At 62.6% G+C, this 111,255-nt stretch carries 114 protein-coding genes (2 of these 114 cut by a window edge); 79 read left to right on the forward strand and 35 right to left on the reverse strand.

What is annotated here, in order from left to right; all coding sequences use genetic code 11:
• The 8 genes from ACSQ84_RS15170 to ACSQ84_RS15205 all read left to right on the forward strand — a co-directional run.
• Positions 1-430 carry the 3' portion of an NAD-dependent epimerase/dehydratase family protein gene (locus ACSQ84_RS15170; RefSeq protein ID WP_436212489.1) on the forward strand. The gene continues 548 nt to the left of window position 1, outside the view, so the window shows 430 of its 978 coding nt (coding positions 549-978); its start codon lies beyond the left edge, outside the window; its stop codon occupies positions 428-430.
• 1 nt (position 431) lies between these two features.
• Positions 432-1,193, forward strand: coding sequence for an SDR family oxidoreductase (locus tag ACSQ84_RS15175; protein WP_436212490.1), 762 nt, complete (start codon positions 432-434; stop codon positions 1,191-1,193).
• Positions 1,190-2,623, forward strand: coding sequence for an NAD(P)-binding domain-containing protein (locus ACSQ84_RS15180; protein ID WP_436212491.1), 1,434 nt, complete (start codon positions 1,190-1,192; stop codon positions 2,621-2,623). Before ACSQ84_RS15175 ends, ACSQ84_RS15180 begins: the two co-directional genes overlap by 4 nt.
• 151 nt (positions 2,624-2,774) lie before the next feature.
• Entirely contained in the window at positions 2,775-4,391 is a 1,617-nt protein-coding gene (locus ACSQ84_RS15185; protein WP_436212492.1) for an ABC transporter substrate-binding protein, read from the forward strand.
• Between the two features lie 12 nt (positions 4,392-4,403).
• Positions 4,404-5,435 (forward strand): ABC transporter permease, encoded by a 1,032-nt coding sequence (locus ACSQ84_RS15190; RefSeq protein ID WP_436212493.1) that lies wholly within the window; start codon positions 4,404-4,406, stop codon positions 5,433-5,435.
• A complete protein-coding gene (locus tag ACSQ84_RS15195; protein WP_436212494.1) occupies positions 5,432-6,280 on the forward strand; it encodes an ABC transporter permease in 849 nt (282 codons plus the stop codon). Before ACSQ84_RS15190 ends, ACSQ84_RS15195 begins: the two co-directional genes overlap by 4 nt.
• The gene (gene nikE, locus ACSQ84_RS15200; RefSeq protein ID WP_436212495.1) at positions 6,277-7,944 is read left to right on the forward strand and encodes a nickel ABC transporter ATP-binding protein NikE; all 1,668 of its coding nucleotides are present in this window, start codon (positions 6,277-6,279) and stop codon (positions 7,942-7,944) included. Before ACSQ84_RS15195 ends, nikE begins: the two co-directional genes overlap by 4 nt.
• A gap of 90 nt (positions 7,945-8,034) precedes the next feature.
• Positions 8,035-8,904, forward strand: a complete 870-nt coding sequence (locus ACSQ84_RS15205; RefSeq protein WP_436212496.1) for a DUF3800 domain-containing protein — start codon at positions 8,035-8,037, stop codon at positions 8,902-8,904.
• A 643-nt stretch (positions 8,905-9,547) separates the two neighbouring features.
• Here ACSQ84_RS15205 and ACSQ84_RS15210 read toward each other — a convergent pair.
• A complete protein-coding gene (locus ACSQ84_RS15210; RefSeq protein ID WP_436212497.1) occupies positions 9,548-10,618 on the reverse strand; it encodes a YeiH family protein in 1,071 nt (356 codons plus the stop codon).
• Between the two features lie 121 nt (positions 10,619-10,739).
• Entirely contained in the window at positions 10,740-10,961 is a 222-nt protein-coding gene (locus ACSQ84_RS15215) for a hypothetical protein (protein ID WP_436212498.1), read from the reverse strand.
• A gap of 205 nt (positions 10,962-11,166) precedes the next feature.
• Here ACSQ84_RS15215 and ACSQ84_RS15220 point away from each other — a divergent pair, with 205 nt between their 5' ends.
• Entirely contained in the window at positions 11,167-11,400 is a 234-nt protein-coding gene (locus tag ACSQ84_RS15220) for a hypothetical protein (RefSeq protein WP_436212499.1), read from the forward strand.
• Here ACSQ84_RS15220 and ACSQ84_RS15225 read toward each other — a convergent pair.
• From ACSQ84_RS15225 to ACSQ84_RS15235, 3 genes are all read right to left on the reverse strand, one after another.
• Positions 11,350-12,174: an SDR family NAD(P)-dependent oxidoreductase gene (locus ACSQ84_RS15225; protein WP_436212500.1), complete on the reverse strand. Its 825-nt coding sequence runs from the start codon at positions 12,172-12,174 to the stop codon at positions 11,350-11,352. The genes ACSQ84_RS15220 and ACSQ84_RS15225 overlap by 51 nt on opposite strands.
• 75 nt (positions 12,175-12,249) lie before the next feature.
• On the reverse strand, positions 12,250-13,104 hold the full coding sequence (locus tag ACSQ84_RS15230; RefSeq protein WP_436212501.1) for a hypothetical protein: 855 nt from the start codon (positions 13,102-13,104) through the stop codon (positions 12,250-12,252).
• A 163-nt stretch (positions 13,105-13,267) separates the two neighbouring features.
• The gene (locus ACSQ84_RS15235; RefSeq protein WP_436212502.1) at positions 13,268-13,906 is read right to left on the reverse strand and encodes a TetR/AcrR family transcriptional regulator; all 639 of its coding nucleotides are present in this window, start codon (positions 13,904-13,906) and stop codon (positions 13,268-13,270) included.
• A 165-nt stretch (positions 13,907-14,071) separates the two neighbouring features.
• Between ACSQ84_RS15235 and ACSQ84_RS15240 the strand changes: the two genes are divergently transcribed.
• Together ACSQ84_RS15240 and ACSQ84_RS15245 are read left to right on the forward strand one after the other, a co-directional pair.
• Positions 14,072-14,281, forward strand: a complete 210-nt coding sequence (locus ACSQ84_RS15240; RefSeq protein ID WP_436212503.1) for a ferredoxin — start codon at positions 14,072-14,074, stop codon at positions 14,279-14,281.
• A gap of 70 nt (positions 14,282-14,351) precedes the next feature.
• Complete coding sequence (locus ACSQ84_RS15245) at positions 14,352-15,575, forward strand: cytochrome P450 (RefSeq protein WP_436212504.1); 1,224 nt, start codon at positions 14,352-14,354, stop codon at positions 15,573-15,575.
• A gap of 51 nt (positions 15,576-15,626) precedes the next feature.
• On the opposite strand, the gene ACSQ84_RS15250 is transcribed toward ACSQ84_RS15245, so the two are convergent.
• Together ACSQ84_RS15250 and ACSQ84_RS15255 are read right to left on the reverse strand one after the other, a co-directional pair.
• Positions 15,627-16,595: a Bug family tripartite tricarboxylate transporter substrate binding protein gene (locus ACSQ84_RS15250; protein WP_436212505.1), complete on the reverse strand. Its 969-nt coding sequence runs from the start codon at positions 16,593-16,595 to the stop codon at positions 15,627-15,629.
• 84 nt (positions 16,596-16,679) lie between these two features.
• Positions 16,680-17,720, reverse strand: coding sequence for a LacI family DNA-binding transcriptional regulator (locus tag ACSQ84_RS15255; protein WP_436212506.1), 1,041 nt, complete (start codon positions 17,718-17,720; stop codon positions 16,680-16,682).
• A gap of 214 nt (positions 17,721-17,934) precedes the next feature.
• Between ACSQ84_RS15255 and ACSQ84_RS15260 the strand changes: the two genes are divergently transcribed.
• The 7 genes from ACSQ84_RS15260 to ACSQ84_RS15290 all read left to right on the forward strand — a co-directional run bounded on the left by ACSQ84_RS15260 (position 17,935) and on the right by ACSQ84_RS15290 (position 22,430).
• The gene (locus ACSQ84_RS15260; protein WP_436212507.1) at positions 17,935-18,732 is read left to right on the forward strand and encodes an SDR family NAD(P)-dependent oxidoreductase; all 798 of its coding nucleotides are present in this window, start codon (positions 17,935-17,937) and stop codon (positions 18,730-18,732) included.
• A gap of 68 nt (positions 18,733-18,800) precedes the next feature.
• A complete protein-coding gene (locus ACSQ84_RS15265; protein WP_436212508.1) occupies positions 18,801-19,334 on the forward strand; it encodes a VOC family protein in 534 nt (177 codons plus the stop codon).
• 38 nt (positions 19,335-19,372) lie between these two features.
• Entirely contained in the window at positions 19,373-19,945 is a 573-nt protein-coding gene (locus ACSQ84_RS15270) for a carboxymuconolactone decarboxylase family protein (protein ID WP_436212509.1), read from the forward strand.
• Positions 19,946-20,065: 120 nt separating this feature from the next.
• On the forward strand, positions 20,066-20,491 hold the full coding sequence (locus ACSQ84_RS15275) for a DOPA 4,5-dioxygenase family protein (RefSeq protein WP_436212510.1): 426 nt from the start codon (positions 20,066-20,068) through the stop codon (positions 20,489-20,491).
• Positions 20,492-20,690: 199 nt separating this feature from the next.
• Positions 20,691-21,686, forward strand: coding sequence for a DUF2778 domain-containing protein (locus tag ACSQ84_RS15280; RefSeq protein ID WP_436212511.1), 996 nt, complete (start codon positions 20,691-20,693; stop codon positions 21,684-21,686).
• Complete coding sequence (locus ACSQ84_RS15285) at positions 21,683-21,946, forward strand: hypothetical protein (RefSeq protein WP_436212512.1); 264 nt, start codon at positions 21,683-21,685, stop codon at positions 21,944-21,946. Before ACSQ84_RS15280 ends, ACSQ84_RS15285 begins: the two co-directional genes overlap by 4 nt.
• 91 nt (positions 21,947-22,037) lie before the next feature.
• The gene (locus tag ACSQ84_RS15290) at positions 22,038-22,430 is read left to right on the forward strand and encodes a VOC family protein (RefSeq protein WP_436212513.1); all 393 of its coding nucleotides are present in this window, start codon (positions 22,038-22,040) and stop codon (positions 22,428-22,430) included.
• 328 nt (positions 22,431-22,758) lie between these two features.
• On the opposite strand, the gene ACSQ84_RS15295 is transcribed toward ACSQ84_RS15290, so the two are convergent.
• A complete protein-coding gene (locus ACSQ84_RS15295) occupies positions 22,759-23,799 on the reverse strand; it encodes a 5-methyltetrahydropteroyltriglutamate--homocysteine methyltransferase (protein WP_436212514.1) in 1,041 nt (346 codons plus the stop codon).
• Positions 23,800-24,140: 341 nt separating this feature from the next.
• On the opposite strand from ACSQ84_RS15295, the gene ACSQ84_RS15300 reads away from it, so the two are divergent.
• Together ACSQ84_RS15300 and ACSQ84_RS15305 are read left to right on the forward strand one after the other, a co-directional pair.
• A complete protein-coding gene (locus ACSQ84_RS15300; RefSeq protein WP_436212515.1) occupies positions 24,141-25,742 on the forward strand; it encodes an alpha-amylase family glycosyl hydrolase in 1,602 nt (533 codons plus the stop codon).
• A gap of 27 nt (positions 25,743-25,769) precedes the next feature.
• Positions 25,770-26,777 (forward strand): glycosyltransferase family 4 protein, encoded by a 1,008-nt coding sequence (locus ACSQ84_RS15305; RefSeq protein ID WP_436212516.1) that lies wholly within the window; start codon positions 25,770-25,772, stop codon positions 26,775-26,777.
• 26 nt (positions 26,778-26,803) lie between these two features.
• Here ACSQ84_RS15305 and ACSQ84_RS15310 read toward each other — a convergent pair whose 3' ends face one another.
• Both ACSQ84_RS15310 and ACSQ84_RS15315 read right to left on the reverse strand, forming a co-directional pair.
• Positions 26,804-27,046 (reverse strand): hypothetical protein, encoded by a 243-nt coding sequence (locus tag ACSQ84_RS15310; protein WP_436212517.1) that lies wholly within the window; start codon positions 27,044-27,046, stop codon positions 26,804-26,806.
• Between the two features lie 24 nt (positions 27,047-27,070).
• A complete protein-coding gene (locus tag ACSQ84_RS15315; protein WP_436212518.1) occupies positions 27,071-27,313 on the reverse strand; it encodes a hypothetical protein in 243 nt (80 codons plus the stop codon).
• A gap of 365 nt (positions 27,314-27,678) precedes the next feature.
• On the opposite strand from ACSQ84_RS15315, the gene ACSQ84_RS15320 reads away from it, so the two are divergent.
• From ACSQ84_RS15320 to ACSQ84_RS15330, 3 genes are read left to right on the forward strand one after another with little or no spacing between them, the layout of a single operon-like run.
• Positions 27,679-28,119 carry a MarR family winged helix-turn-helix transcriptional regulator gene (locus tag ACSQ84_RS15320; protein ID WP_436212519.1) on the forward strand — a complete coding sequence of 147 codons (441 nt, stop codon included), beginning with the start codon at positions 27,679-27,681 and terminating at the stop codon, positions 28,117-28,119.
• A complete protein-coding gene (locus ACSQ84_RS15325; RefSeq protein ID WP_436212520.1) occupies positions 28,116-28,892 on the forward strand; it encodes an enoyl-CoA hydratase in 777 nt (258 codons plus the stop codon). Before ACSQ84_RS15320 ends, ACSQ84_RS15325 begins: the two co-directional genes overlap by 4 nt.
• A 54-nt stretch (positions 28,893-28,946) precedes the next feature.
• Complete coding sequence (locus tag ACSQ84_RS15330; protein WP_436212521.1) at positions 28,947-30,560, forward strand: GMC family oxidoreductase; 1,614 nt, start codon at positions 28,947-28,949, stop codon at positions 30,558-30,560.
• A gap of 144 nt (positions 30,561-30,704) precedes the next feature.
• Here ACSQ84_RS15330 and hemE read toward each other — a convergent pair whose 3' ends face one another.
• Entirely contained in the window at positions 30,705-31,748 is a 1,044-nt protein-coding gene (gene hemE, locus ACSQ84_RS15335) for a uroporphyrinogen decarboxylase (RefSeq protein WP_436212522.1), read from the reverse strand.
• Positions 31,749-31,873: 125 nt separating this feature from the next.
• Here hemE and ACSQ84_RS15340 point away from each other — a divergent pair, with 125 nt between their 5' ends.
• Positions 31,874-32,095, forward strand: coding sequence for a hypothetical protein (locus ACSQ84_RS15340; RefSeq protein WP_436212523.1), 222 nt, complete (start codon positions 31,874-31,876; stop codon positions 32,093-32,095).
• A 114-nt stretch (positions 32,096-32,209) separates the two neighbouring features.
• Positions 32,210-32,476 (forward strand): hypothetical protein, encoded by a 267-nt coding sequence (locus ACSQ84_RS15345; protein ID WP_436212524.1) that lies wholly within the window; start codon positions 32,210-32,212, stop codon positions 32,474-32,476.
• Positions 32,477-32,528: 52 nt separating this feature from the next.
• Here the strand turns inward: ACSQ84_RS15345 and ACSQ84_RS15350 are convergent, their stop codons facing one another.
• Both ACSQ84_RS15350 and trhO read right to left on the reverse strand, forming a co-directional pair.
• Positions 32,529-32,744, reverse strand: a complete 216-nt coding sequence (locus ACSQ84_RS15350; RefSeq protein ID WP_436212525.1) for a SlyX family protein — start codon at positions 32,742-32,744, stop codon at positions 32,529-32,531.
• Complete coding sequence (gene trhO, locus ACSQ84_RS15355) at positions 32,737-33,489, reverse strand: oxygen-dependent tRNA uridine(34) hydroxylase TrhO (protein WP_436212526.1); 753 nt, start codon at positions 33,487-33,489, stop codon at positions 32,737-32,739. Before trhO ends, ACSQ84_RS15350 begins: the two co-directional genes overlap by 8 nt.
• A 204-nt stretch (positions 33,490-33,693) precedes the next feature.
• Here trhO and ggt point away from each other — a divergent pair, with 204 nt between their 5' ends.
• The 4 genes from ggt to ACSQ84_RS15375 all read left to right on the forward strand — a co-directional run bounded on the left by ggt (position 33,694) and on the right by ACSQ84_RS15375 (position 37,153).
• Entirely contained in the window at positions 33,694-35,280 is a 1,587-nt protein-coding gene (gene ggt / locus ACSQ84_RS15360) for a gamma-glutamyltransferase (protein ID WP_436212527.1), read from the forward strand.
• A gap of 40 nt (positions 35,281-35,320) precedes the next feature.
• Entirely contained in the window at positions 35,321-35,779 is a 459-nt protein-coding gene (locus tag ACSQ84_RS15365) for an FKBP-type peptidyl-prolyl cis-trans isomerase (RefSeq protein WP_436212528.1), read from the forward strand.
• A 255-nt stretch (positions 35,780-36,034) separates the two neighbouring features.
• On the forward strand, positions 36,035-36,577 hold the full coding sequence (locus tag ACSQ84_RS15370) for a cupin domain-containing protein (RefSeq protein ID WP_436212529.1): 543 nt from the start codon (positions 36,035-36,037) through the stop codon (positions 36,575-36,577).
• 144 nt (positions 36,578-36,721) lie between these two features.
• Positions 36,722-37,153, forward strand: coding sequence for a VOC family protein (locus ACSQ84_RS15375; RefSeq protein WP_436212530.1), 432 nt, complete (start codon positions 36,722-36,724; stop codon positions 37,151-37,153).
• 209 nt (positions 37,154-37,362) lie between these two features.
• Here the strand turns inward: ACSQ84_RS15375 and ACSQ84_RS15380 are convergent, their stop codons facing one another.
• Both ACSQ84_RS15380 and ACSQ84_RS15385 read right to left on the reverse strand, forming a co-directional pair.
• On the reverse strand, positions 37,363-38,577 hold the full coding sequence (locus tag ACSQ84_RS15380) for a hypothetical protein (RefSeq protein WP_436212531.1): 1,215 nt from the start codon (positions 38,575-38,577) through the stop codon (positions 37,363-37,365).
• A complete protein-coding gene (locus tag ACSQ84_RS15385; protein ID WP_436212532.1) occupies positions 38,565-39,287 on the reverse strand; it encodes a FecR family protein in 723 nt (240 codons plus the stop codon). The genes ACSQ84_RS15380 and ACSQ84_RS15385 overlap by 13 nt, the downstream gene beginning before the upstream one ends.
• A 214-nt stretch (positions 39,288-39,501) precedes the next feature.
• On the opposite strand from ACSQ84_RS15385, the gene ACSQ84_RS15390 reads away from it, so the two are divergent.
• On the forward strand, positions 39,502-40,779 hold the full coding sequence (locus ACSQ84_RS15390; protein ID WP_436213085.1) for a phospholipid carrier-dependent glycosyltransferase: 1,278 nt from the start codon (positions 39,502-39,504) through the stop codon (positions 40,777-40,779).
• Between the two features lie 235 nt (positions 40,780-41,014).
• Here ACSQ84_RS15390 and ACSQ84_RS15395 read toward each other — a convergent pair whose 3' ends face one another.
• The gene (locus ACSQ84_RS15395) at positions 41,015-41,644 is read right to left on the reverse strand and encodes an OmpA family protein (protein ID WP_436212533.1); all 630 of its coding nucleotides are present in this window, start codon (positions 41,642-41,644) and stop codon (positions 41,015-41,017) included.
• A 480-nt stretch (positions 41,645-42,124) separates the two neighbouring features.
• Here ACSQ84_RS15395 and ACSQ84_RS15400 point away from each other — a divergent pair, with 480 nt between their 5' ends.
• The 13 genes from ACSQ84_RS15400 (at position 42,125) to ACSQ84_RS15460 (ending at position 58,834) form a co-directional block, all read left to right on the forward strand.
• Positions 42,125-42,355, forward strand: coding sequence for a hypothetical protein (locus ACSQ84_RS15400; protein ID WP_436212534.1), 231 nt, complete (start codon positions 42,125-42,127; stop codon positions 42,353-42,355).
• 44 nt (positions 42,356-42,399) lie between these two features.
• Entirely contained in the window at positions 42,400-43,569 is a 1,170-nt protein-coding gene (locus ACSQ84_RS15405) for a winged helix-turn-helix domain-containing protein (RefSeq protein ID WP_436212535.1), read from the forward strand.
• Between the two features lie 68 nt (positions 43,570-43,637).
• Complete coding sequence (locus ACSQ84_RS15410; protein ID WP_436212536.1) at positions 43,638-44,051, forward strand: hypothetical protein; 414 nt, start codon at positions 43,638-43,640, stop codon at positions 44,049-44,051.
• 306 nt (positions 44,052-44,357) lie between these two features.
• Positions 44,358-45,464 carry an efflux RND transporter periplasmic adaptor subunit gene (locus ACSQ84_RS15415; RefSeq protein WP_436212537.1) on the forward strand — a complete coding sequence of 369 codons (1,107 nt, stop codon included), beginning with the start codon at positions 44,358-44,360 and terminating at the stop codon, positions 45,462-45,464.
• Between the two features lie 38 nt (positions 45,465-45,502).
• Complete coding sequence (locus ACSQ84_RS15420; protein ID WP_436212538.1) at positions 45,503-48,652, forward strand: efflux RND transporter permease subunit; 3,150 nt, start codon at positions 45,503-45,505, stop codon at positions 48,650-48,652.
• A gap of 19 nt (positions 48,653-48,671) precedes the next feature.
• Positions 48,672-49,280 carry a TetR/AcrR family transcriptional regulator gene (locus ACSQ84_RS15425; RefSeq protein WP_436212539.1) on the forward strand — a complete coding sequence of 203 codons (609 nt, stop codon included), beginning with the start codon at positions 48,672-48,674 and terminating at the stop codon, positions 49,278-49,280.
• Between the two features lie 120 nt (positions 49,281-49,400).
• Entirely contained in the window at positions 49,401-50,033 is a 633-nt protein-coding gene (locus ACSQ84_RS15430) for a flavin reductase family protein (protein WP_436212540.1), read from the forward strand.
• A 257-nt stretch (positions 50,034-50,290) separates the two neighbouring features.
• On the forward strand, positions 50,291-50,551 hold the full coding sequence (locus ACSQ84_RS15435) for a hypothetical protein (RefSeq protein WP_436212541.1): 261 nt from the start codon (positions 50,291-50,293) through the stop codon (positions 50,549-50,551).
• A gap of 227 nt (positions 50,552-50,778) precedes the next feature.
• Positions 50,779-51,543 carry a tetratricopeptide repeat protein gene (locus ACSQ84_RS15440; protein WP_436212542.1) on the forward strand — a complete coding sequence of 255 codons (765 nt, stop codon included), beginning with the start codon at positions 50,779-50,781 and terminating at the stop codon, positions 51,541-51,543.
• A gap of 1,219 nt (positions 51,544-52,762) precedes the next feature.
• Positions 52,763-55,030, forward strand: coding sequence for an acyl-CoA dehydrogenase (locus ACSQ84_RS15445; RefSeq protein ID WP_436212543.1), 2,268 nt, complete (start codon positions 52,763-52,765; stop codon positions 55,028-55,030).
• Positions 55,030-56,313 carry an acetyl-CoA C-acetyltransferase gene (locus tag ACSQ84_RS15450; protein ID WP_436212544.1) on the forward strand — a complete coding sequence of 428 codons (1,284 nt, stop codon included), beginning with the start codon at positions 55,030-55,032 and terminating at the stop codon, positions 56,311-56,313. The genes ACSQ84_RS15445 and ACSQ84_RS15450 overlap by 1 nt, the downstream gene beginning before the upstream one ends.
• Before the next feature lie 2 nt (positions 56,314-56,315).
• Complete coding sequence (locus tag ACSQ84_RS15455) at positions 56,316-58,412, forward strand: 3-hydroxyacyl-CoA dehydrogenase NAD-binding domain-containing protein (protein WP_436212545.1); 2,097 nt, start codon at positions 56,316-56,318, stop codon at positions 58,410-58,412.
• Positions 58,409-58,834, forward strand: a complete 426-nt coding sequence (locus tag ACSQ84_RS15460) for an acyl-CoA thioesterase (RefSeq protein WP_436212546.1) — start codon at positions 58,409-58,411, stop codon at positions 58,832-58,834. Before ACSQ84_RS15455 ends, ACSQ84_RS15460 begins: the two co-directional genes overlap by 4 nt.
• 122 nt (positions 58,835-58,956) lie before the next feature.
• On the opposite strand, the gene ACSQ84_RS15465 is transcribed toward ACSQ84_RS15460, so the two are convergent.
• The 3 genes from ACSQ84_RS15465 to ACSQ84_RS15475 form a co-directional block, all read right to left on the reverse strand.
• Positions 58,957-60,306, reverse strand: a complete 1,350-nt coding sequence (locus ACSQ84_RS15465; protein WP_436212547.1) for an IS5 family transposase — start codon at positions 60,304-60,306, stop codon at positions 58,957-58,959.
• Between the two features lie 203 nt (positions 60,307-60,509).
• Positions 60,510-60,941, reverse strand: a complete 432-nt coding sequence (locus ACSQ84_RS15470; RefSeq protein WP_436212548.1) for a hypothetical protein — start codon at positions 60,939-60,941, stop codon at positions 60,510-60,512.
• Positions 60,942-61,067: 126 nt separating this feature from the next.
• Positions 61,068-62,210, reverse strand: coding sequence for a hypothetical protein (locus tag ACSQ84_RS15475; RefSeq protein ID WP_436212549.1), 1,143 nt, complete (start codon positions 62,208-62,210; stop codon positions 61,068-61,070).
• A gap of 791 nt (positions 62,211-63,001) precedes the next feature.
• Here ACSQ84_RS15475 and ACSQ84_RS15480 point away from each other — a divergent pair.
• From ACSQ84_RS15480 to ACSQ84_RS15490, 3 genes are all read left to right on the forward strand, one after another.
• Positions 63,002-63,832: a DeoR/GlpR family DNA-binding transcription regulator gene (locus ACSQ84_RS15480; RefSeq protein WP_436212550.1), complete on the forward strand. Its 831-nt coding sequence runs from the start codon at positions 63,002-63,004 to the stop codon at positions 63,830-63,832.
• A 40-nt stretch (positions 63,833-63,872) separates the two neighbouring features.
• On the forward strand, positions 63,873-64,124 hold the full coding sequence (locus ACSQ84_RS15485; protein WP_436212551.1) for a hypothetical protein: 252 nt from the start codon (positions 63,873-63,875) through the stop codon (positions 64,122-64,124).
• A gap of 144 nt (positions 64,125-64,268) precedes the next feature.
• A complete protein-coding gene (locus ACSQ84_RS15490) occupies positions 64,269-64,652 on the forward strand; it encodes a RidA family protein (RefSeq protein WP_436213086.1) in 384 nt (127 codons plus the stop codon).
• A 33-nt stretch (positions 64,653-64,685) separates the two neighbouring features.
• Here ACSQ84_RS15490 and ACSQ84_RS15495 read toward each other — a convergent pair whose 3' ends face one another.
• Positions 64,686-65,279: a CGNR zinc finger domain-containing protein gene (locus ACSQ84_RS15495; protein WP_436212552.1), complete on the reverse strand. Its 594-nt coding sequence runs from the start codon at positions 65,277-65,279 to the stop codon at positions 64,686-64,688.
• An 83-nt stretch (positions 65,280-65,362) separates the two neighbouring features.
• On the opposite strand from ACSQ84_RS15495, the gene ACSQ84_RS15500 reads away from it, so the two are divergent.
• A complete protein-coding gene (locus ACSQ84_RS15500) occupies positions 65,363-66,277 on the forward strand; it encodes a DMT family transporter (protein ID WP_436212553.1) in 915 nt (304 codons plus the stop codon).
• 95 nt (positions 66,278-66,372) lie between these two features.
• Here ACSQ84_RS15500 and ACSQ84_RS15505 read toward each other — a convergent pair whose 3' ends face one another.
• Positions 66,373-67,080, reverse strand: coding sequence for a glutathione S-transferase family protein (locus tag ACSQ84_RS15505; RefSeq protein ID WP_436212554.1), 708 nt, complete (start codon positions 67,078-67,080; stop codon positions 66,373-66,375).
• Positions 67,081-67,185: 105 nt separating this feature from the next.
• Here ACSQ84_RS15505 and ACSQ84_RS15510 point away from each other — a divergent pair, with 105 nt between their 5' ends.
• From ACSQ84_RS15510 to ACSQ84_RS15545, 8 genes are all read left to right on the forward strand, one after another.
• Entirely contained in the window at positions 67,186-67,560 is a 375-nt protein-coding gene (locus tag ACSQ84_RS15510) for a winged helix-turn-helix transcriptional regulator (RefSeq protein ID WP_436212555.1), read from the forward strand.
• A 146-nt stretch (positions 67,561-67,706) separates the two neighbouring features.
• Positions 67,707-69,251, forward strand: a complete 1,545-nt coding sequence (gene glpD / locus ACSQ84_RS15515) for a glycerol-3-phosphate dehydrogenase (protein ID WP_436212556.1) — start codon at positions 67,707-67,709, stop codon at positions 69,249-69,251.
• On the forward strand, positions 69,248-70,393 hold the full coding sequence (locus tag ACSQ84_RS15520) for an ABC transporter ATP-binding protein (protein WP_436212557.1): 1,146 nt from the start codon (positions 69,248-69,250) through the stop codon (positions 70,391-70,393). Before glpD ends, ACSQ84_RS15520 begins: the two co-directional genes overlap by 4 nt.
• A 12-nt stretch (positions 70,394-70,405) precedes the next feature.
• Complete coding sequence (locus ACSQ84_RS15525; RefSeq protein WP_436212558.1) at positions 70,406-71,491, forward strand: ABC transporter ATP-binding protein; 1,086 nt, start codon at positions 70,406-70,408, stop codon at positions 71,489-71,491.
• On the forward strand, positions 71,491-72,393 hold the full coding sequence (locus tag ACSQ84_RS15530; RefSeq protein WP_436212559.1) for a carbohydrate ABC transporter permease: 903 nt from the start codon (positions 71,491-71,493) through the stop codon (positions 72,391-72,393). The genes ACSQ84_RS15525 and ACSQ84_RS15530 overlap by 1 nt, the downstream gene beginning before the upstream one ends.
• Positions 72,393-73,199 carry a carbohydrate ABC transporter permease gene (locus ACSQ84_RS15535; protein WP_436212560.1) on the forward strand — a complete coding sequence of 269 codons (807 nt, stop codon included), beginning with the start codon at positions 72,393-72,395 and terminating at the stop codon, positions 73,197-73,199. Before ACSQ84_RS15530 ends, ACSQ84_RS15535 begins: the two co-directional genes overlap by 1 nt.
• 2 nt (positions 73,200-73,201) lie before the next feature.
• Positions 73,202-73,528 (forward strand): DUF2160 domain-containing protein, encoded by a 327-nt coding sequence (locus tag ACSQ84_RS15540; protein ID WP_436212561.1) that lies wholly within the window; start codon positions 73,202-73,204, stop codon positions 73,526-73,528.
• 128 nt (positions 73,529-73,656) lie between these two features.
• The gene (locus tag ACSQ84_RS15545; RefSeq protein ID WP_436212562.1) at positions 73,657-75,399 is read left to right on the forward strand and encodes an ABC transporter substrate-binding protein; all 1,743 of its coding nucleotides are present in this window, start codon (positions 73,657-73,659) and stop codon (positions 75,397-75,399) included.
• A gap of 342 nt (positions 75,400-75,741) precedes the next feature.
• Here ACSQ84_RS15545 and ACSQ84_RS15550 read toward each other — a convergent pair whose 3' ends face one another.
• From ACSQ84_RS15550 to ACSQ84_RS15565, 4 genes are all read right to left on the reverse strand, one after another.
• Complete coding sequence (locus tag ACSQ84_RS15550) at positions 75,742-76,842, reverse strand: alkene reductase (RefSeq protein ID WP_436212563.1); 1,101 nt, start codon at positions 76,840-76,842, stop codon at positions 75,742-75,744.
• An 87-nt stretch (positions 76,843-76,929) separates the two neighbouring features.
• A complete protein-coding gene (locus tag ACSQ84_RS15555; RefSeq protein ID WP_436212564.1) occupies positions 76,930-77,244 on the reverse strand; it encodes an SDR family oxidoreductase in 315 nt (104 codons plus the stop codon).
• Positions 77,213-77,716 carry a DUF1993 domain-containing protein gene (locus ACSQ84_RS15560; protein ID WP_436212565.1) on the reverse strand — a complete coding sequence of 168 codons (504 nt, stop codon included), beginning with the start codon at positions 77,714-77,716 and terminating at the stop codon, positions 77,213-77,215. The genes ACSQ84_RS15555 and ACSQ84_RS15560 overlap by 32 nt, the downstream gene beginning before the upstream one ends.
• Before the next feature lie 289 nt (positions 77,717-78,005).
• The gene (locus tag ACSQ84_RS15565; RefSeq protein WP_436213087.1) at positions 78,006-79,166 is read right to left on the reverse strand and encodes a lytic murein transglycosylase; all 1,161 of its coding nucleotides are present in this window, start codon (positions 79,164-79,166) and stop codon (positions 78,006-78,008) included.
• Between the two features lie 472 nt (positions 79,167-79,638).
• Here ACSQ84_RS15565 and ACSQ84_RS15570 point away from each other — a divergent pair, with 472 nt between their 5' ends.
• From ACSQ84_RS15570 to ACSQ84_RS15600, 7 genes are all read left to right on the forward strand, one after another.
• Positions 79,639-80,508, forward strand: a complete 870-nt coding sequence (locus ACSQ84_RS15570; RefSeq protein ID WP_436212566.1) for an FAD binding domain-containing protein — start codon at positions 79,639-79,641, stop codon at positions 80,506-80,508.
• Positions 80,509-80,513: 5 nt separating this feature from the next.
• A complete protein-coding gene (locus ACSQ84_RS15575; protein ID WP_436212567.1) occupies positions 80,514-80,990 on the forward strand; it encodes a (2Fe-2S)-binding protein in 477 nt (158 codons plus the stop codon).
• A 17-nt stretch (positions 80,991-81,007) separates the two neighbouring features.
• The gene (locus ACSQ84_RS15580; RefSeq protein ID WP_436212568.1) at positions 81,008-83,296 is read left to right on the forward strand and encodes a xanthine dehydrogenase family protein molybdopterin-binding subunit; all 2,289 of its coding nucleotides are present in this window, start codon (positions 81,008-81,010) and stop codon (positions 83,294-83,296) included.
• Between the two features lie 356 nt (positions 83,297-83,652).
• On the forward strand, positions 83,653-84,078 hold the full coding sequence (locus ACSQ84_RS15585) for a hypothetical protein (RefSeq protein ID WP_436212569.1): 426 nt from the start codon (positions 83,653-83,655) through the stop codon (positions 84,076-84,078).
• Positions 84,079-84,303: 225 nt separating this feature from the next.
• A complete protein-coding gene (locus ACSQ84_RS15590; RefSeq protein ID WP_436212570.1) occupies positions 84,304-85,089 on the forward strand; it encodes a 2-keto-4-pentenoate hydratase in 786 nt (261 codons plus the stop codon).
• A gap of 34 nt (positions 85,090-85,123) precedes the next feature.
• Positions 85,124-86,539: a UDP-N-acetylmuramate--L-alanine ligase gene (locus tag ACSQ84_RS15595; protein ID WP_436212571.1), complete on the forward strand. Its 1,416-nt coding sequence runs from the start codon at positions 85,124-85,126 to the stop codon at positions 86,537-86,539.
• Positions 86,540-86,571: 32 nt separating this feature from the next.
• A complete protein-coding gene (locus ACSQ84_RS15600) occupies positions 86,572-87,315 on the forward strand; it encodes an enoyl-CoA hydratase/isomerase family protein (RefSeq protein WP_436212572.1) in 744 nt (247 codons plus the stop codon).
• Positions 87,316-87,336: 21 nt separating this feature from the next.
• On the opposite strand, the gene ACSQ84_RS15605 is transcribed toward ACSQ84_RS15600, so the two are convergent.
• The 3 genes from ACSQ84_RS15605 to ACSQ84_RS15615 all read right to left on the reverse strand — a co-directional run bounded on the left by ACSQ84_RS15605 (position 87,337) and on the right by ACSQ84_RS15615 (position 88,753).
• Entirely contained in the window at positions 87,337-87,585 is a 249-nt protein-coding gene (locus ACSQ84_RS15605; RefSeq protein ID WP_436212573.1) for a hypothetical protein, read from the reverse strand.
• A gap of 251 nt (positions 87,586-87,836) precedes the next feature.
• Positions 87,837-88,214, reverse strand: a complete 378-nt coding sequence (locus tag ACSQ84_RS15610) for a VOC family protein (RefSeq protein WP_436212574.1) — start codon at positions 88,212-88,214, stop codon at positions 87,837-87,839.
• A 137-nt stretch (positions 88,215-88,351) separates the two neighbouring features.
• Positions 88,352-88,753: a response regulator gene (locus ACSQ84_RS15615; RefSeq protein WP_436212575.1), complete on the reverse strand. Its 402-nt coding sequence runs from the start codon at positions 88,751-88,753 to the stop codon at positions 88,352-88,354.
• 336 nt (positions 88,754-89,089) lie between these two features.
• Here ACSQ84_RS15615 and ACSQ84_RS15620 point away from each other — a divergent pair, with 336 nt between their 5' ends.
• Together ACSQ84_RS15620 and ACSQ84_RS15625 are read left to right on the forward strand one after the other, a co-directional pair.
• Complete coding sequence (locus ACSQ84_RS15620) at positions 89,090-90,265, forward strand: DJ-1/PfpI family protein (protein WP_436212576.1); 1,176 nt, start codon at positions 89,090-89,092, stop codon at positions 90,263-90,265.
• 116 nt (positions 90,266-90,381) lie between these two features.
• Entirely contained in the window at positions 90,382-90,807 is a 426-nt protein-coding gene (locus ACSQ84_RS15625) for a hypothetical protein (protein ID WP_436212577.1), read from the forward strand.
• A gap of 57 nt (positions 90,808-90,864) precedes the next feature.
• On the opposite strand, the gene ACSQ84_RS15630 is transcribed toward ACSQ84_RS15625, so the two are convergent.
• Positions 90,865-91,941, reverse strand: a complete 1,077-nt coding sequence (locus tag ACSQ84_RS15630) for a flavodoxin family protein (protein ID WP_436212578.1) — start codon at positions 91,939-91,941, stop codon at positions 90,865-90,867.
• Positions 91,942-92,081: 140 nt separating this feature from the next.
• Here ACSQ84_RS15630 and ACSQ84_RS15635 point away from each other — a divergent pair, with 140 nt between their 5' ends.
• The 5 genes from ACSQ84_RS15635 to ACSQ84_RS15655 all read left to right on the forward strand — a co-directional run bounded on the left by ACSQ84_RS15635 (position 92,082) and on the right by ACSQ84_RS15655 (position 95,345).
• Positions 92,082-92,540, forward strand: a complete 459-nt coding sequence (locus ACSQ84_RS15635; RefSeq protein ID WP_436212579.1) for a YidB family protein — start codon at positions 92,082-92,084, stop codon at positions 92,538-92,540.
• Between the two features lie 21 nt (positions 92,541-92,561).
• Positions 92,562-92,822: a GlsB/YeaQ/YmgE family stress response membrane protein gene (locus ACSQ84_RS15640; RefSeq protein WP_436212580.1), complete on the forward strand. Its 261-nt coding sequence runs from the start codon at positions 92,562-92,564 to the stop codon at positions 92,820-92,822.
• A gap of 1,670 nt (positions 92,823-94,492) precedes the next feature.
• Positions 94,493-94,696, forward strand: a complete 204-nt coding sequence (locus ACSQ84_RS15645) for a hypothetical protein (RefSeq protein ID WP_436212581.1) — start codon at positions 94,493-94,495, stop codon at positions 94,694-94,696.
• Positions 94,696-94,908: a hypothetical protein gene (locus ACSQ84_RS15650; RefSeq protein ID WP_436212582.1), complete on the forward strand. Its 213-nt coding sequence runs from the start codon at positions 94,696-94,698 to the stop codon at positions 94,906-94,908. Before ACSQ84_RS15645 ends, ACSQ84_RS15650 begins: the two co-directional genes overlap by 1 nt.
• An 8-nt stretch (positions 94,909-94,916) precedes the next feature.
• Positions 94,917-95,345, forward strand: a complete 429-nt coding sequence (locus tag ACSQ84_RS15655) for a group II intron maturase-specific domain-containing protein (protein WP_436212583.1) — start codon at positions 94,917-94,919, stop codon at positions 95,343-95,345.
• Between the two features lie 195 nt (positions 95,346-95,540).
• On the opposite strand, the gene sbmA is transcribed toward ACSQ84_RS15655, so the two are convergent.
• Both sbmA and ACSQ84_RS15665 read right to left on the reverse strand, forming a co-directional pair.
• Positions 95,541-96,758 (reverse strand): peptide antibiotic transporter SbmA, encoded by a 1,218-nt coding sequence (gene sbmA / locus ACSQ84_RS15660; protein ID WP_436212584.1) that lies wholly within the window; start codon positions 96,756-96,758, stop codon positions 95,541-95,543.
• Between the two features lie 201 nt (positions 96,759-96,959).
• The gene (locus ACSQ84_RS15665; RefSeq protein WP_436212585.1) at positions 96,960-98,405 is read right to left on the reverse strand and encodes a helix-turn-helix domain-containing protein; all 1,446 of its coding nucleotides are present in this window, start codon (positions 98,403-98,405) and stop codon (positions 96,960-96,962) included.
• A 207-nt stretch (positions 98,406-98,612) separates the two neighbouring features.
• On the opposite strand from ACSQ84_RS15665, the gene ACSQ84_RS15670 reads away from it, so the two are divergent.
• The 4 genes from ACSQ84_RS15670 (at position 98,613) to ACSQ84_RS15685 (ending at position 102,013) form a co-directional block, all read left to right on the forward strand.
• Positions 98,613-100,250, forward strand: coding sequence for an isocitrate lyase (locus tag ACSQ84_RS15670; RefSeq protein WP_436212586.1), 1,638 nt, complete (start codon positions 98,613-98,615; stop codon positions 100,248-100,250).
• A gap of 22 nt (positions 100,251-100,272) precedes the next feature.
• Positions 100,273-100,482 (forward strand): DUF4170 domain-containing protein, encoded by a 210-nt coding sequence (locus tag ACSQ84_RS15675; RefSeq protein WP_044540035.1) that lies wholly within the window; start codon positions 100,273-100,275, stop codon positions 100,480-100,482.
• 237 nt (positions 100,483-100,719) lie between these two features.
• Positions 100,720-101,271, forward strand: a complete 552-nt coding sequence (locus tag ACSQ84_RS15680; protein ID WP_436212587.1) for a hypothetical protein — start codon at positions 100,720-100,722, stop codon at positions 101,269-101,271.
• 19 nt (positions 101,272-101,290) lie between these two features.
• Entirely contained in the window at positions 101,291-102,013 is a 723-nt protein-coding gene (locus ACSQ84_RS15685; RefSeq protein ID WP_436212588.1) for a glycine-rich domain-containing protein, read from the forward strand.
• A gap of 15 nt (positions 102,014-102,028) precedes the next feature.
• On the opposite strand, the gene ACSQ84_RS15690 is transcribed toward ACSQ84_RS15685, so the two are convergent.
• Positions 102,029-102,916: a metallophosphoesterase family protein gene (locus ACSQ84_RS15690; RefSeq protein WP_436212589.1), complete on the reverse strand. Its 888-nt coding sequence runs from the start codon at positions 102,914-102,916 to the stop codon at positions 102,029-102,031.
• Positions 102,917-103,032: 116 nt separating this feature from the next.
• Between ACSQ84_RS15690 and ACSQ84_RS15695 the strand changes: the two genes are divergently transcribed.
• From ACSQ84_RS15695 to ACSQ84_RS15715, 5 genes are all read left to right on the forward strand, one after another.
• Positions 103,033-103,521, forward strand: a complete 489-nt coding sequence (locus ACSQ84_RS15695) for an NUDIX domain-containing protein (protein WP_436212590.1) — start codon at positions 103,033-103,035, stop codon at positions 103,519-103,521.
• Positions 103,522-103,726: 205 nt separating this feature from the next.
• The gene (locus ACSQ84_RS15700; protein ID WP_436212591.1) at positions 103,727-104,344 is read left to right on the forward strand and encodes a hypothetical protein; all 618 of its coding nucleotides are present in this window, start codon (positions 103,727-103,729) and stop codon (positions 104,342-104,344) included.
• Positions 104,341-104,922 carry a hypothetical protein gene (locus ACSQ84_RS15705; RefSeq protein ID WP_436212592.1) on the forward strand — a complete coding sequence of 194 codons (582 nt, stop codon included), beginning with the start codon at positions 104,341-104,343 and terminating at the stop codon, positions 104,920-104,922. Before ACSQ84_RS15700 ends, ACSQ84_RS15705 begins: the two co-directional genes overlap by 4 nt.
• Entirely contained in the window at positions 104,919-105,854 is a 936-nt protein-coding gene (locus ACSQ84_RS15710) for a glycosyltransferase family 2 protein (RefSeq protein ID WP_436212593.1), read from the forward strand. The genes ACSQ84_RS15705 and ACSQ84_RS15710 overlap by 4 nt, the downstream gene beginning before the upstream one ends.
• A 68-nt stretch (positions 105,855-105,922) precedes the next feature.
• On the forward strand, positions 105,923-106,435 hold the full coding sequence (locus tag ACSQ84_RS15715) for a GNAT family N-acetyltransferase (RefSeq protein ID WP_436212594.1): 513 nt from the start codon (positions 105,923-105,925) through the stop codon (positions 106,433-106,435).
• Positions 106,436-106,579: 144 nt separating this feature from the next.
• Here ACSQ84_RS15715 and ACSQ84_RS15720 read toward each other — a convergent pair whose 3' ends face one another.
• Entirely contained in the window at positions 106,580-108,970 is a 2,391-nt protein-coding gene (locus tag ACSQ84_RS15720) for a TonB-dependent receptor (protein ID WP_436212595.1), read from the reverse strand.
• Between the two features lie 107 nt (positions 108,971-109,077).
• Entirely contained in the window at positions 109,078-109,494 is a 417-nt protein-coding gene (locus tag ACSQ84_RS15725; RefSeq protein WP_436212596.1) for a DUF2946 family protein, read from the reverse strand.
• A gap of 325 nt (positions 109,495-109,819) precedes the next feature.
• Between ACSQ84_RS15725 and zigA the strand changes: the two genes are divergently transcribed.
• Positions 109,820-111,034, forward strand: a complete 1,215-nt coding sequence (gene zigA, locus ACSQ84_RS15730; protein WP_436212597.1) for a zinc metallochaperone GTPase ZigA — start codon at positions 109,820-109,822, stop codon at positions 111,032-111,034.
• 22 nt (positions 111,035-111,056) lie between these two features.
• Here zigA and ACSQ84_RS15735 read toward each other — a convergent pair whose 3' ends face one another.
• A protein-coding gene (locus tag ACSQ84_RS15735; protein ID WP_436212598.1) for a hypothetical protein crosses the window boundary here: on the reverse strand, positions 111,057-111,255 show its 3' portion. 1,865 nt of this gene lie beyond the right edge of the window; the window shows 199 of its 2,064 coding nt (coding positions 1,866-2,064); its start codon lies off the right edge, out of view — the gene reads right to left on this strand; it ends in the stop codon at positions 111,057-111,059.

Here is a 111,255-nt window from a genome sequence, read left to right on the forward strand (position 1 = left end):
GCGCAGCAACGACGTGCGCGACACGCCAAGCCCGCAGGCACAGATTCTGGCTGCCTTGCAAGCGGGACACCAGGCTGTTCTGGCGCGTCCGGGCGTCAGGGACTGGATCTATGCCGTCGATGTCGCGGAAGCCGTGACATTGCTGATCGAGGCGGAGCGGACGAAGCATCGGCTCTACAATATTTCAAGCGGCGTGGAATGGCCGGTGCTGCAATGGGGGCAGGAACTGGCCGCCCGGCATCCCGGCTTTGTTTGCCGGCTGGCAGAGGCGGGAGAAACGCCGTCGGTCGATCTGCATAGTACGGCAGACCGTGCGCCGCTTTCGGTCACGCGCATGGCGGAAGAGTTCGGCTGGCGCGCACGGTTTGGCTGCGCGGAGTCGGCTGCCGATCTGAGCGGTTGGTGGAGCGAACATCGAGGGGAAGCCTGACATGAGACTGACAGGGCGGACGGCGATCGTGACCGGCGCCGGCTCCGGCATCGGCCGCGCCAGCGCGATGCTGTTTGCGAAAGAGGGCGCCTTTATCGCGCTGGTCGATCGGGATGGCGCGGGTTTGCAGGAGGCGTTGGCGGCGATCGAGAGCGCGAACGGCGAAGCATCGCTCCATGTCGGCGATGTCGGCGAGGGCGATTTCGCGCAGGCGGTGGTTGGCGATGTCATGGCGCGCCGCGGCCGCCTCGATGTGCTGATGACCGCGGCCGGCTTTTCCTGCGGCGGCACGGTGCTGACCACTGATCCCACTGATTGGGATGAGGTGTTTCGCGCCAATGTCGGCGGCACCTGGCTTTGGGCGCGCGCGGCGGTGCCGCAGATGCAGCGGCAGGGCAGGGGCTCGATCATCACGCTGGCCTCGCAACTGGCGATCGCCGGCGGCCGGGGCAACAGCGCCTATATCGCCGCCAAGGGCGCCATCATCAGCCTGACCCGCACCATGGCGTTGGATTTCGCCACGGATGGAATCCGGGTCAATGCGATCGCGCCGGGCGCCATCGACACGCCGATGCTGCGGCGCAGTTTTGCCCGTCACGCCGATCCCGAACCGGTGCGTGAAGCGTCGCGCAACCGCCATGCCATGAAGCGATTTGGCAGGGCGGAGGAGGTGGCCGAGGCCGCGCTCCATCTGGCCAGCGATGCGTCTTCCTTTACGACCGGCACCGTGATGGTGGTCGATGGCGGCTGGCTCGCGGCATGAACACTTTGCTCGCCCTTGAAGCTCAGGTTCGTGCCGACCTTGCCAGGACCGCGCATCCCGATGCCCCGTGGCTTACGCCCAAGCCCGGGCCGGACGGCACGCCGGCATTGGACGTGCTGGTGGTCGGCGCCGGGCAATCAGGTCTTGCGACGGCTTTTGGGCTGATGCGTTCGCAAGTGAGCAACATCCTCGTGCTCGACAAGTCAGAAGAGGGGCGGGAAGGACCATGGCTCAGCTATGCCCGCATGCCTACGCTGCGCAGTCCCAAGCAATTTACCGGGCCCGACCTCGACATTCCCAGCCTGACCTATCAGTCCTGGCACGAGGCGCGCTTCGGCGAAGCGGATTGGCGGGCACTGGGTCTTATTCCGCGCGCGCTGTGGGCGGAGTATCTGCTCTGGTTCAGGCGCGTGCTGGATATTCCGGTACGCAATGGCTGCGAGGTCGTCGAGATTTCGCCGGTAGTGGGCGGGTTGCTCGCAGCCAAGGTGCAGACTTCTGCCGGTATCGACACATTGTTCGCGCGCAAGATTGCGCTGGCGACGGGCCAGGAAGGCATGGGCGACTGGATCATTCCAGAACCATTGCGCCATTTGCCGTCGTCGCTTTGTGTGCATACCGCGCAGCCGGTGGATTTCGCGCGCCTGCGGGGCAAAAAAGTTGCCGTGATCGGCGCCGGCGCCTCGGCCTTCGACAATGCCGCGGCCGCGCTGGAAGCTGACGCGGCAGAGGTTCATCTGTTTTGCCGCAGGGCGGAAATCCAGGTAATCCAGCCGTATCGCTGGCTCACCTTCCGTGGCTTCCTGCGTCACTTCTGCGATCTGGATGATGCCTGGCGTTGGCGCTTCATGCGCGCCGTTCTGGAAATGCGGGAAGGCTTTCCGCAAACGACCTATGATCGCTGCGCCCGCCACGCCAATTTTCATCTTCATGAGGGCGCGCCGATCGAAGCCGCCAGGGCAACATCCCACAGCGTCGAACTGCGAACCGCGAGGGGCGCGTCTTCAGCCGATTTCATCATCTGCGGCACCGGCATCGACATGAATTTTGCAGGCCGGCCCGAGTTGCAAAACTGTGCCGCCAACATTGCCGTTTGGGCGGATCGCTATCAGCCGCCGGCGGACGAGCGCAGCGCGCGGCTTGGCCGCTTTCCCTATCTCGCCGACGATTACGCGTTGGTGGAGCGTGTCGCCGGTGAAACTCCCTGGATTTCCGACATCCATGTTTTCGCAATCGCCTCGACGATGAGTTTTGGTCCTTCGGGTTCATCGATCAATGCGATGACCACTGCGGTGCCAAAGCTCGTGCATGGGCTGACGCGGGGCCTGTTTCGTGCAGACATCGAGCGTCACTGGGCTTCGTTCAGGGCATACGACGTGCCGCAGGCAGTCGTCGAGCGGCCAACGACGGCCTTGGGCGCGAAGCAATGAACGGTGTATCGTGAGGCGTAGATGCTTGGCTCATACCTATTATGCTTGCCTACTATGCTTGCGCTCAGCGGCGCTCCGGTTGGCATATCCCTTGCTTTAAGTTGATGTTCTCATTCAGAAAATAAACCTGACAAGATAGGGAATTAGTTCGATGGGCGTTACAGGATCGAGGCCTTTGCTTTCGGTGGTTGCCGTTGCCGCGTTTTCGCTGGCCGCCGGATCGGTGCAGGCGCAAACCCGCGCGGAAACCTTGCGCTACGTCACCGGCGCATCGGTCAATACGCTCGAGCCGAATGTTCCGGGATCGACCCGCGAAGCATTTGCGGTCAGTCTCAGCACTTACGACCGGCTGGTTTCGTTTGGCCGCAAACAGCTCAACGGCAAATGGGTGTTCGATCTCGGCAAGATCACGGGCGAACTCGCCGAATCCTATGAGGTCAGCCCGGACGGGTTGAAGATGACCTTTCGTCTGCGCAAGGACGCCAAATTCCAGGACGGCACGCCGGTCACGGCGGAAGACGTCAAATGGTCGCTCGACCGCGTCGTCACGGCGCCGATCCTCGGCAAGGCGCAGCTGCTCACGGGATCGCTGACATCGGCCGATCAGTTCAAGGTGATCGATCCCCTGACCTTCGAAGTGACGCTGCCGAAACCGGACAAGCTCGCATTGCCCAATCTCGCCACCGTCTACCCGATCATCATCAACTCCAAGGTCGCCAAGGCACACGCCACACCAGAAGACCCCTGGGCAACGGCGTGGTTGAAGGAGAACACGGCCGGCAGCGGTGCCTACAAGATCGAATCGTTCAAGCCGGGCGAACAGGTGATCATGGCGCGCAACGAGACCTGGAACCGCGGCACGACCGACAAATCGGCGTTCTTCAAGCGCGTCATCGTGCAATCGGTGCCGGAGCCGGCGACGCGCGCCAATCTGGTCGAGCGCGGCGACGCCGATATCGTCGTCGATTTGCAGGCGAGCGACGTCCAGTCGCTCGAGACCAAGGCCAAGCTGAAGGTGATCTCGACGCCGCAATACAATTCCGTCACCTTCGTTTCGATGAACAACCAGATCCCGCCCTTCGACAACGTCAATGTGCGCCGCGCCGTCGCCTTCGCGCTGCCCTACGACGACATGTTCAAGGCGGCGCTGTTCGGCCGCGGATCGCCATTGTTCGGCGCGACATGGGCCGACGGCAAGCCGACCAGCGGCGCCTATCCGATACCGCAGCCCGTCAAGCTCGACCTGGAGAAGGCCAGGGAATATCTCAAGGCGGCGGGAATGCCGGACGGCTTCTCGACCACGTTCAGCTTCAACGTCGGCCAGGCTTCCACCGCCGAGCCGATGGCCGCATTGGTCAAGGAATCGCTGGCCAAGATCGGCATCAAGGTCGATATCCAGAAACTTCCGGATGCGCAGATGTCGACGCAGATCAACGAGAAGAAGCTCCCCTTCTTCACCGAAGGCATCGTCGCCTGGTTGCCTTCGCCTGATTATTTCTACCGCAACTTCTACACCGGCACTCAGCGCTGGAACTACTCGTCGATCAACAATCCCGAATTGGTGGCGATCGCGCAGAAAGCCCGTTTCGAGCCTGATGCCGCCAAGTACGAGGAGGACGGCAAGAAGCTCAACGCCATCCATTTCGCTGAGATGCCGCAGATTCCGCTGTGGCAGCCCAGCCAGGACGCTGTCATGGCTGCCTCGGTCGAGGGCTACACCTACCAGTTTCACCGGCAGGTCGATTTTCGCGACCTCAATCGCAAGTAACCGGTCGGCGTGATGGCAGCCTTTGGAGCAACGGTGGTGCGGGCGGGCAGGCGGTTTCTGTCCTCGCTGCCGGCACTCTTTGGGGTGCTTGTCTTCACCTTCCTGCTGATGCGGGTGCTGCCGGGTGACCCGGCAGTGTTCTTCGCCTCCGGGCCGAATGCCGGCAAGGAGGAGATCGAGGTCATCCGCAAGCAGATGGGGCTGAACAAGCCGGTGCCGGAGCAATTGATGCTCTACCTCTACGACGTTGGCAGCGGCAATCTCGGCCGGTCGATGATGACCGGCCAGCTCGTCACGAAGGATCTGCGCGAGCGGCTGCCCGCCTCGCTCGAACTCACCCTCACAGCGCTGCTGATCGCGCTAGTCTCGGCGGTGCCGCTCGGCGTGCTGGCGGCACTGCGGCCGGGCTCCCTCATCGACCACGGCGTTCGGTTCTTCTGCGCGCTCGGCGTCTGTGTGCCGACGTTCGTTTCAGGCCTGCTGCTGATCTATGTCTTCTATTACCTGCTCGGGCTTGCGCCTGACCCCACCGGCCGCGTCGATATCTTCGCCTCACTGCCGCCAAGGCGGACCGGTTTCCTGTTGATCGATTTTATGATCGCCGGCGATTTCGACGGATGGTGGGCTGCCTTCCGGCAACTGATCCTGCCGGCGCTCAGCATGGCGCTGTTCGTGGTGGCGCCGCTGGCGCGCATCACGAGGGCCTCGATGCTGGTTTCGCTCGGCAGCGATTTCGTGCGCACCGCCCGTTCGATGGGCCTGCCGTGGTGGAAAATCGTCGTCACCTATGCCTTGCGTAACGCCATCCTGCCGGTCATCACCATCGCGGGCATCGTATTCTCGACCATGCTCGGCGCCAATGTGCTGGTGGAGAAGGTGTTCTCCTGGCCGGGCGTCGCTTCCTATGCGCTGGATGCGCTGCTGTCTTCCGATTATGCGCCGGTGCAGGGTTTTGTGTTGCTGATGGCGACCGTGTTCGTGATCGTCAATCTCCTGGTGGATATCCTCTACGGTATCGCCGATCCCAGGGTGACCATCGGATGACCACTGCCACGCTTCGCCATGCCGGCTGGATTCTGCGCGGCAATCCCCTGACTGCCGTTGCCGCGACCGGTGTCTTCCTGTTGACGCTGATCGCCATTTTCGGACCCTGGATCGTGCCGTACGATCCGATCGCCTCGAACGTATCGCAAGCACTGATGCCGCCGAGCGCGGCCCACATCGCCGGCACCGATCAGCTCGGCCGCGACGTGTTCAGCCGCCTCATCGTCGCGGCACGGCTCGATCTTGCCATCGCCGTCTCGGCGGTCGGGATCTCCTTTGCCATCGGCGCCGTCATCGGCGCGATCTGCGGCTATACCGGCGGCCGGCTCGATCGCGCCGTCGGCCGCTTCGTCGACGTCGTGATGGCCTTTCCGCTTTTCGTGCTGGCGATGGCGATGGTCGCCGCCCTCGGCAACCGGGTCGAGAACATCATCATCGCGACCGCCATCATCAATCTGCCGTTTTACATCCGCTTTGCACGCGCCGAGGTGAATGTCCGCCGCAATGTCGGCTGGGTCGAAGCGGCGCGCGCCTGCGGCGACAGCCATATCCAGGTGGTGCTGCGTTTCCTGCTGCCGAACGTGCTGCCGGCCATGGCGGTGCAGATATCGCTCAATCTCGGCTGGGCGATCCTCAATGCCGCCGGACTTTCCTTCATCGGCCTCGGCGTCAAGCCGCCGACCCCGGAATGGGGCATCATGGTTGCGGAGGGCGCGCGCTTCATTTCCACCGGCAAATGGTGGCTGGTCGCGTTTCCGGGCCTGGCGCTGATGCTGACGGTGCTGTGCTTCAACCTGCTCGGCGACGGGGTACGCGACATTCTCGATCCCCGCATGCGCACATGACCCCATCGCTGCTGGCACTGGACGATCTGCACGTCACCTTCTCGACGCGGCGCGGGCTGGTCGAGGCGGTGCGCGGTGTGAGCCTGTCGCTTGGGGAAGGCGAGATGCTCGGCCTGGTTGGCGAGAGCGGCTCGGGCAAGTCAGTCACAGGCTTCGCGATCACGCGGCTGCTCGATGCGGCGGGGCGGATCACCGCCGGCCAAATCCGGTTTCGCGGGCAGGACATCACGCGGATATCGGGCGGCGATTTCCGCCAGCTGCACGGTGCGGCGATGGCGATGATCTTCCAGAATCCGCGTGGCGCACTCAATCCGATCCGTGCCGTCGGCGATCAGATCGCCGATGCGATCATGGCGCACAAGCGCATGCCGCGTGACCAGGCGCGGGCGCAGGCGTTGGACTTGCTGCGCGCCGTGCAAATCCGCGATCCCGAAAAGCGCATGGCCGCCTACCCGCACGAACTCTCCGGCGGCATGTGCCAGCGCGTGATGATCGCGATGGCGATTTCCTGCAATCCCGCACTGCTGATCGCGGACGAGCCGACCACCGGTCTCGACGTCACGACGCAAAAGGTCGTGATGGATCTGTTGACCGGGATTGCGGCCGAGCGCGGCATGGCAACGATCCTGATCACCCATGACCTCGGTCTCGCCGCCCGCTATTGCCGCCGCGTCGTGGTGATGGAGCAGGGTCGCCTGGTCGAGCAGGCCGAACCGCTGACGCTGTTCCGCGCGCCGCAGCATCCGTACACCAGGCGGCTGGTGGCGGCTTCGCCGACGGCAACGTCGCGGATCGCGGATTTGGTGCCGGAAGAGGAAAGCGGACGCGAAGTGGCGATCCCGGTCACGCGCCGGTCGCCGCCTGCGCCGGGCACGCCGCCGCTCCTGGAGGTACAAAAACTCGTCAAGCGGTTCGATCAGGGCGCTGCGGCGGTCGCGGACTTCTCGATGATGATCCACGCAGGTGAGAGCGTCGGCCTGGTCGGCGAATCCGGTTCCGGAAAGAGCACGACATCGCGCATCATCTGCCGGTTGATCGATCCGAGTGAGGGCGAGATCTCGTTCGAGGGACAGTCCATCGGCCATATCCCGGCCCGCGACTTTCACCGCTCGCCGTTTCGCAAGGATATCCAGATCGTCTTTCAGGATCCGAACGACAGCCTCAACCCGCGTTTTACCGCCTTTGACTGTATCGCTCACCCGCTGCTGCGGCTTGGAGGGATGCGACCGGGCGACGCGCTGCGCAAACGGGTGGAGGAGTGCGCGCAACGGGTTGGATTGGGGATCGAACTGCTGACGCGCTTTCCGCATCAGCTCTCGGGCGGCCAGAAGGCCCGTGTCGGCATCGCGCGCGCCATCGCCTGCCGGCCGCGGCTGCTGGTGCTGGACGAACCCACGGCGGCCCTCGACGTCTCCGTGCAGGCGGTGGTGCTGCAACTGCTCGACCGGTTGCGGCGCGAAGACGATCTGGCCTTCCTCTTTGTCAGCCACGACCTCAACGTCGTCCGCATGATGTGCGACCGGACCATCGTGCTGCAAAACGGCCTTATCGTCGAGCAGGGCGAGAGTCGCGCAATGTTCGACAATCCGAAAACCGCCTATACGCGCGAACTGGTCGAAGCGGTGCCGCATATCGAACCGGAATTGGCCGCGGCCGCGACCTGATATCACTGCCGGGCGCAACGCCTCGCTGACGACGGTAGTGTTATACTCTTGCGTACCCAATGTGGTATGGTCGTGGTCGCGGGTGAGTCGATGAACGCTTACTACCGTGGCGATGCCTTCACGATTATTCGTCGTGCGTCTGGCCTTCGCCGGTCGCGGGGCCGGAGACTTATCCTCGTGTTCGAATGCTACTTGGACGACAGCGGCACCAGTGGGTTGCCGATTGTGACCATGGCCGGATTCCTTGCTCCCATTGAGGCGTGGGAGGAATTGGAGCCGAAGTGGGATTCAATACTCAGCAGTTTTAACGTGGATGTTTTTCATTCCAAGGAATTCTACTCGACGAAACCACCATTCAAGACTTGGACCAGAGTTAAAAAATTGAGTTTCGCGGATGAGCTTTTCTCTGCATCTCACGGTCGTATCTTCGGCGCGAGTGTTTCCGTCAGCGTCGATGAGATCGCGCGTTTGAAAAAAATTGATCCTGGCTATTCAGACATGTCCCCCATGGGGGTGGCATTCTCATCGATCTTGATGAAGCTTGTTACTGACGAACAATTCGGCCCTTCGGCGAAAGAAAGGGGCATCTCTTTTCTGGTCGAAACGGGCAATCGCAACAATGCGGAGATTGATCAGTATTTCCACAAGATGGCCGTCTTGCCCGTTTTTGAAGGGTGCTTGCGTTCAATAAGCTTCATTCCAAAACGTCATTGCCGAGCAATTCAAATGGCTGATTTTTACGCGTTCTTCAGCCGTCGCCAATCGCACAGACACTATAGGTTCGGGGGCAAGCTAATAATGCCTCCGTGCCCATATATTGAAATCGTCAAACGTCACGGCCCGATCTGGCAAAAAGTCGGAACCTTCAATACAACTCGTGGAATTAATCTAAACGCTAAGGACTTTCCCGATCTCGATTCTTTCCGCGCCGCCCTGAAGGAAGCAATGCCTCAAAGCTAGCTACCCTTCTGCGCTCGCTTTTCTTCGAGCCGCTGTAACGAGGAAGTAAGCTGAAACTTTCTCCAGCGCGCGTCTAGCCGTTCATCGGTCAGATACTTTTCGAGTGGACCTATCTTATCGTTTGGAGCGTTTCCTGCGCCTCTCTTAAAACCAAGTTCTTGTTAGAGCCAAGCGTTGCGGCCCTTCTTCTCGCCACCTCGACAAAGTCAATGAAGGCCCCTTGGCGACTGGTTCTTTGGAAAGTCGCGTTGCCGCAAAACGAACGAACGCTCGAGGAGCATCGCCTGAAATCGCGGAGGCACCGTCCGTGGCTGATTTGCATACGGCAAGACGCTGGCCGGTTTTGATGTTGCCCGCCAGGGCCCGCGCTATCGCCGGGATGTTCCTCGCATCTGCCTTGACGTGGTGCGCCGGCGCAATGGCGGCTGCGGGAGCTGATTTATATCGGGCGCAGGCCATCGTCACGGGTCAGGGCGAGGCGAACCGCATCCTCGGTTTCGCTTCTACAAATGGCGGGATGATGGATCAGTGCCCCTGATTTGCCCGACGTGTCAAATTGTTTTCTCCGCCGTCAGCAGCCATGCCAGGACCCCTTTGTTTTCATGGGGTTGCTTTCTTTGCATGGGGTTGTTTTCGATATTTTTCATCTGAAGAACTGAACAAGTCCGACGCTCAGGCCGAGCAGCAGGAGCAGCGACAGCGTGACGGCGGCAGTGACCCGGCCGCCGACCGTCGAGAGAACGCGCACGTCGACACCGAGGCCGAGGGCGGCCATCGACAGCACGGTGAGGATGGCTGCGGTTTTCGTCACCGGCGCCACCGCGATGTCAGGCACCAGCTGCAGCGAGCGCAATGCGGTGAGTACGAGAAATCCGATGATGAACCACGGCACCAGCTTGAACGGGCTGATCGCAACCGCCTTGGTCGCGTCGGCGTGGCGCTTGCGGCGGTGCGCGGCGACCAGCGAGAGCCCGACCACGATCGGCCCCAGCATCAGCACGCGCACCAGTTTCACCAGCGTGCCGATCTGCGTGGCCACGATACCGGCCGGGACGGTCGCCGCCAGCACCTGCGGAACGGCATAGACGGTCAGCCCCGCCAGGATGCCGTATTGCGTCGCGGACAGGCCAAGCAACGGAATCAGCAGCGGCAGGCCGAGCACCATCAGGACACCGAGGATGGCGGTGAAGGAGATCGACGAGGCGACATCGTCGCCATCGGCGCCGATCACCGGCGCCACCGCGGCGATTGCCGAATTGCCGCAGATCGAATTGCCGCAGGCAATCAGGATCGACAGTTTCGTCGGCAGGCCGAGCATCCGGCTGAGGCCGTAGCTGACCGCCAGCATGATGACGACCGTGGCGGTGATCGCCGCGACCAGGAGATAGCCGGACGCCGCGATCGCGGCAAAGCTGACGGAGGCGCCGAGCAACATGACGGCGACCTCGAGCAGCTGCTTGGCGCTGAAGGCAATGCCGGAGCGCCAGCGCTCGGACGGCTGCCAGGCGGTGCGTATAGCCATCCCGAGCAGGATCGCAATGACCAGCGCCTCGACATAGGGATGGGCGAAGATGCGCTCTTCGAGCAGTTGGGCGCCGAGCGAAAGGGCGGTGATGGCGCCGCAGAGGGCGATACCGGGAACGAGGGCCAGGCTGCGGCCGAGCGCGCCAGGATCCGGCTTTATCCCGTCAGACTCGGATTCTTGTTGCGGCACAGGTCCCCCGTTTTGGAGAACAGTTTATGCGCAGGTCCGCTCGACTTCACGCAATTAATTTTCGATTTGGCGCGGTAGGGAGAGTATCCTTCTCCCGGCCCTGGGCCGGGACGGCCACCCGCTAGAGCAGTGCGAACAGGCCCTGCGCCCACGCCATGGCGTTGGCGAAGCTGAAAGCGCCCGGTTCGAAGTACATCGCGCGTGCCAGCACGATGATGCCGACCAGCCCCCAGAACAGTCCGATACCGGCCGATTTCAGCCAGTTCGGCCCGCGGTCCGGCGCGACCGCCGGCTCGGCCGTCGGGACCAGTTCTCCAAAGGGATCGAATGCAGGCGGGCTCATGGCGATTTCCGTTACGCGAGCCTCTAATGTCGCCCAGTTTGGCCCGGAAGCAAGGGTAGCGGTATGCAATCTGCGGCCCGAACGTGGAAGCGCCTTTCCCGGCGCCGTGCCAAGGGAGGGTTTTCTTCTCCTGGCGGCAATTCATGCCGCTTGACCCGGCCGTATTCCCAGCCACACTGGTGCGAATCCCAAACAGGAGCCGCCCATGGTATTTCTCATTACCGCGCTCGATACATCGGGAACCGTGACCTTGCGGCGCGAATCCGTGGTCGCCGCGATGAAAAAGGCCGACGAACTGATATCGGACGGGTGCTGGGACGTGGAGATCGTTACGCCTGACGGTGCCACCTACAGCTCCAGCGAGTTCGACCAGTTGAAAGAACGGGTGTCAGGCCGCCCAGCACTGTCCTCCGCCGTCGACGCGCAGCACCTGTCCTGAGACGAACGCCCCCATCGGGCCTGCGAACATTTCGACGACGCGCGCGACTTCATCGACGGTGGCGATGCGGTCCAGCGTGCCGGTTTCGACCAGGCGGTCTTGATCGACCGCGCGCGTGCCCATGAAGCGGCCGGTGCGGGTGTCGCCCGGCGCGATGCAGTTCACATTGATGTCGTAGGAGCGCAGCTGATCGGCGAGGCAGCGCGTGTAATGCGTCATGCCGGCCTTGGCGACGGCATAGATCGAGCCATTGGTGCGGCCCTTGAAGGCCGCGACCGAGCCGATGGTGATGATGCGGCCGTGGCGCCGCTTCATCATTTCCTGCGCCACCGCCTGGCAGGTCAAAATCGTGCTGAGCAGGTTGCGATCCAGCACCGCGCGCACGTCCTCCTCCTTGATGCCGATGGCGTCGTTCGGATCCGGCTTGCCGCCTCTGGCGGCGATGTCGCCGCCGGCATTGTGCACCAGGATGTCGATCGGCCCCAGCTGTTTCGTCGTGGTCTCGACCACGCGGTCGATATCGGCACCTTGCGTGAGATCGCCGAGCACGCGAATGGTGCGCACGCCATGCGCCTTGGCGACGTCTTCCGCCACCGCCGTCAGCGTCGATCCCTCGCCATATTCCGCCGGTCCGTGCTCGCGCATGCCGTGAAACGCGACGTCGGCGCCCATCGCAGCGAGTTTTTCGGCAAAGGCGCGGCCGAGCCCGCGGCCCGCGCCGGTGACCAATGCAACCCTGCCCTTGAGCGTCCGTGCGCCATCGCTGGATGTCATGACGTGTTCTCCTGGATGTGAAGGCTTTAGCCGGCGGCGAGACGGGGTCCGCGGTAACGTGTCCGGAACGTCGAGCTAGTTCTTGACCGCATAAAGCGGCGTTCTGACCGTGATCTGATAGGACGGCTTTGGCGTCCAGGAGATCTGTGCCGTGACGCCGAACAGGCGATTGTCGTTGTCGTCCATGCGGTCGAGATCGAATCGCACGATCGGCTGGGTGAACGGCTCGAAGGGTGTCAGCCTCAGGATCTGCGCGCCGCCGAAATGTTGCACGCCGAAGCGGCCGGTGAGCTTCCAGTTGCTGTCCCACTGATAATAGCCGCCGAGATAGCCAATGATGTCCGGATGGACGCGCGCCAACGGCGTATCGACGATGACCCCCGAGTACTGCGCACCGGCGAGCAATCCGCGCGTTTCATCCGTGTTCAGCGCATAGTCGGCCTCCAGGATGGTGTTGTAGGAGGTCGTGGCCAACGGGGAGTTGGAAAGCGATCGGGTAACGTTGCTTTGAATCGTCAGGGTTGGAAACATGCCGCCGTTTTGCTGATAGACGTCGGCCTGAAACCCGAACGTGAAGCTGTAGATATCGAACGACGACCAGGGCGCGGCGCCGGTCTGCGACGAGCCGCCGCTGGCGCCGCCATAGACCGACAGCCAATCGGTGAGATCCACCGTCAAAGGGAGGTCGATATTGGCGCTTCGGCTGGCCGGCGACGTCAAGGTCGTAAGCGACGACAGGCTCGACAGCGTTGAGAGCAATGGCGGCGCGTTGAACCCGATCGCGAGCGTACCGGCAGGCAGGGTGGTGTAGACCGTCCGCATGTCGAGATAGATGTTCGGCAGCGTGGGCTTCGATGTGGCGGCATCGTCGTCATCGTCGCCATTGTCCTTGCCGAGCGCGAGGCCGGAAAAGCACAGGGATAGCAGCACGCCGAGCGCCAGACGCCGCGCGGGATGCGTGCCTGTTCCTACAGATTCTGATTTTAATCGACCGGGCACGGCGAACACTCAATAAAGATGCATCCGACTGTAGCGGAATTCCGGTTCAGTGTGTCAGAGAAACTTTTGCGGCTGATATAGCGGGGATGCCGCTCTATCGGCCGTTCTTGCCCGCCGCCTTGATCGCGACCGACAGCGCCAGTTTGGTCTGGTCGACGATGTCCTCGACCAGCTCCTCCCGGCTGACATTGGCAAGCTGGCCGGTGAGCAGGCCTTGTTCGGCCAGCATGACCACGCCGTGCAGAGATGCCCAGATTTGCAGGGCGCTTCGTTCACGCAGCAATCCGACCGCGGGCGCTTCGAGGGACTCCAGCAGCAGGTCGAAGGTTTCCCTCGCAGCAACGTGCAGTTCGCTGCCCTTGGGTGCGCATGCCATGATTCGAGAGGCGAACATCAGGCGATAGATGCCGTTGCGGCGAAGGCCGAACTCCAGTGTGGCTTGCGCAAAGCGCGACAGCTTCGACCGCCTGGAGGGTTTCCCGATCGATTCGCGCAGGATGGCGTTGAACTGGCGGAAGGCCTCGGCCGTTACCGCCGTCAGCAGGCTCTCGCGGTCGGAAAAATGCTTGTAGGGGGCCGGCTGCGAGACGCCGAGCTTCTTCGCGAGCCCGCTGATGCTGATCGCTTCGGGGCCGCCGAGTTCCACCTCCCCGAGCGCAGCCTGCACCAGGGCGTCGCGAAGATCCCCATGATGATAGGTGTTGAGCGGCTTACGTGCGGGGCGCGGGGACATTGAGTGTAATGATCTATAACTTTACGCTTGACAGTACAATCGCGGCGATAATGTAATATGCTATAACTTAAAGAGGCGGGCCGGCCGTGGCCGCACCGCCCGGATCAACATGAGGAAACGCGGCGCGCAATCCAAGTGCGCGTTGCTTCGAAGGGAGCGCTCGCCATGCCGGGAAAGCTGAAGATCCGCGTCGACCAGGACAAATGCCAGGGTCACGCGCGCTGCAAGTCGCTGGCGCCGGAACTGTTCGATCTCGACGAATTCGGCAACGCCCACGAGGTCGGCGACGGTTCGGTGCCTGCCGGCCTCGAAGACAAGGCGTGGCTCGCCCAGACCAATTGCCCGGAAATTGCGATCGAAGTGCAGGAAGAATAGGGGCTTCACAATAGTCCGGCCCTGCAATCAAGCTCGCCCTGAACGAACCCAAGCAAAAGGAATTTGCGCGATGTCCGATTCCGTCAGCATGATGCCCGAACATCCCCCGGTCACCGATTGGGTCAACGATTTCGATCACACCGATCCGCGCTGGACCGAAGACCCGTTTCCGATCTGGGACGCGTTGCGCGGCGAATGCCCGGTGGTTCACACCAAGCGTTTCCTCGGCTGCTATCTGCCAACCACCTATCAGGCGGTGAAGGAAATCGCCTACGACACCGAGCATTTCTCGTCGCGCCGGGTCGTCGTGCGCGATGTGCGGCCGGAAGTGCGCCGAAACGCCGCGCCCCCGATCACCTCGGATCCGCCCGAGCACAAGCCGGCCAAGCAATTATTGCTGCCGCCGTTCACCCCCGACGCGATGAAGAAGCTGGAGCCCCGGGTCCGCGCGATCTGCAACGAATTGATCGACGAATTCATCGCCGACGGCAAATGCGACGCCGCGGCGCGCTACACCAAGCATGTTCCGGTGCGCGCCATCGCCCACATGCTCGGCATCCCCGAAGGCGACGGCGAACTCTTCGTCAAATGGATCCACATGCTCCTCGAGCTCAGCATCAAGGACGAGAGCAAGGGTGCCCAGGCGTATCAGGAGATGACCGGCTATTTCGCCGGCCATATCGAGCATCGCAAGGCGCAGCCGACCGACGATCTGATCTCGACCCTGATGAAGGCCAGGGACAAGGACGGTCAACCGCTGGAAGATTCCCAGGTGCTGGGCTCGCTGGCGCTATTGCTGATCGCCGGCATCGACACCACCTGGAGCGCGATCGGCTCCTCGCTGTGGCATCTGGCGAACACGCCTGAAGACCGCGATCGCCTGATCGCGGAGCCCGAATTGATGCCGAGCGCGATCGAGGAATTTTTGCGAGCCTATTCCCCGGTGACGATGGCGCGCGAGGTGATGAAGGAAACCACCGTCAGCGGCTGCCCGGTCAAGCCCGGCAACATGGTGCTGCTGTCCTTCCCGGCCGCCAATCGCGACCCCGCGATGTTCCCGGATGCCGACAAGGTGGTGATCGACCGTAAGGAAAATCGCCATGCCGCGTTCGGCCTCGGCATTCACCGCTGCGTCGGCTCCAACCTGGCCCGCATGGAAATGACGGTCGCGATCGAGGAATGGCTGAAGCGGATTCCGGACTTCAAGCTCGATCCGGCCGGCAAGGTCACCTGGTCGGAAGGCACGGTGCGCGGCCCACGCCAGCTTCCGATGCTGTTCGGCAAGAAGAACTGAGCGGTTTGCAGGCGGGCGACGCCGGTGATTTCAGCCGGCTCGCCCGCCTGTCTACTTGATTTCGATCTTCGCTTCCTTGGCGACCACCCTCCAGGCTTCGATGTCGCGCGCGTTGATGTCGCGCTGCTTATCGCCCGCGATGAAATCGGCGGTGACGCCGAGCGCGAGCAGCCTTTCGGTCATGTCGGTTTCGGCGATCGACTCCTGCAGCGCGGCTGAAAGCTTTTTCGCGGCAATGTCGGGGATGCCTGCCGGCGCGTACATCACCCAGGATAGGCTGCGTTCAAAATCGATGCCCTGATCCTTGTAACTTGCGACGTCAGGCAGGCTCGGCGAGCGGTCGCCGCATGTGCCCAGGGCTTTCAGTTTGCCATCCTTCACCAGCGGCGTTGCGGTGGCCATGTCCAGCGTACCGACCGAGATATGGCCGCCGATCAGATCGTTCGCCACCTTGGCCGCGCCGCTGAACGGGACGTGCTGCAGCCGGATGCCGGCCTTCTGCGACAGGATTTCCGCGCAGAAATGTCCGGTCGAGCCGACGCCCCAGGATCCGTACTGGATCCGATCGTCCTTCTTCGCCATCGCGATCAGGCCGCGGAGGTCATTGGCCGGAAAATCCTTGGAGGCCACCACCAGGATCGCCGACGTTCCAATGCGGCCGATGACTGCAAAATCCCTGATCGGATCATAGGGCAGGCTCGCATAGGATGCGGGCGCAAGCACATGCGTGGTCATGCCGCCGATCATGATGGTGTAGCCATCCGCCGGCGAGGTCGCGACCATTTGCGTGCCGATGGTGCCGGCGGCACCGGTGCGGTTTTCGACGAAGATGGTCTGCCCCAGGCGTTTGCCCATCTTGTCGGCCAAAAGCCGGCCGATGACATCGCCACCGCCGCCGGCTGCGAACGGTAGCAGCATCTTGATTTTTCTGGAGGGATAATCCGCCGCATCCTGGGCGCTTGCCGAACAGGTGGCCAATACGAGCGTCAGCAGCGTCAGCAAATTCGTGCGGTAATTCATACGCAACTCCCTTGGGTTTCCCGGTATTTGTTTTTTATTTAACGGTCGTCAAAGCAGGCAGGTCAGCAGGGCAGTTCTTTCAACTCATTTGGCGCGCGGCCCGGCGCAGGAATGTCGAAGGATAAATCGGGTCGGCAGATAGATCGGCCGCGTGTCATGGGCCTGATCGCCGTCGCGGATGCGCGCCAGCAGAATTTTCGCGGCGATCCGGCCGATCTCGCTTAAGTCCCATGTCAGCGTGCTGATCGCCGGCGTCGCATGCCGGGCCAGATCGGTGTCGCCGACACACACCAGCGAGATGTCCTCGGGATAGCGAATGCCGTTGCTGGCGAGCGCATCCATCACGCTGGCGAGCATATGCGTTCCCAGCGTGATGATCGCGGTCGGAGGCGCGGGGCCCTGCAGCAATTGACAGACGTCGCTGAACGCGATGCCGGAGCCGTGCAGCTGCGGGCGGACGAGATCGAGATCGACCTCAAGCCCGGCTTCGATATGCGCCTGCCGATAGCCGGCTACCCGCTCCGTACTCGGCAGCACCGCCGCGGGCCCGGTCAGCAGTGCGATGCGACGATGGCCGAGGCCGATGAGATAGCGCGTCACCTCGAAGCCGCCGCCGCGATGATCGGCGCGCACCGACGGGGCTCCCGGCACCTCGCGGTCGATGCTGACGCAGGGCAGATCGAGCGTGGCAAGCGCGCTGGTGAAATCCTTGTGGGTGTTGTCACCCGCGAACAGCAGCAATCCATCCATCCGCCGCCGGCGAACCGCGGATATGAACGCGGTTTCGCGCGCCTCCTCGTGCCGCGTCGTGCCGAGCATCAGGACATAGCCGGCGCGCTGCAACTCCTCTTCCGCGGCGTTGACCAATTCGCTGTAGAGCGGATTGGAGATGTCCGACACCATACAGCCGATCGTGTTGCTGGCGCGCGAGCGCAACGCCTGCGCGGCCGAGTGCGGTTCGAACCCGAGGCGGTCCACCACGCGCATGATCCGGGCGTGCAGTTCAGGGCTGGTATGCGGCTCGCGGTTAAGTACCCGGCTGACGCTGCTGACCGATACGCCGGCTTGCGCGGCGACATCGCGAATGGTCGGCCGTGCAGATGGGGTCGGCTGGGTTCTGGTCATCGGTCCTGGTTGCCCGCTGTCTCGTCCTGAGTGCCCGGATTTGTTGGGTTCGAGGCTGGTCCGCTTAAAATCGACGCAGGGCTGGAAACGTTATTTGGTACTTTCCACCCAATAATATTGACATGGTCGGAAACATCAAGCTCAATCGTGGAAACGTTTCCAAGAATGCGCCCGACCGGGCCTGGGGAGGAATCGGCGTGAACGGGCGGACCTCATGAAACGGCGAGTCGAAGGCAAGGTCGCGCTGGTGACCGGCGCCGCCAACGGGATCGGCCGCGGCGCGGTCATTGTCCTCGCGCGCGAGGGCGCGAAGATCATGGCGACCGACCTGCAGGACGAAAACGGCGAGCGCCTGCTGCGGGAATTGCGCGCGAATGGATCCGAGGCGGAGTATCTCCACCACGACGTGACCAGCGAAGACGATTGGCAGTCGGTGATCGCCCAAACCAAAGCGCGGTTCGGTCGGCTGGATGTGCTCGTCAACAACGCCGGGATCGGTCTCTCCGGTCCGGTCGTCGACATGTCGCTTGCCGATTGGCGCAGGCAGGTCGCCGTCAACCTCGATGGCGTCTTCCTCGGCGTCAAGACGGCGCTTCCCCTGATGCGCGCCGGCGGGGGCGGCAGCATCATCAATGTTTCCTCGATCGCGGGAATCAAGGCGTCGCCAAACGTGTCGGGCTATTGCGCGACCAAGGGTGGCGTTCGCCTCTTCACCAAATCCGTGGCGCTGGAATGCGCCGCTGCCAAGGACGGCGTCCGGGTCAACTCGCTTCACCCCGGCATCACCGAAACCGCGATCTGGGACACGCTGATCGGCACCGCAGCGGAGGGCTCGAATTCCGGGCCGCCGCGCGGCGCGACGCTGGACAGACTGACCGAACGCGCGGTGCCGCTCGGTTTCAAGGCGATGCCGGAAGATATCGCCAACGGCATTCTGTGGCTCGCCAGCGACGAGAGCCGTTACGTCACGGGCACCGAACTCGTGATCGACGGCGGCCGCTCGATCGGCTGATGCGCGGGAAGAACGATAGGCGCGGGATCCGCAACAAGCGCGCGATGCCACCGACAACGGAGGTAAACATGAGTCGCATCTTTGGCGCCGTCTGTCAGAACGGATATGTAGTGCGCGACATCCGCGCCGCGATGGATCACTGGATCAACGTGATGGGCGTCGGACCCTGGTTCTACATCGATCGGGTCAAGACCGACTGGTTCCGCTATCGCGGCGCTGATTCCGGCGTTGAGATGAGCATCGCGCTGGCCAATTCCGGCGATCTTCAGATCGAGCTCATTCAACAGAGGAACGACGCGCCTTCGATGTACAAGGAGTTTCTCGACTCCGGGAGCGAAGGAATGCAGCACATGTCGTACTGGACCCGCGATTATCAGAGCCTGTATGACCGTGCGCTGTCCCTGGGTTACAAGGTCGGGCACGAAGGCCAGATCGGCGGCGAGCAGGGCCGCTTCTGTTACTTCGATACACAATCCCATCCCGGCACCGTGATCGAGATATCCGACATCAGCGGCGGCAAGGGACGGTTCTTTGAGTACATCAAGCAGGTCGCGACCGGTTGGGACGGATCCAATCCGATCCGTGACGTCAAAGCCAGCTGACGCTTCGGCAAAAAACAGGAAACGAAAAGGAGACGCACATGGCGAGATTACCCCTGATCGACCCCGAGAAGACCAGCGGCGATATGCGCACGGCCTTCGACCGGATGCCGGTCAAGCTCAACATCTTCCGGATGCTGGCACACGCCGAGACCAATTTCATTCCGGCGATGCGGTTCGCCAACTCCATCCTGCATAAGCAGAAGCTCGGCCATGGCAATCGCGAACTGCTGATCCTCCTGGTCGCGCAGCGGGAAGACGGCGCCTATGAATGGCGCCAGCATGTTCCGATCGCGCTCGGGGTCGGTGTCGCGCAGCGGCAGATCGACTGCATCCAACAGGGGAAATACGCCGATGCCGCGTTCAGTGCCGCCGAACAGGCACTGCTGGCGTTCGGCCGCGAGGTGATCGAGAACGTGCGCGTGTCCGCGCCGGTGTTTGCCGAAATGCGCGCGCATTTCAGCGAACAGGAGATCGTCGAATCGATCATGACGATCGGCTTCTATATGATGATGGCGCGCCTGACCGAGGCGACCGAAACCGACCTCGATCCCGCCGCCGGGATGACGGTGTACGAAAGCAGCAAGCGCGGTAAAGCCGCAACTGCGGATTGACCGCGCCGCCGGCACCGGCGATCATTGCGACCGGTTTGCCATAGCGTTTTCGAGCGAAGTGGATGCCGGTTCGCGTTAAGAAAACGCGTCAAAAAAATACTGAAAACGGGAGCGGTTGCGATGAGCGAGTTGGCGGAGAAAAGTGGTCCGCGATCCCTGAGCGAGATCGCCAGCTACCACGCCCATGTCTATTACGATCCGGCGGCGACGCGGGGCGAGGCCGAGCGGTTGCGCAGCTGGATCGGCGAGCGCTTTTCGGTGACGCTTGGACGGTGGCACGACGTCAAGGTCGGCCCCCACGATCAGGCGATGTACCAGGTCGCCTTCGCCAGGGAGGTGTTCCCCGAGCTGGTGCCCTGGCTGATGCTCAACCATGGCCGGTTGAGCGTTCTGGTGCATCCGAACACCACCAATCCGCGCCGGGACCACCTCGCCGATCCGATCTGGATCGGGCCGGCGCTGTCCGTGCATGCCGACAAGCTGCCGGAACATTCCGAGCTGGAGCAGGCGCCCGCGCCGAATACGAGCCCGACGCTGCTGCCCTGAGCACGGTATCCGCGATTGCCACACCGGGAACCGGTTGCCGTTTACCAAGATTTCTCTGGCTTTTCCGGGTTCGATTGATGACCATAGCCGTGGTCGCGTGTCTCGATTATGCCTTACTTTGAATTGCATTATGTTCGCACTTATTCGGTGAATCCCTTGCGGAATCAGGTGTGATTCCGAAGCGCCGAGCCGGGGACGGATGGATCACAGGACCACGAGTGCAGCCGGGCTTGCTTCGAGCCGCGGTTTTCCATTGGTCGGCAAGGCCATCTTCGCCGTTGCCATGCTCGTGGCGACGTCGGCGCTGGCCGCATGGGTGGCGGATTTCGACGCCGTTGCGTGGCTGCGGAATCCGCAAGGCGCGCAGGCTGTCAGCCTGACGTCGTTCGATGACCGGTTCGGATCGGGTTCGGCGCGCAACGCACCTTCGATCAGGTATCCCTCGCGTCCCGTGATCCGCCCGGCGCGAACGGATTTCGACGCCGAGTTCGGCCACATCGAAAGCCAGTTCGCCGAGCAATCGCCGGACGCGCAGGCCGAGCAGCCGCGGCCCTCAGCCGAAGCCGCCATTCCGCTTCCGAGGTCTCGGCCCGCCGAAGCCAGCCTGGCGCTGAAGGTCGATCCGCCGCCGCCTCCAGCTCCGCCGGCGCGGTCGAATGACCGGACCATGTTCGAGAAGCTGGCCGATCTGGTGCCGATGCGCTTTACGCTGGCGTCGCTGACGCCGGGGGACGGCTTGTTCGGCAGCAAGCCTGATCTTGGCGCGCTCGGATACGACAGCTTTACCGCGGTCTATGATATCTCGGCGCGCACCGTTTACATGCCGAACGGTGTCAAGCTCGAGGCGCATTCAGGCTTCGGCGGCTTGATGGACAATCCCGCTTACGTCAACCAGCGCATGGTCGGGGCGACGCCGCCGAACGTCTATGACCTGAAGCCGCGCGAGAAGCTGTTTCACGGCGTCGCCGCGCTTCGCATGACGCCGGTGGGCGAGGGCGACACGCTGGGGCGGACGGGATTGCTTGTGCACTCCTATTTGCTCGGGCCCAACGGGGATTCCAACGGCTGCGTCTCGATCAAGGAATATGACAAGTTCCTGCAGGCTTATCGAAACGGGCAGGTCAAGCGCCTCGTCGTGGTGCCGAGCCTGAACGAGGCTTTGACCGCGTCGCGGCGTGCAACGTCGCCATCATGACCGCCATCGACGTCTCCAATTCCGACACGCCGCTCCGCGCCACGTTCAAGATCAATTTGAACGGCAAGACGGTATCGATCGCGACCGTCGGCCAGGCCTACCGTTTCATCACCAATCTCAGTTCGGTCGAATGGATCGAGTTCAAGTCGTTGCATGCCGACGCGGTCAGGACGCTGCAAGAGGCCGCTGACAACGCGATGCTGACAGTGCAGGCGACCGACGCATTGCGCGCGCTGTTCGTTCGCGCCAAGCTGCTTTGACGCGATAGGTCCCAGAGCAGTACTACGTTTACAGGGCCATCTGTCGTCGATGGCCTGATTTCAAATCGATTTTCTCGAGAACGGCAAACTCATGAGTCTGGGTGACATTCGTAATCTCGATTACACGGTTCTGCTGTGTTCAAAAATGCAGGAAACCAGGGCATTCTATCTCGATGTCATGGGATTTCCGCTCGCCCACGACAGCGACAACTGGGTGAGCTTTCAGGTCGGCTCCGCGCTGCTCACCTTGAGGCCGCGCGGCCCCTGGGCTGCCTGGCACGATGGTCCGATCGCTCCCGGCTCGGCCGCGGTCCAACTCGCCTTCCGGGTTGCGCCGCATCTGATCGAATCCTGTCATGCCACGTTGCAGTCCAAGGGGGTGACGATCCTCAGCCCGCCGCGGGATATTCCGAGCTGGCACCATCGCGCGCTGTTCTTCCGCGACCCCGAGGATAACGTCATCGAGATCTACGCCGAAGTCTGAGCGCGCGCTGCGCCGGAACATGCGCTAGCTAGCTAGAGCGTGATGAGTTTAGGTCTGACTGCGAGCCGCGAAGCAGGTGCGCTCCCTCTCCCGCTTGCGGGGGAGGCGTAGGCGGCCTACGGCCGCCGTCCTTTGGTTTAAGAACGCCGATGCAAAGCATCGGCTATGGGGTGGGGGTGTCTCCGCAATTGACACTCCCGACGTGGAGAGAGCCCCCACCCGGCGCTTCGCGCCGACCTAAGAGCGAGCTTCGCTCGTCTCGACCCCGCAAGCGGGAGAGGTGCAGCGAATCTGCGGCCCCACCGCTTCAACTTAACTTCATCCTGCCCTAGCTGATCTCCCGGCGCACGGTGGCTGCCGCAACGCACATCGCCTTCAGCTTTCCGAACGCGACATGGCGCGGCATGTACTTCATGCCGCAATCCGGCGCGATCACGAGGCGATCGGCCGCGACGTGCTTGAGGCCATTGCGAATGCGGTCGGCGACGACTGCGACCGTCTCGATCTCGGGATTGCCGAGGTCGAGCACGCCCAGCATGATCTTCTTCGACGACAAATCCCTGAGCACGCCGAGATCGAGTTTCGGTTGTGCGGCCTCAATCGAAATCTGTTCGGCGCTGGTGTCGGCGAGTTCGGCGAGGAAGGAATAGCCGGCCGGCTTGGTCGAACCCGGTACGACCGCGGCATAGCCGAAACACAGATGCACCACCGTCGGCACCGTGATGCCGGCCAATGCGCGGTTGATCGCCTTGACGGCATAGCGCCGCGCGAGGTCGTGGTTGTTGCGCACCCAGGGCTCGTCGAGCTGGATCACGTCGGCGCCGGCCTTCTGCAGGTCGAGCGCTTCGGCGTTGACGGCTTCCGCGAACGCCATCGCGAGTTCCTCGTCGTCCTTGTAGAATTCGTTGCTGGCCTGCTGGCTCATCGTGAACGGGCCGGGCAGCGTGATCTTGGCGGCGCGGTCGGTATTCTTGCGCAGGAATTCCATGTCGGACAGTTCGACCGGACCGCGGCGCTTCACCGGACCGACCACCCGCGGCACTGGCGTCGCGTGGCCGCTGCGTGAGGTGATCATGACAGGCTTTTCGTCGTCGATGCCTTCGAGCGCCGTCGCAAAGCGGTTGGAATAGCTTTCGCGGCGGATCTCGCCGTCAGTGACGATGTCGATGCCGGCGCGCTCCATATCGCGGATCGCGACAATCGTCGCGTCATCCTGGGCTTCCTGCAGGTGCTCAAGCGGCAGCCGCCACATCGCATGCATGCGCGTGCGCGGCACCACTTTCGACAACATCGCGCGGTCGACCAGCCATTCCGGCTGCGGATAGCTTCCGACCACGGTCGTCGGCAGCAAATGCTTTGGCAGGTTCATGGCGGTCTCCTTGCTCTTGTTTTACTACCGCGTCAGGCTAAAGCCACGCGCTTCTCCCCTCTTGCTGGCGGTGGCGATTATGGCTTTTGGTCACCTCTTTTTGCCTCCAGCATGGGTAGCATCATAATTGCTCAATCGGACGCCTGAATAGGGTTAGTGGTGGCTACGCGGCGAGAGAACGGAAAAAAGCCGTCGACTTTCGATCGCAACAGGAACAGAGTCGTTTTGCCGATGCTCGGATGCGCGCAATCCGTTGAAGCGAAGGATAGGGTGGAAGCGTTTTGACGACCTCACGTGATCAATAAGCGGCAACCGGCGTTCCTGCCAAAGGCTGTGTTGGCATGACCGCGCCCTGGTGGCAGAATTGCGTGATCTATCAGGTCTACCCGCGTTCCTTTCAGGACACGAACGATGACGGCATAGGCGACCTCAGAGGGATCGAGCGGCGGCTCGATTACCTTGTCAGGCTTGGCGTCGATGCGATCTGGATCTCTCCGATTTATCCGTCGCCGATGGTTGATTTTGGTTATGACGTTGCCGACTATTGCGACGTCGATCCACGCTTTGGGACGCTGGCAGACTTCGACGGCCTGCTCATGCAAGCCCATCGGCGGGGGCTCAAGGTGCTGCTCGACTTCGTGCCCAACCACACTTCCGACCAGCATCCGTGGTTCGTCGAGAGCCGCGCCTCGCGAGAAAATCAGAAAAGAGAATGGTACATCTGGCGCGATGCTGCGGCCGACGGCGGACCGCCAAATAACTGGATCAGCGATTTCGGCGGCTCGGCCTGGGAGTGGGACGAGTTCACCGGACAATATTATTACCACGCCTTCCTGAAGGAGCAGCCGGATCTGAACTGGCGTCATCCAGCCGTGCAGGCGGCGATGTACGATGTGATGCGTTTCTGGTTCGACCGCGGCGTCGATGGCTTCCGCATCGATGTGCTCTGGCACATGGTGAAGGCCGCAGACTTCCCGGATAATCCGTCCAACCCGGCCTATCAGCCCGAACTGGGCGAAATGCACCGCCTGCTTCAACTCCATTCCACAGACCAACCCGAAGTGCATCGGATCGCCGCCGATATGCGCGCAATCGCCGACGGCTATGGCGCCAGGGGAAAAGGCGAGCGGGTTCTCATTGGTGAGATATACCTGCCGGTCGATCGTCTGATGCGCTATTACGGTGGTGAGCGACCGGGGGTGCACTTGCCCTTCAATTTCCAGCTCATCGATACGCCGTGGCGGGTGCGCTCGCTGGCGGCCGTTATCGCGAGCTATGAGGCCGCGCTACCACCGGGTGGCTGGCCAAATTGGGTGCTGGGCAACCATGACCGGCCGCGCGTTTCGACCAAGTGCGGACAGGCCCAGGCCCGCGTCGCGGCGGTGCTGTTGCTGACGCTTCGTGGCACACCCACGCTCTACTACGGCGACGAACTTGGTTTGAGCGATGTCATGATCGAATCATCGCAAGTGCGGGATCCGCGCGAGTTGCGTGAGCCCGGTTTGGCGTTGGGCCGGGACCCCATGCGCACGCCGATGCCATGGGACGACAGCGAAAATGCCGGTTTCACCTCGGCCGATCCGTGGCTACCGCTCAATGCCGACTGGCCGACGCGCAACGTGGCGCGGATGACGGAAGAATCGCACTCAATCCTGACGCTTTATTATCGGTTACTTGCTCTCAGGCGCGATCGCCTGGCATTGTCGATCGGTGACTTCGCTCTGTTGAATGTGGAAGACGAAATACTCGTTTACGCGCGTCGACACGATGCGGAGCAGTTGATTGTGGCGCTCAACCTTGGAGACCGGCAGCACCGGGTTCAGCTGCCGGATTGGGCGCGCGGGAGCCGGTCGCTGCTGTCCACCGCCACGGATGCCGCGCTGGTCGAAGGCGGCGTTCTCCTGCTACGACCCAATGAAGCCGTCGTGCTCAAGGCCGGATAGCAGCACCAAGCAGAGAAGGATGGTTACTTGCGTATCGCCATGCTGGCGCCGATCTCCTGGCGTACACCGCCGCGTCACTACGGCCCTTGGGAGCAGGTGACGAGTCTCTTGACCGAAGCCTTGGTCGCACGCGGTGTTGATGTCACGCTGTTCGCCACCAAGGATAGCAGCACGGCAGGCAGGCTGGATGCCGTTTGCCCGGCGCCCTATTCCGAGGATCCCGCGATCGATGCGAAGGTGTGGGAGATGCTCCATGTGGCCCACGTCTTTGAGCAGGCTGGTCAGTTCGATCTTATCCACAACCAGGCCGATTTCGTACCGCTCGCTTTCTCGCGGTTGGTCAGAACCCCTGTCGTGACGACGATCCACGGTTTCTCTTCCGAGCGCATTCTACCCGCCTATAAGGAATACGAAAAACGCGTCCACTATGTTGCCATCAGCGAGGCGGATCGCCATCCGGACTTGCGCTATGCCGCGACGATCCACCATGGCATCCCGCTGGAGGATTTCCCATTCGACCCGCATGGCAGCGAAGATCTGCTGTTCTTCGGCCGCATTCACCCGGACAAGGGGGCCGCTGAAGCGATCACGGCGGCAGATCGATCCGGCCGGAAATTGGTCATTGCCGGCATCGTCCAGGACCAGAATTATTACGATGAGCAGGTAGCTCCCGTGCTCGACGACGAATCCGTGGTCTATCTTGGCCCGGTTGGCGGAACGGTGCGCGCAAAGACTCTGGGCTCCGCGCGCGCGCTGCTCCACCTCATCAATTTCGACGAGCCGTTCGGTCTGTCGGTGGTAGAAGCGCTCGCCTGCGGAACGCCGGTCATCGCCCGCAACCGGGGCTCGATGCCCGAGCTCATAGATGATGGCGTGACCGGATTTCTGGTCGACAGCTTCGATGCGGCGGTAGATGCGATCGGTCGCATCGACGAAATCGATCGCGCTGCCTGTCGTGCCGCGGTATCGGCACGGTTCACGGTAGATCGCATGGCCGACAGATATTTGGACCTGTACCGATCAATCCTTGGCTGAGAACCGGGGCTTGCAGCTCTTGGCGGTCACTCCGCCGCCAGATTGTAGTCGTGGCGCAAGGCCTTCTGGATATCGAGCGCGGCGCGTGCCGCCGTGTTGGCATCGGCGTCGCCCGCGGACAATACGCACATCGACCAATTGTTTTCGGCCCGCTCATCCGTGACGCGATTGATGGCGATCCTGCGAACGTTCGTGCAGCCGGGTTGGTTGCGGAGCTCTGCCAACGCATGCGCCTGCAGGTCTTGCATCGAAAGCAGGATCTTTGCCATGCCGATCTTTACCTGTGCGGGGCCTTACTTCGCAGATTTCGCGATCTTGTGTGCGAGGTGGCCGGTCTCATAATCCCGGCGAAGCTGGCTCAGCGACGTCTCGTTGAGCTGAAGCAAAACGTCGCTCAGCTTCTCGGTTGCAGGATAACCAGCGGCGAAATACTGTCCGTAGATCTTGCGTAACGTGCCAACGAGCGTGTCGCCGTGCTTGTGGCTGATTTCGCCATCGTGGTTGCGGTGGCGATTGTCGAGTCCTGACTTGCCCATGTCGCGCTCCCTTTGCCCCTAGCGGACAGCATCCTCCCGCCGGGACCAAAGGGCAACCAATGACTTGGGCCGCAGTCTTGGGTCGCAGTCTTGGGCCGTGGCCGCGTCGAACCATCGAACACACGACTTCCAGGGAACTTTCTGGAAATTTTGATCCAGTTGGCGCCAATGTACACTTGGCATGCCCGGTTCTCGCGCGGAAAAACCCGCACAAATTCAACGCATAACCAAAGTCGCAGCACCGCACCCCGAGCAGATTGAGCCGCCCGATCCGGTATCAGCGCACTCGGTCAGAATCGTCGTGACAAACCCGCCGCGTTCGTTTATTTATTTCGCATGCGAACTAAATTTCCAGAGCGTGCCGAATGAATACCCGCCAGGATCGCCGGCTGGTTTTCCTGCTCAACGTCGCGCAGCGCCGGCTGCAGCGCTGGGTCGCGGCAAAGTCCGACAAGAACGGGGTGACGGCCGTGCAGTCCGGCTTGCTCTTTATTCTCGGCCAGCGCGACGGGGCCTTGATGGGCGAAGCGGGCGCGGCGCTGGACCTCGGTCCGCCCGGCATCAGCGGCCTGGTCGACCGGATGACCGCGGCGGGCCTGATCAAGCGGCGCGCCGATTCGGACGACGGGCGTGCATGGCGGCTTTGGCTGACGCCCGCCGGCCGAGCGGCGCTGGCGCAGTCGAAGGCCGGGCTTGCCGAAATCAACGCGCGCCTCGCGGAAGGATTCACCGACGCCGAAATCGATGTCGTCGCGCGCTGGCTCACCAGTTTCCAAACCAAGTTTCCAAGAGGAGAAGAGCAATGACCGAACACATCAAAATCGAAAACGACGGCGGCGTCCTGACTCTCACGATGGCGCGGCCAGACAAGAAGAACGCGCTGACCAACGCGATGTACGGCGCACTGGCGGACGCGATCCAGGGTGCGGAGACCGATCCTTCCGTACGCGTGATATTGATCCGGGGCGAGGGGGACATGTTCACCGCGGGCAACGACGTCGGCGAATTCGCGGCGATTGCCACAGGCCAGATGCAGGGCGAGCGCCACGTCAGCCGCTTCCTGACTTCGCTCGCACAATCGAGCCGCCCGCTGGTGTCAGCGGTCCAGGGACGCGCGGTCGGTGTCGGCACCACGATGCTGCTGCATTGCGATCTGGTCGTGCTCGCCGACAACGCGCTGCTTACGACGCCGTTCGTCAATCTGGCATTGGTGCCGGAAGCCGCCTCCAGTCTCTTGATGCCGCTTCGCATCGGTTATGCGCGCGCCTTCGAGATGTTCGCGCTCGGCGAGGCCGTGGACGCTGCCTCCGCGCTGGCGTGGGGCATTGCCAACCGCGTTGTGCCGCTGGGCCGGCTCGATGCCGAGGCAAAGGCGCTTGCGGCGCGTCTCGCCAGGCAACCGGCCGGTGCGGTCAGCGCGACCAAGCGGCTGATGCGCAATCCCGAGGTGCTGATGGCGCAGATACTGGCGGAGAGCGAACGGTTCGCGGAACGGTTGAAGACGATGGAGGCGCGTGAGGCCTTCACGGCGTTCGCCGAGCGCCGCCCGCCGGATTTCTCGAAGCTCGCGGCAACTTGACCGTACCAGACGCCCCCGCTACCTCTTTCCCAAAAGAGCGTGCGGGGGAAAGCAATGAACAATAATAATGACGCTTCCGAATTCGACTACGTCATCGTCGGAGCCGGTTCGGCGGGATGCGTTCTCGCCAACCGGCTGAGCGCCGACGGCAAGCATACCGTGCTGCTGCTGGAGGCAGGTCCCAAGGATACCAATCTCTGGATTCATGTGCCGGTCGGCTACGGCAAGCTGTTCAAGGACAAATCCGTCAACTGGATGTACCAGACCGAACCCGAGCCGGGCTTGAACGGCCGGCAGGTGTTTCAGCCGCGCGGAAAAGTGCTCGGCGGCTCGAGCTCGATCAATGGTCTGCTGTATGTGCGCGGCCAGCACGAGGATTACGACCGCTGGCGGCAGCGCGGCAACGCCGGCTGGGGTTATGACGACGTGCTGCCCTATTTCAAGAAGGCCGAGAACCAGCAGCGCGGCGGCGACAAGTATCACGGCACGGGCGGCCCGTTGCCGGTGTCGGACTGGCGCCACGCCGATCCGCTGTCGGAAGCCTTTGTGGTGGCGGCCGCGGAGACCGGCATTCCGACCAATCCGGATTTCAACGGCGTCGCCCAGGAAGGCGCCGGATTTTTCCAGACCACGACGCAGCGCGGACGCCGCGCCAGTTCGGCGTTCTCCTATCTTCGCCCGGCCAGGAAGCGCAGCAATCTGCACGTCGAAACCTCGGCGCTGGCGCAGCGCATATTGTTCGAAGGCCACCGCGCCAGGGCGGTCGAGTACAGGCAGGAAGGCCGGGTGCGCACTGCGCGGGCGCGCAAGGAAATTCTGGTCTCCAGCGGCGCGTATAATTCGCCGCAGCTGCTGCAACTCTCCGGCGTCGGCCCTGCGGACCTCCTGAAGAGCCACGGCATCGAGGTGGTGCTTGACGCGCAAGGCGTCGGCAACGATCTGCAGGACCATTTGCAGGTCCGGCTGGTGACGCGCTGCGCCAAGACCATCACGCTCAATGACATCGTCAATCATCCCGTCCGCCGCGTCATGGCCGGCCTGCAATACGCCGCGCTGCGCAAGGGGCCGCTGACGATCGCGGCCGGCACCTCAGGTGCGTTCTTCAAGACCAGTCCGCGGCTGGCCTCGCCCGATATCCAGATTCACTTTCTGCCATTCTCGACCGACAAGATGGGCGAAAAACTGCATGCGCAGTCCGGCTTCACCGCTTCGGTCTGCCAGCTCCGTCCCGAAAGCCGCGGCTCGCTGCGGATCAGAAGCGCGGACCCGAGCGTGGCGCCGGAAATCCGCATCAATTATCTTGCGACCGAAACCGATCGCCGCGCCTTCATCGACGGCATCCGGATCCTGCGCAAGATTTTGGCGGCGCCCGCGTTGAAGGCTTATGCGGTCGGGGAGGTCGATCCCGGCCCGAAGGTCGCGAGTGATGACGAGTTGCTGGATTTCTGTCGCCGCACCGGCAGCACGGTCTATCATCCGACCTCGACCTGCCGGATGGGCAACGATCCGCTGGCCGTGGTCGATCAGCGCCTGCGTGTGCGCGGCATCGAGGGCCTGCGCGTGGTCGATGCCTCCATCATGCCGGACCTGATGTCGGGCAATACCAACGCGCCCACCATCATGATTGCCGAAAAAGCATCGGACATGATTCTGGAGGATGCGCGGTAGCGGCCCCACTGTCATCATCCGCGAAGGCGGATGATCCAGTACGCCGTGACATCTCGGCTCGTACGCACGCTGGTGACCACTGGTTGCCCGCCGGAGCCTGTCGTCCGGCCGGCCAAAGGCCCGACCGGATGGCGGGCATGACAGCTACCCTTTATACGCCCGCACCCGCTTCAGCATCTGCTCGACATGGGCGATCGGGGTCTCCGGCTGGATGCCGTGGCCGAGATTGAAGATCAGCCGGCCGCTGGCGTAATTCGCCAGCACGTCATCGACGGCGCGATCGAGCGCCGCGCCGCCGGCGATCAGCGCCAGCGGATCGAGATTGCCTTGCACGGCAACGCGATTCTGCACGCGCTCGCGGATCAATGACGGCTCGGCCGCCCAGTCGATGCTGACGGCATCGACATCAGTCGATTCGACGTAAGCGGGCAGCAGCGCGCCGGCGCCGCGCGGAAAGCCGATGATCCTGGCGCCCGGCACCTGCGCGCGGACGCCCGCGACGATGCGCTTTGCCGGTTCGATCGACCAGCGCTGGAATTCGCGCGGCGGCAGCACGCCGGCCCAGGTGTCGAAGATCTGCAGCACGTCGGCGCCGGCCTTGAGCTGGCCGAGCAGGTACTGGATCGAATTCTCGACCAGCACGTCGATGATTTTCGCAAACGTCTCGGGATGGCGATAGGCCATCATCCGTGCCGGCGCCTGATCCGGCGTGCCCTGGCCCGCGACCATGTAGGTCGCCACCGTCCACGGCGCGCCGCAGAAGCCGATCAGCGCGATGCTGGGATCGAGCTCGCGGCGAACGCGGCGCAGCGCTTCATACACCGGTTCGAGTTTACCGAAGTCCGCCTGGGTCGCCAGCGTCGTCACCTGCTCCGGCGTATCCAGCGGATCAAGCCGCGGACCTTCGCCGGCCTCGAAACGCACGGAACGGCCGAGCGCGTAGGGGATGACCAGAATGTCGGAAAAAATGATCGCGGCGTCGAAGCTGAAACGGCGGATCGGCTGCAGCGTCACCTCGGCGGCGTATTCCGGCGTGAAGCACAGATCGAGAAAGCCGCCGGCCTTGGCACGCAGCTCGCGATACTCGGGCAGATAGCGGCCGGCCTGCCGCATCATCCAGACCGGCGGAACTGGCTGCCGCTGGCCGGATAGTACGTCCAGAAAGGGCTTTTGGGATTTTTGGGTCAATCGAAAGTTCCTGCGGCGACGGCTGACAATTTGAGGCCTCTGATAACAGCAGGTTCCCCTCCGGCCAAGGCAAGATGTGGAACAGGCGAAAAACCGGGACGTTATCTCCGCAATGGAGGAACCTGATGGCTGAGAAATTCAATCCCGCGGCACACGACAAGCACGCCGATAACCCGCGTGACGCGTTGTTGGCCGATCGGGAAATGCGCGAAAAGCTCGATGCCGGGCTGGAGGGCAGTTTTCCGGCATCCGACCCCGTGAGCGCCGTGCAACCGGCGCCGTCGAAACATGACGGCGACCGCGCGAACAAGTCGCTGTGGCACAAGGTGCGTGCGGTTTTCCGCTAACACGCGGTGGTTTGGCATGCTCGCGTGATGCAATTGCACCGCGCGTGATCGCGCCGGAACAATTCATATCACCGCGAATTGCTTCCCGGATAAATTCACTGAGAGGAACATGCGATGATCAAGCATCTTGTCATGGCTGCCGTCGCGGTGGCCGGAATTTCCGTCGTTCAGCCGGTGAGTGCGCAGGACGTGGGCGTCGGCGTTGGACGGTCGGGCGTTGGCGTCACCGTCGGCCGCGCCGACCCCGACCGCTATCGCGACCGTGAGGTGATCCGCGAGCGTGAATATCGCGATCGGGACGAGACCGTCGTGATCAAGCGCAAGCGCGACCGCGATTACGATCCTGACCGCAGGGTCATCATCGAGCGCGAGCGCTATTAACCACTGGTGAGTAGGAACGGCTTCCCGCGCGGAGGCCGCTTCCATTGTCGCCTCAATAATGCGGCGGCCGTTCGTTGCCGGGGCCGCCGGGGTTGCTCTCGGCGTGCTGCAGCCGCTCTTTCAGCTCGGCAAGCTGGCGCGTCAGCGCGTCGATCTGCTTCCACTGCGCGGTGATGGTCTGGTTCAGCGTCTCGATGGTTTCGTCTTGAAACGTCAGCCGCATTTCCAGCGCGTCGATACGTGCGCCGAGCGCGTCGGGGTCACTCATCGGAGCCGCCATTGGTTGGCCGCTCCTGCAAGCCGTGCCCCAGCGCCACGCGCTCGTCGAACACGAAGCATTCGCCGCGCCAGCGGCTCTGTTCTTTCGGCACGCCTTCCAGGTAGCGGAGGATGCCGCCCTTGAGGTGATAGACTTCGTTAAATCCATGCGCCAGCAAATAGGCGCTGGCCTTTTCGCAGCGGATGCCGCCGGTGCAGAACATCGCGATCTTGCGGTGCTTTGCGGGATCGAGCTGCCGCGCGGCAAAATCCTTGAACTGGCCAAAACTCCTGATGCCGGGATCGACGGCGCCCTCGAACGTGCCCATTGCGACCTCGAAGGCGTTGCGGGTGTCGATCACCAGCGTATCGGGCGCCGATATCAGCGCGTTCCAGTCGGCCGGCTCCACATAGCTGCCGACCCGCCGCGTCGGATCGGCGATCGCATCGCCGAGCGTGACGATTTCCTTCTTCAGCCGGATCTTCAGCCGCGCGAACGGCATCGTGGCGGCCTGGGAGAATTTGAGCTCGAGATTGTCGAGCCGGCCGCCGAACAGGGCGCCGCGCTGCAACTCCTCGACCAGCGCGCCGATGGCGGCGGGCTCGCCGGCGATGGTGCCGTTGATCCCCTCATGCGCCAGCAGCACGCTGCCTTTCAGGCCGAGGCCCGCGCAGATCGCGCGCAGCGGTTCGCGCAGCTCCCGGAAATCCGGCAGCGCGGCGAATTGATAGAAGGCGGCGACCTTGAGCGGCATCGCGACCGTTTATCAGGCGCGCAGGGCACGGGAAACCCTGCAAAATCAGCCAGTAGCCCCTGCGTTTGCCGGGCTGCCAGCGTGGCCAATTCTCTGGCATACCAGCCATTGCCCTGTCCGGGATGAATATGCCAAAAACCTCGCTAAACCCGTGCCCGACACCCGCGGGACACCAATAAAACGCTGAAAAGAAAGCTTTTCCCGATGAGGAATTTCCATTTCGCCGGCCGCTCGACGGTCCATGCCCAGAACGCGATGGTGGCGACCTCGCATCCAGCCGCGGCACTGGTAGCGGTCGACGTGATGCGCGCGGGCGGCACCGCCGCGGATGCCGCGGTCGCTGCCTGTGCGCTGCTCGGCGTCATCGAGCCGCAATCGACCGGCATCGGCGGCGATTGTTTCGCGCTGATCCAGCCCAAGGGCGAAGGCAAGATCGTCGCCTATAACGGTTCGGGGCGCGCGCCGATGGCCGCCAACGCCGATTGGTATCTCGAGCGCAAGATCAACTCGGTGCCGCTGACCTCGGCCCATGCCGTCAGCATTCCCGGCAGCATCGATGCCTGGAATACGATCCTGCGCGATCACGGCAAGATGGGCCTCGACACCCTGCTGCAGCCGGCGATCAAGGCCGCGGAAGAAGGCTACATCGTCGCTCCGCGCATTGCCTTCGACTGGAACAACGGTTTCGAGAAACTCAAGAACGGCACCAACACCGCGCGCTACCTGCTGCCGCACGGCAAGCCCGCCGCCGCCGGCGACGTGATCCATCAGCCTGAACTCGGCAAGACCCTGCGTGCGATCGCCAAGGGTGGCCGCGACGCGTTCTATACCGGCGAGATCGCCGCCGACATGGTCGATACCCTGCGCGGCATCGGCGGTCTGCACACGCTGGAAGATTTCGCAGCCCACTCGACCGAGACGACGTCGCCGATCGGCACCATCTACAAGGGCCACGACGTCTGGCAGTGCCCGCCGAATGGCCCGGGCATCACCATGCTGGTCATGCTCAACATCCTGTCGCGCCTCGATCTGACGAAATATCCCGCGCTGAGCGTCGAACGTTTTCATCTCGAGGCCGAGGCCGCGCGCATCGCCTACATGATGCGCGAGCAATATATAGGCGACCCCGCGCAGGTTCACGTCGATGTCGCTGGCATTCTGGCGAAGGAATTTGCCGAGGAGCACATCAGTAAGATCAGCATGGACCGCCTGCTCGACCTGCCGAACGTCGCGCCGCCGATGAACCCGTCCACCGTCTACATCACCGTGGTCGACAGGGACCGCAACGTCTGCTCGTTCATCAACTCGATCGCGCATTCGTTCGGCTCGGCGATCGTTTCCAACAAGACCGGCGTGCTGTTGCAGAACCGCGCCGGCGGTTTCCGGATCCAGCCCGGCCACCCCAATTGCATCGCGCCGGGCAAGCGGCCGCTGCACACGATCATCCCGAGCCTCGCGACCAAAAGCGGCCGCGCGGTGATGCCGTTCGGCGTAATGGGCGGGCAGTATCAGCCAGTGGGCCAGACCCGCGTGCTGACCAACATGCTCGACTATGGCTGCGATGTGCAGGAAGCCATCGATATGCCGCGCGGCCTGCATTACGAGGGCGTCTACCAGCTCGAGGACAGCGTGCCGGCTGCCATCGTCGAGGGCCTGAAGAAGATCGGGCACAAGACATCAAGCGTGGTCGGTCCGCTCGGCGGCGGCCAGGCGATCTGGATCGATTGGGACAAGGGCACGCTGATCGGCGGTTCCGATCCCCGCAAGGACGGTTGCGCGCTGGGGTATTAAGCGGCTAGAGAGACCGGTCTTTTAAAAAAGGGTCCAACAGATGCGATCTTCCCGGCGCACGATCATCCAGACTGCGTTCACAGCCATCGCGGCTGCGGTTACCTCACCTCTCATCGCCACGGTCGCATCGGCCCAAGCCGCAGGAAAACCCATGACCACAGCTTCAGGTTTGCAGATCATCGACAATGCGGTCGGCACCGGCGCGTCGCCGAAATCCGGCCAGACCTGCGTCATGCACTACACCGGCTGGCTCTACGAAAATGGCCAGAAGGGCAAGAAGTTCGACTCTTCGGTCGACCGCAACGAGCCGTTCGATTTTCCAATCGGCCAGGGCCGCGTCATCAAGGGCTGGGACGAGGGCGTTGCCTCGATGAAGGTCGGCGGCAAGCGCACGCTGATCATTCCGCCCGCCCTGGGCTATGGCGCTCGCGGCGCCGGCGGCGTCATTCCGCCCAATGCGACGCTGATGTTCGATGTCGAATTGCTGGCGGTGAAGTAACCGCGGCTCGCTTGTTGCGCCCGGCGCTGGACTAAACTCGACCTCTCCACGTCATTGCCCGGCCATAGCGGGCTGCCTGGCGCAGACCGCGTAAACTTGTCTGCGATGCCGGGCATCCATGGAACACTCTTTTCCGGATCTTTGAGCTTCGATAAGGCAACGCTCCAATGCGCCAGGAGCTTCCTTAATGGCTGGTTTGCCTTCTCGTACTTATGTACCATTCGTGACCGAACGATATTTACGGAAAGCAGCGCGATGTCAGGTTCTCACGACCACACCCATGATCACTCGCATGATCATTCTCACGGCGATCATTCCCACAGCCACGATGCCGACCGCTGGAAGCATGACGGCGTGCGCGTCATTCCCGGCGATCAGCTCGATCCCAACGTGCCGTCGACCGCGGGCATGGACCGCAAGGCCGCAATCAATTTCGCCCGCGTCGGCGCGCAGAAATTATGGGCCGGCACCGTGACGATCCGGCCCGACGCCAAGACCGGCGCGCATCATCACGGCCATCTCGAAAGCATCATCTATGTCGTGAAGGGCAAGGCGCGGATGCGTTGGGGCGAGCAGCTGCAATTTACCGCCGAAGCCGGTCCCGGCGATTTCATCTTCATCCCGCCCTACGTGCCGCACCAGGAGATCAACGCCAGCCGCGACGAGGTGCTGGAATGCGTGCTGGTGCGCAGCGATGGCCAGGCCGTGGCGATCAATCTCGACATCGAGCCGGTGGAAAAGCCGGAGACCGTGCTGTGGGTCGACCCCGTGCACCGGGACCCCGCTGAGAAGGCGTAGCCCTCGCCGCGCGATGCGCGCAGGCGGTTCGTCCGCCGCCGCAGCGCTGTGAGTCAGGACGGACGCAAAAATAATCTTGCCCGATGTCGGACCGGTCCCGGCTGGTTCGTCCTTGGCATGAACCAACCGAAAGGAGCCCTTTCAATGGCCAAAATGATCTTCGTCAACCTGCCGGTCACCGATCTTGCGCGTGCCACCGCCTTTTATCAGGCGATCGGCGCCGTGAAGAACGAGCAGTTCTGCGACGACACCGCCTCCTGCATGGTGTTTTCCGACACCATCCACGCCATGCTGCTGACCCATGAAAAGTTCATGCAGTTTTCGCCGAAGAAGATCGCGGACGCAAAGACCTCCTGCGAGGTCCTGATCTGCGTCTCGGCCGACAGCCGCGCCGAAGTCGACGATATCGTCGGCAAGGCAAAGGGCGCCGGCGGCGGCGTCGATCCGTGCCCGAAGCAGGACTACGGGTTCATGTACGGCCGCAGCTTTGAAGACCCCGACGGTCATATCTGGGAAGTGATGTGGATGGACGTCGCGGCTGCGAATGCAGCGCAGTCCGCAGCGGCCGACGCCTGATCCAGTACCGACCGGAAGCGCGCCTGGTAGGAGGCGCCTGAGGCTTCTGTGGCTTCATCCTTCGAGACGCCACGCCAGCGCGTGGCTCCTCAGGATGAGGTCTAACAGCTCAAAAAGGTCCTAAACCCTCATGGTGAGGAGCGCGGCAACGCCGCGCGTCTCCGGACGATGCTTCGCATCGCCGGGCGAACCACGAGACCTGTGCGTGCTCAGTAAGTGATCCGCAAGCCCACGCCGCCATGGAGCGTGTTGCCGACCGGCTGCGGGCCGGCGGTGCCGTTGACGAAGAGGTCGGCGACCCAGCCCTTGGTGATGCGGAAGCCGAGACGGCCGCCATATTCGAACCAGCTCTGGTTGCCGATCGTCGGCACCACGGTGCCGTTGCCGGTCACGGTGGCGACGATGCCGGATTGCGTGCCGAACGATTGCACGAAGCCGCCATTGATATTGGCCTCGACATTGTTGCCGAACAGATGCGTCCACTGGGCGCCGATTTTCACCAGGCTGGTCTTGTCGGTGCCGCCGGCGATCGAGGCGTCGAACGGATTGAACGCGGCGGCCGGATCGGTATAGCCCTTCACGCGCTGCCACAATTGCCAGACCTCGACGGAGGCCGCGACTTCGTCGCGCGGCGACAGCCGGCTGATCCACCCTGCGCGGCCATAGACGCCGTAATTATCGCCGGTGGTGTGGCTGTCCAGCGATACCGCGCCGAGGCTGGTCGCATAGGTGCGGCGATAGCGGATCTTCTCGTAGGGCGTCAGGATGGCGCCGATGTCGAAGAACGGCCGTGACGACCCCCAGTCGGCGAAATCATAGCGCAGCGCGAACGCGCCGATCGGGGCCGCCGTGACGCTGTAGCCGCCTTCGCTGTAATGGGTGTAGGCGATGCCCGCCAGCAGCGACAGATTCGCGGTCAGGTTGTTGCGGCCGTGGATGCCGGCCGAGAACGATCCTGCGGAGCCGAAGGCGCTGACGCAATCGCCGCAATTGACCTGCTCGTTGATGCCGAGCAGCACGGTGCCGAGCACGCGGTTGGTGATCATTTGGTTGAAGCGTTGCTTGGCCAGATCGTTGATCGATCCCGCGCTGGAATCCGCGCCGGTGGTCGTCGGCGTGGGCGTCGGGGTTGGCGACGGCGACGCGATTGGAGTCGGTGATGGCGAAGGCGTTGGCGATGGCGAAGATGTTGGTGCGGGTGTCGGTGACGGCGAATATGTTGGTGTTGGTGACGGCGAATATGTTGGCGTCGGCGAGGGCGAGCCGGAGGGGCTCGGATTCGGATTGCACTCTGTACAGTCGTCGAGAGACTGCGCCAGCGCCGGCGATATCTGCATCGATGCCAGCCAAAACAAAAACCCCGCGCCCAGCACGGCCGATACGACAAAACTCCTTGCGCGGCTCTGCATCATCAGCGTCCGCACAGCATGTCGATGGGATCGCTGCCGTCATCGATCGGAGGCGTCACTATCGGCGAGGCGCTCGCATATTGCGTCGCGCTGCAGAGCCCCGCCGCGGCGCTGCAGGTCTTGGCGAAGGTCCATGGCGGGTTGTTGGTCTTCTTAATGGACGTCTTGCCGCCGGTCAGGGTGATGATGGCGGTATCGCCGGGATTGGTGAGCTGGATGCATTCGAAGCTGACGGTGCAGACCGACGCCTGGCCTTCCCGCAAGTTGACGATGGTCTGGCCGCGCTGCGACAGGATATCGAGCGTGGTGCCGCGAACGCCGATGGTGGCGAGCGGCGTCGTGATCTTGTAGGCGGATTTTTCCGAATTGCCGGTCACGAATCGGAATGCGCCGGAGCTCAGCCGGATCGCGACGTCGCGATAGTGTGTCGCGTCGTCGAACACGGTGCGATCGAGCTTGAGCGACGCACTCGGCCCGATCGAGAGGTTGGTGCTGTCGGACATCACCAGCCGCGCGGCGCTATCGAGGCCGGTGCGCACGATCTCGTCGCGCAGCAAGCCATCACCGACATGGAGCTGATTGGTTGCCGATCCGGCAACACGGAGCACTTGATTCTTGACGACGGCAGCTTCGCCGACGCGCGTTTGCGCGGAAACCGGAGTTGCCCCCAGCACCGCGATTGCGCCAAGCACAAAAAGAAAGACAGAGTAGTTATGCGATTTCATTTCAAAGCCGATCGATTATCCCGACATCGTACCGGATCGCGCGCGCAAGCGATGTGGCAGAATTATCACAAGCGGCGCCTTACTAGCCCGTCGGTTAGTGACGTCGGATTCGAAATGCGTTCAATGCAATGGACATAAAAATCCGGACCGCCCACACTGAATTTTGCCGCAATTTGTTTGGTCCGTGAAATCAGTGCCTGAATCATCAACTTCAATCCCCAATCAGCCTGTTGCGCGCTCCGCCATAACAGCGGCAACGATCTTTTTCTTCGCGCATTTCGCGATGCTGATCGGCGTCACCACGCCGGAAAAATTCTATTTCGACGAGGTGCATTACGTGCCGGCGGCGCGGCAGATGCTTCTGCCGGTGATGCCACAGCCGATGCTCAACCCGATGCATCCGCCGCTGGCCAAGCAATTCATCGCGCTGTCGATCCACACCTTCGGCGACGTGCCGCTGGGCTGGCGCTATCCGGCCGTGCTGGCAGGCGCGCTCGCCATTGTCGCGGTGTACCTTGGCGGCCTCGCCTTGTTCGCGGCGCAAGGGCCGGCGATCGCCGCGAGCCTGCTCGCCTTTTTCAATCAAATGCTGTTCGTGCAATCGCGGATCGCGATGCTGGATATTTTCGCGCTGACCTTCAGCCTGTTCGCGATCGCCTCGTTCATGCACGGCTTCCGGCAACAACGGCCGCATCTGTGGTTCGCCCTGGCCGGGCTGTGCAACGGTCTTTCGATCGGCTGCAAATGGAGCGGGCTGTTCGTGCTCGCGGTCTGCGTCGTCATCGTGGCGGCGATCCGCCTTCTGCAAAGCTGGCGCACGCAATTTGCCGACGGCAATGCCCATGATTGGTACCGGCCCGATCTGTGGCCCGATTTCAAGACCTGGCATTTCGCGGCTTGCTTCCTGCTGATCCCGGCGTGCGCCTATCTCGCGACCTTCGTGCCGCTCTACGGTTTCTCGATCCCTGACATCATCGAGGCGCAACGCCGCATCTTCAGCGACAACACCACGACCGCAATCGCGGGCCACACCTACATGAGTTCGTGGCCGTCCTGGCCGTTGCTGGTGCGCCCGGTCTGGTATCTGTTCGACAAGGTCGGCGACGACAGGATCTCGGCCGTCGTCTTTCTCGGCAATCCCCTGATCCTGTGGCCGGCGCTGATCGCAGCTGCAATTGCCCTGCGCGACTGGATCGTGACGCGACGCGCGGATGTGTTTCTGGTGCTGGCGTTTTATGTCGGGCCCTATGTCGCCTGGGCGTTGCTGCCGCGCACGCTCGGCTTCATCTATTATTACCTGCCGGCCGCGACCACCGCGAGTTTCGTGCTGGTCTATGCGCTCCGTCGCGGTGCCACGCCGCGCTGGCTGCTATGGGCCTTTGTCGCTGTCGGCGCAGCGGGCTTCGCCGCGATGCTGCCGATCTCGGCCGCGTTCGTCGAAACGTCGATGGTGACGTTTGGCCGCCTGATGATCTTCCAGAACTGGATATAGGATGACGCAGTGCTCTCAACGAGTCGTCCCCGCCGAGTGCGCAATTGCGCACGGGCGCCGGGACCCATAACCACAATTGTCAATCGTAATACCGGGCTGTAGCTACAGCTCGTGTAAACGCGACCCATCGGTGGTTATGGGTCCCGGCGTTCGCCGGGACGACGATAGATTTGCGGTCGCCCTAGAACGCGAAAATCCGCCTGCCGTTTCCGGCAGGCGGATTGATCGGGCGAACTTACTTCGCTGCGGTCTTGGTATCCATGTTGACCACCTGGACGCGGCGGTTGACCGGGTCCAGCGGCGCGTTCGGATCCTTCGGCCTGGTCTCGCCGTAGCCGACGGTCACGAGGTCGGAGGCGTTGAGGCCGTACTGCTCGGTCAGGTACTTCTTGATCGTATCGGCGCGGCGCTCGGAGAGGTCCTGGTTGTAGCCGTCACTGCCGACCGCGTCGGTATGACCGGCAACCACGAAGGTCGAACCCTTCAGGCTGGCGTCCGAAAGCGCCTTGCCGAGTTCCTGCACCGCCGTCATCGAGCTCTTGCTGATGTCGGCCGAGTTGTAATCGAAGCGGATTTCGAGATCGATCTTCGGCTTGGTCGCCGCGAGTTCCGCAATTTCCTGGCGCTCGCCGATCGAGAGCGACCGGGTTTTGCGATTGCGCAGCGTATCGACGAAGCTGGCTTCCTTGGCCTGAGCGGCGGTGTTGACCTGCGGGCCAACCGAGAGGCCGCGGGTCGCCGACGTCGGCTTCAGGGCGCGCAGGATCTTGTCTGCCGAGACGGGGTCGCCGGCAAATGCCACGCCCGCTGTCATCGACAGCGCGGCGCCGAATGTCATGATGGAAAATCCATAAAAGCGGGTCATGGTCGTCATCCTCACGGGTTACGCCTGCCATATTGGCTGGTTGGCGGTTTGATGCTGCGAGAATAAGACAGGTTCAAACCGACCAATGTGATCTAGGTCACGTTCGAAAAGGCCCGGCTTATGGTCCGAGATCGTAGCCCTATTATGCGCGGCCGTCCGCTGGCTGATTGCCCGAGAAGCCGGGTCTCAGGGGCCGACAGGCGCTAGCGCCTAACTCGCGTTGTCTTCGGCAATTTCACTGCCGTTCATCGCCGGGTCTCAATGCCGTCGCGCCAGCGCCGATCTGTGGACAACAAATAGGCAAGATGGGGACCTAGCAGGATTCCTGACGAAGAATCCCAAAAGATGACTTCCAAAGAAGTTTCAAGAAGCGGTTTGGGCAAGTGAACAGGCGGGCGGGTGTTTCAATCGACAAAGCGTCAACGTGAGTATCAAAATTATCGCAGCGGTCCACCAGAGCTTACGGGCTCGGCAAGTTCAATGCCGACCCTGATCGGCGCGGCCATGATCGCGGCGGCGATCTTGCTATCGACGTTCATCAATGCGCTCGGCACCCGCTATATCGCCTTCGAAGGTCCGACCGAAGAGAGCGCGTGGCTGGTCGATCGTCTGACCGGCAGCGTCTACAAATGCCGCGCCCCGGACCATGGCAAGGCGTCCTGCGAGCCGGATGTCGCGACCGGCAGCGTCCCGGACCGACCGAAACGATAATCCGGGACTCCTCCCGCGGCCGAATCCGATTACATTGCCGGGCGATGCCCCGCGCGACGACACCCCATCCCCTGACCAAGACCGAGGCCCGGCGAATCTGGCTGCGGGCCCAGCGCCTCGATATGCCTGACCCGTTCGGCGAGGGGCCGGCGGCCATCGTGGCCGCGGTGGAGCACCTAGGCTATGTGCAGATCGACACCATCAACGTGATCGAGCGCTGCCACCACCACATTCTCTTTAGCCGTATCCCCAACTATCGGCGCGCGGATCTGCGGCAGGCCCAGAGTGTCGACAAGAGCGTGTTCGAATACTGGACCCATGCGCTGTCCTATGTGCCGTCGAAAGACTTTCGCTTCTTCGTGCCCGACATGAAGCTGCACAGGCGCGAGGGCCATAAATGGTTCGCGTCCGTCAGCCCGGCCGACACCCGCAAGGTGATGCGGCTGCTCAAGCGCGATGGCGCCTTGACCATCCGCGATATCGAGGACGACGTGCTGACGGAGAAGGAACATCTGTGGGCGAGCCGCAAGCCTTCGAAGCGGGCGCTGCAGCTGGCGTTCTACACCGGCGCGGTCACGATCTCCGAACGCACCGGGATGCTGAAAACCTACGAGCTGATGACGCGGCATTTCGGCTGGGACAAACCGCCCAAGCCGGCGTCGAGCCTGGAGACGACCACCTATCTGCTCGATCGTGCGTTGCGGGCGCAAGGGCTCGTCAGCCTCGATTCGATTTGTCATCTCGACGCGCCAAGCAAGACGGCGGTGCGGCGCCTGATCGAGGCGCGCGTCCGCCGCAAGGAAATGATCCCGGTCGCGCTCGAAGGCGCGGGCAAGCAGGAACATTGGGCGCGGCCCGAGACGCTGGAGCAACCGGCAGGCGAGGGCGATGGCGGCCTCGTGCACGTCCTCTCGCCGTTCGATCCCCTGATCATCCAGCGCAAGCGCACCGAATTGTTCTTCGATTACGGCCATAGTTTCGAGGCCTATGTGCCCCGGGAAAAGCGCCTGTTCGGCTACTTCGCACTGCCGGTGCTGGTCGGTGAAGACATCGTCGCCGCGATTGATCTGAAGACCGACCGCAAGAACAAAAATTTGCTGATGCAGAAGTGGAGCTGGGTCGGCAAGGGCGCCGCGCGCAGCGCCCGCAAGGAATACAAGCGCCGCATCGAAGAAGAACTGCATCGCTTCGAGCGGTTTCAGCTCGCGGAGTGAGTTTCCGTTTGGGAACTTGCGGCCTTCCGGCCGGTTGGTTTGCAACAACCGGATCGCCGGGAGGCGTCATGGACAAGGACAAATCAATTCTGGAGAGGTTCACCGAGACGGTGAAGGACGTCGCAAAAGCCGCGACCGATGCGGCGAGCCTTGCACTCAAAGCCGACGCGCCGGCGCTCAAGGCGGATGAACGCGCCGTCGCCTATATGCCGCTGGCGGCTGACGGTCTGGTTTCCGATCCTCTGATGGTGCCGCCCGTTACGACGGCTCCGACGCGGAAGCGGAAACGGGCAACGCCGAAACGCGCGGCTAAGACGGCGAGCAGGAGGTCGGCGGCGAAGAAGTCTGCCAGCAAGACCGCGAAGACCACCAAGAAGGCGGCCAGGAAATCGACTGGCACTAAGTCCAGCAAGACGACCAAGGCTGCTGCGAAGAAGTCCGGCAGAAAATCCAGCAAGGCCGCAAAGCGGGCGAAGCGATAAGGTTTTGCGAGCGCATTGCGCCCCGCGGCTCGCGAATGCGTTCGGCAGCGCAGGGAATAACTCTCGCCGTCGCCCCTGCGAAACGCAGGGGCCCATACGCCGCGGCAGAGGGAATGGGCACGCGGCCAGTGGTCTTTCGCGTCACCGGCAGTCGTGGTCATGGGCTCCTGCGTTCCGCAGGGGCGACGAGGCATTGGTGCCCTCACCACCCACTTAACTCACGAATTGGTGTTCACTGACGAATATTGACATTCATCAGTGAACATTCGATACTCATCATCAGGCATGCAGCCGATGGAGAGTTCGATGTTCGCCCGTTCCGTTTTATCCAGCTATTACAGGCTCTTGACTGGAGCGATGCTGGCATTCGCCGTGTTCGCGCTGACCGGTTGCAACGAAAAGGCGGCCGAAAAGGCCGCTCCCGGGCGTCCGGTTCTGGTTGCGACCGTGCATTATGAGGCAGAAACGCCGGAACGCAGTTTTGTTGGCACCATCAGGCCGCGGATCGAGACCGACATGGGTTTCCGGGTTCCGGGCAAAGTTGCAAAACGCCTGGTGGAGGTCGGCCAGACCGTTGATGTCGGCCAGCCGCTCGCCACCCTCGATGAAGTCGATCTGAAGCTGCAGGCCGAGCAGTCCGAAGCGGAATACCGCGCCGCCACCGGCGTGCTGGCGCAGGCCACCGCCTCCGAGCAGCGCGCCAAGGATCTGCGCGCCAAGGGCTGGACCACGGACGCGCAGATGGACCAGAGCCGCGCCGCCGCCGATGAGGCCCGCGCGCGCTTCTATCGCGCCGAACGTTCGGTCGAACTGACCAAGAACTCTCTCTCTTATGCGACGCTGGTCGCCGATACCCGCGGCGTCGTCACCGCGACCCTCATTGACGCCGGCCAGGTCGTCGCCTCCGGCCAGACCGCGGTTCGTGTCGCGCGCTTTGCCGAAAAGGAAGCCGTGGTCGCAATCCCCGAGACTCTGGTAGGCCGCGCCAAGGATGGCGCTGCCTCCGTCACGCTGTGGTCGGACGCCAACAAGAAATACGTCGCGAAGCTGCGCGAGATCGCGCCCAACGCGGATCCGGCGACGCGGACCTACCTTGCAAAATTCTCGCTGCCCGGCGCCGGCGAAAACGTTTCGCTCGGCATGACCGCAACGCTGACGCTGTCCGATCCCGCCACCGAGAACGTCGCCAAGGTGCCGCTGTCGGCATTGTACAGCCAGGGCGGCAATCCTTCGCTCTATATCGTCGACGATGCCGGCGCCGTGACGCTGAAGCCCGTCGTCGTAAAATCCTATGAGAGCAATTCGGTCGTCATCACCGGCGGCGTGCCGGAAGGCGCCAAGGTTATCGCGCTCGGCGTGCAGAAGCTCGATCCGGCCCAGAAGGTCCGTGTCGTCTCGTCGTTGTCGTTCTGAGGCGTGACAGGTAGCAACGGAATTCGTTGGAGAGTGACATGAAGCGCTTCAATCTTTCGGGCTGGGCGGTAAGCCATCCGACGCTGATCCTGTTCCTGATGATCGCATTGGGTGTGGCCGGCTACTTCTCCTATCAGCGGCTCGGCCGCGCCGAGGATCCGTTCTTCACCGTGAAGGTGGTCAACGTCTCGGCGATCTGGCCGGGCGCGACGGCCCAGGAGATGCAGACCCAGGTCGCCGATCCCATTGAGAAGAAGCTGCAGGAACTGCCCTATTTCGAGAAGGTGCAGACCTATTCCAAACCCGCGTTCACCGCGATGCAGGTCACGTTCAAGGATTCGACGCCGCCCAAGGACGTGCCGTATCTGTTTTATCTGTTGCGCAAAAAACTCGCCGACGTGCAGGGCCAGTTGCCGGCCGGCCTGCTCGGTCCCAACGTCAATGACGAGTTCAGCGACGTCGACTCTATCCTCTATATGATGACCGGCGATGGCGCCGATTACGTGCAGCTGAAGAAGGCCGCCGAGGGCATGCGCCAGCGGCTGTTGAAGGTGCCCGGCGTCACCAAGGTCAACCTTTACGGCACCCAGGACGAGCGCATCTTCGTCGAATTCTCGCACGCCAAGCTGGCGACGATCGGCGTCACGCCGCAGGCGCTGTTCGATTCGCTGGCCAAGCAGAATAACGTCACGCCGGCCGGCACGGTGGAGACCTCCTCGCAGCGCGTGCCGCTGCGCGTCACCGGTGCGCTCGACGGCGCCAAGGCGGTGGCCGAGACGCCGGTCGAGAGCAACGGCCGCATATTCAGGCTGGGCGATATCGCCACCGTCACCCACGGCTTCGTCGATCCGCCGACCTTCAAGGCGCGCCAGGAAGGCAACCCCGCGCTCGGCATCGGCGTGGTCACCGCCAAGGGCGCCAACATTCTCGAGCTCGGCAAGGAAGTCGAGAACGCGAGCAATGACTTCATGAAGGCGGTGCCGCAGGGCATCAATGTCGAGCAGATCGCCGATCAGCCCAAGGTGGTCGAGCGCGCCGTCGGCGAGTTCGTGCACTCCTTCATCGAGGCGCTGGCGATCGTGCTGTTCGTCTCGTTCCTGGCGCTGGGCTGGCGAACCGGCATCGTGGTGGCGATGTCGGTGCCGCTGGTGCTGGCGATCGTCTTCATCGTCATGAACGCGATGTCGATCGATCTGCATCGTATTACGCTGGGCGCGCTGATCATCGCGCTCGGCCTGCTCGTCGACGACGCCATCATCGCGGTTGAGATGATGGTGGTGAAGATGGAGCAGGGCTGGGACCGCGTGCGCGCGGCGTCCTTTGCCTGGGAATCAACTGCGTTTCCGATGCTCACGGGGACGCTGGTCACGGCCGCTGGCTTCCTCCCCATCGGCTTTGCCAATTCAGCGGTCGGCGAATATGCCGGCGGCATTTTCTGGATCGTGGCGATCGCGCTGGTGGCGTCCTGGTTCGTCGCCGTGATCTTCACGCCCTATATCGGCGTCAAGCTGCTGCCGAACATCAAGGTCCATCACAACCACGATCCGCACGCGGTCTATGAAACGCGGGTCTATCGCATCCTGCGCAGCATGGTGCAGTGGTGCGTCGACCACCGCATCAAGGTGGTGGTGGCGACGGTTGGCGTGTTCGCGCTCTCGATCGTCGGCTTCGGCAATGTCCAGCAGCAGTTCTTCCCGCTGTCGGAACGCCCCGAACTGTTCCTGCAGTTGCGCCTGCCCGAAGGCACCGCCTTCAACGTCACCGAAAACTCCGTGAAGAAGGCGGAGGCGCTGCTCAAGGACGACAAGGACATCGCGACCTATACCTCCTATGTCGGCCAGGGTTCGCCGCGGTTTTGGCTCGGCCTCAACCCGCAGCTGCCGAATGAAGCTTTTGCCGAGATCGTCATCGTCTCCAAGGACGTCGAGGCCCGCGAGCGCATCAAGGCGCGGCTGGAGAAGGCGGTCGGCAACGGCGACCTGTCCGAGGCGCGCGTGCGTGTCGACCGTTTCAATTTCGGCCCGCCGGTCGGCTTCCCGGTTCAGTTCCGCGTGATCGGCCCCGATCCCACCAAGGTGCGCGACATCGCCTATCAGGTGCGCGACGTGATGCGGCAGAATCCCAATGCCCTCGAGCCGCAGCTCGACTGGAACGAACAGTCGCCCTACCTCAAGCTCGTGGTCGACCAGGATCGCGCCCGTGCGCTGGGCCTCACCCCGCAGGACGTCTCGCAGGCGCTCAGTATGCTGATCTCGGGCGCGCCGGTCACGACCATCCGCGACGGTATCGAGAAAGTCGGCGTGGTTGCCCGCGCCGTGCCCTCCGAACGGCTCGATCTCGGCCGCGTCGGCGATCTCACCGTGACCTCACGCAACGGCGTTGCGGTGCCGCTGCAGCAGATCGCCAAGATCGAATACGCCCACGAAGAACCGATCCTGTGGCGGCGTAACCGCGACATGGCCATCACCGTGCGCACCGACGTCGCCGACGGCGTGCAGGCGCCCGACGTCACCAATCAGATCTGGCCGAAGCTGCAGCAGATCCGCGACAGCCTCGAGCCGGCCTACCGGATCGAGCCGGGCGGCGCGTTCGAGGAATCCGCCAAGGGCAATGCCTCGATCGCCGTGCTGTTTCCGCTGATGGCGCTGGTCATGCTGACGCTCCTGATGATCCAGCTGCAGAGCTTCTCGCGCCTGATCCTGGTGTTCTTGACGGCGCCGCTCGGTATCGTCGGCGCCTCGCTCGGCCTCAACATCGCCAATCAGCCGTTCGGCTTCGTGGCGCTGCTCGGCCTGATCGCGCTGGCTGGCATGATCATGCGTAACGCGGTCATCCTGGTCGATCAGATCGAGACCGACGTTTCCCATGGCATGACGCGCAAGGAAGCCATCGTCGAAGCCACCGTCCGGCGTGCCCGGCCGGTGATCCTGACGGCGCTGGCCGCGATCCTGGCCATGATCCCGCTGTCGCGTTCGGCCTTCTGGGGCCCGATGGCGATCACCATCATGGGCGGCTTGTTTGTTGCGACCTTCCTGACCTTGCTGTACCTGCCGGGCCTCTACGCGCTCTGGTTCCGCAAGAGCCTGGAAGAAAGCGGCCAAGCCAAGCAGCCTGATCTTGCGCCGCAACATGCTCATGATCCGGCCAAGTCCCCAATCGCATTTCCGCTTGCCGACGCGGCGGAATAATTGAACATTGAGTTCTGACATGACGCTGATTTCTGAAAATGTAGAGACCGACACACGGGAGCGGATTCTCGTGGTGGCGGAGCGTCTGTTCAGGCAGATCGGCTACCAGAAGACCACGGTCGCCGACATCGCCAAAGAACTGCGCATGAGCCCGGCCAACGTCTATCGCTTCTTCGACTCCAAGAAGGCGATCCACGAAGGCGTCGCGCGCGGCCTGATGGGCGAGGTCGAGATCGAGGCGCAGCGGATAGCGGACCGGTCCGGCCCGGCCGCGCCCCGGCTGCGCGAGCTGATGAAGACCGTCCACCGTATGAACTCGGAACGCTATGTCGGCGATTCCAAGCTGCACGAGATGGTCGCGATCGCCATGGAGGAGGACTGGGAGGTCTGCAACGCCCATATCATGTTGATTACCCAGACGATGGGCAGCGTGATCGCGCAGGGCGTGGCCTCCGGCGAATTCGAGGTCGATGATCTGGAGCAGACGGCATTGTGCTGCTGCACCGCCATGATCCGGTTCTTCCACCCCCAGATGATCGCCCAATGCGCCAACAAGCCGGGCCCGACCATCGACCGGATGATCGATTTCATCCTCGCCAGCCTGGCCCCGCGCGGCAAAACGAGCTGAGGTTCGCTTTGTTGCTGTAGGGTGGGCAAAGGCGCATGCGCCGTGCCCACCATTGTTACTTCAATTAAGTCGGTGGGCACGCTACGCTTTGCCCGCCCTACGATTGAAGGAAAAACTTGAATGGACGCCAAGAGCCCAAAAGACCTGCATTATTACGAGCCCGCCAAGGGCCATGGCCTCAGGCACGATCCCTTCAACGCCATCATCGCGCCGCGCCCGATCGGGTGGATTTCATCGCGCGATACCAAGGGCAACGTCAATCTGGCGCCCTACAGCTTCTTCAACGCCTTCTGCTATCACCCGCCGATCATCGGCTTCTCCTCCACCAACTGGAAGGACAGCGCCGCCAACATCCAGGAGACGAAGGAATTCGTCTGGAATCTCGCCACCATGGATCTGGCGCAGCAGATGAACGCCACGGCAGCCCATGTCGCCCATGACGTCGACGAGTTCAAGATCGCCGGCCTCACCGCGGTGCCCGGCAAGCTGGTCAATGTGCCCCGCGTCGCCGAAAGCCCGGTCGCGTTCGAATGCCGGCTGACCCAGATCATCCAGCTGCAGGGCGCCAACGGCGACAAGGCGCAGGCCTGGCTGACGCTCGGCGAAGTCGTTGCCGTGCACATCGACAAGGCCTTGATCGAGGACGGCGTCTACCAGACCGGCAGGGCCCGTCCGATCGTCCGCGCCGGCCGCAAAGGCGATTACTTCGAGATCAAGCCGGAAAACATGTTCGAGATGGTAAGGCCGGATTGAGCTGGTCGCGCCGCTCTTCGCGGGGGCGGGATGAGCGAGGGCCCTGCGCCCGCATATTCAGCTCCGTCTCGACCCCTGCCTTCCCGGAATGCCATCGACTGCTTGAAGAACTGCTCGGCATCAGCGGTGCGCCCCTGAGCCTTGCAGGGGTCTTGGGTTGCCAAAAACCGTCACCGCGATGCGCCCGCCATTGAACCAACGGCAGATCAGGCCACACTCAAGCGAGGTAGCGCCATTGCCTGATGAGCGGATGCGGAATGCAATTTTTCCTTTGCGAAATCGTCGCTCGCCTCGTCGCGATCTATTTGTGCGCTGATTGCTGCCGCCTGGTGCGCAATGGCCTTTTCGAGAGAAAAATCGAGTACATCAACTCCGATCTGCTGGATTGGTGGTCGCATGATGTTATTCACAGAGATACGGCGCCGGTTCGGTACTGGATGTTAATCGGCGCCGAAATAACCAGCCTGGCTGCATGCCTCTTTGTTGCGATTTTTGGCTGGTGGCAACCAAACAATTGAGCATCTGCTGAAAGCACTTTTCCGGGCTTGCCGCCGGTCGATGATGTCTGGCGCTAGCAAGACCGACCTCGCGGGGCATGCGGGCTTTCACCCAATCGGCCCAAACGGCACGGGCTGGGACCGGCCGTGAACCAGTTTTCGCATTGACGCGACTAATGCCCGGTAGGCCGCGCCGGTCAATTACCGGCAATGACGTCTCCCTTGCTCCAGCCAAATTGGCTTCAGAGATGAAAATGAACAAGCGGGCTTTGTTCTCCATCACGGCCACGGTGGTGCCCACCAATTGGGGAATTAACATGAAAGTTATTGCCTTAGCTTTCTCATGCCTTTTGGTTTTTTCAATTCCCGCCAATGCAAATGAAGCGGACACCTTCAATGCGATGGTGGCATTGGCCAATAAGGGAGATGCAGAGGCGCAATACCATGTTGGCATGATGCACAACAATGGCATCGGCACCCAAAAAGATCCGAGGCAGGCATTTGAGTGGTTTCAAAAATCCACCGCATCCAACGACCCGCTGGGAGCCTATAAGCTTGGTTGCTATTACGCCGGGCAAGGCGCGGGCGTTGTAGCGTATGACGCAGATGAAGCATTGAAATACAAACTTGTTGCTGCCAAAGCCGGTTATGCGCTTGCCCAGCACGATGTTGCCATTCTGTATGACAAACAGGGAAATTCAGAAGAGGCGCTAAAGTGGTGGAAGATGGCAGGCGACCAGGGATTGCCCGGCGCCCTCTTTAGTTTATCGATGTCGTATTCCGCAGGAAAAGGAGCGCCAAGAGATTTGTCGTTGTCGTATGCGTATTTCAAACTCTCAAAACTGGCGCCCAAAAAAAATGTGAATGAGATGGCCACCAGGTTGTCCAAAGCAGAACTTGAGAAAGCGGAAAAATTGGTTTCCGAATGGAGCCCACAACCGACAGCGCTGACACTCAAGGCAAAGAGCGGCGTCGGGGCAGCAGAAGAGCTCTTGAAAGGGCCCAGGAAGTAAGTGTTCTCGGCTAATTGGTTCGAAATTGAGCTACTCGTGGCTTCTGCACATTAAATGCGCTGTCACCGAATTATGCAGTTCCGATTTGCAGGCCTTCGTAGGGCGGGTTCTCTTTAACCCGCCACCTCGCAATCGAGCGGCGGGTTAAAGCGAACCCGCCCTACGGACTACGCGCGACTGTCGCAATTTCCTGGTACTACAGATTTCGGTGACAGTGCACTTAACTCGTGTGAGATTTCGGTGACAGTGCACTTAACTCGTGTGGCCTTCTAGGCCATGATTGAGTGCACTCAGTCGTCACGGTAGCGGTACGGTCGGACACGGATCGGGCGGCTCCGCCGCTCCTCCCAGGACTCGACGCGCTGCCATCCGCGGCTACGGCCGCGCCCGTCCTCGATCACCAGCGTGTCGGTGCGGCTGCAGCGGCCGTTTGAGCAGTTGGACGAGGAGTTCGACGACTGACTTCCGGCCATCACTGGAGAGATGGCGAGGCTCGCCGCGGAGGCCAAGCCGAACAGCGAGCCGAAGAGAACGACACGGAGTTAGCGTCTGTTTCGGTAGGGCATGAGAGCTTCTCCCGCACGTTTGATTGACAACTTCGGCCCCTCTCACGCGTTCCATCGCGGGCCCAACAATGATGCCCCTGTGCGGTTTCACAGGCAGTGCATTTAACTCGTGGCCTTCTGCACATTAAGTGTCACCGTAATTCGGCTAATGGGTGTCACCGTAATTGCATTGCGCAGGGAATGTCGGATGTTCTCCGCTGCCCTGTATGCTCGTGTGCGCACCTTTTTGTGCACGTTGCACATGAGATCGCGGGTGCAGCGCGCATCCGGCGTTCCCTGCGCCCTCTCATTTCGAGAAGGTGCGAAAATTACCTCCAAACCTCGGGCAGATCGTGCCGCGAGAAGGCGAAGCTATTTCTCCGTCATTGCGAACTCCGCGAAGCAAATCCATGGAGCCGCAAAGTAAGAATGGATTGCTTCGCTTCGCTCGCAATGACGTGGACGAGGCTGGCGGCCAATCCGGACGATGAAGCCGAAGCGGATGAATCAGAAGGCCGCGCCTCACCCCCCCGGAACCGTCACGCCCCGCAGCCGTTATCTCCTGCCGCCCGGCCGCGTCAATTTCGCTCTATTTTCAAAGCGAAGTGTTCACCCAAATCCGGCACTTTCCGCTAAAATAGCCGTCCGCGCTGCCGATGCATGAGGATACCGCCATGAGCTTCCGCCGCGATTTCATCACCAAGCCGATCTTCTCCTGGGCCCGCGGCGTGTTGCCTGCGATGTCCGATACCGAGCGCGAGGCGCTGGAAGCGGGTGACGTCTGGTGGGACGCCGACCTCTTCGCCGGCAATCCCGACTGGTCGAAACTGCTGGCGTATGCGCCGGCGACGCTGACGGAGGAGGAAACGGCCTTCCTGAACGGTCCGGTCGATGAACTCTGCGCCATGCTCGACGACTGGAAGATCAACTGGGAATGGCGCGACCTGCCGCCGGAGGCGTGGGACTTCATCAAGCGCCACAAATTCTTCGGCATGATCATTCCGAAGGAATATGGCGGCCTCGGTTTCTCGCCCTACGCGCATTCCGAAGTGGTGCGCAAACTGTCGTCGCGCTCGCTCACCGCTGCCGTCACCGTGATGGTGCCGAACTCGCTCGGGCCCGGCGAACTCCTGATGAGGTTCGGCACCAAGGACCAGCAGCAGCAATGGCTGCCGCGCCTGGCCGATGGCCGCGACATTCCCTGCTTCGGACTGACCAGCCCGGAAGCCGGCTCCGATGCCGCGTCGATGGTCGACACCGGCATCATCTGCAAGGGCACGTTCGAAGGCCGCGAAGTGCTGGGGCTGCGCCTCAACTGGCACAAGCGCTACATCACGCTCGGGCCGGTCTCGACGCTGCTGGGCTTAGCCTTCAAGGCTTACGACCCGGATCATCTGGTGGGCTCCGAACAAGAGCTTGGCATCACAGTCGCCCTGATCCCCACGAACCTCCCGGGCGTCGAAATCGGCAAGCGCCATCTGCCGGCGATGCAGGTATTCCAGAATGGCCCGAACTGGGGCCATGATGTCTTTATCCCGATGGATTACATTATCGGCGGCCAAGAGCGGCTCGGCCAGGGCTGGAAAATGCTGATGACGGCGCTCGCCGCCGGCCGCGGCATCTCGCTGCCGTCGCTGTCGGCTGCGGGTGCCGCCTATGCCGCGCGCACCTCCGGCGCCTATGCCCGCATCCGTGAGCAGTTCGGTATTTCCATCTCCAAGTTCGAGGGCATCGAGGAGCCGCTGGCGCGCATTGCCGGCACCGCATACCTGCTCGACGCCGCGCGGCGGCTCACTTGTGCCGCACTCAACCAAGGCCATCATCCCGCGGTTATTTCCGGCATCATGAAGCTGCACGCCACCGAGCGGATGCGGATCGCGATCGACGACGCCATGGATATTCATGGCGGCAAGGCTGTCATCGACGGCCCGCAGAACTATCTGGGCAATCTCTACCGTTCGGTGCCGGTCGGCATCACTGTGGAAGGCGCCAATATCCTCACCCGCAACCTCATCGTGTTCGGGCAGGGCGCGATCCGCGCCCATCCCTATCTGCTCGACGAGATGAACGCGCTCGGCGAGCAAGACCGCGCCAAGGGGCTGGACGCCTTCGACAAGGCGTTCTGGAATCATATCGGCCACAGCTTCAAAACCATGTTCCGCGCCTGGGGCCGCAGCTGGACTTTTGGGGTGTTCGCGCCGGCGCCCGACGCAGGCGATGCGACCAAATTCTATCGCCAGCTCTCGCGCTATTCCTCGGCATTCGCACTCTGCGCCGACATGGCGCTGTTGACCCTGGGCGGCGCGCTCAAGCGCAAGGAAATGCTGTCGGCACGCTTTGGCGATATCCTTTCCGAACTCTATCTGCTGTCGGCGGCGCTAAAACGCTGGCAGGACGAGGGCCGCCAAAGTGCCGATTTCGCCGCACTGGAATGGTGCATGGCCAGCGGCTTCAAGACCATTGAGAACCGCTTTGCGGAAATCCTCCATAATCTGCCCAACCGGTTCGTCGCAATGATCCTGAAATTCCTGGTCCAGCCGTTCGGCGCGCGGGTGGTCGGCCCATCCGACCGGGTCGTCCATCTCTGCGCGCAACTGGTGCTGTCGCCATCCGCGGCGCGTGACCGGCTGACGTCCGATTTGTCACATGTCGATGACGACCGCGGCGTCGCCCGGCTGGAAAGGGCGTTTTTGCTGGTGACGGCGGCGGAAGACAGTTCGAAGAAGATGCACGCCGCGCGTCTGCACGACTGGAAAGAGGCCGTGAAGAAGGGCGTCATCACCCAGTCCGAGGGCGAAAAGCTCGCGGCCGCCCATGAAGCTGTCGCAAAAGTGATCGAGGTCGACGATTTTTCGCCGCAAGCGCTGTCGCCGATTTACAGGAAAGCCGCCGACGTGCATCAGTTCTTCCAGGAATTGGGTGAGCAGAGGGCGGCGAGCTGATGGCGCGACCGGTTTTTATTGTCGACGGCAGCCGGACGCCGTTCCTGAAAGCGCGTTCCGGCCCCGGGCCCTTCACCCCCGTTGATCTCGCCGTGCAATGCGGCCGGCCGCTACTCGCGCGGCAGCCCTTTGCGCCCACCGCCTTCGACCAGGTGATTTTGGGCTGCGTCAACGTCATTGCCGACGAGATGAATCCGGCGCGGGTCGCGGCGCTGCGGCTCGGCATGGGCGAGAAGATGGTCGCGTTCACCGTCCAGATCAATTGCGGCTCCGGCATGCAGTCGATCGACACGGGCTACCGCTATATCCGCGAAGGCGTTTCCGATCTGATCCTCGCCGGCGGCGCCGAGGCGCTCAGCCATGCGCCGCTGGTGTGGCCGCAGCAGGGCGTGCGCTGGTTCGCAGGCCTTGCGGGCGCGCGGGGCGTCGGCGCCAAAATCATGGCGGCGCTGAAAGTCCGGCCGTCCTATTTCAAGCCGATCATCGGCCTCGAACGTGGGCTGACCGACCCCATTACCGACCTCAACATGGGCCAGACCGCCGAGGTGGTCGGGCATCTCTTCGGCATTACGCGGGCGCAGTCGGATGCCTATGCCGCCGAAAGCCACAAGCGGCTGGCGCACGCGCAAAGCCAGGGCTTTCTCAAAAGCGAGGTTGAAACCGCCTTCGCGCACGACGGCAAATTCTATGACCACGACGACGGCGTACGGCCGGATTCCACGGCCGACACGCTCGCAAAGCTGAAGCCGGTATTCGAGCGGCCCTGGGGCAAGGTCACCGCCGGCAATTCCTCGCAGATCACCGACGGCGCGTCCTGGGTGATCCTCGCTTCCGAGCAGGCCGTTGCCAAACATGGCCTGACGCCGAAGGCTGTGATCCTCGACAGCCAATGGTCCGCGCTCGATCCCTCCATCATGGGCCTCGGGCCGGTGCTGTCGGCAACCGAACTGTTGAAGCGCAACAACCTCGCGCTCGCCGATATCGAGACCTGGGAGTTGAACGAAGCCTTTGCGACCCAGGTGCTGGGCTGTCTCGCGGCCTGGAACGATGAAAAATTCTGCAAGGAGATTCTGGGTCTCGATGGTGCCGCCGGCGCCATCGACCAGACCAAAATGAACGTCGACGGCGGCGCGATCAGCCTCGGTCATCCCGTCGGCTGCAGCGGCAACCGCATCGTGCTGCATCTCGTCAACGCCATGAAGCGGTTGGGCACGCGGCGCGGCATCGCCACCGAATGTATCGGCGGCGGGCAGGGCGGCGCGATGCTGATAGAGACGGTGTGATCATGGAATCAAGGATCATGGGCGTTCTCGGCGATCGCGTGCTCGAACTCGGGCCGAAGCCCGATGCAAGTGGGCCGTACAAGAATTTCAAATTGACCCGCGACTCGGATGGCATCGCCTGGCTGCTGTTCGATCGCGAAGGCGCCAGCGCCAATACACTGTCGGCGGATCTGATCGAAGAGCTCGACAAGGTGCTCGGCGAGTTCGAAAGCGCGCGGCCCGCGGGCCTCGTGATCCGCTCCGCCAAAAAATCCGGCTTCATCGCCGGCGCCGATGTCAACGCGTTTCGCGGTGCGAGCGATGTGCTGTCCGTCGAGACCGAAATCGGCCGGGCACATGCGGTGATCGACCGGCTCGAAGCGCTGCGCATGCCCACGGTCGCCGTGATCCACGGCTTTTGTCTGGGCGGCGGTCTTGAAGTCGCGCTCGCCTGCCAGATGCGGATCGCGATCGATGATGCGCGCTTCGGCTTTCCCGAGGTGATGCTCGGCCTGCATCCCGGTCTCGGCGGCACCGTGCGATTCACGCAGCTGGTCAATCCGATGCAGTCGATGCAGATGATGCTGACCGGAAAGACCATCGACGCGCGCAAGGCCAAATCGCTGGGCTTGGTCGACGCGGTGACGCAGGAGCGGCATGTCCGCAACGCGGTGAAGGATGCCGTGTTCGGGCGGCTGAAGCGCGCCGCACCTGGCGTACTCAACTCGATCCTGAACTGGGAGCCGGCGCGCAAACTCCTCGCCTCGCGGATGCGTCGCGAGGCGGCCAAGGCGGCGCCGCAGGAACATTACCCCGCGCCCTACGCGCTGATCGATCTCTGGGAACGGTACGGCGGTGACAAATACGGCATGCTGCGCGCCGAACAGGCGTCGTTCGCCAAGTTGATGGTGACGCCGACGGCGCAGAACCTGATCCGGGTGTTCTTTTTGCGCGAGCAGATGAAGAAGCTCGCCGGCAGCGGCAACAAGATCAGGCATGTCCATGTCATCGGCGCCGGCGCGATGGGCGGCGATATCGCGGCTTGGGTAGCGGGCCAGGGCATGCGCGTGACGCTCGCGGATATGAAGCCCGAGCCGATCGCTGGCGCGATCAAGCGCGCCTCGGATCTGTACGGCAAGATCTTGCGCAAGCGCACCGATGTCAGGGACGCGCATGACAGGTTGATGCCCGACATCGGCGGCGAGGGCGTCCGCAACGCCGACCTCATCATCGAGGCGGTGCCGGAAAAGCTCGAGCTGAAGCAGAAGGTCTATGCCGGGCTGGAGCCCGTGATGAAACCCGGCGCGATCCTCGCCACCAACACATCGAGCATTCCGCTGCAGGACCTGCGCACCACCCTGCAAAAGCCCGAGCGCCTGCTCGGTCTGCATTTCTTCAACCCGGTGTCGCGGCTGCAACTGGTCGAGGTGGTCAGCCATGACGGCACGGATGCGCAGCTCCTGAAGGAGGCGCTGGCCTTTGTCGGCGCCATCGACCGGCTGCCGCTGCCGGTGAAGTCTTCGCCGGGCTTCCTCGTCAACCGCGCGCTGACGCCTTACATGCTGGAGGCGATGGTGATGCTCGACGAGAAGATCGACAAATCGGTCATCGACGCCGCGGCGAAAAAATTCGGCATGCCGATGGGCCCGATCGAGCTCGCCGACCAGGTCGGCCTCGATATCTGCCTCGACGTCGGCGACATGCTGCGCTCGAAATTCGGCGACGCCCTGCCGCCGACGCCCGCATGGCTGCGGGAAAAGGTCGCCAAGGACGAACTCGGCCGCAAGTCCGGCAAGGGGTTTTACATCTGGAAGGACGGCAAGGCGGATACTTCGTCGACCGTGCCCTCCATCTCGGAACCATCGGCCGAGATGATCGATCGCCTGATGCTGCCGATGTCGAACGTCTGCGTCGCCTGCCTGCGCGAAGGCGTCGTCGACAATGCCGACGTGGTCGATGGCGCGGTCATCTTCGGCACCGGTTATGCGCCGTTCCGCGGCGGCCCGCTGAATTACGCCCGCAGCCGCGGCGTCGACAATGTGGTCGCGACCCTGCGCGCGCTCGCCGAGAAATTCGGGGGCAGGTTTACGCCCGATGCCGGCTGGGAGAATTTCAAGTGAGCGAGACGCATGCCCCGCTGACCACGGAAGCCGAGCCGCGCGGCGATCTCTGCATCCGCACGCTGGCGATGCCGGCCGACACCAACGCCAATGGCGACATTTTTGGCGGCTGGCTGCTCAGCCAGATGGATATCGGCGGCGGCGTGTTTGCGTCCAAGATCGCAAATTCACGCACCGTCACGGTCGCGATCGACGCGATGAATTTTCGCAAAGCCGTCTATGTCGGCGACCTCGTGTCGGTACACGCCAATCTGGTCCGGATCGGCCGGACCTCGATCACGGTCCACCTTGAAGCCTGGTCGCTGCGCCGCGAGGACCGGCGGTCGATCCTGGTGACCGACGGCAATTTCACCTACGTCTCGATCGACGAGCAGGGCCACCCGCAGGTCATCCAGCGGGATGGCGCGCCGATCGCGACGTGAACATAGCGTTTTCGAGCGAAAGCCTGCCCCGCACTTGATGCGGGGTGGGTACCGCTTCGCATAGCAATCAAGCTCGCGCAGATTGCGTAGATTTATCTGGTCGACCGTGAAGAACGCCGTTTTCAAGCTGAGACTAATTGAAATCGGGCGGTGAACTGAGCGAGGATTTGGCACAACAAGAGACTGAGCCACCTGATCAGGCGACGGAAGTTGTAGCCGGCTGCGGCTAGGACGGCGTTGGCGGCATCGCCCTGGCGATGCCAAAGATAGTTGCGGCCCATCCGGTGCTCGGATTTGAGATGGCCGATGACCGGCTCGACGGCCGAGCGGCGGCGCATCTCTCGCTTGATCTGCGGGGTCACCCGTCGCTTCTGGCCTGAGATGAACACCCTGAACTTGTAATCGGGCGGGGCATTGTGACCGCGGTAGCCTTTGTCGAGCAACATGCGCTCGATGGTGTTGCCGATCATCGCCTCCATGTCCGGGATCACGGTCTTGAGCGTATGGCCGTCATACGGATTGCCGGGCAATGACTTGACGTGAGCTACGAACTGTCCACCCTTGGCATGCGCCAGCGTGGTGGCCACCGAGACCTTCACTCCGAACTCGTAGGGCCGGTGCGCCTTGCCCTTGCCGATGCATTCCACCTCCGGCGCGTGCAACGAATAGACCTTCGGGCCACGCTGGCGCTGCTTCTGGTCGAGCACGCATCGCGCCAGCGCCAGCATGCGGTCGAGCGCGATCTCATGGAGCAAACCGACGTTGCCATCGAGCTTGCGGGCGATGTCGCGAATGACGCGGCCGAGATAGGTTCGAAGTGTCCTCAAGGCCCGATTGGCGCGCTTGAACTGCTTGGCGTGGGCATAGCGCTGGTGCTTGATCAGGGCGAACTTGCCGACCCGCCCATAGGACTGACGCAGCTTGATGCCTGCCCCCTTGGCGAGCCGGACCAAGATCTCGCGGGCGCGGTTCAGAAGCCGCGCATCGGTCGGGAACATCACATTCTTGGGCTGCACTGTGGTGTCGACGATGACGCGGTTGAGATCGGACGGCTTGATCGCTTCGGTCCTGGTGGCGACCGCAAGGCTCTCCTGCAGCAGCGCCTGCAGCTTCTTCTCGCCCATGCGCTGGCGCCAGCGCGTTAGCGACGAGCGGTCGAACACTATGCGGTGCTGGAAGAACTCCTCGCCGCAGAAGAACTGGTAATAGGGGTTCTCCACCCAGCGCTCGCACAAGACCTCGTCGGAGAGGTCGTAGGTGTGCTTGAGGATGGCAAGTCCTGCCATCAGCCGCGTCGGCAGCGGCGGCCGGCCCGGCTTATCCTCATAGACCGCGCCGAACCGCTCTTCGAGGAACGACCAGTCGATCGTCCGCGAAAGCTTCACCAGCGCATGGTTCATGTCGATGATCGCGTCCAGTCGGGAGCGCAGGAGATCGGCTTGTCCGCTGTCGCGTCGTTCCTTCGGCTTCATCGTTCCCTCCGATTCGATTGAAGGAATCACGACGCGCGATTCGACGGAATCCTCAAAAGCAAAATTGCAAGCTTTTGGGCCGTCAAAGGCCAAAAGCCTGCAATCTCAAAACCCCTCTCGTCAGAAAAAAGGACTCTCGATCAATCACCTGGAAGTTCTTCACGGACGACTATCTGCGGTAGAAAACGCGTCCAAAAATGAGTCTACGGGCAGGGGCGCTCGTAGCCGTCACGGCCGATGAAGGTGCCGCGGTGCGGATCGTAGCTCCGTGCGCGCATGCAGCGCGGCGTATCGTCATAATATTGCTGCGGCGGCGGTGCGTATTGCACCTGGGCGCCGCAATAGCGCGGCGAAACGGCGACCCAGCCGCCCGGCTCCTCCACGTAGCAGCCGTTGTTGTAATAGCGGTAGCCGCCCGGCCGGGGTTCGCCCTGGGATGCGATCGCAGCACCGGTGCCGGCGCCGAGGATGGCGCCCGCCGCCGCGCCGCCGCGGCCGCCGAGCGCGCCGCCCACGATGCCGCCGAGCACGCCGCCGACGATCGCACCGCCGACCGGATCCTGCGCCGCGGCCTGCTGGAACGGCACGCAAACCGCGAGGGCCAGCAGCGTCGTAGCCACGAATTTCGATACCATGTCAGTTCTCCGGCCTGTCTGTCTCAAATCACTGGATTCGCGGGGAACACTGGCGGCGACTTCGATGCAGGTCAAGCCTGCGGAGCGGCCTTTGAAGCCAGTTCGCAGGCCGCCGGGGAGCCGCGTTCAGCCCTGACCGATCAGCCGCTTGCAGAAAGCTGCGCCATCGCTGATCGCATCGCGGCCTTTCCAGGCCAGACCGGACAGCAGACCGTTGCCGCGCGCGCCGCGCAGTTGCAGGATGTGGCCGACTTCATCGGGAAAACGGCTGACTTCAATCTCGACATCGGCGACGATCGCGCTCCTGATGTCGCGCAGCCGCGCGCCCCAGTCGGACGCGGCAAGTTCGCGGATGGCGGCCTGTACGGCCGCTTCGGTGTTGTCGATATCGGCCAGGATGTCGCGCGCGTCGACGACGCGATTTTTCTTCAGGGCGACGCGCAAGGCGATGCGTTTGTCGTCGATCTGGTCCAGTACCATCGAGACGGAGATCGCGTAAGGCGTGGCGGCAACATCGACGGCGCGCCGGCTGCGCGCCGGTTTGGTGGCAAGACGGATCAACTCGCGGGGCGTCTTGAGGCGCCCGGAAACCAGCGCCAGCGCAAATGGCACCGCGTCGGGATCCTTTTTCCGGAAGGTATTCAGCTGCGCGGTGATCTTGTCGACCTGCGCGTCGTCGAATTTCGCGATCTTGTCCGGCAAGGCTTTGGCGAACCCCGCCAGCGCCTCGCGGGCGCGCAGCGCGCCCATCAGCTTGATGAGGTCGCTGTAAACCGACGGCGAAGCCGTATAGGTCGCAAGCTTGGCGCGTGCCCGCTCGGCACCCTCGGCCGAAGCGAGGTTTCCCTCCAGCGATTTCGCGACCTTGGTCTGGAAGATCGATGCCGCCTGCTGAGCGTCGCGCGGCTTGTTGGAAGCAATCAGCCCCTTCATCTTGTCTTCGTAGTCTCGGGCCATGATCGGCAGCAGATCGCGGTTGATCCATTCCCAGATCGGGACCAGCGAACTCCGCGCGATCCGGCCCGTATTGGCATGCTCCGGCGCCCCCGCGACGAACAAAGGCTCCAGCGGCGCGTAGAAATATTTGGACGGCGTCGGGGTCTCGTTCGGCCCGTCCGGGCGCAGTTCGGCCCGCAGCTTGGCCTGGAGGTCCGCCGAACCGGGCATGTCGATGCCGCACAGCTCCAGCCGCTCCAGCTCGGTGAGCAGGTGGCTGCGCGTCAGCGGACTCAACCGCTGGAGGAATTCCCAGATTCGATCGACCCGCATCGTAGCGATTTTCCGACATCTGGCCGGGCGAAGTGGTGCCTTTCCCGAGCCAGCGACGGCAATGCAATCACAAAACCGTTAAGAACGGAAAAACCACACCGGCAAAATACGGGAGGAACGATGCGAAGGGCGTAAAACGCGGCCCTTTTCATTGATTGTTAACCATGACGTCCGTGGCGCTCGCCGCCGAGCCACAAAGTCAGCCAGGCGCATGCTCGCGTGCGATCGCGCGGTTGGCTCGATATTTTCGGATCGCAACTATCGAACAGTAGACGGCACCGGCGAAAGCGAAGAGGGCCACCAAGGCCCCCTTATCCGACTTGAGGAACGCCAGCAGAGTACCGCTCCCAAGAGCAACACACATCGCCGTGGCCGGGCAGAGCGCCTTGAACTGGATTTCCAGGGGAATTCCGGGTTCGAAAATAAGCGCACCGACAGCGTACGGGACATCAGCGGATCTCGGAATTGCGGTGGAAGGTACGGCTGCATTTCCTGCGCTGTACCTATGCCCTGAATGACCGCAACTACGAACGACACGATGATGATGGTCCAGAGTAGTCCATCCATGATCAGCCGCCTTTTCGGTCCAGGGGATCATGCTTGTTCTAACATTTCGCGTTCGGAAAGCCAGGTTTCCAGCAGCAGAATGCCTTGCAAACCTATCCGCCCATAGGAATCGCCGCTGGTTCGGCTTAACCCATAATGGCTTTTGGGCCGTGGTGCCTATCTGGCTCGTTGACCGGAACCCCAAACCGCCGCACCATAAGGAGCTGTTTCCCTGAGGTGCCACCGTGGCCGGACTGTCCCACCGCCAGACTGAAATTCTCAACATCGCCCGCGCCTTTGGCCGGGTGACGGTGGAGGATCTCGCCAAGCGTTTCGAAGTTTCGGCGCAGACCATCCGCAAGGATCTCAACGATCTCTGCGATCAGCGCTCGCTGACGCGGATCCATGGCGGCGCCATCATCGCTTCCGGCGTCGAGAACCTCGCCTACGAGGCGCGCCGCTTCGTCGCCGCCGAGGAAAAGCGGGCGATCGGGATTGCCGCCGCCTCGCGGATACCTAACGGCTGCTCGCTGTTCATCAATATCGGCACCACGACGGAAGAGGTCGCGAGCGCGCTGACTTCGCATGAGGATCTGCTCGTCATCACCAATAACCTCAACGTCGCGATGCTGCTGTATCGCCACCCGCGCATCGAGGTGATCGTGGCGGGCGGTGCGGTGCGCCGTGCCGATGGCGCCGTGATCGGCTCGACCGCGATCAGCCTCATCGGCCAGTTCAAGGTCGACTACGCCATCATCGGGGCGTCCGCGATCGACGAGGAGGGCGCGCTGCTGGATTTCGACTATCGCGAAGTGCAGGCGGCGCAAGCCATCATAGCGAATGCGCGCAGCGTGATGCTGGTCGCCGACTCGACCAAGCTCAGGCGCAGCGCGCCGGTGCGCATCGCTCATCTCAGCCAGATCCAGACCTTCGTGACCGACGCCGCGCTTCCCGCCGGCCTCGCCAATATCTGCCACACCCGCGGCATCGAAGTGGTCGAGGCGATGGACAAGCCGGCTCCTGATATCGATGAGCCGGCGGCGGAATCCGCTCCTGTCTCCCTGCGCCGCGTGTAAGCCACCGAACCTCCCGGCGGCACCGGAGTGAATCGATCATATGGGGCCGCTGAAAATCTTCCTCATTATCTTGAGCTTCTTCGGCGTTGCGGCGCTGGTCTTCCTGGCTGGATCCTTTTTGACCGATTCCATCCTTGAGTATTCTACTCGACAAAATGCCGACCCTGCGAATGCTGCGGCCGTGTTGGTGCCGGTATATTTTCTCTCAAGGTTCGTCATTTGCCCGATTGTTTCCATCGCTGCCGGCGCCATCACGGCGTGGAAAATTTCCAAGGCCGACCTGTCCCTCTGAAGTTGACTGGGGAGGGAGCGCGCCAGCTACGCGTCACCGCGTCTGCCCTGGAATAGAAAATCTATTCCGACGGTGCAGAAAAAATGGTTTGTGCTGGACCAGCCGGCCGGTGCACGAGGTTCTCTCACGAAAAAGGAGAACCGAATGCAAATCCGACGCATCAATTCCGAAGCGGCGCTCGCGCCAACGACGGGTTATTGCCAGGCGCTTGAGGTCACAGGCCACACAAGGACACTTTTTGTGAGCGGCCAGATTCCGGCAGGCGCTGACGGTGCCGTGCCCGAGGGCTTTGAAGCGCAATGCAGGCTCACCTGGGGCAACGTCGAAGCGCAGCTCAAGGCAGCCGGCATGACCCTCGACAATCTGGTCATGCACCGGACCTACCTCGCCGACCGGCGCTACATCCTCCCCAATCGCGCGGTGCGAAACGAAGTTCTCGGCGGCCGGGAAACAGCGCTGACCGTCGTCATCGCCGGTATCTTCGACGAAGCGTGGCTGCTCGAGATCGAGGCTGTGGCTGTGGGCTGAAAAGCAGGATTTGACTGCGATAGCCTTTCGCTTCTATTGCGTCGCGCAGCGCCATCGCCGCTGCTTTTCGCGATTTCCGCAAGCCTTCATACTGCACCATTGCCGACGGTGAGCTTTGCTGGTGTCGAGGTAGTAGACGTCGCAGTCCGACGCTCCGCATTTGCGAATTCTTTTGCGCGGCTCGTCTACGAGCAGGCGCTCGATCGCGAGCGAACAGGCGTGCAACGGAATCTCACACGCCAGCGCGGGAGACCAGCGGCGGTCGGCCAATCCGGGCGAGGTCGATGCGACCAGCGTCCGGGCCGCATGTGCCGCCTTGATCGCAGCCGACAACGCGTCGAGATCGGACTGCTGCGCCTGATGTAGGGAATGTGCCGCAGCGAGGACATCGTGAAGATGCTCACGAAGCCGGCGGACGCGTTTCACAATATGCGAGCCAGAATTATCGAGCTGCTCTAGACGTGCGGCGGTCCGGCGGTCGACAAGTCCCGCCAGTGCTGCGAAGCGCGTCAGGTCGCGATACGTTGCCAGGTTCTCGATTGGCGAAGCCGAGGGCCGCTCGTCCAGGGTATTTACCAAATCCAGAGCCGGGTGACCGCCGCTCCATTCGAACGGATTGGCACTCATTCTCCTTGCCTCATATCGTTCTCCGTCATAACCTCTAAAATATACTAAAGAGGTTATGTCGTCCATTGCCGCCGGAGACGATGATGACGGATTTCACCGCCGGTGGCCGAACTGCCCCGGAATATATCCGCGGCGCCTTCTACGGCCTCGCCGCCGTCACCATCTGGTCGGGATGGATCGTGGTTGCTCGTCTGGGCCTTAAGACCAGCCTCACGCCATGGGATATCGCCGCGCTTCGCTTTGGCGTGGCCGGTTTGCTTCTGCTGCCCTACGTGATGCGCAAGGGGCTCGCGCTTGAGCGGCTCGGCAGGATCGGGCTGACGGCGATCGTGATCGGCGGCGGCGCCCCTGTCTTGCTGGCGAATGCAGGTCTGCTGTTCGCGCCTGCGGCGCATGCGGGCGCGCTCTTTCCCGGCGCTATGCCGCTGGCGGTAGCGATTCTTGCAGCGGTCATCCTGCATGAGCCGTTCACCGATGCGAAAAAGATTGGCTTCGTGCTGATCCTGCTCGGCGTTTTTGGCATCGCCTGGGGCGCTGGCGGCGCAGTTGGCTCCGGGCAGACGATCGGGCACGCGCTGTTTCTCGGTTCCGCCGTGGCGTGGGCCTGCTACACGGTCGCGCTGCGTCACGCGCGGCTCGATGGCTTGCATGCAGCGGGCATCGCTGCGGTCGGCGCTCTGTTTCTCTACATGCCCGCTTACTTCGCCGTCGCGGGTATCAGTCTCGCCAAGGCTCCATGGGGCGATCTGGCCCTTCAAGCGATCGTGCAGGGGCTGCTCACGGCTATTGTTTCATTGGTTTTCTACGGACGGGCTGTCAGCATTCTCGGCGCCTCTAGCGGCGCCGCGCTCGCCGCACTGTCGCCCGCGTTGACTGCCGTCATGGCAATTCCAATTCTGGGAGAGTGGCCGACGGCAATGGACTGGATTGCCATGTCAGGCATTTCCGTCGGCGTTTACGTCGTGAGTGGCGGTCCGCTGCCAGGTCGGTGGAACTGACGTGGTCACCGCGAAGTGGTCGAGGCGTTAGACAATTCGGCCCCCGATATCGATGAGCCGGCGGCGGCGACGGTCTCGACTGTCGCGCGTCTGCGCTAGCGGGGGCCGAAGCGTTTGATGATTTCGGCCAGTGGGACTTGCCCGAGGCAGGCGCCCGAACCGGCCGGGGTTTCGCCGTCCTCGATGGCCTGGGCGTAACGCACGTCAGGATCTGCTTCGATCCGGCGACGCAGCGCGGCCAGCCTGGGATAGGCGGCACCGTCGATGGCCTGATGGAATTCCGCCCAGCGCGCCACGCCGATCAGTGTGGTATCCGCCAGCGTCAGGCGATCGCCGACGAGAAAGTCCGTGTCGCCGATCATCGCTTCGAGCTGTTCGTGACGTTTGGCGACGGCTTTGCGGCCAAAGTCGCGCAAGGTCGCCAGCAGCGCGGGGTCGGCAGACTCCATCTCAAGCGCCGCCCAGAGCGGGGTGAAGGCGGCGGTAAAGCCGGTATTCACGAACGCCGTCAGCTGGTGCATCCGGTCGGCTTCGGGTGAGCGCGGGTCGAAACTGATACGACGCTCCGCGTCGCGGGCCTCAAGCCAGCCGGCGATGGCCATGGTTTCGGTCAGCACGCGGCCCTCGCTGACGACGAGCGCGGGCGTTTCCTGGCGGCCATTAATGCGGGCATAAGCGTCGTTCTTCATGTCGGCGAGCATGTCGACACGGCAGAGGCGGTAGGGTTGGCCGGCGCGCTCAAAGGCAGCGACGAGCCCCATCGAGCTTCCCGCAGGGAAGCCGTAAAGCAGAATCGGTTCCATCGTTTTCTTTCCGTCGATTGGTGGATGCGCTGCGCAGCGCGACTGGTACATAGGCGATGGCTGCCCCATGTAAATTAGGCACTATTCTGTAACCAGGTTCGCCTCATGAAAGACTCCGTCTCGCGCTGCCCCATCGAAGAGGCCATGCGAGTGCTCAGCGGTCGCTGGCCCACCCTGCTGCTCTATTATCTCAAGGACGGCACCAAACGGTTCAGCGACCTCAAGCGTGACAATCCGACAGTGTCGCACCGAATGCTGGCGCTGGAGTTGCGTAAGCTGCAGGACGCCGGGATCGTGCGGCGTACGGCTCACGACGGCTACCCGCTCCGGGTCGACTACGACCTCACTGCGGCCGGTCTCGAACTGGTGCCGCTGATCGATGCCTTGGGCGCATGGTGGGAGGGATCAAGGAACGACCGCCTGGGCCCGCGCCCTATCACTCCGGCAAAACAAGTCCCCACACGACGATCCACTCTCTGACGGGCAGGCGTCGGGGATTTTTTCTCCAGACCATCAAAATCATGGCTCCGTGCGAGTTTCGGTTGCTTTCGGTTTTCGTTGTGATTAACTCCGATCCGAAAGTTAAATCGCCGAAGTGAAGAGGCGATTGCCCGGGGAAGCGTCAGTTGGATCGGATTTTCGACCTCGCCATCATTGGAGGCGGCATCAACGGCTGCGGCATCGCGCGCGATGCGGTGGGCCGGGGCAACTCCGTTTTCCTTTGTGAAATGAATGACTTGGCGAGCGGGACATCGTCATGGTCGACCAAGCTGGTGCATGGCGGGCTGCGCTATCTCGAATATTACGAGTTTCGGTTGGTCCGCGAGGCGCTGATCGAACGCGAAATCCTCTGGCAGATCGCGCCCCATATCATCCGTCCCCTGCGTTTCGTTTTGCCGCACCATTCCGGGTTGCGCCCGGCCTGGCTGCTGAGGCTAGGGTTGTTCCTGTACGACCACATCGGCGGCCGGCACCTGTTGCCGCCGACGCGCTCGGTCGATCTCGCCCATGACGAAGTGGGAAAGCCCTTGATCGCCAACCGGTACAGCAAAGGCTTTGAGTATTCCGACTGCTTCGTCGATGACGCGCGCCTTGTCGTGCTCACCGCACGGGACGCGGCCGATCGCGGCGCCGAGATCCACACGCGCTCGCGCGCGGTCGAGATCAGGCAGGTCGACGGCGTCTGGCAGGTCACCGTCGAGGATACGCAAAGCGGCACCCGCACCACCATTCAAGCGCGCGCGCTGGTCAACGCCGGCGGCCCCTGGGTCGAACAGGTGCTGTCGTCGGGTTCAGGCGTAAATGCGCGCGCGAAAGTTCGCCTGGTGCAGGGCTCGCATATCGTGGTGCGCAAGCTCTACGACCACGACCGCGCCTACATCTTCCAAAATGCCGATGGCCGCATCATCTTCGTCATTCCCTATCAGGATGATTTCACGCTGATCGGCACCACCGATCGCGATTACGACGGCGACCCGGCCAAGGTGAAAGCTTCCACCGAGGAGATCGCCTATCTCTGTGCTTCCGCCAGCGAGTACCTTGCCAAGCCGGTGAAGCCGGAGGACGTGGTCTGGACCTATTCCGGCGTTCGCCCGCTCTATGACGACGGCGCCAGCGAGGCCAAGGCTGCGACCCGCGATTATGTCTTCGAACTCGATACGCCCGGCGGCGCGCCGCTGCTGTCGATCTATGGCGGCAAGATCACGACCTATCGGCGGCTCGCCGAAGAGGCGCTGGAACGGCTCGCGCCATATTTGCGCAGTTCCAAGGCGCGTGAGGGCTGGACCGGCAAGGCCGCGCTGCCCGGCGGCGACATGGATGTTTCCGCCCTCGCGGCACTGACGGCGGAACTGGCGCGGGACTATCCGTTCCTCACTCCCGCGCACGCCAGGCGGCTGGCGCACGCCTATGGCACCCGCGCCGGCATGGTGCTTGGCAACGCGAAATCGGCAGCCGATCTCGGCCAGTCCTTTGGCGCGACCTTGACGGAGAGCGAAGTCAGGTACCTGATGTCGGCCGAATGGGCCTGCACCGCCGAGGACGTCGTGTGGCGCCGATCCAAGCTCGGATTGCAGCTGTCAGCGGGCGAAATCGCCGTCCTCGACCAATGGATGGCGGCCCATCGCACCGAAGGTGAACGACCCCTGCGTGAAGCGGGAGGACGGACATGAGCGTCACGCTCGAACATGTCACCCGAACCGTCGACGGCATCGCGACTATCCGCGATGTGTCGCTCAACCTCGAGCGCGGCACGCTCAGCGTGCTGCTCGGACCGACGCTTTCCGGCAAGACCTCGATCATGCGGCTGCTCGCCGGTCTCGACAAGCCGGGATCGGGCCGGGTGCTGGTCGACGGCAAGGATGTCACCGGCTTCGACGTGCGCAAGCGCTCGGTTGCGATGGTCTATCAGCAGTTCATCAATTATCCCTCGCTTAGCGTCTATGAGAACATCGCCTCGCCGCTCCGGGTGCAGGGCAAGCCGCGCGCGGAAATCGAAACGCGGGTGCAGGAGGCGGCCCGTCTGCTCAAGCTTGAGCCGTATCTGCATCGCACGCCGCTGCACCTATCCGGCGGCCAGCAGCAGCGCACCGCGATCGCGCGCGCGCTGGTGAAGGGCGCCGATCTGGTGCTGCTCGACGAGCCGCTTGCCAACCTCGATTACAAGCTGCGCGAGGAACTGCGCACCGAATTGCCGCGCATCTTCGAGGCGTCGGGCGCGATCTTCGTCTATGCGACGACCGAGCCTTCCGAAGCGTTGCTGCTCGGCGGCCGTACCGTCTGCATGTGGGAAGGTCAGATCCTGCAGGCCGGCGATACCCCGAAGGTGTATCGTCATCCCGATACGATGCGCGTGGCGCAGGTGTTCTCCGACCCGCCGCTCAACATCGTCGGCATCGAAAAGAAAAACGGAACGGTGCAATATGCCGGCGGCATCCAGGCGCCGGCCAGCGGCCTCTATGCCGCGCTCGCCGACGGCCCTTATCGCGTCGGCTTCCGCGCCCACCAGCTCGAAGTCGCCAACGGCATCGCCGGGCGACACGCGTTTCAGGCCACCGTCACCGTGACCGAGATCACCGGCTCGGAAAGCTTTGTGCACCTCAACCGCGACGCGTCGAACTGGGTCGCGGTGCTGCAGGGCGTTCACGAGTTCGAGCCGGGCCACGTGCTCGACGCCGTGCTCGATCCCGACAATCTTTTCGTGTTCGACGCGGCCGACCGACTGGTCGCGGCGCCTAACCAGGCCATAGCGTTTTCAAGCGAAGCGCATAGCGGTTCGCGTGAAGAAAACGCGTCAAAAAATAGTAACCTATGAGGGAGATGCCGCATGGCCCGCATTGACCTCGTCGATCTCGCGCACGCCTACGGCGGCAACGATGCCGCGCCCGAATCATTTGCGCTCAAGCCCGTGACGATGACCTGGCGGCAGGGCGGCGCCTACGCGCTGCTCGGGCCGTCCGGCTGCGGCAAGACCACGCTGCTGAACCTGATTTCCGGCATCGTGACGCCGTCGCGCGGAAAAATCCTGTTCGACGGCGCCGATATCACGCCGCTGTCAACCCAGAAGCGCAATATCGCGCAGGTATTCCAGTTTCCGGTGATCTACGACACCATGACGGTCGGGCAGAACCTCGCATTCCCGCTGAAGAACCGCGGCGTGCCGCAGGCCGAGATCGACGCACGCGTCAAGCAGATCGCCGACCTGCTCGATCTGACGCCGCATCTTGGCCGCAAAGCGACGCGGCTGACCGCGGACGCCAAGCAGAAGATTTCGCTCGGCCGCGGCCTGGTCCGCTCCGACGTCGCCGCCATCCTGTTCGACGAGCCGCTGACGGTGATCGATCCCGAACTGAAATGGCAGTTGCGCTCGAAGCTCAAGGCGCTGCATCGCGACCTCGATCTCACGATGATCTATGTCACCCATGACCAGACCGAGGCGCTAACCTTTGCCGATACCGTGGTCGTGATGCATGACGGCCGCGTGGTCCAGAGCGGTACACCGGCCGAACTGTTCGACAAGCCGGCGCATACGTTCGTGGGTTACTTCATCGGCTCGCCCGGCATGAACATCGTGCCGGCCGAGGTGAGGGGCCGCGAGGCCCGGATAAGCGGCCATCCGATCGCGCTGAACCGCAGCTATGACGCGCTGCCGTCGGACGCGAAGATCGAAGTCGGCGTCCGTCCGGAATTCGTCGACGTCGCCGCCCCCGCGCCGGGATTGCTCTCGGCCAATATCGAGCGCATCGACGATCTCGGCCGCGTCCGCTTTGCGCGTGTGCGGATCGGCGACGCCAAATTCGCCGCGCGCGTGCCGCCGGGGTTTTCAGTCTCCGGCGAAACCGCCGGGCTGGTGTTCGATCCTTCGCATGTTCATGTCTATGCCGACAGCCGTCTGGTCGAGGGGACGGCCTGATGGACAAGACAATCAACCAAAAAGCCTGGTTCCTGGTGCTGCCGGTGTTTCTGGTGGTCGCGTTCTCCGCGATCCTGCCGCTGATGACGGTGGTGAACTATTCGATGCAGGACACCTTCGGCAACAACCAGTTCTTCTGGAACGGCGTCGGCTGGTTCAAGGAATTGCTCGATCCGTCGACCGATCTCGGCGGGCGCTTCCTGGCGTCGCTCCGCCGCAATCTGCTGTTCTCGGCCATCATCCTTGCGATCGAGGTGCCGCTCGGGATCGTGGTGGCGCTGTCGATGCCGCGCGACGGCTGGAGTGTCGCCGCTTGCCTCGTCATCCTGGCGCTGCCGCTGCTGATTCCGTGGAACGTGGTCGGCACCATCTGGCAGATATTCGGCCGGCCCGACATCGGCCTGCTCGGCTACACGCTGACCAGTCTGGGCATCAACTACAACTACGTCTCCAACGAGTTCGACGCCTGGGCCACCGTCATCGTGATGGACGTCTGGCACTGGACCAGCCTCGTTGCATTGCTTTGCTACGCCGGGCTGAAGTCGATCCCCGATGCCTACTACCAGGCCGCGCAGATCGACGGCGCTTCGCGCTGGGCGGTGTTCAAGGCCATCCAGTTGCCGAAGATGAACCGCGTGCTCTTGATCGCGGTGCTGCTGCGCTTCATGGATAGCTTCATGATCTATACCGAGCCGTTCGTGGTGACCGGCGGCGGCCCCGGCAATTCGACGACCTTCGTCTCGATCGAACTGGTCAAGATCGCGCTGGGGCAGTTCGACCTCGGCAAGGCCGCAGCTCTCTCGCTGGTCTACAACCTGATCATCCTGATCGTGTGCTGGGTGTTCTACACCGTGATGACCAATGCCGGGGCCGAGCGCCCGGCCAAACAGGGAGCTGAATGATGCATTCGATTCCCGGTCGCCGCATCATCCTCGTTTGCTTCCTGATCTTCCTGCTGCTGCCGATCTACTGGCTCGTCAACATGAGCTTCAAGACCAATGCCGAAATCGTCACGACGATGACGCTGTGGCCGCACCAGCCGACTCTGGAAAATTACAAGCGCATCTTCACCGACGAGAGCTGGTATTCCGGCTACATCAACTCGCTGACCTATGTCCTGATCAACACCGTGATCTCGATCGCGGTGGCGTTGCCGGCCGCCTACGGCTTCTCGCGCTATCGGTTTCTCGGCGACAAGCACCTGTTCTTCTGGCTGCTGTCGAACCGCATGGCGCCGGCGGCGGTCTATGCGCTGCCGTTCTTCAATCTCTATTCGGCGATCAACCTGTTCGATACGCCGTGGGCGGTCGCGCTCGCGCACTGCATCTTCAATGTGCCGTTGGCGGTATGGATCCTCGAAGGTTTCGTCTCCGGGGTGCCGCGCGAGATCGACGAGACCGCGTTCCTCGACGGCTATTCGTTCCCGCGCTTCTTCATCAAGATCCTGGTGCCGCTGATCGCCAGCGGCATCGGTGTCGCCGCTTTCTTCTGCTTCATGTTCTCCTGGGTCGAATTGCTGCTGGCGCGCACGCTGACGTCGGTGAATGCAAAGCCGATCTCGGCGATCATGACCCGCACGGTCTCGGCCTCCGGGATGGATTGGGGCCTGCTGGCCGCGGCCGGCGTACTCACCATCATCCCCGGTGCGCTGGTGATCTGGTTCGTCCGCAACTACATCGCGCGCGGTTTTGCGCTCGGACGGGTGTGATCATGGAACACATCGCATGGATGGCCTGGACGCTGCCGACCGCGATCTTCTTCGTGATGCTGTCGCTGACACTCGGGGTCATGACCTGGCTTGCTGTTGCCTATCCCGAGGCCGAGCGCGTTGGCGTGCTGCGGATTCCCACCACGCGCGGCGACCGGCTGTTCATCTCGCTGGTGCTCGCGGCCGTCATCCATTTGCTGTGGATCGCCTTTGTCGGCATCGACCCGATCGCGACGCTGCCGATCGGAGAGGGCGTTGAAATATCGAGCCTGTGGCTCGCAACCGTGATTTCGCTTGTTTCGGCCGTGGCGGTTTTCCGCACCGTCTGATGAAGCGAAAAAAGACAGATCCGGGATCAACCCGGGCCTGGATATTGTTTGTCGCTGCAACCGGAGGATCCAATATGCGACGTTTTAGAGGAAGAAACGGTCCCTTGACCAAGGAGAGCTTTCTGACGATGACCAGCGCGGTTGCGCTGATCGCGGCTTCCGTGACGATCGCCGCACCCGCCCGCGCGGACGATGCGGTCAATCAGCGCTGGATCGACAGTGAGTTTCAGCCCTCGACGCTGTCGAAGGCCGAACAGCTGAAAGAGCTGCAGTGGTTCGAAAAGGCCGCCCAGCCCTTCAAGGGTCTGGAAATCAACGTCGTGTCGGAGACCATCACGACGCATGAGTATGAATCGCGCACCTTGGCGAAGGCCTTCACCGAAATCACCGGCATCAAGGTCAAGCACGATTTGATCCAGGAAGGTGACGTGGTCGAAAAGCTGCAGACCCAGATGCAGTCCGGCAAGAACGTCTATGACGGCTGGATCAACGACTCGGATCTGATCGGCACCCACTTCCGCTATAACCAGACGGTCGTGCTGTCGGATTACATGACCGGCGAAGGCAAGGACGTCACCAACCCGTTGCTCGACGTCAACGACTTCATCGGCAAGTCGTTCACCACGGGTCCGGACGGCAAGCTCTATCAGCTTCCCGACCAGCAGTTCGCGAACCTCTATTGGTTCCGCTACGACTGGTTCTCCAATCCGGACTACAAGGCCAAGTTCAAGGCCAAGTATGGCTACGATCTCGGCGTGCCCGTGAACTGGTCGGCCTATGAAGATATCGCCGAGTTCTTCACCAACGACATCAAGGAGATCAACGGCGCCAAGATCTATGGTCACATGGATTACGGCAAGAAGGATCCCTCGCTCGGCTGGCGGTTCACCGACGCATGGCTGTCGATGGCCGGCAACGGCGACAAGGGCATCCCGAACGGCAAGCCGGTCGACGAATGGGGCATCCGCATGGAAGGCTGCCGTCCCGTCGGTTCATCCGTCGAGCGCGGCGGCGACACCAACGGTCCCGCAGCGGTTTACTCGATCGCCAAATATCTCGACTGGATGAAGAAGTATGCCCCGCCGCAGGCGCAGGGCATGACCTTCTCCGAAGCAGGTCCGGTGCCGGCGCAGGGCAACATCGCCCAGCAGATCTTCTGGTACACCGCCTTCACCGCCGATATGGTGAAGCCCGGTATTCCGGTCGTGAACGCCGATGGTACGCCGAAGTGGCGTATGGCGCCGTCGCCGCACGGCTCGTACTGGAAGGAAGGCATGAAGCTCGGCTACCAGGACGCCGGTTCGGCGACGCTCTTGAAGTCGACTCCGCCGGATCGCCGCAAGGCAGCCTGGCTCTATCTGCAGTTCATCAACTCCAAGTCGGTGAGCCTGAAGAAGAGCCATGTCGGTCTCACCTTCGTCCGTGAATCCGACATCTGGGACAAGTCGTTCACCGAACGTGCGCCGAAGCTCGGCGGCCTGATCGAGTTCTACCGCTCGCCCGCGCGCGTGCAGTGGACCCCGACCGGCAACAACGTGCCTGACTATCCGAAGCTGGCGCAATTGTGGTGGCAGAACATCGGCGATGCGTCGTCCGGTGCGAAGACGCCGCAGGCCGCGATGGATGCTCTGGCTGCTGCCCAGGACTCCGTGCTCGAGCGTCTGGAGAAATCCGGCGTGCAGGGCGCCTGCGGACCGAAGCTCAACAAGAAGGAGACGGCGGAGTTCTGGTTCGCCAAGTCGGAGAAGGACGGCAACGTCGCTCCGCAGCGCAAGCTGGCGAACGAGAAGCCGAAGGGCGAAACCGTCGACTACGACACGCTGGTGAAGTCGTGGCCGGCCACGCCGCCGAAGCGGGCAGAGGCGAAGTGACATCGTAGATGTCATGGCCGGGCTTGACCCGGCCATCTACGACTTGTTTCGTTGATAGCAAAGACGTGGATGCCCGGCACAAGGCCGGGCATGACGGAGCGAAAAACGAAAGGCCGGGAGCAATCCCGGCCTTTTTTCTTTTCTTACCTCGCCGCGCTTGCGGGGAGAGGTCGGATCGCCTCGGCGATGCGAAAGCATCGTCCGGTGCGATCCGGGTGAGGGCGTACAGGTCCATCTTTGGCACGAGCGTTCGCGGCGAGAGCCCCTCACCCCAACCCTCTAAGAGCGAGCTTCGCTCGTCTCGACCCCGCAAGAGCGGGGCGAGGGAGCGCACCGAACTCGCTACTCCGCCGCCTGCTTCGCGCCGAGCGTCGGATAATCCGTATATCCCTTCGCCCCGCCGCCGTAGAACGTCGCCTTGTCGAACGGGTTCAGCGGCGCGCCGTTTTTCAGACGCTCGACCAGATCGGGGTTGGAGATGAACGGTTTTCCGAACGCGATCAGATCGGCGGCATCGGCCGCGAGCACTTTTGTCGCAAGATCGAAATCATAGCCGTTGTTGGCGACGTAGGCCTGCTTGAAGCGCTTGCGCAACGAGCCGTAGTCGAACGGCGCGATGTCGCGCGGGCCGCCGGTCGCGCCCTCGACGACGTGGATGTAAGTCAGCTTCAACGCGTTGAGGCCATCGACGATGTGGTCGAACAGCGGCTGCGGGTCCGAGTCTGACACGTCGTTGGCGGGTGTTACTGGCGAAATGCGGATGCCGGTGCGCTCGGGTCCCGCTATCGCGGCCACGGCCTTCGACACCTCCAGCATCAACCTGGCGCGGTTCTCGATTGAGCCGCCGTAAGCGTCGGTGCGCTTGTTGGTGCCATCCTTGGCGAACTGGTCGAGCAGATAGCCGTTGGCGCCGTGGATTTCGACGCCGTCGAAACCGGCAGCCAGCGCATTCTCGGTGCCGCGCTTGAAATCCTCGATGATCCCCGGAATTTCCGAGAGCTCCAGCGCACGCGGCTCGGAGATGTCGGTGAACGTGCCGTTGACAAAAGTCTTGCCCTTGGCGCGGATTGCGGACGGCGCCACCGGCTTGCCGCCGGCGGGCTGCAATGAATCGTGCGAGATGCGGCCGACATGCCAGATCTGGATGAAGATGCGCCCGCCCTCTTCATGGACGCGGTCGGTGACCTTGCGCCAGCCCGCGACCTGCTCCTTCGAATAAATACCGGGCGTGTCCTGATAGCCCTGGCCCTGCTGCGAAACCTGGCTGGCTTCGGTGATCAGCAATCCCGCCGAGGCGCGCTGGCTGTAATAGTCGATGGCGAGCTCACTCGGCACCATGCCGGGCGGCACCGCGCGGTTGCGGGTCAGCGGCGCCATGACGAGGCGGTTCGGCAGCGCTAGTCCGCCAAGCTTGTAGGGCTCGAATAGTTTGGTCTGGCTCATAAGGCATTTCCGAAGGAGAGGGATGATGGGGAACAATTGGGCATTACGCCTGATAGCGCAATGCCCAAGCCATTCCGCCGGTGCAGGCTAGGTGCGCACAATCCCGGCCTTATGACCGGCGTCCAGAAACAGGGTGTGAGCATTGACGCAGAATGATTCATTCGAAATCAGGAACAGCGCAGCACAGGCGACCTCCCAGCCGGTGCCCTGGCGGCCGAACGGCACCGTGAGTGCGCGGTCGGCGCGCCTGTGGCTGGCATCGCGGCCCATCGGGGAATCGATGAAGCCCGGCGCGATCACATTGCAGCGAATGCCTTTTTCCTCACCGGCGCGCGCGATAGCGCGGCCGAGCGCGAGCTGATGACGCCTGTTAATTCGCGCCCATGTAATCGCGCTTGCCAACCTCGACGCCATTATGGCGCAGGATGCCGTGGGCGATGGCGGCATGGAAGTAGAATTGGGGAAGAGAGAAGTTCGAGATGAATTGCTGGCCCTTCAGCGTCATGGTTTTGTCCGGCCCCATCGGAAAGGTGACGTCCCTGGTATCGGCCCCCTCGAACTGCTCGGGCTTGAACGCCTTGACATAGTCGACGGTCCGGGCGAGGCGCTGGCGCAATTCCTCAAATGTCTTTTCGGTATCGGGTGTCGACGGCACTTCGCTATGGGTGACGCGGGCACAGCCCCTGACCGCAAAATCGGTGGCCAGCTGAATCTGCTTCGAGAGCGGCAGCATGTCCGGATAAAGCCGCGCGGCGAGCAGCACGTCGGGCTGGATTTTCTTCGCCTCGCAATGCACTTCTGCCTTGGTGAGCAAGCCGGAGAGGCTGTTGAGAATTTGCAGATAGGCCGGAACGGTGGCGTCGTAGAACGACATGTGATGCTCTTTTCGTTGTGTGGAATTTTGTCGCGTGCAGATACTGCGTGCTGCAGGTGGGGCGGCGGAGAGGGAATTACAACGCTTGGGAGGGGTTGGGCGTAGGCAAATATTTCGGGCGCGCTTGCTTAACCTCGCCCCGCTTGCGGGGAGAGGTCGCCGCGCTCTTGCGCGGCGGGTGAGGGGGTACAGGTACAACAACTTGCATCAGTGGTCGTTGAGAGAGCCCCTCACCCCAACCCTGTCCCCGCAAGAGCGGGGCGAGGGAGCACAGAGAGCGGAGCTTGCCTCACCGCGCCTGCGGCAACGCCATCGCGGCGGGCTCGGCGCGCGTGCCGCGCATCCGCGCCAGTAACTCCGCGGTCGGCCAGGAATCCGCCGGCAGGCCGTACTTGATCTGCATCGTCTTCACGGCCGTTCGGCTCAGCTGTCCCATGATGCCGTCGACCTTGCCGACGTTGAAGCCGGCGCGCACCAGAAGCTGCTGCAACTCCTTGAGTTCGTTGAGCGGCAGTTGCGCCACCGGCACAGCCGGCTGGCGCATCGGCGCTGCGCCGGCAATACGGGCTGCGAGATAACCGGCGGTGGTGGAATAGATCAGCGAGTTGTTCCATTCGGTGTAGGCGGCGAAATTGGCGTAGGCCAGGAACGCCGGGCCGGTGCGGCCCATCGGCAACAGCATCGAGGCCGGCAAATCATCGTTCGGCAACGGCTTGCCGTCGGCATACGTCACACCAAGCTGCGCCCATTTCGAGCGCGGCAGCTTGATGGTGAGGTCAGCCTGATCCCACGGTAAGTTCTGCGGCGCGCGCACTTCCTGCAGCCATGGCTCGCCGCGCCGCCACTTCAATCCATTGGCGATGTAGTTTGCGGTCGAGCCGATCACGTCGGGCGCGCTGCGCAGGAGATCGCGGTGGCCGTCGCCGTCGTAATCGACTGCATAGTTGAAATAATGCGTCGGCAGAAATTGCGTCTGGCCGAGTTCGCCGGCCCACGATCCGATCATCTCGCTTGCCGTGAGGTCGCCCCGATCGACGATCTTCAGCGCGGCGATGGTCTCCTTCTGGAACATCTCGGAGCGGCGGCAGTCGTATGCCAGCGAGACCAGCGACGGCAGTGTATGCAGCTTGCCGAGTTCGGCGCCAAAACTGCTCTCCAGCCCCCAGAACGCGGCGATCACGGCCGGCGGCACGCCATATTCCTTCTCGGCGCGGTTGAACGCTGCCTGATGCATCCGGATTCGTGCCTGGGCATTTTTTGCAGCACCTTCGGACGCCCTGTTCCGCGAGAATTCGGTGAACACCTGGCCGAACACCCGCTGGCCGCGGTCGCGGTTGACGATGCTCTGGTCGTAGACGAGGTAGGGGGCGGCTTCCGCCATCGCGCGCTGCGAGACGCCTTCCGCCACCGCCTGCTGTTTGAGGCCGGCGAGGAAACGATCGAAGCTCATGCCGTTGTGGCACGCCGCTCCGCCGCGCGGGGCTGCGGCGACCGGCCGCGCGACGGGTTGCTGGCCGGGCACCGCGTCAGGTCTGGGCTGAGGCGCAGCCGCGGGTCTGGCGGGCGCCGGTCGCACGGGCGCCGGGGCCGGTTGGGACAAGGCCGCGGAGGAAACAACGAGAGCTGAAAAAATTGTGACCGCAACATGAATTCTGGTCGAAAGGGTCGGCATTGTCGTCACCGGCTCGCGTAGGAGGGACCGCAATTTGTACAGCCTGTAGCCAGCATTTGCGCAAGCGTAATCGGCCGATATACCCGCCTAAAGCCGCGCAAGCCCGCTTGCTGCATAGGAGCCTGCCGCCAGAACCGCAGCCCGGAGGCTGTTCCAACCCCCTCTGCCCGTGTAGGCTGGCGCAACTGCGGGCCGCATAAGGCCGACGTCCAATTGGGGCGGGCAGAAAAATGGGAGATGACGGACAACCATGACGGAACTCCGATATTTGGCGCCCAGTTCGCTGGATGAAGCGATCAAGGCGTTCGCCGCGGCCGGAAGTGCAGGGCGCATCCTGGCCGGAGGTACCGACCTTCTGGTGCAAATGCGTGCCGGCGTCGTGAAGCCTGGCCTGATCGTCGACATCAAGAAAATCGCCGAGATGACGGCCATCGAGGAAACCGCCGATGGTGGGTTTCGCGTCGGCGCCGCCGTTTCCGGCATGGCGCTGCATGACCATGCGCGCTTTGGCAAGGTCTGGCCCGGCGTGCTGGAGGCCATCAATCTGATCGGCTCCAAACAAGTGCAGGGACGGGCGTCCGCGGGCGGCAATCTCTGCAACGGCTCGCCGGCCGGTGACAGCGTCCCCGCCATGGTCGCCGCCGGCGCCATCGTCACGGTGCAGGGGCCGGATGGGCGTCGTGAGTTGCCGGTGGAACAGGTGCCGGCCGGTCCGGGCCGCACCCATTTCAAGCCCGGCGAGATCCTCGTCAGCTTCACGCTGCCGCCGCGTCCCAAAGGCTCGAGCGACGCCTATTTGCGCATGATCCCGCGCACCGAAATGGACATCGCCGTGGTTGGCTTAGGCGTCAGCCTGACGCTGCAAGACGGCGTCTGCACCGCCGCCCGCGTCGGCCTCGGGGCTGTCGCGCCGACCGTGCTGCTGGTTGAACCGGCCGCAAAAGCCCTGATCGGCAGCAAGCTCGATGATGCCGCGCTCAATGCCGCAGCGGCCGCCTGTTCTGCCGCCTGCCGTCCGATCGACGACAAGCGCGGCACCATCGCCTATCGCACCAAAGTGGCCGGTGTGCTGCTCAAACGCACCACCGCGATTGCCGCCCAACGCGCCAAAGGGAATTAAGCTCCATGGCCAAAATCCACGTCACCACCACCATCAACGGCGAACCGTCCGAGTTTCTCTGCGAACCCAACGACACCATGCTCGATGCGCTGCGCGGGCCGCTGGGTCTCACCGGCTCCAAGGAAGGCTGCGCCTCCGGCGACTGCGGCGCGTGCAGCATCACGGTCGATGACAACCTCGTCTGTTCCTGCCTGATGCTCGCGGTCGAATCCGAGGGCCATGAGCTGCGCACCATCGAGGGCCTGGCGCAGGGCGAGAATCTGCATCCGCTGCAGCAGAAGTTTTTGGAAATGGCCGCGCTTCAGTGCGGCATCTGTACCTCGGGCATGCTGGTGGCATCGGACGCGCTCCTGAAGCGAAATCCGGAGCCGAGCGAGGAAGAGGTTCGCTTCTGGCTCGCCGGAAATCTCTGCCGCTGTACCGGCTATGACAAGATCGTGCGCGCGGTGATGGATACCGCCGCCGAAATGCGCGCCCAATAAAAGCTGGAGCAAGCACCATGAACGTCGTCACCAACAACAAGTGGATCGGCCAGCGCACCATTCGTCCTGACGGCATGGACAAGGTGACCGGCCGCGCGCAGTTTGCCGCCGACACCAATATGCCCGGCATGATCTGGGGCAAGGTGTTGCGCAGCCCGCATGCGCATGCGCGCATCAAATCGATCAACACCGCGAAGGCGGAAGCGCTGCCCGGCGTCAAGGCCGTCGTCACCGCACGCGACATCGTCGATTTCCCGATCGAGAACGGCGCGGTCATGCTCGGCATCCAGGACATGCGCTGGATGTGCCGCAACGTCATGGCGCGGGAAAAAGCGCTGTTCCCCGGGCATCCCATCGCGGCCGTTGCCGCCACTTCCGAAGCGATCGCGGCCAAGGCCTGCGAACTGATCGAGGTCGACTACGAAGTGCTGCCTTTCGTGATCGAGATCGAGGACGCGATTCTGCCGGGCGCGCCGATCCTGCACGAGTTCAACAAGTTCGAGGGCAAGCCTTCCAACATCGCCGGCCGGCTCGAGCACAAGAAGGGCGATCTCGCCGAAGGGTTCAAGAAGGCCGACGTGGTCATCGAGCGGACGTTTACGACGCGCCCGGTGCATCAGGGATATATCGAGCCGCATGCCTGTCTGATCAGCGTCGCGCCCGACGGCAAGACCACGATCTGGAGCTCCAGCCAGGGCCAGTTCATGGTCCGCGCGATGACGGCCTATCTCACCGGCATCCCGCAGAGTGACATCCGCGCCATCCCCGCCGAGATCGGTGGCGGCTTCGGCGGCAAGACCATCGTCTATCTCGAACCGCTCGCGACCTTGCTGGCGAAAAAATCCGGCCGTCCGGTAAAAATGGTGATGACGCGCGAGGAAGTGATGCGCGCGACTGGGCCCACGTCGGGCTCCAAGAGCACGGTGAAGATCGGCGCCACCAAAGACGGGAAAATCGTCGCCGCGCACGGCACCTTCTATTTGCAGGCCGGTGCTCTGCCGGGTTCGCCGATCCGCGGCGCGGCCGGTTGCAGCTTCACACCCTACGACATCCCGAACCTGCTGTCGGAAGGCTATGACGTCTGCTCCAATCGCTCCAAGGTCGCGGCCTATCGCGCGCCGGGCGCGCCGATCGGCGCCTATGCGGTGGAATGCGTGCTCGACGAGGTCGCCGAGGCGCTGAAGATGGACCCGCTCGACTTCCGCCTGAAGAACGCGGCCAGGGAAGGCACCAAGGCCGCGCACGGCCCGACGTTCCCGCGCATCGGCTATATCGAGACGGTGGAAGCGGCGAAGGCGTCGGATCACTACAAGACGCCGCTCGGCAAGGGGCAAGGAAAACAACCCGGAAGGCTTCAGGGACGCGGCGTCGCTTCCGGCTTCTGGTTCAACGCCGGCGGCGAATCCTCCGCGCAGGTCAATATCACCGAGGACGGCAACGTCGTCGTCACCACGGGCCATCCCGATATCGGCGGCTCGCGCGCCGGCATCGCCAACATCTGTGCCGAGCTGCTCGGCATCGATTACCGCCGCGTCTCGGTCATCATCGGCGATACGCAAACCATCGGCTTTTCCAATCTGACCGGCGGCAGCCGCGTGCTGTTTGCCTCCTCGATCGTGGTGACGCAATCGACCGAACAGATCATCAAGACCTTGCGCGAGCGCGCGGCAAAAATCTGGGAAATCGATCCCGAAGCGGTGAAGTGGGAAGACGGCGCGGCGCATCCGGTGAGCCCGAATGCTGGCCAATTCCCGCCGCTGACCCTGAAGGATCTCGCCGAGAAGGCGCCCACGATGGGCGGCCCGATCGGCGCCGGCGTGCAGCTCAACACCCAAGGGGCGGACGGCGGTTTCGGCACGCATATCTGCGACGTCGAGGTCGACGTCGAACTCGGCATCGCGCGGGTGATCCGCTACACCGCCGTGCAGGATGTCGGGCGTGCCATCCATCCCGGCTATGTCGAGGGCCAGCTGCAGGGCGGTGTCGCGCAGGGCATCGGCTGGGCGCTGAACGAGGAATACATCTACACCAAGGAGGGCAAGGTCGATAACCCCGGCTTCCTCGATTATCGCATGCCGGTGTGTTCGGACCTGCCGATGATCGACTGCATCATGGTCGAGGTGCCGAACCCGAAACATCCGCAAGGCGTCAAAGGCGTCGGCGAAGTGCCGCTGGTCCCCGTGATGGCCGCCGTGGCGAACGCGATCTACGACGCGCTCGGCAAACGCTTTTATGCACTGCCGATGTCGCCGCCGAAGGTGCTGGAAGTGCTCGACGCGCCGGAGATCCGGCAAGCCGCGGAGTGATGTGGAGTAGGGTGGGTCGAGCGCAGCGATACCCACCAATCGTCCCGACGAAAGATAGAGGGTGGGTACGCTTCGCTAACCCACGTTACAGACAGCCAGGACAACCACGTGACCTGGCGAGCGACGCCTGGATAAGGCCTCGTTTTTGCGACCATGTAGCCTGGATGAGCGAAAGCGACATCCGGGTCTTCCATTCCCGCATATCGCTGCGCTCATGCGGGCTACGCGGCATTCGCTAAAATTTTCTGCTTGTCCTTTGATGGTCGTTAGCTACTCCGCGACGCGCTGGTAGCGGACCAAAGCGACAACCTTTAGTTGGTGCCAATCGTTAGTTATTTAGATGCGAGAGTTTTTTCATGCACAGAGACGGCCGATATGCTGTTTGGTTTCGGACTTCGCGCGGCGAGGGCACCGCCATCGTGCACCTTGCAAATGGCAGGATTTCGGGCGGCGACAGTTTCTTCACCTATAGCGGCTGCTGCGAAGTCGACGGCGACCGCTTCAGCGCGGCGGTGGCGATCACACGGCGCGTTGCGGGTCCGCCCACGCTGTTCGGCCTCGACGAGGTCGAGGTGGAGCTTGCGGGGAGATTCAATGGCCGGATGGCGTCCTGCTCGGGAACGGCCAAACAGGCACCTGGCCTGCCGTTCGAGGCCACGCTGATCCCCAGCGAAGACCAGCCGCCTGCACCGGATCGAAACCGCGGAGGCAATTCGCCTGATGGCTCGGATGGCCGACACCGGGCCCGCAATCTCGTTGTCCGCGGACTATCCCGGGTCTGATCCGGGTCAGGCCAAATCGGAATCAATTTATGCTGGAGCGGATGAGGTCTTCGTCGCAGGAAATCCCGATCGAGGAACTCCGCGCCAAAGAGAAATAGGCGAACCGGCCCTCGTGATGTGCGAGGGCTTTTTCATGGCTGCGGGACGTCAGCGGCGCGGGCATGGCACCTCGCCGGTATCATCGGCTCCTGATAATCGCTACTGTCGGCGAAAGGGAGAGAACCGATGGACGATCTAGCGGCCCGGCGTGCGGCCGAAGCGCTGCTCGCGGAGCACAAGGCCAACGCAACGTTCAGGTCGCTCAAGCCGCCGGACAAGCCAGCCACGATCTCGGACGCCTATGATATCCAGCAGCGATACGTCGCGCTGCTCCAGGGCGCGCATGGCGACACCGTCGGCTACAAGGTCGGATTGACTTCGGCGGCGATGCAGAAATTCTGCGGGATAGATCACCCGATCGCGGGTGTCGTGCTGGCACGCCGCGTGCATCGCTCGGGGGCGACGGTCCGGCGCGCGGATTTCGGGCGGCTCGGCCTGGAGTTCGAAATCGCGGTTCGCATCGCATCCGACGTGCCGGTCACCGGCGTGCCATGCACCGCCGAGATGGTCGCGCCTCATATTGACGGCGTGTGCGCTGCCGTCGAACTCGTGGACGATCGCGGCGCCGACTATTCCAACCTCGATGTCCTCTCGCTGGTCGCGGACAATTCCTGGAACGCCGGCATTGTGCTGTCGGAGTTTGCGACGACATGGCCCGATCTGGAGAACGTGCTCGGGCGAGCCGCGAAGGATCATGCTGCGATCGGCGAGGGCCATGGCCGCGACATCCTCGGGCATCCCTACAATTCGGTCGCCTGGCTTGCCACACAGCTCAATTCGCGGGGCGTGGGGCTGAAGGCGGGCCAGACCGTCATGACCGGAGCCGTGATGAAGACGGTGTTTCCGGAAGCCGACGCGAGCTATCGCTTCGACCTCGGGGGTATCGGCTCGGTCGCGGTGGATGTGCGATAGTCGTGGCGGGACGAACGCGATTCTCGGGGGACGGATGAATTTTTCGAAGGCGCATTTCATTGGCATCGCCGGAAAGGGCATGAGCGCGACGGCGCTGCTGCTCCGGCAGATGGGGGTGCAGATTACCGGGTCCGACGAAGGCTTTTACCCGCCGGTCAGCGACTATCTCAGGAATGAGAAGATCCCGTTTGCCGCGGGATACCGCAAGGAGAATATTCCAGATGACGCCGATGTCATCGTGATCGGCAAGAACGCCAAGCTTCAGCCTGACAGCAATGAAGAAGTTCGCGCCGCGATGGACAGCGGAAAGCCGGTGCGGTCGTTTGCGGATTTGCTGCACGACATGACCGCTGGTTCCGAGACGATCGTGGCAGTGGGAAGCTACGGCAAATCGACCTGCACCGCGCTGCTGGCGTGGTGCCTTCGGGTCGCGAACAAGGATCCGAGCTATTTTATCGGTGAGATCACCAACGGCTTCGAACGGCACGCGCACCGCGGGCAGGGGGCGACGTTCGTTCTCGAAGGCGACGAATACCCGGCGTCGAATTGGGACAACAGGTCAAAATTTCTTCGTTACAACGCCAAAAACGTCCTGCTCACCTCGGCGACCCACGACCACATCAACGTCTTTCCGACGCACGCGGATTATCTTAAGCCGTTTCGCGGCCTGCTTGGCTCACTGCCTTCAGACGGGCTTCTGGTCGTCAACAGCGGCGAGCCGCACGCGCGCGCCCTGGCCGGAAGCCTCGCCTGCGCCAGCGTTTTCTATGCGCTGGACGACAAGACGCACTGGCATGCCGCCAACATCGCGCGCGGCGCGGAAACCGGTTTCGACCTGATGCGCGGCCGCGAAAAGATCATTCGCCTCTCGACCCGGATGCTCGGCGATCACAACATCGAAAATATCGTCGGCGTCAGTGCGATGCTGCTGGAGAACAAGCTGCTGTCGCCGGAGGAGCTGAACGCCGGCATGGGCACGTTCCTGGGCGTCAAGCGCCGCATGGAGTTGCTCTCGCCCGCGTCACGGGTGCCGGTCTACGAAGGCTTTGGCTCATCCTACGAAAAGGCCAGAAGCGCGATTGTCGCCACGAAACTGCATTTCCCCGATCGGAGGCTGATCATCGTTTTCGAACCGCATACATTCACCTGGCGAAACCGGGCGGCCATAGCGGCCTATGACGACGCCTTTGCGGGAGCGTCCAGGATTTTCATCTATGAGCCGGCATCGCAGGGCGCCGGCTCGCATGCCCAATTGACCCAGGACGAAATCGTCGCCCGCGTCCGGGCCGCGAACTACGATGCCGAGGCGATAACTGACGCGAGCGAGGCATTGCAGAGATTGAGCGACATCTTGCGGCCGAATGACGTTGTCCTGCTGCTGACCTCGGGCGAACTTGGCGGGCTGATACGAACAATCCCGCAGCTGGTTGAGACGAAGTATCCCCGCTAAGCTGCAGACCCGTCAAGAAAAAGGAAAACGCCATGCAGAAAGTTTTGGTCGAGAACAATTCCGACGGCACCACGCTGGTCACGATCAACCGGCCCGAACGCCGCAACGCCATCTGCGCCGAGACCGCGCTGCTGCTGCAGCAAGCGTTTGTGGAGTTCGAGCGCTCGCCGACGCAGAAGGCCGCGGTGTTGACCGGCGCCGGCAACGAGGCGTTTTCCGGCGGCGCCGATACCGGCAATTTTCCCGAACTGTGGCGCTGCATTCCGACCGTCGGGTTCGAAACATCAAAGCCGATCATCTCCGCGGTGGGCGGCTGGTGCGTCGGCGGCGCGCTGGTGCTGTCGATGATGTGCGATCTCACGGTGGCCGCCGAGAATGCCAGGTTCTCCTATCCGGAGGCGCGGATGGGATTTACCGGCGGCATGATCGCAGGGTTAGCTGCGCGGATCCCGCACAAGATCGCGATGGAAATGATTTTGCTGTGCCGCGTCGTCGACGTCCAGCGGGCCTGGAATATCGGCCTCGTCAACGAGGTGGTGCCGGTCGGGCAGCAGGTCGAGGTCGCGCTGAAGATGGCGCGCGAGATGGCCGAGTTCTCGCCATTGGTGCTGAAAACCCTGAAGCGCTTCGTCACCGAAGGCGTTCTGCCGGTTGGGCCGTCCGAACAATCCGGCCGCGCCCAGCGCCAGCTTTATGAAGTGAAGGAAAGCGAAGACGCCGTCGAAGCCGCCGCCGCAGTCAAGGAAAAGCGCCGGGCGGTGTATAAGGGACGGTAGGGTTTCGGCGCCGGCTTCGTCTCACGACCTCCGATAGACAAACGGCCTGCTGGCGGGTTTGCCGACTTCGGCGGCTTCCCGCAGCGCCCGGCGCAGGCGTTTTGCGTCCAGCAGCGCGCGCTGGATGCCCTTGTCGTTCGAGCCGTCTTCAAAGAAAACGATGGTTTCGCAGCGCGGGCACTGCCGGGAATAGCCGGTTTGCACCTGCCGGGCCTTGTCCCGAAAGCTCGATTTGCATCGTGGGCAGCGTATTTGAACCGTATCGTCCATCGTCCGATATCCCCGAGCCGCGGTCCGGCCTTAATGAGGCGCGGTGCAAACCTGCCCTGTCCGCAAGATCCGCCATCCCAAAACTATCCGGTTTTGATTAAGAGATAGGTTTCATTTTCGCGCGACTTTGCGCGCCTTGATGGGTCGGGCAAATCCATGCAACCGGCGATTCACCTTCGAAGGTTCTCCCGCCAAAAGAAAAGCCCGCTTGAGAAGCGGGCCTTTCCACTGCCAGCCTTTCCGGTCAGGCCTCACGCCACGCGGTGCAGCGCGCAGAGCTTGTTGCCGTCGGGATCGCGCAGATAGGCGATGTAGAGTTTCACCCCGCCGCCCTCGCGGATGCCCGGCGGGTCCTCGCAGGTCTTGCCGCCATGGGCGAGGCCGGCCGCGTGAAACGCGTCAGCCTGTTCGGGCGAGTTCGCGGTAAAGCCAATCGTGCCGCCATTGGCGTGACACGCCGCCTTGCCGTCGATCGGCTTCGACACCGAGAAGGTGCCGGTTTTACTGCGGTAGAAGATGCGGTGGCGGTCGACGCGGCCGGGCGGAATGTCCAGCGTGCCCAGCAAGGCGTCATAGAACTCCTTGGCCTTGTCCAAATCGTTGGTCCCGATCATGACATGCGAAAACATTTTCGTCTTTCTCCCCAAAGTTGCGCCGAGCGACCGGCGACGTTTTGCCGTGTTTTTGCGAGGCCGAACCTAACAGCGCTCGCGCGGATAGGGAAGTGATTGACGCCTTCATCCACCATGACCCGGATGAGACGTGGTTACTTGCTCACGCTCATGGTTGCCCCGGGGCCGGTATTCAGCAGCTGGGACACCGCCGTGATCAGCTGTGCCGGCGCGAACGGCTTTTGCAGAAGCACGCTGTTGGGGACGCCCCGCGATGACCATTCATCGGCGGCCACGCCCGTCATGTAGATGACCGGGCACTGCGGGTCGATCTCCCGGACCTGCATCGCCACGTCCCAACCGCTCATCGTGCCCTTCAGGCTGACGTCGGTGACGAGGGCGCGGTAGTTCTTGACCCGGCCCCGGAACAGGGTCAGGGCCTCTTCGCCCGACGACAGAATGTCGGTTTCGAAACCGCCTTCGATCAACGTTGCTTCGACGAGACCCTGCAACGGGTACTCGTCCTCGACGACCAGAATGAGTGGAGCTTCGGACAAATTTGCCCTCCTGCCTGGCATGGACCATATCGAATGACGTGCGAGGCGCGCACCGGTTCCCACGCGGATCGATCAGACCAAATTTTATCTTCTGCAGAGTGTTCACAACATAATGACCAAATTGACTGAAAAACAGCCGTCTGATCGACCGCCGAATATTTGCTCCGGCTGTCTTTGCGAACCCGCATGAGCCGGGCGTTGTTGCCGCTAGATGAAACCATGAACGAAGACGCTCCTTCGCGGCATGGCAGTTTTTGCGCGATTTACGCCATTTCAGGACAGCCAGGCGCGCAGTAGCTTGCGCGTCAAATCGCAGGGATGTCAGAGCGAGGAACCATGAACTGGCGACTTGTAAGATGGACCGGCTTCGGCGCGCTCGCGCTTGTCGGAATCGTCGGCGCGGCCTGGATTTTCACGCTGCCGCCGGCGCCGACGTTTGCAGCCGCGCCGCCGATCGCGAAGGAGGAGGCCGACGCCACGCTTGCGGCGCTGAAGCCACCGAAGCGCCAGCGCCCCCTGATCGCGATCATCGGCATTAATGATGCCACCGAGACCACCGACTATCTGATGCCCTATGGCATCCTGCGGCGCGCCGACGTCGCCGATGTGGTGACGCTGGCAACCAATCCGGGGCCGATGTTACTTTTCCCTGTACTCAAGGTCGAGCCGCAGGCGACCATCGCTGATTTCGATGCGCAGCATCCGGAGGGCGCCGACTATGTCATCGTCCCTGCCATGAGCCGCGACGACGATCCGTCCGCCCTGCAATGGATCCAGCGCCAGGCGGCCAAGGGCGCGATCGTCATCGGCGTCTGCGTCGGGGCAAAAGTCGTCGGCGAGGCCGGATTGCTCCACGGCAAACGGGCGACGACGCATTGGTATTCGCTGAAGGAGCTGCAGGGCAAGCATCCCTCGATCCGCTATGTCGCGAACCGGCGGCTGGTGGTCGACGACGGCGTGGCGACGACGACGGGAATATCAGCGTCGATGCCGATGTCGCTGACCCTGATCGAGGCCATCGCCGGCCGCGACAAGGCTGTGGCGGTCGGCCGCGAGATCGGCCTTGCCGACTGGGATGCCCGTCACGACAGCAACGCCTTTCAGTTCACGCGCCCATTCGCGCTGACGGCGATCCGCAATGTCATGGCCTTCTGGAATCGCGAGCAACTCGGCATCCAGCTTATCCCTGGCATGGACGAAGTATCGCTGGCCTTGGTCGCGGACGCCTGGTCGCGCACCTATCGCTCGCGCGCGCTGACATTTTCAGCCACTTCTGGCGCGCAGCAGAGCCGCAACGGCATTCGTATCCTGCCCGATCAGGTCGCCGCTAACTGGCCGGCGGAGCGGCGGCTGCCGGCGATCGGCGGTTCGCCGCCGGCCAGGGCATTGGACCAGACGCTGTCCGAAATCGAGGCGCGTTACGGCGGGCCCACCGCCGACTTCGTCGCCATGCAGCTGGAATACCCAAGGCATCGTGCGCGCGTTGAGACAGGCCGGCTGACGCGCGATTGAGGCAGCTGCGCTTACCTTAGGGGCGAGAGGATTCGACTTGCATCTGCCAATGAGGCAATCTGCAAGACATACTTGCAGCCATTGCCTTGCAGCTATTGCGCACCAACGGAGCTTACATGAGCGCTATCAACCGCAATCCCTATTGGCTATCGACCCTTGCGGCCAGCTTCTTCGCCTTCGCCGCGCCCGCCGGCGCACAACCACTGGCGACCAACGGAATCGGCGTTGCGTCCTGCGAAAAGCTCGCCAAGGACATGAATCCCGCAGAGGGCTTCAACAATATCACCAACTCCCTGATGTTCTATTGGGTGCAGGGCTACATGAGCGCCGCCAACATCGCGTTGCTGGAAGGCGACAGCCAGTACGTCGATCTCCATTTGATGAACGAAAAGAAGCTGCTCCCGCTGATCTTTGATTTCTGCCAGAAGAACCCGGACAAGAAGCCGATCAGCGTCATCGATCAGCTGATCGAGGAATCCAACAAGGTCGAAGGCAAGTGGAAGAGCGGCACCGTTCCTTGGGCGGCGGACGACGACGATTAACCCAGCCGGAATATCCGGCACAGTTCGCCGCGCCGAGAGACTGGATGGTTGCCTCGCTCACTTCGGGTCCGGCTCCACCAGGCCCGCGGCTGGATCCTGCAATTTTCCGGCGGCCGAAAGCTTCACCGCCGTGCCCAGCGCCTGCGCGACGTTGACGACCTCCTGCTGAAACGCCTTGTCCTCGTCCAATGCCTGATGCGACGTCGCGTAGGGCTCCATGTAGCCGATATAGCCGTCCCGCTCCGCCATTCCGCCGGCCGAGATCAGCGACATGTCGGTCAGCCAATCCGCCATCGAGCGGCGTAGCGTTTCGGCGCCAACGCTGTCGCCGTGGGCGACGATGCCAAAATACCGGCCGGCCAGATGCCGCGGATAGGGCCAGCCCTTCAGTTCGAGCGCCTTGGCTTCGGCGGCCTTCTTGCCGTGCGTGGAGGTTGGATCGGGATTGCCGCCGTCGGCGCACACCAGCCGGTCCATCATCGCCTTCAATGCCGTCGGAACGTGATACCAGTTCACCGGCGCTACGATCATGATGCCGTGCGCCGCGACCCACAGCGGGTAAATCTCATTCATCCAGTCGTCGGTCTGGCCGAGCGAATAATTGGGATAGCAACTGCATGGCCAGTGACACAGCGCCATCGAGGTCGAGACGCAGGATTTGCAGGGATGAATCTGCCTGCCGAATTCCGACGTCAGGCGCGACAGGTCGAGAATATCGATGGCAAGTCCCATCCCTGACAACACCGGCTCGGCGAGCTTGACGAGGCGCCAGGTCTTGGACATCTCGCCGGGACAGGTATGTTCGCTGCGCGCAGAACCGTTGATGATGAGAATGCGTCTCGGTTCGCTGGGATCGTCATGACGTCGCTGAGCGGCCAGGATTGCTTCACGCGCGGCGAGCCAATCGACAGAAAGGTCGTAGTTGGGATCGGCAAAACCCGGACCCGCCTTGCGCGTGATGGGCGCCTTGCGCGAGTGCGTGTAGGCGTCCCATGCCGCGCTGATGATGGCGTCGAGTTCGCGCTGCAGCGGTGCAAAAGCCGGGTCGGCAAACCGCCGGCGGTAGCGTTGCTCGAATTCATCGCGGTCGAGCTTGACCGGCGGCATACCTTTCCGAACATCCGGCTCCGCCATGCCTGCCTGTCCTCTTTCGGCGCTACCCCACCTGACCATCAACCCTGGTGCTGCCCCGCAGGTTCCCTTCTGGCGGCGTCGCTGGAACTCAACGGGAAGTGGAACGTTGCAGGCGCAGTGATTCACAGCAGGAGGCTTACATGTCGCGCGGGATGCCATCGATGACGGCGCTTTTGGGTTTGCTCGCTCTGGCGGGCTACCAGAACAGGGACAAACTCGCCGAGTTGCTGAAAGGGGCGACCGGCAGCAACACGCAGCCAGGTGCCGGCAACCAGCAAAACCCATTGGGCGGCTTGCTTGGTAATCTGAGTGGCGCTCTCGCGGGCGGTGGCGCAGGTGGCCTGCTGGGCGGCGGGCTCGGAGAATTGCTCGAACGCTTCAAGCAGAACGGCCAGGGCGATGCTGCCGAGTCCTGGGTCAGCAAAGGGCCGAACAAGGAGCTTCCTGCTCCACAATTGAAACAGGCAATTGGCGCGGATGTGCTGGCCGCGCTGGAACAGCAGACCGGCCTGTCGCAGGAAGAACTTTTGGCAAGGCTTTCACGCGAGCTTCCGACTGCCGTCGATCGGTACACGCCCGACGGACGCCTTCCGAGCTGAGGTTCAACCGAGGATTTTGACATGGGTATTATCTGGACGATCATCATCGGCTTCCTGGCTGGCGTGATAGCGAAATTCATCATGCCGGGAGACAACGAGCCCTCGGGGTTCATCCTCACGACGATACTCGGCATCGTCGGCGCGTTTGTCGCGACCTTTCTCGGGCAAGCACTCGGCTGGTATCGGCCCGGCGAGGGCGCCGGCCTGATCGGCGCGGTCGTGGGCGCCATTGTGGTCCTGTTTGTCTACAGCATGGTCGCAGGTCGCCGGCGTGCGATTTGAGCGGCTCATCGCCTGACGGCAGCCCGTAGCCCGCATGAGCGCAGCGACATGCGGGGGCGGTGCGCGACAAGACCCGGATATCGCGGAGCCTGTCATCGGGCGCGCATTCGCGCGACCCGTTGACTCATCCGGGCTACAGGCCACAACATCTAGCCCGACGGCCCGCGCCCGGCATAGCCTTGGCGAAGCCGGGGCAAATCAGTTCTGCTATTCGGAAATCGTGTCAAGCCCCAAAATAAAAAATATTTCGCTTTTACGGAAGCCAAATCAAAGGTATGTATTTGGCCATCCCGTCCTAGTCAGAAGGGCGTCGGCCGTGGTCACGGACGTTGGACGGGGTTGCGGTGGACGTGACGGTGCCCTTGACCAAAGGCGCTGGATCGTACGGCGAAGACGTGTGGTCCTGACGTCGCGGTGCTGGCGTCAATGCACCTGGAGGCAATAGCTTCCAGGGCGCAACGGAGGCAAAAGAGCCGTTCTCCGGGGAGAGCTCGTTATAAGCCGTAAAGCCATTGCGCAGGGAAGGCCGGGTGTTCTCCGCTGCCCTGTATGCTCGTGTGCAGCTTTCTATCTACAAACCGCACACGAGACCGCGGGTGCAGCGCGCACCCGGTCTTCCCTGCGCCCTCTTATGAGAGGGCGGGAAGTTTCTGGCAAAGCTCGGGCGCAATGCGTCGCGAGATCGTGAACACACATTCAGCTGTCATCACCCGCGAAAGCGGGTGATCCAGTAGTGTGCCGAGCATGATCGACAGCTTGGGAGTGAAGGTCTTCTTTCCAGCCTGATGGCGGCGAAGGATTAGCGAAGCGCAAGGGCGTCATCGCGAGGCTGGGGTCCGAAGAAAGCGTGGAGCAAAGTCGCGGCCCGATGGACAAACACCGGATATCGAGGCCTACCCGGCCGGACGAGCGAGCTACTGGTCGCGAAGTCCACGGTCATCAATGGGTCGCGGTAAATCCGGCGGGCGTGCGGTGAAGGCGATCGGTCTTACCTCGGGAGGTCTGCGCTGTGTCCCGGCTTTTGGGATCGAGGCTGTCGCAAGGCGGCTGACCGCAGCGCAGAAGTCAGCAGAGGGCATAGTAGCGGCAGCGCGCCGCCGAAGGCCTGAACGCTGGAAGAGGCCACCAGAGCGACGATCTCGTGCGAGCCATGCGGCAGAAAAATCAGATCGAACTGAACTCGGGCACCGGGGCGGAGGAAGCCGAAGCGCTGCCGCCCGAGAGCCAGAAGCATGCACGGCGAAAGTCTGTCTCGAACGCCCGGCGGTCGCGGGACTGTCGATGGAAGACGTTGTCGAGCGTGAGAACCTGGAAAGAAGCGTTGGCGCAAGCGAAACGCAACAAAGGTGCGGCAGGCGTCGATGGGATGACTGCTGGCGAATTGCCCGCCTACCTGAAGGAGCACTGGCCTGCGATCCGGGCTCAGCTACTTGACGGCAACTGGCTGCCGCAGCCGGTGCGGCGCGTGGATACCGAAGGCGTCGGGCGGCGTACGGCTGCTCGGCATTCCGACGGTGTCGACCGCCTGATCCAGCAGGCGGCGATGCAGGCGCTGGTACGACTGGGGACGGAACGTTCTCCGAGACGAGCTTCGGCTTCCGGCCAGCGCGCTCGGCACATCAGGCGGTGGAACGGGCGCAGAGCTATATTGCGTCCGACACGCCGTCGTCGTGGATATCGAAATTCCGGAAAAGTTCTTCGACCGGGTCAACCATGACATCCTGATGGGGCTCGTAGCCAAGCGGGTAGCTGACAAGCGCATCCTGAAGCTCATCCGCGGCTTGACCGCAGGGGTGATGGAGGGAGGACTGGTCAGTCCGGACGGAGGAAGGCACGCCGCAAGGTGGGCTGCTCGCCGCTATTGTCGAACCTGATGCTGGACGTCTTGGACAAGGAACTGGAGAAGCGCGGTCACCGCTTCGTGCGCTATGCCGACGACTGCAACATCTATGTGCGCAGCCAACGTGCGGGCGAGCGAGTAATGACCGGCATCGAACGGTCTCCTTGCCAAGCGTCTCAGGCTAAAGGTCAACAAGGCCAAGAGTGCGGTCGCCAAACCGAGCGTCCGCAAGTTCCTGGGCTTTAGCTTTACCTATGGAAGCGAACTGCGATTGCGCATCGCGCCGCAGGCGATCGCCCGCTTCAAGGCAAGGGTCCGAGAACTGGACGCGGCGCACAGCATGCGGGCGCAGCTCAAGGCAGACTGTCAAGGAGTTGTCCGCCTATCTCACCGGATGGCGCGGCTACTTCGGCTTCTGCCAAACACCGTCGGTGTTGCGAGCGCTTGATGAGTGGCCCAGGCGGCGGCTGCGCGCCATCGTCTGGAAACAAGTGGAAAACTGGGCGGGCTCGCTTGCCGAGCTATGCGACGCCGCGGCGTCGGCCGGGTCCTGGCAGCAACGACGGCCGGGAGTCAACATGGCCCTTGGCGGCTCGCAAGCAGTCGCGCGCTCCACACTGCCATGCCAATCAGCTTCTTCGATCCATCGGCCTATGCTTCCTGCGCGTCCCGCAACCACATGAAGTTTTCCAGCAAACCTCGGGCGCAACGCGTCGCGGGAACGTGAAGCTGCGTTTTCCGCTGTCATCGTCCGCGAAGGCGGACGATCCAGTATCCCAGAGGCGACAATGATTGAACCGATAGGCCGCGGCGTACTGGATCCCCCGCATGCGCGGGGGATGACAGCATCGCGCGGAGCGGCCCTGTCGCCGTCCCCCTCAAATCCCCGCCGGCTCCTTCACGTGCTCGATGTCGGGCAGCGGGGCGCCGGCGATCATGGCTTCGAAGCCGCGCAGGCGCTTGTAGACCGAGAGCAGGTCGACGATCGTGGTCCAGGAGTTGATCAGTATCTGGAACGAGTTTCTCACCTGCGTGAACGCATTCAGGATTTGCTGCAGCGGACCAAGCGTGAGCTTGCCGGCGACGATCGTCGGCGCCAGCAGGATGTAAGGAAAGATGACGTCGGTCTGCAAATAGACGATGCGGCCGACGTTGAAGTACAGGTAGTTCAAATAGAACCAGAAATAGTTTTTGCGAATGTGCACGAAGAGCTCATTCAGCGTCATCGGATCGGCGCGCGCCGGATCGTCTTCGCCGAGCACGAGCTCCTTGCGGTAGGCGGCTTCAACCCGCTGGTTGAAGAACTCGATGCCGGGCAGCTTGATTCCGATCAGCGCCAGCAAACCGGTTCCGAAGATCGACCACACGATCGCGGCGATCACCAGCGGATAGGGGATCGCACCGACGATAGGCAGCTCGGTGATAATGCTGGAAAGCCTGAGCAGCACCGGCAGGAAGGCGATCAAGGTCAGGATCGCGCTAATGAAATTGACGCCGAGGCCTTCGGTGATGGTCGCAAACCGCATGGTGTCTTCCTGGACGCGTTGCGAGGCGCCTTCGATGGTGCGCAGCCGCGGCCAGTGGGCGATGTAAAAATCGTTCATCGCGGTGCGCCAGCGGAAGATGTAATGGCTGACGAAGAAACGCGTCAGTACGCCGACGGTAACGGCGACCAGCGCGATGCCGGCAAAAGTCGAAAATTCTCCGTAGATCTGTTCGACAGTGACCGGCTTCGATTTCGAAAGCGCGGCCTGGAGCAGATCGTAGAACGGCCCGTACCAGGTGTTGATGGCGACGCTGACCTGGACCTGGAAATAGGTGGCGAACAGGATCAGTGCCGAGCCGGGGATCGACCACAGCGCCCAGCGATGCGGCGAAAACCACATCCAGAAGGCTGTGAAGATGCCGACGAACGCCCAGAAATACAGATCGAACCACAGCGAACGCACCGACCAGAAGGTCGAGACGCCGACAACAGGCGCCGACGACCCGTACAGTTCGTTGGCGTAACTATACCAGAGCGTCATCGCCAACGCGGCCCACACGATCGCGGAGATAAAGAAGATTTTCGGGCGGGGGAAGAATGAAACGAACATTCGGTTATCTCTCAGGTCAGGGGATTTGTGGCCGCACTAAGCGACAAATTTCCAATTGTCATCGCCCGCCTGAGTGCGCAATTGCGCACGGGGGGGCGGGCGATCCAGTACTCCGAGGCGCCGGTGATAAGGCCGGGAAGTCGCGGCGTACTGGGTACCCCGCCTTCGCGGGGTATGACGGCGTTGCTTGGAGAGGCATGCTCACAACTCTCTCGCATTGGAGAACGCAAACGACGACACCCGCCGCGTGTTCTCATCCAGGATCAAGGTCCGCGTGATCGGCGGCTCGGCGCGCTGGCTGCAGTTTTCACGTTCGCAGAGCCGGCAGTTGACCCCGATCGGCGTGCCCTCGGCTTTCTCCAAGTCCATGCCGGCGGCATAGACCAGTTTGCTGGCATGGCGGATTTCGCAACCGAGTCCGATCGCAAAGCGCGGCTGCGGCTGCGGATGCGGTGCCACCGGCCGGCGCACCATCTGCGCGATAGAGAAGTAACGCGTGCCGTCGGGCAATTCGATGACCTGCTTGAGCAGCCGGTCCGGCGTGTCGAACGTCGAGTGCACGTTCCACAGCGGGCAGGTGCCGCCGAATTTCGAGAACGGAAAGGTGCCGGAGGAAAACCGCTTGGAGACGTTGCCGGCATTGTCGACGCGCAGCAGGAAGAACGGCACGCCACGCGCGTTCGGCCGCTGCAGCGTGGTCAGCCGATGGCAGACCTGTTCGAAACCGGAATTGAATCGCTGTGCCAGCACGTGAACGTCGTAGTTCAGCGCTTCGGCCGCGGCATGAAATGCCTGATAGGGCATCATCGTGGCAGCGGCGAAATAATTCGCCAGCGTGATCCGGTAGAGTCGTCGCGGCGTGTCGTCGAGCGGGCCGGCGCGATTGACGATGGCGTCAATGCTGGCGCTGCATTCGGCAAGGCCCACCTGCAGCGCGAGCTGGAAGGCGCGGCCGGGGCCGTCGATCAGCTCCGAGATCAACAGCTGCCGGCGATGGCGATCGAATCGCCGCAGCGTCTCGCGCATCACGTCGACCGGCATGATGCGGGTGACGATCGAATGCTTTTCGCGCAATCGCGCCGCCAATGCCGCAAACAATTCCTCCGGCGCGACGCTCAGTTCGTCGCGCAGGCTTTCCGCGGCCTGCTCGAGTTCGGGGAAGTAATTGCGGTTGGCCTCGATCAGGTCGCGGACCCGCTCGATCGGGTTGGCCTCGAATCGGGTTCCCTCGTCGCGGTCGGCCATTTGGGCGGCGACCAGCGTTTCGCCGCGGCGGGCTTCGGTATAGGCGGCGTACAGCCGTTGTAATGAATGAGTCACACCGGGGCACAATTCAGCGAGATCGCGCAGTTCCTGCTTCGGCAGGTCGATTTGCCGGAACAACGGATCGGAGAAGATCTCGTTCAGTTCGGCAAAAAAACGATCCTCGTCCGCGGTCGCAAGATCGCGCAGGTCAAGGTCGTAGGTTTCCGCCAGCCGGAGCAGCAGCTGCGCCGTCACCGGGCGCTGGTTGCGCTCTATCAGGTTGATATAGCTCGGAGAAATCTCAAGGCCTTCGGCCATCTGGGTCTGCGACAGGCCGAGCTGCTGGCGGATCCGGCGGAAGCGCGGCCCCACAAACAGCTTCTTTCCGGACTCGCTCGCCATGTCAGTCTTCCTGACCTATTTGTGACAAAATTAACAAAATGACATCTATGACAAGTTCAGATGTTACATGACATCACCATTTGAAATCAAGCTATCTATCCGAAATGGGGATTTGGGCGTTTAGCTCTCGGCACGTTTTGCAATGCACTGTCATGAATGTCGAATAGGCCCGCGTTGCAATTAGTCGTCACCGAAAGGATTATGCAAATGAACTATCAGCCACGTGGGATCAGCGACCAGGCCATCCAGGGACCCGCTTCCTATGCGAGCGCGCTTGCCGCTGCCAAGGCGCTGCTCGAGACCCAGCCGACCTGGAACGGCGTCACCGCCGAGGCCGTGGCGCGGATGCGTCTGCAGAACCGCTTCAAGACCGGCCTCGACATCGCCCGGTACACCGCGGCGCTGATGCGCAGCGACATGGCTGCCTATGATGCCGATCCCACCAAGTACACCCAGTCGCTCGGTTGCTGGCATGGCTTCATCGCGCAGCAGAAGCTGATTTCGATCAAGAAGCATTTCGGCAAGACCGATCGCCGCTATCTCTATCTCTCCGGTTGGATGATCGCAGCACTTCGCTCCGAATTCGGACCGCTGCCGGATCAGTCGATGCACGAGAAGACCTCGGTGCCGGCGCTGATCGAAGAGCTCTACACGTTCCTCCGTCAGGCGGACTCCCGTGAGCTCAATGATATCTTCCGCGGCATCGACGCGGCCCGCAAGGCAGGCGACAAGGCAAAGGAAAAGGCGCTGATCGAAAAGGTCGACACCTTCCAGACCCACGTCGTGCCCGTCATCGCCGATATCGACGCCGGTTTCGGCAATGCGGAGGCGACCTACCTGCTCGCCAAGAAGATGATTGAAGCGGGTGCGTGTGCGCTGCAGATCGAAAACCAGGTCTCCGACGAAAAGCAGTGCGGCCACCAGGACGGCAAGGTGACGGTGCCGCACGAGGTGTTCCTGGCGAAAATCCGGGCCTGCCGCCATGCCTTCCTCGAACTCGGCGTCGAAGACGGCATCGTCGTGACCCGCACCGACTCGCTCGGTGCCGGCCTCACGCAACAGATCGCCGTCAGCCACAAGCCGGGCGACCTCGGCGACCAGTACAACAGCTTCCTGGATTGCGAGGAAGTGACGGCCGACAACGCCAGGAATGGCGATGTCATCATCAACCGCAACGGCAAGATGATGCGTCCGAAGCGGCTTGCCAGCAACCTCTATCAGTTCCGCGCCGGCACCGGCGAAGACCGTTGCGTGCTCGACAGCATCACCTCGTTGCAGAACGGCGCCGACCTGTTGTGGATCGAGACCGAGAAGCCGCATATCGAGCAGATCGCCAAGATGGTCGACCGCATTCGCGAAGTCGTCCCGAACGCGAAGCTGGCCTACAACAACTCGCCGTCGTTCAACTGGACGCTCAACTTCCGTTGGCAGGTCTACGACGCGATGAAGGAAGCCGGCAAGGATGTCAGCAAGTACAACCGCGCCGAACTGATGAAGCCGGAATACGACGATACGCCGCTGGCCATTGAAGCCGACGAGCGCATCCGCACCTTCCAGGCCGATTCAGCCAAGCGTGCCGGCATCTTCCACCATCTGATCACGCTGCCGACCTATCACACGGCGGCTCTGTCGACCGATAACCTTGCGAAGGAGTATTTCGGCGAGCAGGGCATGCTGGGCTATGTGAAGAATGTTCAGCGCCAGGAGATCCGTCAGGGTATCGCCTGCGCCAAGCACCAGAACATGGCCGGCTCCGATATCGGCGACGATCACAAGGAATATTTCGCCGGAGAAGCCGCTCTGAAGGCGGGCGGCGCCCACAACACGATGAACCAGTTCGGCTAACGCTGGAAACAGGAGACTGACAATGACCAAAGGCAGCAATTTCTGGGTGATTGGCGGCGAGTTCGGGTCGATGAACTTCCACAAGCTCGTGGAAGGCTCGGCCCAGGTTCAGGGCCCGTTCAAGACCCGCAAGGAAGCCGAGGACGCCTGGCGCGTCGTCTCGGAAGAGAACCGCCACAAGGCCGGCGTACGCTTTTCCATCGTGGAAGAGCCGGCCCGAGTCTCTGCTTAAGCCTCAGCGTAAGCCTCGGCCTGAGCGGCTGCTGCCGACCAGTTAAGAAGAAACGTCCAAGGAAAACAGAAGCGGGCGGCCCCATCCGGATCTCCGGGTGGGGCCGTCGGCCGTTTTCAACCGAATCCGGCTTTTCAACCAAAACCTAAGTCATTGGGAACAAACGAGCTTTGCGGAAAACATGGTTACTGCTAGGTTAACCCCCGCCAAACCTTCAGGACAAAGGCGGGCCGCAAGATGTCAGACGTTCAGAGTACCGCCACGACCGAGCCGCAACCGGCGCGGCTGCGCGACGCGCTGCGCAAGGCCAGGATCGAGGCCGCCGATCGCACCGGCGTCGTCGTCGAACTGCGCGACGCTGAGGTGGCGCGGCTTGAAATCATGAACGAGGCGCTCGATCCCCTGTTCGCGCAGATCCCCGAAAAGGTCGACCTGTTCGATCGCGGCGTCAGCCAGGGCGAGACCCCGCGGCTGTGGATCGACGTCGTCGCGCACATCCTGATGGGCCGCGACAAGCGCATCTACCGCTTCGTGCAGGACACCCGCTTCGGCCGCATCGTGCTGGCCGAATCCCACGACGTGCCGGTTATCGTCGATGCCGTCACCGACTATGTCGCGCGCCGCATGATCGAGCGCGAGCACGCGATGGTGGCAACGCCGATGGTCGAACCAACAGCGGAGGAGCCGCCGAAACGCAAAGGCGGGTTCGGGATGTTCGTGCTCGGCTTCCTGCTCGGCGCCGCCGCCCTGTTCGGCGTCGCGCTGTTTGCCAGCTTGCGCAATCTCTAACGCGGAGCGCGAGGGGATCGTGCCAGCCATCATCGTCGGCAACGCCATCGCGGCGGTGATCGTCCTGGTCATTGCCGCGCGCCTGTATGGCAAATGGCTGACCCTCAGGCGTGCCGAATTCATCCGCACCTTCCGCTGGCCAAGTGGACTGCTGCAGCGGCTGGAGCAGCACTATCCGGCGTTCCAGCGCAAGGACAGCGCGTTGGTCTCGCGGGGCCTGCGGCAGTTTTTCCTCGCCTATCTCATGAGCGGCAAACGCTACGTCTCGATGCCGTCGCAGGTCGCCGACGAACTCTGGCACGAGTTCATACTCTATACCCGCGAGTATGATGCGTTTTGCCGCCGCGCGTTCGGCGGCTTCCTGCACCACACCCCGGCGGTGGTGCTCAGCGAGCAGCGCAAGAGCAATGAAGGCCTGCGGCGGGTCTGGTGGTACTGCTGCAAGTACGAGAATATCGACCCGGTCAGGCCGAGCAGGCTGCCGCTGTTATTTGCGCTCGACAGCAAGTTCAAGATCCCGGGCGGCTTCGTCTATCACCCTGACTGCGAGGCGTTGCGCAAGGACGGCAGCGGGGCGGCATATTGTGGTGGTGATTTCGCGGACTCGTCGGTCGACGGCTCGTCGGCGGGCTTCGGCGACGGCGCCGCCGGCCACGGTGCTGGCGATAGCGCGGGTGGCGATGGCGGTGGTGGCGGAGACGGCGGGGGAGGCGGCGGCGGTTGCGGCGGGGGCGGGGACTAGCCCCGCCTCGATCGGTTACGATAACCTCACCTGCGTCAGTTGCCGGATCTCATTGTCGTCGCCAAAGCCGCGCACGGTCTGCACGCAGCGCCACTGGTCGCCGTCGCGCTCGATCGAAAACAGATTATAGGCCGCGGCCGGATAATGCCGGTGCGCCAGCGCCGACGCCGACGGCACGCCGATCGCGGGAATCTGGCGGTCGGCGCCTTCGACCCACATGGTCGAATGGATGTGGTCATGCCCGTGCAGCACCAGCTCCACGCCATGCCGCTTCAAGAGCGCCCGCAACTGCCGCGAATCCGTCAGCCGCTTGACGTGGGAATCGGAATGCAGGGGATGGTGGACCAGCAGCACCCGGAACGCCTGCTGGGGCGACAGTTGCGCCAGGATTTTGTCCAGTCCATCGAGCTGGGCCCGCCCGAGCCTGCCGGTCGCCATCAAAGGCAGCGTCGGCACCGCCGAGGATACGCCGATCAGCGCCAGCGGGCCGCGGCGGCGCAGAAATGGAAATGTCGCGCCGTTCGGCCCGGCATCGCCGCGCAGATAGTCGCCGAACGTGCCGGCAAACCGATGCCTGGTGGCACGCACGTAGGCGTCGTGATTGCCAGGAATGACCGTGACCTCGTGCGGTGCGCCGACGCTTTCCAGCCAGGCCTGCGCCGGCGAGAACTCGGATTCCAGCGCCAGATTGACCAGATCGCCGGTGACCGCGATATGGTCGGGCTGCTGGGCCTGCATGTCGGCGACCAGCACATCGAGCACCTCGCGGCGGTGGTATTTGTGGCGGTTGCGGGTCCAGTTGAGATAGCCGAGCGCACGCTTGCCCGTGAGATCGCGAAAGCGCGCCGCCGGCAGCGGCGGCAAATGCGGATCGGACAAATGCGCCAGCGTGTATGCGGCCATCGAAAACCTCGTCAAGCGCTTCGTCAAGAATCTTGCCCGAAACCCCAGCGATGTATTGGCAAGTCGGCGTTATCCGCGCAAGGATCAAACCTCATGTCTGATTATCCGAGGTGTTTGTGACGGCCCTGCAGGATCTCCGAAAGCGCTTCGAGCCGCAGCTGCGGCGGGTAATGCATCTCTATTGGCGGCTCGCGCGCGGCATGACCCTCGGGGTTCGCGGCGTCGTGCTCGACGGCAGCAACAGGGTGTTCCTGGTCAGGCACAGCTATATCTCCGGCTGGCATCTGCCCGGCGGCGGGGTTGAGGTCGGCGAGACCTTCCTCGAGGCATTGCGGCGCGAATTGATGGAGGAGGGGCGGGTCGAGCTGACCGACGAGCCGCCGTTGCATGGCCTGTTCCTCAACAGCCACGTCTCCCGCCGCGACCATGTCGCGGTCTATGTCGTCAGGCAATTCCGGCAGGACCGCTTGCCGGATCCCAACCGCGAGATCGTGGAATGCGGCTTCTACGATGTGGCCGCGCTGCCCGCGGAAACCACCAAGGGCACGCGGACCAGGATCGCCGAAATATTGGACGGCAAGGCACGGATTGCGACCTGGCGTTGACGGGCTTTGGGGCGGCTTGGTTGCGTCCCGGCATCGCAGCGCAAGGAGCGTTTTCCAGCGAAAGCCTGCCCCGGACCTGATCCGGGGTGGATACCGGTTCGCGTCAAGAAAACGCGTCAAAACAAGAATCTAGAGCTCCGTTCCGATTCCATCAGAACGGAAAAGGCTCTAGAAGCGGAGAAATCGAGGCGGGGGCCGCTCGACCATGGACGGGATGAAACTGCTAAAGTTTCTGTGCGGCTTCGGCTTCCTGGCGATGCTGGCGAGCAACGTCTGGACCATCTCGCACTGGAGCGAGAGCCGCGGGGTCTATGACGACGTCTGCTATTTGCGGCAGGCCCATCTGTTTCAAAAATTTGGCCTCGACGGGCTCAATACCGACATCAAGCGCGACGACGATCAATATCTGGTCAGCAAGCTGAAGGCGATCGGCTTTCCGGACTGGAACGAAGTGTCGAAAATTCCCTGTCACATCTGGATGGCGAAGACGAACAAATACGTCATCCAGTATCCGCCGGGGACCGGGTTCATGCTGGCGTTGTTTCCCGAGGGCTCTCAGGTCATTCCGCTCTATGTGCTGGCGTCGATCGTCGCCGTCGGCTTTGCATTTCTGGCGATGAGTTACGCATCGACACTCTATTCGCTCGCGCTGGTGGCGGTCTTCGCGGATATCGCGATCTACCTGATGATCAATCCGACCAAGGCGAGTTATTCGATGGCGCCGACCATGATGGTTTGCGCGCTCGCGGGTTATCTCACCGCGAAGCTGTTCGCGGAGGGATCGCGTCATCGGGTCGTGCTGCTCGTGCTGATTGGCTGTTGATCGGCCTGTCGGTGAATTTGCGCCTGCCGAACCTGTTCCTGTCGGCCGGGTACTGCCTGTATCTCGCCGGCGCATTCCTGCTGGCGCGCAACCGGGAGACGTTCCTGCAGGGCGCGGCATTCGGCGTTGCATTCCTGATCGGGATGGCGCCGACGCTGATCGCGAATGCGATCAATGCGGGCAGTCCGTTCACGACGACCTATGGCGGACAGGACGTCGCACCGCCGGAACTGGACGCCACGGTCCTCCGGCAGTATGTCGGCGACGTGCAGTTCACGTTATTGGCGATCGCCGCCGCCTGGACAGCCTGGCTGTGGTGCTTCCATCAGGGGCGCGCGCGACAGGCTGCCATGGTGCTCGCCGCCAATCTCGTGGTGAATGTGATTTTCTTCATGACGCATCCGATCTTTACGCCCTATTACATCATGCCGATCGACATGCTCACGCTGTGGACGCTGCTGTTCGCAACGCTCATTCTGCGCCGCAAGGCCGCAGAGCCGGGCGTCCCTCAACTGGCAAAAGCCCTGAAGCGGTATCGGCGATCCATGGTCAGGCCTGATTCGGTGGGTCGGCGATGACGACACCGGCGTTGCGGATTGCGGTTCTGGTGCCGTGCTTCAATGAGGCGGCGGCCGTCGCGACCGTGATCGCTGATTTTCGCAAGGTGCTGCCGGCGGCCGAAATCTTCGTCTACGACAACAATTCCAGGGATCGCACGGTCGAAGTGGCGCGGGGCGCCGGCGCGGTGGTCCGCAGCGAGCGCCGTCAGGGCAAGGGACACGTGGTGCGGCGGATGTTTGCCGATGTCGATGCCGACATCTACGTGCTGGTCGATGGCGACGCCACCTACGACGCCTCCAGCGCCCCTCGCATGATCGATCTGCTGGTCAACGACCATCTCGACATGGTGGTGGCCTTTCGCGTCGACCAATCGGTTGCCGCCTACCGGCCCGGCCACCGCACCGGCAACTGGATGCTGACCAGCTTTCTGTCCGCCGTGTTCGGTCAGGCGTTCAAGGATATTCTGTCCGGCTACCGCGTGTTCTCGCGCCGCTTCGTAAAATCGTTTCCGGTCCTGTCGGACGGCTTCGAGATCGAAACCGAGCTCAGCGTTCATGCACTCGAACTGGCGCTGCCGGTCGCGGAGATCGAGACACCCTATTTTGCCCGGCCGGTGGGCTCGTTCAGCAAGCTGAACACCTGGCGCGACGGTTTTCGGATCCTCGGCACTATCGTGAAGCTCTACCGGTCGGAAAAGCCGCTGCGGTTCTTCACCGCGATTGGCGTGCTCCTGATGGTGATTTCCGTCGTTCTCGCGATCCCCGTCGTCATCACCTATCTCGAGAAAGGTCTCGTTCCGCGATTGCCGACCGCGGTGTTGTCGATGGGCCTGATGATTATGGCGGTGCTGTCGGTTTCATCAGGGCTGGTGCTGGATACGGTAACGCGCGGCCGCCGCGAGATGAAACTGCTGGCCTATCTGTCGCAACCGGCCATGAACAGGAAATGAGGCAAAGCGGGATTTGGCGCAGCCGGCAATGGACCGCGCCGCCGCCAGATGCTATCCCGCGCTCCACCATGAGCGAACTCTCCGTTACCATATTGCCCGAAACGCCAAAGGACGCGCAGGCGATCGAGCGGCTGCTCGAACGCACGTTCGGCCCCGGCCGCTTCGTGCTGAGTGCCTACCGGCTGCGCGAGCATGTCGATCATCTGCTCGATCTGTCGTTTACGGCGCGGATCGGCACCCTGATGGTCGGCTCGGTGCGGCAGTTGCCGATTTGCATTGGCGATACGCCCGCCTTGATGCTCGGGCCGCTAACGGTCGAGCCACCGTTTCGCAGCCGCGGTGTGGGACGCATGCTGCTCGATCGCGCGTTGAAGGATGCCAGGGAAAAGGGCCATCGCCTGGTCATTCTGGTCGGCGACGAGGCCTATTACAGCCGTGTCGGCTTCAAGGCCGTGCCGAAGGGGCGGGCGACCATGCCGGGTCCTGTCGATTACAGCCGCCTCCTGGTCGCCGAACTCGTCGATGGCGCCTTCAACGACGTTTCCGGCGCCATTCGCCCGGACTGGAGCAAGGCGCGCTGATCGGTGGCCCACATGGTTCGAGACGCGCGGCGTTGCCGCGCTCCTCACCATGAGGGTTGGGAACCTCATCCCCGCGTGAGCGTAAGCTCATCGCTGGAGGAGACCGCGAAGCGGTCGTCTCGAAGGATGAAGCCACTGACCGACCTAGAACTTCAAGTTCGCAAACGCCCGCACCCCGATGCCCGGCAGCAGGACCTCGTCCTTGTTGTAGGACACCGAGTTGCGGATGTTCTCGTTCAGCAAATTGTTGCCGACGAGGCCGACCATCATCTCGCGGGCGCCGAACCAGCTCGCATCGAGTTTCGTCCTGTAGCTGATCTCCGCCTTCAGCAGATTATAGCCCGCGGTCGGCGTTTCACCGACCACCGCGATATCATTCTGCGCGAAGGCATGCAGATAGTTGATGCGCGCCAGCCAGTTCGCATCGCGCCAGTACACGCCGGCACCGGCGCGCACCGGCGGAATCCTGGGAACGTTGCTGCCGTCGGCGAAGGTGGCGCGGACGACATCGAACTGGCTTTCGATGCCCCAGATGCCGCCGTAGAATTGCGAAACATCGAGCTGGCTCTGGAATTCGGCGCCACGGAAGGTGGCATCGCGCTGCGAGTAGATCGCCTGATTTAGCTCGAGCGGAGCAGCCGGATCGGCGGGACTGACGCAGGCGACGTCCTCGCAGGTGTTGCCGGTCAGACGCCGGTAGATGAAGCCGTTGAACTTCGTGTAGTAGGCGGTCGCCTCGAACCGCAATGGTCCGGTTGCCCGCCGCAACCCGATCTCGACGGACTTGGCGGTTTCGATGCCGAGGTTGGGGTTGCCGATGTCGAAAGTGGCGGTTGCTTCGTGCGGACCGCGTGAGAACAGCTCGGCAGGCTTGGGCGCGCGCTCCACATACTGACCGGTAAGGAGGGCGACGAGGCCCCATGGCAGTTCCTGGATCAGGCCGACGCTGGCGCTTTTCGGCGTGAAGTGCAGGTTGTTTGTCGTCGGTGGGCCGATATCGCCGGGATTTACAGCCAGGTCGAACAATTCGGGAATGAATGTGGGTGTTGTTCCGGTCAGATCGACGCGCTCGATGCGACCCGAGATCTGCGCCTTGGTTGTCTCGGTGAATCTCAATTCGTTGAACGTGTAGCCGGCGACCTTGGTGTTCTTGTTGGGGTCAAACAGGCCGTTGAGCGGGGAAGTCGGATCGTCGGGGCTTGATCCGGTCAATTTCTGGTGGCTTGCCTGCAGACCGAATGCGGATGTCACCGTCGCAAAGCGCGCGTTGAACGGCATCAATTGGACCTCGGCGCGGCCTTCGTGCTCCTTGTTGGTGAAGGTTTGCCGCACGCCTAATGTCGCGGGGTCGGCGGCATCTGCGAGAGCGATCTCATTGTGCTTGTAATCGGTGGTGCCTGCCCAGAATCGGATCGCCTCGATCGCCGCGGCATCGGGCCGATATTCGCCCTTTGCCGTTATCTTGGTCTGGCGTGCGTCGATGCGGGACTGGTGCTCGGAGGCTTCGATGCCGGGGATACGATACAGCGAATTGTTCTGCGTGATCGCGGCGCCGATGAAGCCCCCGTCGAAGATATACGAGCCGCCGATCGACCCGCCGGCGGCCTGCGCGGCCGTGTTGGGCTGACGGCCGCTGACCGGCTGGGTCTGGTCGAACAAATACGGGTAGCCCGGGATGTTGTAATCGCCGCTCTTGCGGCCATAGGCGTCGGCATGCACGGCGACATTGGCCGCGCCGGCATCGAGCAGGACAGCGCCTTCGACGCCGCGATCGACCGAGCTGACCGCCGTTCGCGTTTCCGCGGTCACGCAGGACGGCGACTGCACATTCGCGAGCGGAGCCTTGGCGGGGAGTCCATAGGTCTGGAACGGTGCCGCCGCGCAGGAGGGCATGGCATCGGGAATCCGGTTGTTGGTTGCGCTGACGACGCCGCCGATCGCCGTCGATCCATAGCGCAGGGTCGCTGGCCCGCGGATGACCTCGATCTGGTTGGTCGCAAGCGGATCGATCGGGACGAAATGATCCTCACCGAGATCCGAAGCGCCGTTGCTGCCGATACCATTCTCGAGGATGTTGACGCGATTGACGTCGAGACCCCGGATGACCGGCCGGGTTGAACCGCCGGGCGCGAAGCTGGAACTGGTGATGCCCGGCTTGGAAAACAGAAGATCGCCGAGCGTAGCGCCGCCCGACCGGCGGATCTCCTCGTTCGGCAGCACGGTGACGGTCGCGAACTGGTCGGTCACGATCGGCAGCACGCCCTGTTGGGGTGCGGCGGCGACCGGGGCCGGTTGCGGCTGATTGTCGCGTTCGCGATTGCGGCCGGGCGCGCCGCGGGCGACGCGCGCCGGGGTTCGCGACGGGGTCACGTTTCGCCGCACGATCGGACTTGGCGCGGTCACGGTGATTTCCGGCAGTTGTGTCGAGGAGGATGGCGCGGCCGCACCTTGGGCCATCGCGCCGTTGCCGACCGCACACAGGAATAGCCAGCTTGCGCCACCGACGTGGAACGCTCGTCTCTTATTGAATGTCATTATCCCGATCCTGATTCCGTCAAGCGACGGATCGATTCGATTTATCCCTTGGCGGATCGGCCGCATCTCGCGCGGCGATCCCCTTCGGGTGCATCAGTCCATCGATGTCAGGAGGCGGGAGGGGCCCGGGACTGGAAGGCTGGATAAACGGACGCCAGATGCGCGAATTCGGCGTCGGTCGTCAGATGCAGGAGTTCGACGGCCTGCGGCAGCTGCAACAGCGGCGGCGTCGAGAACAAAACGTTGTTGACCAATGAGATGACAGCGCAGATCGCGCAAGCCTCACCCGGGTGGTCGGTACCGTGGTTGGGTGACGGCTGGGTTTGCCCTGCTTCGCTTGCCACATGCGGTGCGACCGGACTTCGCGCATGATCGCGATCGACCTGCGCCTGACCGGTCGCGATCGCAGGCTCGGCTAGGGCGGCACCGCCGTGGAAATGCCCGCAGGACAGCGCAAACTGGATCGCGAGTGCAAACAGCGCCAGCCGAGCGCCGTGTTTGACGTTATTGCGGAACCACTTCACGACGATGGAGGCCTTGTCCCCGGGGCGGCGGAGATATCTCGGTCGCCCCAATGTAACATTATAACATCAGGGATGGTTTGAGGGGTCAACGCGCTCAGTCCGGGTGTGGGCACGATTCAAACCCTGTGTGTGATTTATGCAACGGCGTGCGAGCCGAGCTGATCATCGTCGTTTGGAGGTCTAGCAAGCCAGCACTCCGGCACGTTCAATTTCCCAATTGACAGCAGAACCGAGTTCAGATTGTTATGTTATAACATTACATATCTGGATAATCCCATGCCTCGTCCACCCCGTTTGGGAATCCGTGCACTGAACAGGCTCTTTGATGTCCACGCGAAAACTCCCCGTCACCGTCTTGTCCGGCTTCCTCGGGGCTGGAAAGACAACTTTGCTGAACCACGTGCTGAACAACCGCCACGGCCTGAAAGTTGCGGTGATTGTGAACGACATGAGCGAGGTGAACATCGACGCCGACCTCGTACGCGATGGCGGTGCGAACCTGTCGCGGACGGATGAGAAGCTGGTCGAAATGACCAACGGGTGCATTTGCTGCACGCTACGGGACGATCTCTTGAAGGAAGTCCGCGGGCTCGCCGAGAGCGGCCGGTTCGATTACCTCCTGATCGAATCGACCGGCATTTCGGAACCGCTTCCAGTCGCGGCGACGTTCGATTTCCGCACCGAAGACGGCGACAGTCTTTCCGACGTGGCAGTGCTCGACACCATGGTCACCGTGGTCGATGCGGTAAATCTGCTGCGGGACTATTCGTCGACCGATTTCATCCGGGATCGCGGCGAATCGCTCGGCGACGACGACAAGCGGACGATGGTGGATCTGCTGGTTGAGCAGATCGAATTCGCCGACGTGGTCGTGCTCAACAAGATCGGCGATGCTTCCAAAGACCAGCTGGCGACCGCGCGCAAGATCATCCGCGCGCTCAACCCCACCGCCGATATCGTGGAGACCAATTTTGCCAATGCGCCCTTCGAGCGCATTCTCAACACCGGGCGTTTTGATTTCGAGCGGGCGCAACAACATCCGCTCTGGTTCAAGGAACTGTATGGTTTTGCCGACCATGCGCCGGAGACTGAACAATACGGCGTCGGCAGCTTCGTCTACCGCGCACGTCGACCGTTCGAGCCGGCGAAGTTCCATCAATTCCTGAGGGAAAGTTGGGCCGGAGTCATCCGGGCAAAGGGTCATTTCTGGATTGCCACGCGTCCGCAATGGCTGGGCGAATTAAGTCAGGCCGGCGCGATTGTCCGAACCGAAGGCCTCGGATTTTGGTGGGCCAACGTGCCTGCCGACCGCTGGCCGGACGATCCATTCTGGCGGCAATCGCTCAAGAAGAACTGGAACGATGTTTATGGCGACCGCCGCCAGGAGATCGTGTTCATCGGTACTGACATGGATCAGGAACTTATCAAGGCACGTCTTGATGCTTGCCTGGTTGCGGGGAAGTCGGGAATGCACATCGAGGAATGGGCGGCTTTAACCGATCCATTCCCCAGATGGCGACGTGCCGATGAGGCCGCATAAATAGCTTTGTGGGCGGTCGCGCCTAGCGCCCCTCGCGCACCCAGGTGGCGGCGAACGCGCCGAGCAGCAGCAGCAGGCCGATCAAACCGGCGAACATCGGCAGCACGCCGACGCCCTTGACGACGCTGGCGTCGCGCATCTTCACGCCCATCCAGCCGTCGCCACGGAAGATGCTGGTGGCGCGCACCGGTACGATGCGGGGCAGGTCGATGCTTGACCCA

Source organism: Bradyrhizobium sp. LjRoot220, assembly GCF_964252915.1.
In the GTDB taxonomy this organism is placed as follows: domain Bacteria; phylum Pseudomonadota; class Alphaproteobacteria; order Rhizobiales; family Xanthobacteraceae; genus Bradyrhizobium.

What these genes read in the sequence shown, in the direction of transcription:
- ACSQ84_RS15385 (WP_436212532.1), bottom strand. Translation starts at nt 39,287, where the DNA reads ATGAAATCGCATAACTACTCTGTCTTTCTTTTTGTGCTTGGCGCAATC.
- ACSQ84_RS15630 (WP_436212578.1), bottom strand. Translation starts at nt 91,941, where the DNA reads ATGGCGGAGCCGGATGTTCGGAAAGGTATGCCGCCGGTCAAGCTCGAC.
- ACSQ84_RS15640 (WP_436212580.1), top strand. Translation starts at nt 92,562, where the DNA reads ATGGGTATTATCTGGACGATCATCATCGGCTTCCTGGCTGGCGTGATA.
- ACSQ84_RS15330 (WP_436212521.1), top strand. Translation starts at nt 28,947, where the DNA reads ATGAACAATAATAATGACGCTTCCGAATTCGACTACGTCATCGTCGGA.
- ACSQ84_RS15205 (WP_436212496.1), top strand. Translation starts at nt 8,035, where the DNA reads ATGAACGCTTACTACCGTGGCGATGCCTTCACGATTATTCGTCGTGCG.
- ACSQ84_RS15675 (WP_044540035.1), top strand. Translation starts at nt 100,273, where the DNA reads ATGACCAAAGGCAGCAATTTCTGGGTGATTGGCGGCGAGTTCGGGTCG.
- ACSQ84_RS15365 (WP_436212528.1), top strand. Translation starts at nt 35,321, where the DNA reads ATGCGATCTTCCCGGCGCACGATCATCCAGACTGCGTTCACAGCCATC.
- ACSQ84_RS15440 (WP_436212542.1), top strand. Translation starts at nt 50,779, where the DNA reads ATGAAAATGAACAAGCGGGCTTTGTTCTCCATCACGGCCACGGTGGTG.
- ACSQ84_RS15505 (WP_436212554.1), bottom strand. Translation starts at nt 67,080, where the DNA reads ATGGAACCGATTCTGCTTTACGGCTTCCCTGCGGGAAGCTCGATGGGG.
- ACSQ84_RS15550 (WP_436212563.1), bottom strand. Translation starts at nt 76,842, where the DNA reads ATGAGCCAGACCAAACTATTCGAGCCCTACAAGCTTGGCGGACTAGCG.
- ACSQ84_RS15450 (WP_436212544.1), top strand. Translation starts at nt 55,030, where the DNA reads ATGGCGCGACCGGTTTTTATTGTCGACGGCAGCCGGACGCCGTTCCTG.
- ACSQ84_RS15350 (WP_436212525.1), bottom strand. Translation starts at nt 32,744, where the DNA reads ATGAGTGACCCCGACGCGCTCGGCGCACGTATCGACGCGCTGGAAATG.
- ACSQ84_RS15300 (WP_436212515.1), top strand. Translation starts at nt 24,141, where the DNA reads ATGACCGCGCCCTGGTGGCAGAATTGCGTGATCTATCAGGTCTACCCG.
- ACSQ84_RS15520 (WP_436212557.1), top strand. Translation starts at nt 69,248, where the DNA reads ATGAGCGTCACGCTCGAACATGTCACCCGAACCGTCGACGGCATCGCG.
- ACSQ84_RS15600 (WP_436212572.1), top strand. Translation starts at nt 86,572, where the DNA reads ATGCAGAAAGTTTTGGTCGAGAACAATTCCGACGGCACCACGCTGGTC.
- ACSQ84_RS15310 (WP_436212517.1), bottom strand. Translation starts at nt 27,046, where the DNA reads ATGGCAAAGATCCTGCTTTCGATGCAAGACCTGCAGGCGCATGCGTTG.
- ACSQ84_RS15570 (WP_436212566.1), top strand. Translation starts at nt 79,639, where the DNA reads ATGACGGAACTCCGATATTTGGCGCCCAGTTCGCTGGATGAAGCGATC.
- nikE (WP_436212495.1), top strand. Translation starts at nt 6,277, where the DNA reads ATGACCCCATCGCTGCTGGCACTGGACGATCTGCACGTCACCTTCTCG.
- ACSQ84_RS15465 (WP_436212547.1), bottom strand. Translation starts at nt 60,306, where the DNA reads ATGAAGCCGAAGGAACGACGCGACAGCGGACAAGCCGATCTCCTGCGC.
- ACSQ84_RS15670 (WP_436212586.1), top strand. Translation starts at nt 98,613, where the DNA reads ATGAACTATCAGCCACGTGGGATCAGCGACCAGGCCATCCAGGGACCC.
- ACSQ84_RS15425 (WP_436212539.1), top strand. Translation starts at nt 48,672, where the DNA reads ATGACGCTGATTTCTGAAAATGTAGAGACCGACACACGGGAGCGGATT.
- ACSQ84_RS15435 (WP_436212541.1), top strand. Translation starts at nt 50,291, where the DNA reads ATGCAATTTTTCCTTTGCGAAATCGTCGCTCGCCTCGTCGCGATCTAT.
- ACSQ84_RS15255 (WP_436212506.1), bottom strand. Translation starts at nt 17,720, where the DNA reads ATGACCAGAACCCAGCCGACCCCATCTGCACGGCCGACCATTCGCGAT.
- ACSQ84_RS15265 (WP_436212508.1), top strand. Translation starts at nt 18,801, where the DNA reads ATGAGTCGCATCTTTGGCGCCGTCTGTCAGAACGGATATGTAGTGCGC.
- ACSQ84_RS15475 (WP_436212549.1), bottom strand. Translation starts at nt 62,210, where the DNA reads ATGCGGGTCGATCGAATCTGGGAATTCCTCCAGCGGTTGAGTCCGCTG.
- ACSQ84_RS15690 (WP_436212589.1), bottom strand. Translation starts at nt 102,916, where the DNA reads ATGGCCGCATACACGCTGGCGCATTTGTCCGATCCGCATTTGCCGCCG.
- ACSQ84_RS15315 (WP_436212518.1), bottom strand. Translation starts at nt 27,313, where the DNA reads ATGGGCAAGTCAGGACTCGACAATCGCCACCGCAACCACGATGGCGAA.
- ggt (WP_436212527.1), top strand. Translation starts at nt 33,694, where the DNA reads ATGAGGAATTTCCATTTCGCCGGCCGCTCGACGGTCCATGCCCAGAAC.
- ACSQ84_RS15610 (WP_436212574.1), bottom strand. Translation starts at nt 88,214, where the DNA reads ATGTTTTCGCATGTCATGATCGGGACCAACGATTTGGACAAGGCCAAG.
- ACSQ84_RS15175 (WP_436212490.1), top strand. Translation starts at nt 432, where the DNA reads ATGAGACTGACAGGGCGGACGGCGATCGTGACCGGCGCCGGCTCCGGC.
- ACSQ84_RS15545 (WP_436212562.1), top strand. Translation starts at nt 73,657, where the DNA reads ATGACCAGCGCGGTTGCGCTGATCGCGGCTTCCGTGACGATCGCCGCA.
- ACSQ84_RS15530 (WP_436212559.1), top strand. Translation starts at nt 71,491, where the DNA reads ATGGACAAGACAATCAACCAAAAAGCCTGGTTCCTGGTGCTGCCGGTG.
- ACSQ84_RS15500 (WP_436212553.1), top strand. Translation starts at nt 65,363, where the DNA reads ATGACGGATTTCACCGCCGGTGGCCGAACTGCCCCGGAATATATCCGC.
- ACSQ84_RS15580 (WP_436212568.1), top strand. Translation starts at nt 81,008, where the DNA reads ATGAACGTCGTCACCAACAACAAGTGGATCGGCCAGCGCACCATTCGT.
- ACSQ84_RS15680 (WP_436212587.1), top strand. Translation starts at nt 100,720, where the DNA reads ATGTCAGACGTTCAGAGTACCGCCACGACCGAGCCGCAACCGGCGCGG.
- ACSQ84_RS15575 (WP_436212567.1), top strand. Translation starts at nt 80,514, where the DNA reads ATGGCCAAAATCCACGTCACCACCACCATCAACGGCGAACCGTCCGAG.
- ACSQ84_RS15560 (WP_436212565.1), bottom strand. Translation starts at nt 77,716, where the DNA reads ATGTCGTTCTACGACGCCACCGTTCCGGCCTATCTGCAAATTCTCAAC.
- ACSQ84_RS15595 (WP_436212571.1), top strand. Translation starts at nt 85,124, where the DNA reads ATGAATTTTTCGAAGGCGCATTTCATTGGCATCGCCGGAAAGGGCATG.
- ACSQ84_RS15420 (WP_436212538.1), top strand. Translation starts at nt 45,503, where the DNA reads ATGAAGCGCTTCAATCTTTCGGGCTGGGCGGTAAGCCATCCGACGCTG.
- ACSQ84_RS15340 (WP_436212523.1), top strand. Translation starts at nt 31,874, where the DNA reads ATGGCTGAGAAATTCAATCCCGCGGCACACGACAAGCACGCCGATAAC.
- ACSQ84_RS15185 (WP_436212492.1), top strand. Translation starts at nt 2,775, where the DNA reads ATGGGCGTTACAGGATCGAGGCCTTTGCTTTCGGTGGTTGCCGTTGCC.
- ACSQ84_RS15510 (WP_436212555.1), top strand. Translation starts at nt 67,186, where the DNA reads ATGAAAGACTCCGTCTCGCGCTGCCCCATCGAAGAGGCCATGCGAGTG.
- ACSQ84_RS15495 (WP_436212552.1), bottom strand. Translation starts at nt 65,279, where the DNA reads ATGAGTGCCAATCCGTTCGAATGGAGCGGCGGTCACCCGGCTCTGGAT.
- ACSQ84_RS15605 (WP_436212573.1), bottom strand. Translation starts at nt 87,585, where the DNA reads ATGGACGATACGGTTCAAATACGCTGCCCACGATGCAAATCGAGCTTT.
- sbmA (WP_436212584.1), bottom strand. Translation starts at nt 96,758, where the DNA reads ATGTTCGTTTCATTCTTCCCCCGCCCGAAAATCTTCTTTATCTCCGCG.
- ACSQ84_RS15585 (WP_436212569.1), top strand. Translation starts at nt 83,653, where the DNA reads ATGCACAGAGACGGCCGATATGCTGTTTGGTTTCGGACTTCGCGCGGC.
- ACSQ84_RS15535 (WP_436212560.1), top strand. Translation starts at nt 72,393, where the DNA reads ATGCATTCGATTCCCGGTCGCCGCATCATCCTCGTTTGCTTCCTGATC.
- ACSQ84_RS15710 (WP_436212593.1), top strand. Translation starts at nt 104,919, where the DNA reads ATGACGACACCGGCGTTGCGGATTGCGGTTCTGGTGCCGTGCTTCAAT.
- ACSQ84_RS15525 (WP_436212558.1), top strand. Translation starts at nt 70,406, where the DNA reads ATGGCCCGCATTGACCTCGTCGATCTCGCGCACGCCTACGGCGGCAAC.
- ACSQ84_RS15280 (WP_436212511.1), top strand. Translation starts at nt 20,691, where the DNA reads ATGGATCACAGGACCACGAGTGCAGCCGGGCTTGCTTCGAGCCGCGGT.
- ACSQ84_RS15410 (WP_436212536.1), top strand. Translation starts at nt 43,638, where the DNA reads ATGGACAAGGACAAATCAATTCTGGAGAGGTTCACCGAGACGGTGAAG.
- ACSQ84_RS15650 (WP_436212582.1), top strand. Translation starts at nt 94,696, where the DNA reads ATGCTGGACGTCTTGGACAAGGAACTGGAGAAGCGCGGTCACCGCTTC.
- ACSQ84_RS15215 (WP_436212498.1), bottom strand. Translation starts at nt 10,961, where the DNA reads ATGAGCCCGCCTGCATTCGATCCCTTTGGAGAACTGGTCCCGACGGCC.
- ACSQ84_RS15345 (WP_436212524.1), top strand. Translation starts at nt 32,210, where the DNA reads ATGATCAAGCATCTTGTCATGGCTGCCGTCGCGGTGGCCGGAATTTCC.
- ACSQ84_RS15565 (WP_436213087.1), bottom strand. Translation starts at nt 79,166, where the DNA reads ATGAGCTTCGATCGTTTCCTCGCCGGCCTCAAACAGCAGGCGGTGGCG.
- ACSQ84_RS15445 (WP_436212543.1), top strand. Translation starts at nt 52,763, where the DNA reads ATGAGCTTCCGCCGCGATTTCATCACCAAGCCGATCTTCTCCTGGGCC.
- ACSQ84_RS15635 (WP_436212579.1), top strand. Translation starts at nt 92,082, where the DNA reads ATGTCGCGCGGGATGCCATCGATGACGGCGCTTTTGGGTTTGCTCGCT.
- ACSQ84_RS15620 (WP_436212576.1), top strand. Translation starts at nt 89,090, where the DNA reads ATGAACTGGCGACTTGTAAGATGGACCGGCTTCGGCGCGCTCGCGCTT.
- ACSQ84_RS15250 (WP_436212505.1), bottom strand. Translation starts at nt 16,595, where the DNA reads ATGAATTACCGCACGAATTTGCTGACGCTGCTGACGCTCGTATTGGCC.
- ACSQ84_RS15395 (WP_436212533.1), bottom strand. Translation starts at nt 41,644, where the DNA reads ATGACCCGCTTTTATGGATTTTCCATCATGACATTCGGCGCCGCGCTG.
- ACSQ84_RS15370 (WP_436212529.1), top strand. Translation starts at nt 36,035, where the DNA reads ATGTCAGGTTCTCACGACCACACCCATGATCACTCGCATGATCATTCT.
- ACSQ84_RS15295 (WP_436212514.1), bottom strand. Translation starts at nt 23,799, where the DNA reads ATGAACCTGCCAAAGCATTTGCTGCCGACGACCGTGGTCGGAAGCTAT.
- ACSQ84_RS15195 (WP_436212494.1), top strand. Translation starts at nt 5,432, where the DNA reads ATGACCACTGCCACGCTTCGCCATGCCGGCTGGATTCTGCGCGGCAAT.
- ACSQ84_RS15320 (WP_436212519.1), top strand. Translation starts at nt 27,679, where the DNA reads ATGAATACCCGCCAGGATCGCCGGCTGGTTTTCCTGCTCAACGTCGCG.
- ACSQ84_RS15190 (WP_436212493.1), top strand. Translation starts at nt 4,404, where the DNA reads ATGGCAGCCTTTGGAGCAACGGTGGTGCGGGCGGGCAGGCGGTTTCTG.
- ACSQ84_RS15590 (WP_436212570.1), top strand. Translation starts at nt 84,304, where the DNA reads ATGGACGATCTAGCGGCCCGGCGTGCGGCCGAAGCGCTGCTCGCGGAG.
- ACSQ84_RS15375 (WP_436212530.1), top strand. Translation starts at nt 36,722, where the DNA reads ATGGCCAAAATGATCTTCGTCAACCTGCCGGTCACCGATCTTGCGCGT.
- ACSQ84_RS15540 (WP_436212561.1), top strand. Translation starts at nt 73,202, where the DNA reads ATGGAACACATCGCATGGATGGCCTGGACGCTGCCGACCGCGATCTTC.
- ACSQ84_RS15665 (WP_436212585.1), bottom strand. Translation starts at nt 98,405, where the DNA reads ATGGCGAGCGAGTCCGGAAAGAAGCTGTTTGTGGGGCCGCGCTTCCGC.
- ACSQ84_RS15270 (WP_436212509.1), top strand. Translation starts at nt 19,373, where the DNA reads ATGGCGAGATTACCCCTGATCGACCCCGAGAAGACCAGCGGCGATATG.
- ACSQ84_RS15245 (WP_436212504.1), top strand. Translation starts at nt 14,352, where the DNA reads ATGTCCGATTCCGTCAGCATGATGCCCGAACATCCCCCGGTCACCGAT.
- ACSQ84_RS15400 (WP_436212534.1), top strand. Translation starts at nt 42,125, where the DNA reads ATGCCGACCCTGATCGGCGCGGCCATGATCGCGGCGGCGATCTTGCTA.
- ACSQ84_RS15655 (WP_436212583.1), top strand. Translation starts at nt 94,917, where the DNA reads ATGGAAGCGAACTGCGATTGCGCATCGCGCCGCAGGCGATCGCCCGCT.
- ACSQ84_RS15720 (WP_436212595.1), bottom strand. Translation starts at nt 108,970, where the DNA reads ATGACATTCAATAAGAGACGAGCGTTCCACGTCGGTGGCGCAAGCTGG.
- ACSQ84_RS15260 (WP_436212507.1), top strand. Translation starts at nt 17,935, where the DNA reads ATGAAACGGCGAGTCGAAGGCAAGGTCGCGCTGGTGACCGGCGCCGCC.
- ACSQ84_RS15715 (WP_436212594.1), top strand. Translation starts at nt 105,923, where the DNA reads ATGAGCGAACTCTCCGTTACCATATTGCCCGAAACGCCAAAGGACGCG.
- ACSQ84_RS15180 (WP_436212491.1), top strand. Translation starts at nt 1,190, where the DNA reads ATGAACACTTTGCTCGCCCTTGAAGCTCAGGTTCGTGCCGACCTTGCC.
- ACSQ84_RS15275 (WP_436212510.1), top strand. Translation starts at nt 20,066, where the DNA reads ATGAGCGAGTTGGCGGAGAAAAGTGGTCCGCGATCCCTGAGCGAGATC.
- ACSQ84_RS15625 (WP_436212577.1), top strand. Translation starts at nt 90,382, where the DNA reads ATGAGCGCTATCAACCGCAATCCCTATTGGCTATCGACCCTTGCGGCC.
- ACSQ84_RS15235 (WP_436212502.1), bottom strand. Translation starts at nt 13,906, where the DNA reads ATGTCCCCGCGCCCCGCACGTAAGCCGCTCAACACCTATCATCATGGG.
- ACSQ84_RS15455 (WP_436212545.1), top strand. Translation starts at nt 56,316, where the DNA reads ATGGAATCAAGGATCATGGGCGTTCTCGGCGATCGCGTGCTCGAACTC.
- ACSQ84_RS15700 (WP_436212591.1), top strand. Translation starts at nt 103,727, where the DNA reads ATGGACGGGATGAAACTGCTAAAGTTTCTGTGCGGCTTCGGCTTCCTG.
- ACSQ84_RS15470 (WP_436212548.1), bottom strand. Translation starts at nt 60,941, where the DNA reads ATGGTATCGAAATTCGTGGCTACGACGCTGCTGGCCCTCGCGGTTTGC.
- ACSQ84_RS15290 (WP_436212513.1), top strand. Translation starts at nt 22,038, where the DNA reads ATGAGTCTGGGTGACATTCGTAATCTCGATTACACGGTTCTGCTGTGT.
- ACSQ84_RS15220 (WP_436212499.1), top strand. Translation starts at nt 11,167, where the DNA reads ATGGTATTTCTCATTACCGCGCTCGATACATCGGGAACCGTGACCTTG.
- zigA (WP_436212597.1), top strand. Translation starts at nt 109,820, where the DNA reads ATGTCCACGCGAAAACTCCCCGTCACCGTCTTGTCCGGCTTCCTCGGG.
- trhO (WP_436212526.1), bottom strand. Translation starts at nt 33,489, where the DNA reads ATGCCGCTCAAGGTCGCCGCCTTCTATCAATTCGCCGCGCTGCCGGAT.
- ACSQ84_RS15225 (WP_436212500.1), bottom strand. Translation starts at nt 12,174, where the DNA reads ATGACATCCAGCGATGGCGCACGGACGCTCAAGGGCAGGGTTGCATTG.
- ACSQ84_RS15405 (WP_436212535.1), top strand. Translation starts at nt 42,400, where the DNA reads ATGCCCCGCGCGACGACACCCCATCCCCTGACCAAGACCGAGGCCCGG.
- ACSQ84_RS15430 (WP_436212540.1), top strand. Translation starts at nt 49,401, where the DNA reads ATGGACGCCAAGAGCCCAAAAGACCTGCATTATTACGAGCCCGCCAAG.
- ACSQ84_RS15490 (WP_436213086.1), top strand. Translation starts at nt 64,269, where the DNA reads ATGCAAATCCGACGCATCAATTCCGAAGCGGCGCTCGCGCCAACGACG.
- ACSQ84_RS15285 (WP_436212512.1), top strand. Translation starts at nt 21,683, where the DNA reads ATGACCGCCATCGACGTCTCCAATTCCGACACGCCGCTCCGCGCCACG.
- ACSQ84_RS15415 (WP_436212537.1), top strand. Translation starts at nt 44,358, where the DNA reads ATGTTCGCCCGTTCCGTTTTATCCAGCTATTACAGGCTCTTGACTGGA.
- ACSQ84_RS15240 (WP_436212503.1), top strand. Translation starts at nt 14,072, where the DNA reads ATGCCGGGAAAGCTGAAGATCCGCGTCGACCAGGACAAATGCCAGGGT.
- ACSQ84_RS15325 (WP_436212520.1), top strand. Translation starts at nt 28,116, where the DNA reads ATGACCGAACACATCAAAATCGAAAACGACGGCGGCGTCCTGACTCTC.
- ACSQ84_RS15485 (WP_436212551.1), top strand. Translation starts at nt 63,873, where the DNA reads ATGGGGCCGCTGAAAATCTTCCTCATTATCTTGAGCTTCTTCGGCGTT.